This window comes from Aliikangiella sp. G2MR2-5 (assembly GCF_015687155.1).
In the GTDB taxonomy this organism is placed as follows: Bacteria; Pseudomonadota; Gammaproteobacteria; order Enterobacterales; family Kangiellaceae; genus Aliikangiella.
Genome location: NZ_JADPQF010000008.1, coordinates 115,344 through 230,686 on the forward strand (window position 1 = coordinate 115,344; position 115,343 = coordinate 230,686).

At 41.9% G+C, this 115,343-nt stretch carries 103 protein-coding genes (2 of these 103 cut by a window edge); 65 read left to right on the top strand and 38 right to left on the bottom strand.

What is annotated here, in order from left to right; genetic code table 11:
• The 5 genes from IYN84_RS19685 to pssA all read left to right on the top strand — a co-directional run.
• Positions 1-65 carry the 3' portion of a threonine-phosphate decarboxylase gene (locus IYN84_RS19685; RefSeq protein WP_196140987.1) on the top strand. 955 nt of this gene lie to the left of the window's left edge, so the window shows 65 of its 1,020 coding nt (coding positions 956-1,020); the start codon falls outside the window, past its left edge; its stop codon occupies positions 63-65.
• 101 nt (positions 66-166) lie between these two features.
• Positions 167-877, top strand: coding sequence for a hypothetical protein (locus IYN84_RS19690; RefSeq protein WP_196140988.1), 711 nt, complete (start codon positions 167-169; stop codon positions 875-877).
• Between the two features lie 79 nt (positions 878-956).
• A complete protein-coding gene (locus IYN84_RS19695; RefSeq protein ID WP_196140989.1) occupies positions 957-1,310 on the top strand; it encodes a GFA family protein in 354 nt (117 codons plus the stop codon).
• A 179-nt stretch (positions 1,311-1,489) separates the two neighbouring features.
• The gene (gene yeiP, locus IYN84_RS19700) at positions 1,490-2,059 is read left to right on the top strand and encodes an elongation factor P-like protein YeiP (protein ID WP_196140990.1); all 570 of its coding nucleotides are present in this window, start codon (positions 1,490-1,492) and stop codon (positions 2,057-2,059) included.
• On the top strand, positions 2,060-3,415 hold the full coding sequence (gene pssA, locus IYN84_RS19705) for a CDP-diacylglycerol--serine O-phosphatidyltransferase (RefSeq protein ID WP_196140991.1): 1,356 nt from the start codon (positions 2,060-2,062) through the stop codon (positions 3,413-3,415). It begins immediately after the preceding gene.
• A 130-nt stretch (positions 3,416-3,545) separates the two neighbouring features.
• Here pssA and IYN84_RS19710 read toward each other — a convergent pair whose 3' ends face one another.
• The 7 genes from IYN84_RS19710 to nosR all read right to left on the bottom strand — a co-directional run bounded on the left by IYN84_RS19710 (position 3,546) and on the right by nosR (position 12,209).
• On the bottom strand, positions 3,546-3,983 hold the full coding sequence (locus tag IYN84_RS19710; RefSeq protein ID WP_196140992.1) for an MAPEG family protein: 438 nt from the start codon (positions 3,981-3,983) through the stop codon (positions 3,546-3,548).
• A gap of 227 nt (positions 3,984-4,210) precedes the next feature.
• Positions 4,211-4,708: a nitrous oxide reductase accessory protein NosL gene (locus IYN84_RS19715; RefSeq protein ID WP_196140993.1), complete on the bottom strand. Its 498-nt coding sequence runs from the start codon at positions 4,706-4,708 to the stop codon at positions 4,211-4,213.
• A 28-nt stretch (positions 4,709-4,736) separates the two neighbouring features.
• A complete protein-coding gene (locus tag IYN84_RS19720; RefSeq protein WP_196140994.1) occupies positions 4,737-5,561 on the bottom strand; it encodes an ABC transporter permease subunit in 825 nt (274 codons plus the stop codon).
• On the bottom strand, positions 5,561-6,538 hold the full coding sequence (locus tag IYN84_RS19725) for an ABC transporter ATP-binding protein (RefSeq protein ID WP_196140995.1): 978 nt from the start codon (positions 6,536-6,538) through the stop codon (positions 5,561-5,563). The genes IYN84_RS19720 and IYN84_RS19725 overlap by 1 nt, the downstream gene beginning before the upstream one ends.
• A 66-nt stretch (positions 6,539-6,604) precedes the next feature.
• On the bottom strand, positions 6,605-7,918 hold the full coding sequence (locus tag IYN84_RS19730) for a nitrous oxide reductase family maturation protein NosD (RefSeq protein ID WP_196140996.1): 1,314 nt from the start codon (positions 7,916-7,918) through the stop codon (positions 6,605-6,607).
• 132 nt (positions 7,919-8,050) lie between these two features.
• Entirely contained in the window at positions 8,051-9,955 is a 1,905-nt protein-coding gene (gene nosZ / locus IYN84_RS19735; RefSeq protein ID WP_196140997.1) for a TAT-dependent nitrous-oxide reductase, read from the bottom strand.
• Between the two features lie 79 nt (positions 9,956-10,034).
• Positions 10,035-12,209, bottom strand: a complete 2,175-nt coding sequence (nosR, locus tag IYN84_RS19740; RefSeq protein ID WP_196140998.1) for a transcriptional regulator NosR — start codon at positions 12,207-12,209, stop codon at positions 10,035-10,037.
• A gap of 250 nt (positions 12,210-12,459) precedes the next feature.
• Between nosR and IYN84_RS19745 the strand changes: the two genes are divergently transcribed.
• From IYN84_RS19745 to IYN84_RS19780, 8 genes are all read left to right on the top strand, one after another.
• Positions 12,460-13,005, top strand: coding sequence for a cytochrome b (locus IYN84_RS19745; RefSeq protein ID WP_196140999.1), 546 nt, complete (start codon positions 12,460-12,462; stop codon positions 13,003-13,005).
• Between the two features lie 49 nt (positions 13,006-13,054).
• On the top strand, positions 13,055-14,128 hold the full coding sequence (locus IYN84_RS19750; RefSeq protein WP_196141000.1) for an AI-2E family transporter: 1,074 nt from the start codon (positions 13,055-13,057) through the stop codon (positions 14,126-14,128).
• Positions 14,129-14,215: 87 nt separating this feature from the next.
• A complete protein-coding gene (locus IYN84_RS19755) occupies positions 14,216-15,667 on the top strand; it encodes a hypothetical protein (RefSeq protein ID WP_196141001.1) in 1,452 nt (483 codons plus the stop codon).
• A gap of 232 nt (positions 15,668-15,899) precedes the next feature.
• A complete protein-coding gene (locus IYN84_RS19760; protein WP_196141002.1) occupies positions 15,900-16,862 on the top strand; it encodes a hypothetical protein in 963 nt (320 codons plus the stop codon).
• A gap of 105 nt (positions 16,863-16,967) precedes the next feature.
• Positions 16,968-17,135, top strand: coding sequence for a hypothetical protein (locus IYN84_RS19765; protein WP_196141003.1), 168 nt, complete (start codon positions 16,968-16,970; stop codon positions 17,133-17,135).
• Between the two features lie 161 nt (positions 17,136-17,296).
• The gene (locus tag IYN84_RS19770; protein ID WP_196141004.1) at positions 17,297-18,100 is read left to right on the top strand and encodes a formyl transferase; all 804 of its coding nucleotides are present in this window, start codon (positions 17,297-17,299) and stop codon (positions 18,098-18,100) included.
• Positions 18,101-18,515: 415 nt separating this feature from the next.
• Positions 18,516-20,594: a choice-of-anchor X domain-containing protein gene (locus tag IYN84_RS19775; protein WP_196141005.1), complete on the top strand. Its 2,079-nt coding sequence runs from the start codon at positions 18,516-18,518 to the stop codon at positions 20,592-20,594.
• 303 nt (positions 20,595-20,897) lie between these two features.
• Entirely contained in the window at positions 20,898-21,230 is a 333-nt protein-coding gene (locus tag IYN84_RS19780) for a PGPGW domain-containing protein (RefSeq protein WP_196141006.1), read from the top strand.
• 883 nt (positions 21,231-22,113) lie between these two features.
• Here IYN84_RS19780 and IYN84_RS19785 read toward each other — a convergent pair.
• The 8 genes from IYN84_RS19785 to IYN84_RS19820 all read right to left on the bottom strand — a co-directional run bounded on the left by IYN84_RS19785 (position 22,114) and on the right by IYN84_RS19820 (position 30,872).
• Positions 22,114-22,404 (bottom strand): hypothetical protein, encoded by a 291-nt coding sequence (locus IYN84_RS19785; RefSeq protein ID WP_210330750.1) that lies wholly within the window; start codon positions 22,402-22,404, stop codon positions 22,114-22,116.
• 44 nt (positions 22,405-22,448) lie between these two features.
• Entirely contained in the window at positions 22,449-23,657 is a 1,209-nt protein-coding gene (locus IYN84_RS19790) for a cation:proton antiporter (RefSeq protein ID WP_196141007.1), read from the bottom strand.
• Positions 23,658-23,686: 29 nt separating this feature from the next.
• Positions 23,687-25,531, bottom strand: coding sequence for a nitric oxide reductase activation protein NorD (locus IYN84_RS19795; RefSeq protein ID WP_196141008.1), 1,845 nt, complete (start codon positions 25,529-25,531; stop codon positions 23,687-23,689).
• A 37-nt stretch (positions 25,532-25,568) separates the two neighbouring features.
• Positions 25,569-26,360 (bottom strand): CbbQ/NirQ/NorQ/GpvN family protein, encoded by a 792-nt coding sequence (locus tag IYN84_RS19800; RefSeq protein ID WP_196141009.1) that lies wholly within the window; start codon positions 26,358-26,360, stop codon positions 25,569-25,571.
• Between the two features lie 122 nt (positions 26,361-26,482).
• Positions 26,483-27,019 carry a hypothetical protein gene (locus IYN84_RS19805; RefSeq protein WP_196141010.1) on the bottom strand — a complete coding sequence of 179 codons (537 nt, stop codon included), beginning with the start codon at positions 27,017-27,019 and terminating at the stop codon, positions 26,483-26,485.
• Between the two features lie 127 nt (positions 27,020-27,146).
• Entirely contained in the window at positions 27,147-28,538 is a 1,392-nt protein-coding gene (locus tag IYN84_RS19810) for a cbb3-type cytochrome c oxidase subunit I (protein WP_196141011.1), read from the bottom strand.
• Between the two features lie 15 nt (positions 28,539-28,553).
• Positions 28,554-28,988 (bottom strand): cytochrome c, encoded by a 435-nt coding sequence (locus tag IYN84_RS19815; RefSeq protein ID WP_196141012.1) that lies wholly within the window; start codon positions 28,986-28,988, stop codon positions 28,554-28,556.
• Positions 28,989-29,204: 216 nt separating this feature from the next.
• Entirely contained in the window at positions 29,205-30,872 is a 1,668-nt protein-coding gene (locus IYN84_RS19820) for a diguanylate cyclase (RefSeq protein ID WP_196141013.1), read from the bottom strand.
• Between the two features lie 440 nt (positions 30,873-31,312).
• Here IYN84_RS19820 and rnr point away from each other — a divergent pair, with 440 nt between their 5' ends.
• From rnr to IYN84_RS19840, 4 genes are all read left to right on the top strand, one after another.
• On the top strand, positions 31,313-33,739 hold the full coding sequence (gene rnr / locus IYN84_RS19825; protein WP_196141014.1) for a ribonuclease R: 2,427 nt from the start codon (positions 31,313-31,315) through the stop codon (positions 33,737-33,739).
• A gap of 84 nt (positions 33,740-33,823) precedes the next feature.
• Positions 33,824-34,564 carry a 23S rRNA (guanosine(2251)-2'-O)-methyltransferase RlmB gene (rlmB, locus tag IYN84_RS19830; RefSeq protein ID WP_196141015.1) on the top strand — a complete coding sequence of 247 codons (741 nt, stop codon included), beginning with the start codon at positions 33,824-33,826 and terminating at the stop codon, positions 34,562-34,564.
• 50 nt (positions 34,565-34,614) lie between these two features.
• Positions 34,615-36,510, top strand: coding sequence for a DUF885 domain-containing protein (locus IYN84_RS19835; RefSeq protein WP_196141016.1), 1,896 nt, complete (start codon positions 34,615-34,617; stop codon positions 36,508-36,510).
• A gap of 106 nt (positions 36,511-36,616) precedes the next feature.
• Positions 36,617-37,294, top strand: a complete 678-nt coding sequence (locus IYN84_RS19840; RefSeq protein WP_196141017.1) for a DUF2238 domain-containing protein — start codon at positions 36,617-36,619, stop codon at positions 37,292-37,294.
• A gap of 108 nt (positions 37,295-37,402) precedes the next feature.
• On the opposite strand, the gene IYN84_RS19845 is transcribed toward IYN84_RS19840, so the two are convergent.
• The gene (locus IYN84_RS19845; RefSeq protein ID WP_196141018.1) at positions 37,403-38,140 is read right to left on the bottom strand and encodes an MBL fold metallo-hydrolase; all 738 of its coding nucleotides are present in this window, start codon (positions 38,138-38,140) and stop codon (positions 37,403-37,405) included.
• 60 nt (positions 38,141-38,200) lie between these two features.
• Entirely contained in the window at positions 38,201-38,818 is a 618-nt protein-coding gene (locus tag IYN84_RS19850) for a hypothetical protein (protein ID WP_196141019.1), read from the bottom strand.
• Positions 38,819-39,111: 293 nt separating this feature from the next.
• Here IYN84_RS19850 and IYN84_RS19855 point away from each other — a divergent pair, with 293 nt between their 5' ends.
• The 5 genes from IYN84_RS19855 (at position 39,112) to ruvA (ending at position 43,800) form a co-directional block, all read left to right on the top strand.
• Positions 39,112-39,705 (top strand): DUF1287 domain-containing protein, encoded by a 594-nt coding sequence (locus IYN84_RS19855; RefSeq protein WP_196141020.1) that lies wholly within the window; start codon positions 39,112-39,114, stop codon positions 39,703-39,705.
• A gap of 147 nt (positions 39,706-39,852) precedes the next feature.
• Positions 39,853-41,625: an aspartate--tRNA ligase gene (gene aspS / locus IYN84_RS19860; protein WP_196141021.1), complete on the top strand. Its 1,773-nt coding sequence runs from the start codon at positions 39,853-39,855 to the stop codon at positions 41,623-41,625.
• A gap of 116 nt (positions 41,626-41,741) precedes the next feature.
• Positions 41,742-42,485 carry a YebC/PmpR family DNA-binding transcriptional regulator gene (locus tag IYN84_RS19865; protein WP_196141022.1) on the top strand — a complete coding sequence of 248 codons (744 nt, stop codon included), beginning with the start codon at positions 41,742-41,744 and terminating at the stop codon, positions 42,483-42,485.
• 127 nt (positions 42,486-42,612) lie between these two features.
• Positions 42,613-43,131, top strand: a complete 519-nt coding sequence (gene ruvC, locus IYN84_RS19870; protein ID WP_196141023.1) for a crossover junction endodeoxyribonuclease RuvC — start codon at positions 42,613-42,615, stop codon at positions 43,129-43,131.
• A gap of 60 nt (positions 43,132-43,191) precedes the next feature.
• Positions 43,192-43,800 carry a Holliday junction branch migration protein RuvA gene (gene ruvA / locus IYN84_RS19875; RefSeq protein WP_196141024.1) on the top strand — a complete coding sequence of 203 codons (609 nt, stop codon included), beginning with the start codon at positions 43,192-43,194 and terminating at the stop codon, positions 43,798-43,800.
• Between the two features lie 135 nt (positions 43,801-43,935).
• Here the strand turns inward: ruvA and IYN84_RS19880 are convergent, their stop codons facing one another.
• From IYN84_RS19880 to IYN84_RS19895, 4 genes are all read right to left on the bottom strand, one after another.
• Positions 43,936-46,281 carry a TonB-dependent receptor gene (locus IYN84_RS19880; RefSeq protein WP_196141025.1) on the bottom strand — a complete coding sequence of 782 codons (2,346 nt, stop codon included), beginning with the start codon at positions 46,279-46,281 and terminating at the stop codon, positions 43,936-43,938.
• 231 nt (positions 46,282-46,512) lie between these two features.
• A complete protein-coding gene (locus IYN84_RS19885) occupies positions 46,513-46,905 on the bottom strand; it encodes a hypothetical protein (protein WP_196141026.1) in 393 nt (130 codons plus the stop codon).
• Positions 46,902-47,747 (bottom strand): S-formylglutathione hydrolase, encoded by an 846-nt coding sequence (fghA, locus tag IYN84_RS19890; RefSeq protein ID WP_196141027.1) that lies wholly within the window; start codon positions 47,745-47,747, stop codon positions 46,902-46,904. The genes IYN84_RS19885 and fghA overlap by 4 nt, the downstream gene beginning before the upstream one ends.
• Before the next feature lie 61 nt (positions 47,748-47,808).
• Positions 47,809-48,924: an S-(hydroxymethyl)glutathione dehydrogenase/class III alcohol dehydrogenase gene (locus IYN84_RS19895; RefSeq protein ID WP_196141028.1), complete on the bottom strand. Its 1,116-nt coding sequence runs from the start codon at positions 48,922-48,924 to the stop codon at positions 47,809-47,811.
• A gap of 213 nt (positions 48,925-49,137) precedes the next feature.
• On the opposite strand from IYN84_RS19895, the gene ruvB reads away from it, so the two are divergent.
• Entirely contained in the window at positions 49,138-50,157 is a 1,020-nt protein-coding gene (gene ruvB / locus IYN84_RS19900) for a Holliday junction branch migration DNA helicase RuvB (RefSeq protein ID WP_196141029.1), read from the top strand.
• On the opposite strand, the gene IYN84_RS19905 is transcribed toward ruvB, so the two are convergent.
• From IYN84_RS19905 to IYN84_RS19930, 6 genes are all read right to left on the bottom strand, one after another.
• Positions 50,158-51,240: an aminoglycoside phosphotransferase family protein gene (locus IYN84_RS19905; protein ID WP_196141030.1), complete on the bottom strand. Its 1,083-nt coding sequence runs from the start codon at positions 51,238-51,240 to the stop codon at positions 50,158-50,160.
• Between the two features lie 272 nt (positions 51,241-51,512).
• Entirely contained in the window at positions 51,513-51,893 is a 381-nt protein-coding gene (locus tag IYN84_RS19910; RefSeq protein WP_196141031.1) for a hypothetical protein, read from the bottom strand.
• Between the two features lie 56 nt (positions 51,894-51,949).
• Complete coding sequence (locus IYN84_RS19915; protein WP_196141032.1) at positions 51,950-52,675, bottom strand: UPF0149 family protein; 726 nt, start codon at positions 52,673-52,675, stop codon at positions 51,950-51,952.
• A 274-nt stretch (positions 52,676-52,949) separates the two neighbouring features.
• Entirely contained in the window at positions 52,950-54,269 is a 1,320-nt protein-coding gene (locus IYN84_RS19920; RefSeq protein WP_196141033.1) for a hypothetical protein, read from the bottom strand.
• On the bottom strand, positions 54,256-55,143 hold the full coding sequence (locus IYN84_RS19925; RefSeq protein WP_196141034.1) for an ABC transporter ATP-binding protein: 888 nt from the start codon (positions 55,141-55,143) through the stop codon (positions 54,256-54,258). Before IYN84_RS19925 ends, IYN84_RS19920 begins: the two co-directional genes overlap by 14 nt.
• A gap of 45 nt (positions 55,144-55,188) precedes the next feature.
• Positions 55,189-55,587: a GntR family transcriptional regulator gene (locus tag IYN84_RS19930; RefSeq protein ID WP_210330752.1), complete on the bottom strand. Its 399-nt coding sequence runs from the start codon at positions 55,585-55,587 to the stop codon at positions 55,189-55,191.
• Positions 55,588-55,863: 276 nt separating this feature from the next.
• Between IYN84_RS19930 and IYN84_RS19935 the strand changes: the two genes are divergently transcribed.
• The 18 genes from IYN84_RS19935 (at position 55,864) to IYN84_RS20020 (ending at position 75,977) form a co-directional block, all read left to right on the top strand.
• A complete protein-coding gene (locus IYN84_RS19935) occupies positions 55,864-57,456 on the top strand; it encodes an ABC-F family ATPase (protein WP_196141035.1) in 1,593 nt (530 codons plus the stop codon).
• A 200-nt stretch (positions 57,457-57,656) separates the two neighbouring features.
• Positions 57,657-58,154 (top strand): GNAT family N-acetyltransferase, encoded by a 498-nt coding sequence (locus IYN84_RS19940; RefSeq protein WP_210330754.1) that lies wholly within the window; start codon positions 57,657-57,659, stop codon positions 58,152-58,154.
• 207 nt (positions 58,155-58,361) lie between these two features.
• Positions 58,362-58,775 carry a tol-pal system-associated acyl-CoA thioesterase gene (gene ybgC / locus IYN84_RS19945; protein ID WP_196141036.1) on the top strand — a complete coding sequence of 138 codons (414 nt, stop codon included), beginning with the start codon at positions 58,362-58,364 and terminating at the stop codon, positions 58,773-58,775.
• Between the two features lies 1 nt (position 58,776).
• The gene (gene tolQ, locus IYN84_RS19950) at positions 58,777-59,454 is read left to right on the top strand and encodes a protein TolQ (protein WP_210330769.1); all 678 of its coding nucleotides are present in this window, start codon (positions 58,777-58,779) and stop codon (positions 59,452-59,454) included.
• Positions 59,455-59,487: 33 nt separating this feature from the next.
• Positions 59,488-59,925, top strand: coding sequence for a protein TolR (gene tolR, locus IYN84_RS19955; RefSeq protein WP_196141038.1), 438 nt, complete (start codon positions 59,488-59,490; stop codon positions 59,923-59,925).
• Positions 59,926-60,040: 115 nt separating this feature from the next.
• Positions 60,041-60,919, top strand: a complete 879-nt coding sequence (gene tolA, locus IYN84_RS19960) for a cell envelope integrity protein TolA (protein WP_196141039.1) — start codon at positions 60,041-60,043, stop codon at positions 60,917-60,919.
• Positions 60,912-62,264, top strand: coding sequence for a Tol-Pal system beta propeller repeat protein TolB (gene tolB, locus IYN84_RS19965; protein ID WP_196141040.1), 1,353 nt, complete (start codon positions 60,912-60,914; stop codon positions 62,262-62,264). The genes tolA and tolB overlap by 8 nt, the downstream gene beginning before the upstream one ends.
• 243 nt (positions 62,265-62,507) lie before the next feature.
• Positions 62,508-63,023, top strand: coding sequence for a peptidoglycan-associated lipoprotein Pal (pal, locus tag IYN84_RS19970; protein WP_196141041.1), 516 nt, complete (start codon positions 62,508-62,510; stop codon positions 63,021-63,023).
• A complete protein-coding gene (gene ybgF, locus IYN84_RS19975) occupies positions 63,013-63,786 on the top strand; it encodes a tol-pal system protein YbgF (protein ID WP_196141042.1) in 774 nt (257 codons plus the stop codon). Before pal ends, ybgF begins: the two co-directional genes overlap by 11 nt.
• Positions 63,787-64,648: 862 nt before the next feature.
• A complete protein-coding gene (queE, locus tag IYN84_RS19980) occupies positions 64,649-65,296 on the top strand; it encodes a 7-carboxy-7-deazaguanine synthase QueE (protein ID WP_371735009.1) in 648 nt (215 codons plus the stop codon).
• A 36-nt stretch (positions 65,297-65,332) separates the two neighbouring features.
• Positions 65,333-66,022: a 7-cyano-7-deazaguanine synthase QueC gene (gene queC / locus IYN84_RS19985; protein ID WP_210330756.1), complete on the top strand. Its 690-nt coding sequence runs from the start codon at positions 65,333-65,335 to the stop codon at positions 66,020-66,022.
• A gap of 95 nt (positions 66,023-66,117) precedes the next feature.
• Positions 66,118-67,656 (top strand): Wadjet anti-phage system protein JetA family protein, encoded by a 1,539-nt coding sequence (locus IYN84_RS19990; RefSeq protein ID WP_210330757.1) that lies wholly within the window; start codon positions 66,118-66,120, stop codon positions 67,654-67,656.
• Between the two features lie 3 nt (positions 67,657-67,659).
• On the top strand, positions 67,660-68,373 hold the full coding sequence (locus IYN84_RS19995) for a DUF4194 domain-containing protein (protein ID WP_196141044.1): 714 nt from the start codon (positions 67,660-67,662) through the stop codon (positions 68,371-68,373).
• Complete coding sequence (locus IYN84_RS20000) at positions 68,373-72,038, top strand: ATP-binding protein (RefSeq protein ID WP_196141045.1); 3,666 nt, start codon at positions 68,373-68,375, stop codon at positions 72,036-72,038. The genes IYN84_RS19995 and IYN84_RS20000 overlap by 1 nt, the downstream gene beginning before the upstream one ends.
• 88 nt (positions 72,039-72,126) lie before the next feature.
• Positions 72,127-72,486, top strand: a complete 360-nt coding sequence (locus IYN84_RS20005; protein ID WP_196141046.1) for a VOC family protein — start codon at positions 72,127-72,129, stop codon at positions 72,484-72,486.
• 223 nt (positions 72,487-72,709) lie between these two features.
• The gene (locus IYN84_RS20010) at positions 72,710-74,221 is read left to right on the top strand and encodes a hypothetical protein (RefSeq protein WP_196141047.1); all 1,512 of its coding nucleotides are present in this window, start codon (positions 72,710-72,712) and stop codon (positions 74,219-74,221) included.
• A 302-nt stretch (positions 74,222-74,523) separates the two neighbouring features.
• Complete coding sequence (locus IYN84_RS20015; protein ID WP_196141048.1) at positions 74,524-74,901, top strand: hypothetical protein; 378 nt, start codon at positions 74,524-74,526, stop codon at positions 74,899-74,901.
• A 227-nt stretch (positions 74,902-75,128) separates the two neighbouring features.
• A complete protein-coding gene (locus IYN84_RS20020) occupies positions 75,129-75,977 on the top strand; it encodes a hypothetical protein (RefSeq protein WP_196141049.1) in 849 nt (282 codons plus the stop codon).
• A gap of 209 nt (positions 75,978-76,186) precedes the next feature.
• On the opposite strand, the gene IYN84_RS20025 is transcribed toward IYN84_RS20020, so the two are convergent.
• Complete coding sequence (locus tag IYN84_RS20025; RefSeq protein ID WP_196141050.1) at positions 76,187-78,070, bottom strand: DUF1631 family protein; 1,884 nt, start codon at positions 78,068-78,070, stop codon at positions 76,187-76,189.
• 258 nt (positions 78,071-78,328) lie between these two features.
• On the opposite strand from IYN84_RS20025, the gene IYN84_RS20030 reads away from it, so the two are divergent.
• Complete coding sequence (locus tag IYN84_RS20030; RefSeq protein ID WP_196141051.1) at positions 78,329-79,117, top strand: crotonase/enoyl-CoA hydratase family protein; 789 nt, start codon at positions 78,329-78,331, stop codon at positions 79,115-79,117.
• A gap of 10 nt (positions 79,118-79,127) precedes the next feature.
• The gene (locus IYN84_RS20035) at positions 79,128-79,934 is read left to right on the top strand and encodes an MBL fold metallo-hydrolase (RefSeq protein ID WP_196141052.1); all 807 of its coding nucleotides are present in this window, start codon (positions 79,128-79,130) and stop codon (positions 79,932-79,934) included.
• Between the two features lie 252 nt (positions 79,935-80,186).
• Here the strand turns inward: IYN84_RS20035 and IYN84_RS20040 are convergent, their stop codons facing one another.
• Positions 80,187-81,548, bottom strand: coding sequence for a hypothetical protein (locus IYN84_RS20040; RefSeq protein ID WP_196141053.1), 1,362 nt, complete (start codon positions 81,546-81,548; stop codon positions 80,187-80,189).
• A 250-nt stretch (positions 81,549-81,798) separates the two neighbouring features.
• Here IYN84_RS20040 and IYN84_RS20045 point away from each other — a divergent pair, with 250 nt between their 5' ends.
• The 6 genes from IYN84_RS20045 (at position 81,799) to ispG (ending at position 87,786) form a co-directional block, all read left to right on the top strand.
• A complete protein-coding gene (locus IYN84_RS20045; protein WP_196141054.1) occupies positions 81,799-82,749 on the top strand; it encodes a winged helix-turn-helix domain-containing protein in 951 nt (316 codons plus the stop codon).
• A gap of 189 nt (positions 82,750-82,938) precedes the next feature.
• Positions 82,939-83,370: a nucleoside-diphosphate kinase gene (ndk, locus tag IYN84_RS20050; protein ID WP_196141055.1), complete on the top strand. Its 432-nt coding sequence runs from the start codon at positions 82,939-82,941 to the stop codon at positions 83,368-83,370.
• A gap of 114 nt (positions 83,371-83,484) precedes the next feature.
• On the top strand, positions 83,485-84,594 hold the full coding sequence (gene rlmN, locus IYN84_RS20055) for a 23S rRNA (adenine(2503)-C(2))-methyltransferase RlmN (RefSeq protein WP_196141056.1): 1,110 nt from the start codon (positions 83,485-83,487) through the stop codon (positions 84,592-84,594).
• Between the two features lie 93 nt (positions 84,595-84,687).
• Positions 84,688-85,485, top strand: coding sequence for a type IV pilus biogenesis/stability protein PilW (gene pilW / locus IYN84_RS20060; protein ID WP_196141057.1), 798 nt, complete (start codon positions 84,688-84,690; stop codon positions 85,483-85,485).
• Positions 85,476-86,558 (top strand): RodZ domain-containing protein, encoded by a 1,083-nt coding sequence (locus tag IYN84_RS20065; protein WP_196141058.1) that lies wholly within the window; start codon positions 85,476-85,478, stop codon positions 86,556-86,558. Before pilW ends, IYN84_RS20065 begins: the two co-directional genes overlap by 10 nt.
• A 91-nt stretch (positions 86,559-86,649) precedes the next feature.
• The gene (gene ispG, locus IYN84_RS20070; RefSeq protein ID WP_196141059.1) at positions 86,650-87,786 is read left to right on the top strand and encodes a flavodoxin-dependent (E)-4-hydroxy-3-methylbut-2-enyl-diphosphate synthase; all 1,137 of its coding nucleotides are present in this window, start codon (positions 86,650-86,652) and stop codon (positions 87,784-87,786) included.
• 114 nt (positions 87,787-87,900) lie between these two features.
• Here ispG and IYN84_RS20075 read toward each other — a convergent pair whose 3' ends face one another.
• The 4 genes from IYN84_RS20075 to IYN84_RS20090 form a co-directional block, all read right to left on the bottom strand.
• Positions 87,901-89,178: an ATP-binding protein gene (locus tag IYN84_RS20075; RefSeq protein WP_196141060.1), complete on the bottom strand. Its 1,278-nt coding sequence runs from the start codon at positions 89,176-89,178 to the stop codon at positions 87,901-87,903.
• Positions 89,175-89,882 carry a response regulator transcription factor gene (locus IYN84_RS20080; protein WP_196141061.1) on the bottom strand — a complete coding sequence of 236 codons (708 nt, stop codon included), beginning with the start codon at positions 89,880-89,882 and terminating at the stop codon, positions 89,175-89,177. Before IYN84_RS20080 ends, IYN84_RS20075 begins: the two co-directional genes overlap by 4 nt.
• Before the next feature lie 16 nt (positions 89,883-89,898).
• Positions 89,899-90,204: a DUF3019 domain-containing protein gene (locus tag IYN84_RS21765; RefSeq protein ID WP_196141062.1), complete on the bottom strand. Its 306-nt coding sequence runs from the start codon at positions 90,202-90,204 to the stop codon at positions 89,899-89,901.
• A 155-nt stretch (positions 90,205-90,359) separates the two neighbouring features.
• Complete coding sequence (locus IYN84_RS20090) at positions 90,360-91,310, bottom strand: MipA/OmpV family protein (RefSeq protein ID WP_196141063.1); 951 nt, start codon at positions 91,308-91,310, stop codon at positions 90,360-90,362.
• Between the two features lie 251 nt (positions 91,311-91,561).
• Here IYN84_RS20090 and IYN84_RS20095 point away from each other — a divergent pair, with 251 nt between their 5' ends.
• From IYN84_RS20095 to IYN84_RS20145, 11 genes are all read left to right on the top strand, one after another.
• The gene (locus IYN84_RS20095) at positions 91,562-93,580 is read left to right on the top strand and encodes a beta-propeller domain-containing protein (RefSeq protein WP_196141064.1); all 2,019 of its coding nucleotides are present in this window, start codon (positions 91,562-91,564) and stop codon (positions 93,578-93,580) included.
• Between the two features lie 225 nt (positions 93,581-93,805).
• Positions 93,806-95,086: a histidine--tRNA ligase gene (hisS, locus tag IYN84_RS20100; RefSeq protein WP_196141065.1), complete on the top strand. Its 1,281-nt coding sequence runs from the start codon at positions 93,806-93,808 to the stop codon at positions 95,084-95,086.
• 103 nt (positions 95,087-95,189) lie between these two features.
• Positions 95,190-95,840: a tetratricopeptide repeat protein gene (locus IYN84_RS20105; protein ID WP_196141066.1), complete on the top strand. Its 651-nt coding sequence runs from the start codon at positions 95,190-95,192 to the stop codon at positions 95,838-95,840.
• Positions 95,840-96,979 carry an outer membrane protein assembly factor BamB gene (gene bamB / locus IYN84_RS20110; protein ID WP_196141067.1) on the top strand — a complete coding sequence of 380 codons (1,140 nt, stop codon included), beginning with the start codon at positions 95,840-95,842 and terminating at the stop codon, positions 96,977-96,979. Before IYN84_RS20105 ends, bamB begins: the two co-directional genes overlap by 1 nt.
• A 13-nt stretch (positions 96,980-96,992) precedes the next feature.
• Positions 96,993-98,429 carry a ribosome biogenesis GTPase Der gene (gene der / locus IYN84_RS20115; protein WP_196141068.1) on the top strand — a complete coding sequence of 479 codons (1,437 nt, stop codon included), beginning with the start codon at positions 96,993-96,995 and terminating at the stop codon, positions 98,427-98,429.
• Positions 98,430-98,575: 146 nt separating this feature from the next.
• Positions 98,576-99,442 carry a UbiA prenyltransferase family protein gene (locus tag IYN84_RS20120; protein WP_196141069.1) on the top strand — a complete coding sequence of 289 codons (867 nt, stop codon included), beginning with the start codon at positions 98,576-98,578 and terminating at the stop codon, positions 99,440-99,442.
• Positions 99,439-99,837 (top strand): GtrA family protein, encoded by a 399-nt coding sequence (locus IYN84_RS20125; protein ID WP_196141070.1) that lies wholly within the window; start codon positions 99,439-99,441, stop codon positions 99,835-99,837. Before IYN84_RS20120 ends, IYN84_RS20125 begins: the two co-directional genes overlap by 4 nt.
• The gene (locus IYN84_RS20130; RefSeq protein WP_196141071.1) at positions 99,834-101,132 is read left to right on the top strand and encodes an FAD-binding oxidoreductase; all 1,299 of its coding nucleotides are present in this window, start codon (positions 99,834-99,836) and stop codon (positions 101,130-101,132) included. The genes IYN84_RS20125 and IYN84_RS20130 overlap by 4 nt, the downstream gene beginning before the upstream one ends.
• Before the next feature lies 1 nt (position 101,133).
• Positions 101,134-101,865: an SDR family oxidoreductase gene (locus tag IYN84_RS20135; RefSeq protein ID WP_196141072.1), complete on the top strand. Its 732-nt coding sequence runs from the start codon at positions 101,134-101,136 to the stop codon at positions 101,863-101,865.
• A 9-nt stretch (positions 101,866-101,874) separates the two neighbouring features.
• Positions 101,875-103,374, top strand: coding sequence for a glycosyltransferase family 39 protein (locus tag IYN84_RS20140; protein WP_196141073.1), 1,500 nt, complete (start codon positions 101,875-101,877; stop codon positions 103,372-103,374).
• Between the two features lie 2 nt (positions 103,375-103,376).
• On the top strand, positions 103,377-103,964 hold the full coding sequence (locus IYN84_RS20145) for an HAD-IB family hydrolase (protein ID WP_196141074.1): 588 nt from the start codon (positions 103,377-103,379) through the stop codon (positions 103,962-103,964).
• 50 nt (positions 103,965-104,014) lie between these two features.
• Here the strand turns inward: IYN84_RS20145 and IYN84_RS20150 are convergent, their stop codons facing one another.
• Together IYN84_RS20150 and mgtE are read right to left on the bottom strand one after the other, a co-directional pair.
• Positions 104,015-104,290: a helix-hairpin-helix domain-containing protein gene (locus IYN84_RS20150; RefSeq protein WP_196141075.1), complete on the bottom strand. Its 276-nt coding sequence runs from the start codon at positions 104,288-104,290 to the stop codon at positions 104,015-104,017.
• 22 nt (positions 104,291-104,312) lie between these two features.
• Positions 104,313-105,698, bottom strand: coding sequence for a magnesium transporter (gene mgtE, locus IYN84_RS20155; protein WP_196141076.1), 1,386 nt, complete (start codon positions 105,696-105,698; stop codon positions 104,313-104,315).
• 346 nt (positions 105,699-106,044) lie between these two features.
• Here mgtE and IYN84_RS20160 point away from each other — a divergent pair, with 346 nt between their 5' ends.
• Positions 106,045-106,527: a YajQ family cyclic di-GMP-binding protein gene (locus IYN84_RS20160; RefSeq protein ID WP_196141077.1), complete on the top strand. Its 483-nt coding sequence runs from the start codon at positions 106,045-106,047 to the stop codon at positions 106,525-106,527.
• Between the two features lie 126 nt (positions 106,528-106,653).
• Complete coding sequence (locus IYN84_RS20165; protein ID WP_196141078.1) at positions 106,654-107,382, top strand: hypothetical protein; 729 nt, start codon at positions 106,654-106,656, stop codon at positions 107,380-107,382.
• A 56-nt stretch (positions 107,383-107,438) separates the two neighbouring features.
• Here the strand turns inward: IYN84_RS20165 and IYN84_RS20170 are convergent, their stop codons facing one another.
• Together IYN84_RS20170 and IYN84_RS20175 are read right to left on the bottom strand one after the other, a co-directional pair.
• Positions 107,439-109,139 (bottom strand): diguanylate cyclase, encoded by a 1,701-nt coding sequence (locus IYN84_RS20170; RefSeq protein ID WP_196141079.1) that lies wholly within the window; start codon positions 109,137-109,139, stop codon positions 107,439-107,441.
• A 26-nt stretch (positions 109,140-109,165) separates the two neighbouring features.
• Complete coding sequence (locus IYN84_RS20175; protein ID WP_196141080.1) at positions 109,166-110,056, bottom strand: BPSS1780 family membrane protein; 891 nt, start codon at positions 110,054-110,056, stop codon at positions 109,166-109,168.
• Positions 110,057-110,082: 26 nt separating this feature from the next.
• Between IYN84_RS20175 and IYN84_RS20180 the strand changes: the two genes are divergently transcribed.
• Together IYN84_RS20180 and IYN84_RS20185 are read left to right on the top strand one after the other, a co-directional pair.
• The gene (locus tag IYN84_RS20180; RefSeq protein ID WP_196141081.1) at positions 110,083-111,558 is read left to right on the top strand and encodes a diguanylate cyclase; all 1,476 of its coding nucleotides are present in this window, start codon (positions 110,083-110,085) and stop codon (positions 111,556-111,558) included.
• A gap of 123 nt (positions 111,559-111,681) precedes the next feature.
• Positions 111,682-114,141 carry a prolyl oligopeptidase family serine peptidase gene (locus IYN84_RS20185; protein WP_196141082.1) on the top strand — a complete coding sequence of 820 codons (2,460 nt, stop codon included), beginning with the start codon at positions 111,682-111,684 and terminating at the stop codon, positions 114,139-114,141.
• A 62-nt stretch (positions 114,142-114,203) separates the two neighbouring features.
• On the opposite strand, the gene IYN84_RS20190 is transcribed toward IYN84_RS20185, so the two are convergent.
• Positions 114,204-114,518 carry a hypothetical protein gene (locus tag IYN84_RS20190; RefSeq protein ID WP_196141083.1) on the bottom strand — a complete coding sequence of 105 codons (315 nt, stop codon included), beginning with the start codon at positions 114,516-114,518 and terminating at the stop codon, positions 114,204-114,206.
• A 262-nt stretch (positions 114,519-114,780) separates the two neighbouring features.
• On the opposite strand from IYN84_RS20190, the gene IYN84_RS20195 reads away from it, so the two are divergent.
• Positions 114,781-115,343, top strand: the 5' portion of a protein-coding gene (locus tag IYN84_RS20195; protein ID WP_196141084.1) for a tetratricopeptide repeat protein. 307 nt of this gene lie beyond the right edge of the window; 563 of the gene's 870 nt are visible here — the first part of the coding sequence; the start codon lies at positions 114,781-114,783; its stop codon lies beyond the right edge, outside the window.

Here is a 115,343-nt window from a genome sequence, read left to right on the forward strand (position 1 = left end):
GATTTGGACTGGCAACCGATGTTGAGTTACAACGTTTGGAGAAAGCGCTAAGCGATATTGGCTGATTTGTTGATTACTCGGGAACAGTACCTGCGGAAGAAACAGTTATAAACTGACTGAATAATAGTGTCGGGAAAAGAAAAGCATAAAAAATGTAGAGAAAATTATGGTAAATGATTTAAATGAAAGCCAGCCGGACTGGAGAAAACTTGACAAGTTGGGACTCAATTTACAAGCCGTGCTGGACCTAAAAGACTTGCCGGATGATCTACTCGCACAATTAAAACAATGTTGTAATAAAAACGAAGAGTTCAATAAACTGTTACTTGTCGGTCATGCAGGAAAAAAGCTTTGGGAGAAAGTTAAGTACAAAGTTAGCCAGGAAACTCATGCCATCGATCAGTATTCAATGAGTCATGTCGAAAATTTTCTGCAAGACGCGGTCGGCAAAAATAATTTTGAAATGATATTCCCCAGCACTCATTCGGTCGGATTGCAAAAGTTAGGTGAGTTGGCAGGCTGGCATTTTGCCTCGCCATTTAGAGTTGGGATTAATAATCAATGGGGTAGCTGGTATGCCTATCGGGCAGCTGCTCTGGTAAAAGCGAATTGGACAACTAAAATTGAGTCGGAACTTGGTTCACCCTGTTTAAATTGTGAGGAGAAGCCCTGTATTGGTGCCTGCGCCGGTGATGCGCTTGAAGGCGAAGCTTTATCCTTAAATAAATGTCTTGATTATCGCAAGCTCGCAGGTTCTCGTTGTGTAGATCGTTGTCTGGCGCGAATGACATGTCCGGTTGCACATCAGCACCGATACGAGCTGGAGCAGATCCAGTATCACTATGGGCGTTCAATCAAGTTTATTAACAAAGACTAAATTAAAATAATGCTAGTTGTATGAGTAGCTTTTTTGACGTATGCTACCTACTCAAATGGCATTAAATAAGGAATTTACAATGAAGTATCAGGGAAGTTGTCACTGCAAGTCAGTCCAATTCGAATTTGAGGCTAAGGAGATAGAGAGCGCGCTTCAATGTAACTGTTCAATATGTATTCGAAAGAATGCCATTATGTCCAAAACTTACATTGAACCAGCAAAATTTAGTCTGACTCAGGGAAAAGATGCTCTTTCAACCTACCAATGGGGAGATAAGGACGTCAATCATCACTTTTGTAAATACTGTGGAATCCATCCGTTTCACGATCTTGTCGATCAGCCGGGAGCCTACCGGGTCAATTTGGGATGTGTAGAAGGGATTGAGCCCAGACGACTGGCTATTTTTGAATTTAACGGAAGGGATGAGTTGTAGCCCCTTTGTGTGATAGCCAGAGCCAATAATATCGCTCGCCGAAATTGTTTGGTAACGTTGAATATCTTGATGATCTGGTACTCCACCGAATTCGGGCAAACAATTGAACACAATGGCTTTTCTCGACTCTCATTCCAAGCTATGATACGGCAATTTTGTCGTAAAATAGCTAGAAAACCATGCCGAAAGCAAGTGATATCAAACGAGGAATGGCCGTTGAGCATAACGGTAAGTTGTTGTTAATAAAGCAAGTAGAAGTACATAGCCCTACTGCGCGAGGGGCTTCGACACTCTATAAGACTAGATTTAGTGAAATCGGTACTGGAGCTAAAGTTGAGCATACCTTTAAAGGTGATGATATGGTTACTCAGGTCGAGCTCTCACGTCATCCGGTAAGCTTCTCTTATATCGATGGAGACGATTATATCTTCATGGACAATGAAGATTATAGCCAATACAACTTCAAGAAAGACGAAATTGAAGATGAGCTACTATTTATTAATGAGTCAACCGAAGGTTTGACAGTATTGTCCGTCGACGGTAAGCCGGTCGGAATAGAGCTACCGCAGTCGGTTGAAATGGAAATTACTGAAACCGATCCATCAATAAAAGGTGCTTCCGCTTCTGCACGAACCAAGCCCGCCAGATTTGCCACTGGTTTGACTATTCAAGTTCCTGAATATATCAGTACCGGTGAAAAGGTTAAGATTAATGTCGCAGAAAAGAAGTTTATGGGTAGAGCCGAATAAATGAATATCAGAAGAAAACCGGCGAGTTTAATTCCTCAGTTAGGCTACTTCAATGTTGCGGCAGACAAAGTCTCAATATTGGAAAAAACGTCAGAATTCAAGACGAAAATTCTAGCGCTAGTCGCTGCGGCTAAAAAACGAATTTATATGACTGCGCTTTACTTGCAAGACGACGACGCTGGTAAAGAAATTCTGACTGCGATTTATGAAGCCAAACAGAAAAATCCTGAGCTTGATGTAAAAATATTTGTCGATTTTTCACGTGCGCAAAGAGGGTTGATGGGGCATGCGCAAAGTATTGGTAATGTCCGACTTTATCGCGAGTACGCGGCAAAATATGAAAATCCAATTGATGTGCTTGGTGTGCCTGTTAAAAGTAAAGAAATGCTGGGCGTATTACATCTTAAAGGTTTTGTTTTCGATAACACGCTATTTTACAGTGGCGCGTCTCTCAATAATATTTATCTCCAGCAGGAAGAACGCTATCGATACGATCGGTATCATTTGATCGAGTGTAAAAAGCTGGCTGACAGTATGGTTAATTTTCTAAAGAACTATCTGGGTAAAGCTCCGGCTGTTCGATCTCTGTCTGAAGAAGATATTCCAAGCAAGAAGCAGCTAAAGCCTGCGATGAAAATGCTGAAAAAGAATTTGCGAAAGGCGCATTATAAAGTTAAACCTGAAAAAGAGACACTAAGCGGAAAGCAGGTCGCAGTAACCCCATTACTAGGGTTCGGTGGTCGCGCAAACCTGCTAAATCAGACAATTTATGAAATGGTCAGGGATACCGAGCGAACGGTCACCATTTTTACACCCTATTTCAATTTACCTAAGAAAGTTAGTAAAGCGGCTAGAAGAATTTTAAAGAATGGTAAGACGGTGAATATCGTTGTGGGTGATAAAGTCGCCAACGATTTTTATATTCCGGAAGACCAGCCTTTTAATAAAGTCGGCATTGTTCCATACGTTTATGAAACTAACCTAAAGCGCTTTATTAAACGAAACCAAAAATTTGTTAGCGAAGGTTTGTTAAACGTTTACCTATGGCGTCATGACGCTAACAGTTTTCATTTAAAAGGAATGAGTCGGGACGGAGAGTATCATTTGCTCACCGGGCATAATATTAATCCGCGAGCGTGGTCTCTGGATTTAGAGAACGGAGTGTTAGTTCAGGATCCAAATCAACTATTGGAAGATGCATTTGAAAGTGAGTATCAGACCATTCTGACACATACTAAGAGAATCTCTCATTTTAATGATATTGAATCGATAAAAGATTATCCTGAGGCGGCAAAAAAACTGATGAAGAATGTAAAGCGAGCCAAGCTGGATAGTATTCTTAATCGCCTGCTTTGATTTTCCCCGCGGGCTGTCAAACAGCCCGGTTCTTTTATCTCAGTAATATTTCCGGGCTTACCAATGTCGTTTGCTAACGATGTTGTTTGCTAAGAATATTATTCGGTAACAATATTATTCGCTAACAATGCTACATAGCGCTAACAACATGAATGAGTAGCGTTATCCAGTAAGCAATTAGAACCAGTACACTGGCAAAGTAGACATTAAAACGGTTTCTTACGTTGTTACTGGTACAGTGAACATAACTATGAATATATCGTAAGACAACATATATCCAGGCGGTATAAAGAAAAACACTGGATTCTATATTCAATATCATGGTCAGTACGACTGCCAGATAAAAGTGAATGGGCGTTTCAAATAAATTTTGAAAATTTCTCGACAGCTTTCTAATGTTTTCCGGTTCGCTTCCATCAGTATCACGATATAGCTTGTAATAGTTGATATCGACCTTTCTCGATTTTGCAGCTTTAAACCTCCTGAACCCCATGTTAAAAAGAATGAATATCGTCAGAATAACAAGGGCAAATGCCGGAAAAAATAGCTGAATATGAAAGTTGTTCATCGTTAGTCCTATTCAAATTAATCAGAGAATGATGTTAGAGGGATTTGAAGACTGGGTAAAGAGGAATTGGTGACAAGAAAATGAGTCGAAAGCGACAGTTTGAAATTTGTCTGAGTTAAATAAGTGATAATGGTAACTAACAGCAGGATGCCAGGGTCAGAACACCTTTTTTAGAATCGCTTTCTTCAGTTTTTAGGGCTAACGAATAAAATACGAGCTTGAATTGATCAATGCTTGGCCAAAACCTCCAGTGTCAAACCATTAAAAGTAACTACTTCGCCACCATGTTCTTTAGAAAATTTTGCGGCATCATTGACACTAATAAAGGTTGCGAGGGTTCCTCCCATTGAGCCTTTTAGATCGGAGCCCAAAACATAGAAGGCATCGCGCGCTGAAATCAAATGCTCATCATCTGGGGAATTCCATGGTGTTTTCGCCATATCGTGAACGTACATTTCGATAACGTTGTGTTGATTTTCAGGCTGCAGGTACCAAAAAATGAGTTCTTTGGTTGAACAAAACTTTTTTGCTTGCTTGCTTCGTTTATCAAAAGCTTGCCCCTTGGGACCTTCGAAACGGGAAATGACCATGCCGCAAACGTGGCATTCGTCGCTCTTCTCAAAAGCAACAGGGTCAAGTTTAGCCGGTGTTTTGTCGGATTGGCCACACGCTGAGAGCAAAAAGCTAAAAATTCCTACAAGTGCAAGCTTGGCGAGGTTAGACATTATTTCTCCTTTCTTTGTTGCAAGTTGATTAAATAGGGCGTTTCGTTAGACGGTAGTAGGCCAGGGTAAAAGGAACAATGATCCAGATCGTCATACTGACAAAGAGTTCCGTTAGGGTAAAGGACTGCTCACTGGCAATGCTGAGCAAGCCGGTTCCATTTGAGTCGAATCCGACAAGGTTAACCAGGCGGAAAATATCAGTTGGATTGAATAGCAATAGATAAGGAAAAACTTCTGCTTGTACCTGACCTTCCGTTGCTACTAATATTCCCAATAGACCCATATCGTAGATCAACACAAAGAAAAACCAGATAATTAATGCAAGTCCCGCTGCTTTCGATTTTTCACTTACCCAGCTACTCACCAAATAAGAGAGACTGATAAAAATCATGCCAAGAAGAATGGCAGAGGCGATAAAAAGTCCAAAGGCGCTCAGTAGTTCCGAAACATCGACAGCGTCTGCGAAAAAAGCAATTATCAAGCCTGCACTACCAAAGCCCGCGATTGTTGATATGGCTAAAATAGCTGTATGTCCCATAAGTTTACCCAGTAGCAATTCGCCTCTGGTTAAAGGATAGGTTAACAGCAATAATAAAGTTCCGTCTTCGTCTTCTCCGACAATGGCGTTGTATGATAATAGTAATGCTATCAGGGGAAGAAGAAATACATTAAGACTCGAAAGACTTACAATGGTATTGGCTACCGAGCTAAAACCAATAGTACCGACAGAGGCTGAGCCAAACCAGGAAAGTCCAGAAGCAAAAACCGCGAAAATCACGGTAATAGCTACTAGCCAGCGATTTCTAAGTCCATCTTTAAATTCTTTTTGAGCAATAGCGATACTGGCTTTCATTAGTGACTTCCTCTGCTATTGAGTGGTGAACGTTTCTCCTGTGTCTGACCAGTTGAGCTCTCGGGGAAATCGATAACCTGATGATCCTGCTCGATAAAATATTTATATAGCTGTTCGAGACTCGGTGGTCTTGTATCCAGATTTTGAATACCGGGCAGATTGGTCAGCGTCTTTAACGCCGACATTTTTTCTTTTGCGGTTAATGAGATCAGGAATTGGCCATCATCGTCTGCAAGAACTTTTCTACCTAGCTTGTTTTCAATTTCTTCGAAATCGAAACAACCCTGAAATGCTATTTGCGTTTCCAAGTGGGTGAGCCGGCGAAGTTCTTCTATCGACCCGTAGGCTTTCAACTGACCCTGTGACAAAATAGCGGCCTTGTCGATATGCTTCTCTACCCCAGGTAGAACATGAGAGCAGAGAATTATTGAGCAGCCTTTGTTTTTTAATTCATCAACGATTACATAGAACTCCTGGGTTGCGATGGGATCCAGACCAACTGTTGGTTCATCCAGTAATAGTAGAGACGGCTCAGTTAATAGCGCCTGAGCAAGTCCCAATCTTTGCTTCATTCCTTTGGAGTAGGTTTTAACTTTACGATTACTGGCAGCAGTTAGTCCGACCTGACTCAATAATTCCTGACATCGATTTTTAGATACTTTTTTCAGCCGGGCAAAAAATTCTAGAACTTCCCTTCCGGTGAGTTGTTGATAAAAGGAAACATTTTCAGGAAGAAAACCGAGGCGGTAACGATGATGACTAAAATCTGAGTCGGCAGGTTTATTACCGAAAACTTCGATGCTACCACTGCTCGGCTTAACAAGACCGAGAATTATTTTCATTGTTGTCGTTTTGCCGGCGCCATTATGGCCGAACAGTCCAAGTACTTCACCTTGTTCCAGAGTTAGGTCGAGTCCCTTAAGAACAGACAGTTTGCCAAAGGACTTTTTTACATTTGATAATTTAATAACGCTCAATGGTTCGCTCCTCAGAACAAGCTTGGCCTATGTTTTTGTTATTGTTGATGTATAGACATAAATGCTTTAATTATTGGCTAAGTTTACGCCGTTACTTTCCGACTGTGATTGACTAAAATCATTTTTCATCAAAGGGTAGCTGTCTTTTATTCCCTGAGATTTAAGAATCGGAAATTCTTTTTGTACCCATTTTAATGTTTGGATTGCCGGACTGTTTATTAATACATTCGCCGCAGGATATTTCCACAGTACTTTATCGATGCCGTCATTTGGTTCAAAGGGTTCGTCGCCAATGCCGTCATTGTTTCTATCCCATCCCTGATAATCGCTCCAGAAATTGCCACGTCCATCATGCGACCATTCAACTTCACGGTTGGCAACGTATTTAACCTGGCGCTTATTTTGAACAAAGTAGTTACCGTAGATATTATTGCCTTCCGAGCCTGCGGTTAAATGTATACCAATTTCACCGCCTTTAAACAGATTTCCTTCCACCTCATTAAACGGCGCGTTGTACATGAAAATTGCTTTGCCTTCCGCTCCAGAAATATATTGTTCACCGCCAGGGCCCTGTTGTTGATGAACGTTCAGAATTTTATTTCCTTTTATAGTCGAGTAGGAAATGTAGTTCATCAGAATGCCGTAATTGGTATCATTCTTCGAAGTGTTATTGATAACCGTTAAATACTTCGATTGCATTAAGGCATAAGCGGTACGGGTGTTGAAGGTGCGATTGTCTTTTACCAGGTTAGAGTAAGAATACATGTAGTGTATTCCGTATCTAAGGTTGTGTAGATAATTGCCGATCAATTCATTTTTGTTGCTGGTATCAATGTAAATACCATCACGTGTGTGCCACACTTCATTATTTTCAACGAGAGTGTCGCTCACGTTAAAAAGGTGAATGCCGTTACCTCTGTCTTGCGAGCGAATGTCAAGATTACCCTCAACTTTGTTGTTAATAATTCTGGCGCCTGTTGTTGAGTCCAGCCAGACACCAAAGGTATCACCTTTAAAATAGTTGTTGTCGACTTTTAAATTTGTTGCTGTTTTTTCAGCGAAGATGCCCGCATTCATGTCTGTAAGGTTGTCACCCCAATTTAAAATATTGCAGTTCTTGATGACGACATTTTCTGCGATGATTCTTAAAGTATCTTTTTGATGATTGCCATCCAGAGTTGCTTGATTTTGACAATTGATGGTAACAGGGGTTTTGACCTGGAAATTCCCCAGGTATATACCTGGAGCGAGTAATATTTCAGTGTTTGCCTTGATATTGTTCAACGCATGGAATAAATCTTCGCTAGAAGCGATGTTTACAATTCCCGCCTGAACCTGACAGGCCAGTGAAAAAGTTATGAGTGCGAGTAGTTTTTTCATTTTTAGCATCTGTTGCAATTTTTTTTGCTAGAAAGAAAGTTATTTTTGTTGTTGTTTCTTTAACTTCTTTCTGAGTATGCCTCTCCCTTCAAGCAGTACCTAAAGGGAGAGGAAGTAGAAATGCTGATAAGTCTATGCTTTTTCTACAATCATTCTGCCACGCATTTCCATGTGCAATGCGTGACAGAACCAGTGACAGTAGTACCAGAACACTCCGGGTTTATCTGCCTTAAAGGTGATTGATGAAGTCGCTTGTGGACCAATCTCCATGCTTGCGCCATGTTGACACATTGCAAAACCATGAGTGACATCTTCTACCTGGTCAAGGTTAGTAATACATACGGTAACAGTATCACCTTGCTTAACATTGAACTCTGTCATTCCAAAGTTTGGCGCAATAGAAGTCATATAAACACGAACTCTATTGCCGTCACGTATCACTTTATTGTCAGTTTCCAGCGTAACGCCATCACGTTTAGCCTGAGCAACTGTTTCTGCAAAAATAGGGTCATCGCGAGTCCAAAGTTTTTTAGGTTTCACTTTACTGCGATGAACGATCATGCAGTCATGCGGTTCAGCAAATGTTGGGCCGTCATGAACCAATTTCATTTCTTCACCTGAAATATCAATTAGCTGATCATTTTCGGCGCGAAGAGGTCCGGTTGGCAGGAAGCGATCTTTAGAGAACTTACATAAAGAAACCAGATATTTACCATCAGCATCACGAGTTTCACCCATTGTCGTGTGGTTGTGGCCGGGCTGGTAATGTACATCCAGTTTTTGTTTGATGTAGTTAACTTTCTTTCCGTTGTATGCTTCAATTGCTTTCTTCACATCCCACTTTACAATTTGGCTATCCAGGAAGAGGGTGGTGTAAGCATTTCCACGACCGTCAAATGCTGTGTGAAGTGGTCCTAAACCAAGCTCAGGTTCACCGACAATCGCATCACGCTCCTTGATTTTTCCAGCAAACAGATCGGGGAGCTTTTTGATGGAAACGATGGTTACTGTTGGAGATAGCTTACCATTGGCAACAAAATATTCACCATCCGGTGAGGTGTTACATCCGTGGGGACTTTTAGGTACAGGAATATATTTTGTGTAGGCGCTATTGGCTTTCTTCCGACCATCAACAACCGGAACTTTTGAATCTCCAATCGTTTGGAACTTACCCGCTTTGATCGCTTTTTCAATGGAATGAATATCAAATACTACAAGCCAGTCTCGTTCATTGCGCATTGTTTCAGCCAGAGTCACACCTTCTTCCGAGTTGTAGCAGGTGGCAGCAGCAAATCGACCGGTGTAATCTGCGTCCGTATTGTCCAGGTTACCGTCAACAATGACCTGGAATGCCATTTCCATTTTCTCTGCGTCGATTACATTGAACATGGTGAAGTACTTGGTTGGATCATTCAGATCGCGCCCATCATTCGGTTGCGGAATGCGGAATTCGCCATTGCAGAAAACATATTTGGTATGTGGTACTTTTTGAACACGCAATCCATGGATTGCCTGGACGTTGGGAATGGTCAACATTTTATCGGTTTTCATCACATCGCAACGGATGCGGGCAACACGCGTATTGAGTTTATCGTTAATGAAAACATATTTACCGTCATAACGACCGTCGGTCATACTCATATGTGGATGGTGCGCGTCACCGCAAAGTACATCGGCACTATCGCCTTTAATGCGTTTGGACTCATCGGTTAACCCCCAGCCAGTTGCTGACTCAGTGTTAAATACCGGAATTCGCATTAATTCACGCATTGATGGCAAACCTAATATTCTAACTTCACCCGAATGACCTCCGCTCCAAAATCCGTAGTACTCATCCAGTTCGCCGGGGCCGACATTATGTTTCGCATCGTGACGCGCTTTATCGGCAGCTTGTGCAAATTGAGCCGGAGTCATTACACCGGTTAAGCCCAGACCAGCAACACCTGCTGCTCCGGCGGCTGACGCGCCAAGAAAACCACGGCGACTAATGCCTTTCTTGGTTTCTTCTTGCTCTATTGTTTTGGTTTTCTCGTCCATATTACTCTCCTATGATTTAGTAATAATATTGTTTTACATTTACATCCTGATTTTTAGCCGTTTGTGTACGGCAATATTGTTAAACTGATTCTGAAATTTCCTTTATTTCTATGCTTTCCTGCGCACCAACTTTGTCGCCAATTTTCCTCTTTAATTTTTTGCCTTTCTTTTTGGCAATAACCAATGGCGGACAACGATTTTCGTTTGTATAAGTAACCTGACAATCCAGGCAGTGATGACATTCGTTTGCGTTGATGCTCCCATCAGGATGGATAGCCTGGATTTCGCATTCTTTTGCACACAGCTGGCAGGGCTGACCACACTCTGGTCTACGTTTTAGCCAGTCAAATAGCCTTAGTTTGGTCGGAATAGCCAGAGCTGCGCCCAGCGGGCAGATATATCGACAATAAACTTTACGGGTAAAAATAGAGACAAAAAGTAGCGCCACCGCATAGAGTACAAACCACCACTCTCTCTGGAAGAACAATAGTATTGAGGTTTTGAATGGCTCAACTTCTGCCAACCTTTCTGCACTCGACATAGACTCTAAAGAAACGCCAAATAACAGTAGAAGAATTAAATATTTGAGTGCCCACAGTCTTTCATGAACACTGAAGCGCAACTCAAACTGTTTTATTTTGAGCTTACGAGCGGCTTCATTGATGAGTTCCTGTAACGCTCCAAAGGGACATAGCCAGCCACAGAATATGCCTCGTCCCCAGAGTAGTATCGTTGCTGCGGTGAAAGTCCAGATGATAAAAAGCATTGGATCCATTAGAAACAGTTCCCAGCGGAAATCCTGAAACAGTGCCTGGACAAAAGTTAGTACGTTAACAACAGATAGTTGTCCCAGACCGTACCAGCCGATAAATGCAACGGTGTAAACCAAATAGATTCTTCTGATATTGTGAAAAAACTTTGGATAGGTAACTAGCCAGTTCTGAAGAAAAATAATGCTGAAAAGTAAAATCAGACTGCTTATAAGGACACCCAGTTGAAAAGCTTTTTCGTACCAGATTGAAACCCATAGTGGTAAAGGTCTGGCGGCTTCGATTTCTTCCGCGCTCGGGCGCTCAATATAGTTTTCAGGTGTCAGATAAGTGCCAGAGAAGTTAATAAAGACACTTTCAATTGGACCGACCTGCCGACGAACAAGGAGGTTAAGGTCCCAGCTCAGGCCTGGGTCAAAGTCAAAATGGTCACGGATAATGTAGATTGCCATTTCTTCAAAGTCAGGTCGACCTTCAGGATAAATATCCAGTAAGCGGTAGTAATCAAGATCGCGAAAGCTAATATCATCTCCTTTTTGAGTAATTCCTATGCGATCAAAAATACCCCCTCGAACAAATCCGTTGCCGCGGAATGAGTAGCGACCATTGGCCATCAAAGCTACAGCATGTTCTCCGGGTTTTAACATTTTCATTAGCCATTGATATTCGCTTTCACCTAGCAGATTTTTTCCGGAGGTTGGCGGGTTAAGGTAGGTGTAATAGAGATCAATAAAACTATCTGACTTCTCTTGCGGGGCTGCGACATCGACATCGCTGGCTTGCGTATTCACAAAGGCTTTGTCAATATTGCCACGAGTCAGGTGAAGCCTGCGAATGGTGCCGTTGCCTGTTAGTTCATTCCAGCTAGCCCTGCTAAAAACATTAAGCTTAACTTTGGAAGGAGGGAGTGAGTCTTCTGCCTTTGGTTTGACAATTCCCAGCGCAACAGCCACTTCATGTGAAGCGCGCATTATTGTCTCATTGACCACTATCACGGTGACAGTTGCACCGGTGACAGCATCGACCGCAATTTCATTGTCTGAAACTGAGGCGCTTACCCGGATTTTGTCGGAAACTTTATTGCCGACATATTGTTGTGCAAAATCCTGTAGTTTTTGTTCCGGAATTCCCACGAGAAGTATGGGTTCGTGATGTTCGATTACCCAGGCGTACTTGAATGTACCGTCGGAAGATATAGCAACGGCAAGGTTAACCGGTTTTCCTGAATAAGCAGGTATCTCTACTTGTGAACTGGTTTCAAAAACATAACCGACAGTCTCATCATGAACCACAACTGGCCAGGCTTTTGCTCGGTCGATGTATTTACCAAAAACAGCTTGCTCTGAAAAACGCTTGAGAAGAGTTTTCTCTATTTCCTTAGTAAAAGTAGGGTTTTGTGAATTGGGCGAAGTGGTTGCAGCAGTTGTGAAGAACAGAAGAGAGAATAAAAAAATCGTTTCTAGCAGGTATTTAACCGGCCTCATAAACAGATCCTTAAGTTTATTGGATGCGACAAAATGTCGCATGAGTCAGCATCTTCTGCTTTTTAGATAATATTCACCTTGATCTGCATCAAAAGTCGCCACCTTATAGCGAATGTGTTATAAAAAGGTACTAAATAATAAGGCTTTACGCTCAGAGCTGAGCAGGGCAGTAAGCAACGAACAACAAATAGACAAAACGAATAAACAACTCGAATAAACAACAGAAAAAGACAACAAAAAGAGGCCGGCTATGGGAATGAGAAATACCAAGACTCACTACGGGAAATTATCGATTGCGCTGCACTGGATCATGGCGTTACTTATCATCGGGATTATTGCCGTTGGTTTTTACATGGGGACCATGGAAGATGGTGATCCTAAATGGCAACTATACGGTTATCATAAAGCAACCGGTGTAATCATTTTAGTATTGGCATTATTCCGTTGGTATTGGGTGTTATCAAATGAGAAGCTATCGGCGCCGGAAGGCTTTACCAAAAAAGATATTGGGCTGGCACATGCCAGTAAGTGGTCACTTATGTTAATGATGCTGGTTATGCCTGTTTCTGGTATGGTCATGTCAATAGCAGCCGGAAGAGCCATTAATGTTTTCGGGTTGTTTAAAGTTCCTGCTCTGGCTGAAGCAAACCGCCCAATTGCTGGTTTTTTCCACGATGTTCATGAAATATCTGCCTGGATTATTGCTATTCTAGTCGGATTACATATTCTCTTCGCTCTGAAGCACCACTTGTTAAACAAAGATGAGACTTTGCTTAGGATTCTTGGTCGAAATTAAGCGCTGTTAAGGCTGACTTCAATACGTAGCGAATAAAAAAGGAAGGGGTATGGAACAGCAAACAAAACTGGAGCAGCACACACCGCTGCTTCTAACTCTGGCTTCATTGGTCGTTGTTATCGCCGGATTGAAAGTTGCCGCGCCCTTAATAGCACAATTTTTGATGGCTCTGTTTATTGCTGTGGTGAGTACACCATCAATACGATGGATGGAAAGCAAGCGGATTCCCCGGATGTTAGCGATTGTTATTGTGCTTATTGCTATCTTGTTATTTGTAACTTTAATCGTGTTTCTTGTCGGAGATTCGGTACAGGATTTCAGTCAAAACAAAGAAGTTTATGCGGCAAAGTTTCAATCTCAGGTGAATGCACTGACAACCTGGCTAATTAATCTCGGGGTTCCCGCACAGGGTCTGGAGCTCGGCGAGATTGTTAAAAAGCTCGATTTGATGGCGCTGGTGTCCCGGGTTCTCGGCGGGCTTGGAGTAATCTTTTCTGATTTCTTTGTCATTTTTCTTTCGGTGATTTTTATCCTGAGTGAAATCACCAGCTTTCCTTCCAAATTTGCCAAGGCATTTTCCGACAGTCAGGAGAAAATGGTTCATGTAAATCATATTCTTGGAAAAATTCGTCACTACTTGGCAATTAAAACCGCTGCCAGTTTGCTTACCGGATTTTTGGTATCCATTGCCATGGTGATTATCGGTGTCGATTATCCTTTCCTCTGGGGTATGCTGGCATTCCTGCTTAACTACATCCCTAATATAGGCTCGATTATCGCCGCGTTACCAGCCGTCATGCTGGCGCTGGTTCAACTGGGACCGGTTGCTGTTTTGTGGACAGCGATTAGTTTCTTTGCGGTTAATAATTTAGTCGGTAATTACCTTGAGCCTCGCTTCATGGGTAAAATGCTCGGGCTTTCAGCATTTGTAGTATTTCTGTCGTTAATTTTCTGGGGATGGATTTTTGGAAGTGTAGGCATGTTTTTATCTGTACCACTAACCATGACCATCAAAATCGCACTCGAAACAAACGCCAAAACCCGTTGGCTCGCAATTATGTTGGGGCCAGAGGTTGAGGAAGAATCTGCCGCCGAAAACGAAGAGCCAACTGGATTAGTTTAACTTGCCTGCCGTCTATAAGAAGGACTGGACTAATAACAGTGATGGAGAAGCTCTCTATTGAACTTACGTTAGATGAGACAAAGTTAGATGAAAGCAAAACAAATGAAACTAGGGTATGTGCTATTTTTATTTTGTTCTATTTGTCTATTGTCTGGATTAGAGGCAAGTGAATGGGAACAACAGCATTTCTCTACTGATTTGAATACTGGCGAGCGTGTTAATTATCAGTCTAACTACACTATATTCAATAGTGAAATTAGACGGAATGCTGCTGGTAAGTATTTTGATAGCTTATTTTCATTTTATAAATCTCCTTCTCTCACAGATTTTTCTTTCAGATTAACCATCCTCTCTTCGCAAAATAAAGTCCTTTTCGCAGGAGATGCTCCTGAGTTTGATTTGGCTTTCGAAGATCCCAAAACGGGATATTTGCTTCTGGTTTCTACTAGCAGTTTGACCGAGCTTCATTTATGGATACTAGATCAAAATGGAAACCTAATATTACGACGCCGAGCGCCATATTTGCAGGTTGAAGCCTTTCAGGAAATTCAGGATAGTCAACTAACGGGTTATATTTCTGGAAGAGCTGGATTCTTGGGGGAGCCAGAAAAGGAGAGGAATTCAAATGATACAGCGAACGTTGAAGAGGAAGTTGAAGTCGAGGAAAAAATAATAGTTTTAGGGTGCGGAAAAATTCCTGTTTGGATGGATTCAGTTGTCGGTTTATCTGTAGACAACTATGGCCGTGTTTCAGGCATTCATTATTTACTTGATGAAGGTGTGAAGTTTTTTGATCTATATGAATTTGATCTGTTTCGTGGCAAAAAAATGTCGACTATTGTTGATAAGGTAGAAATAGAATTTCCGCTAGGATGCCGACCGAATGAAGAGGCTGGTAGTCAGTTTATTGGATTTAGATATTCAAGATGGTGTGAATCTGAAAATGGTTCAGCCTTTGTTGAACTTTGGGAATATGATCTTAGTGAAGAAACTATTCCTGAAAACGAGAAAGTTCTAAAAAATACTGAATTTGATCTATTGCAGGTCGACGACATATACCGTAGTAGTTACGGAATAGTAAAGTTGCATCAAAAAGAAGGGATGTGGTTGCTAGCTAATCTGGAAGAAAACTCATTGTCACAATGCAGTTATCATAACGGTAAGCTAAATGGCGACTGTGAGCAGTTTGTTGACGAGGATTACCACGTGGCGCCATTTCGTACCGGGGTTATTCACGGAGTAGAAAAAGAATTCTGGAATAGTGAGTTGTATTCTTCATGTGAATATCATTCGGGTTATCGAAGTGGCAGCTGTATTTATTTCGATCAGGCCGAGGTGGAAGAAGAGTGTACTTACTATGGTGAGAGTCGGAGGGGAACTTGTACCCAGTACAATACTTCTACAGGTAAGGTTACTGATATCTGCGAGATGCTGGACAGGTTTTACCATGGCGCCTGTACATTTTTTGATGAAAGCGGAACGGTTAAGCGAGTAATTTATTATCAGTTCGATGAAGAAGTTTGGAGTAGGGAAGAGTGAGCATTGTTAGATTTAAATAACTGTTAAACTGAAAGTTCATTTTTTATGCGGGAGATATAAAATTTTAAATTAAATTTACTCTTTGATTCCTTCGGTAGAAATATCTCTTTATGAAATCTAATGAAATATATTTTCTCTCCTCGGACCATCTATTACAGTCTCCTTTCCAAATAGTTGTTAGAATTTTGTCTGGTTTAATAAATTCAATAAGAAAACTAACAAGGAAGAATAAATGGAAACCAAGGCCAATCCTGAAGTAGAGTCAGCTGATTCGTCAAATACAGCAGATACTATTCAAAGTTCTATAGTGAAGAAATTAATGGCTGAAGAGACTGCCAAAAAAGAATCGATACCATCTGGCTCCGTTGGCACAAATAACGCTCAGCAGCTGTTGAAAGATATGGGGTTAGAAGAATCTGAGCTGGTGGATATTTTACTGGCGCACCGAGACAGGGCCGGAAAAGCTATGCCGACAGTAATGAACTCTGTCAAAGATAATGCTGTGGCGCAAGTTAAGCAATTTGGAGCTTCTACTATTGCATCAATGATTGCCATTTTAATTGCAGTCGTTACGCCTATTATTCTGAACTCCCAGTTTGCACAGGATATTGCAGAAACAATTGCCGATATTCGAAAGCAGCTTCCGAATGAAGCAGATGATTTGCTTATGAGTCAAGTGACAGATTTATCCAGAAACAATCAAGCTTTAATCACTAAGATTTCTACAGAGCAGAGACTGCTGCAGGCGCAAAATATGGAGTTTTCTAAAGGTGAGCAAGCATTTAAAGATGAGTATAAGCAAGTGACCCAAAAGCTTGTAGAGATAGAAAGTCAAAGCAAGAATTTAACAGACTCGTTAGTAAAAAAGATTGAAGAATTGGAGGGCAGAATAGGGACTAAAAATGATAAACCTAACTACGCGCTACTGAAACAACTATCAAATTTAATCAGTGAAGGTGAAAAGCTGGTATTAAATCAGGCTGAAAAATCTGAGCGTTGGTTTAAGCGAGCTTTCTATACTGTCCAAGGGTTGCAGAAAGAGGCATTTAATCAACAGCTAAAAACGCATGTGGCGGTTTTAAAGTCGATTGCTGAAAAAGATGAGGGATATAAAGAGTTCAATAAACGCAAAGAGGAAGCATTAATTGTCCTTGATGCGCTGAGCTCTCTGGTGAATGCGGCGATTATTCGATAGCACGTGCTGATCAGGGGAACGCTACATCAAGGCGGTATTCACATAGAGGCCTGCGCAAATTTCGTTTCTTAACTTAAAACTATCGACTCTAAGGAGATATGCGTCGTGCAAGATGAAGAAAATGATGAAAACTGGCACGATGAATGTCGAAACAGAATTTATCAGCTTGCGGTTCGAACCATGAAAAGATTGAAAACTAGTGGCATTTGTCGAATGGTTAGATTCAAAAGTAATAAATTAGGTAGTCAGCGATATTTAGATCAGCTAGCTTAATCGCTTGTTCTGCGTTTAATTAATATGCTAGTAATTGCATGCTCAAGATTTAGTAAATGTATTGCTAGAAGAGTTTGGATTGCCAAAATATTGTATGAATATCATTTCAAGCTAACACAGACGCTATTTTAATGAGATCATAGTTTGCCTGGTTATAAAATATGAAAATTCTGATTCTATTTAATTACGATCTTGCAAGTAATTACGCGTTAAATCTTCTTCTACCAGAGTTACAACAACATCAATTAAAACTGTGCTTTTCGACTAACGTAGGAAATGCTTCGGAAAAACCGGTAGAGCTGGAATACCTGACTTTTGTGGAACAACAATTGCTAAAAAATTTGATATTTCCTTATTCAGATAACCTGGATAAAGGTGGCAAACAACTCTATTCTTTTGAATCTCTATCCAGTCAATTCAATGCTGAATTGAAAAGCTTTAACTATATCAATGATGCTCAGGGTATCAAGGAGCTACAGGAATTTAAGCCTGAACTAATTCTGTCTGTTCGTTTTGGCAAAATACTCAAGCAATCCGTGATCGATATTCCCTCTTTAGGAGTACTCAATTTACATTCCGGTATACTGCCTCAGTATCAGGGAGTTATGGCGACTTTTTGGGCGATGAAAAACCAGGCGAGTGAGTATGGTTCAACCCTTCATTGGATTGACAGTGAAGCTATTGATGCAGGTCCGGTAATTACGCTTAATCGACTCCTGCTTGACCGCAAAAAATCCTATCTGGAGAATGTTCTGGCACTATATCCGAGCGGATGCTTCTCAATGGTAGAAGCAGTTAATCTCCTCGCATCAGGTAAAGAGATTGAGAGCATCGCTCTTCAGGGCAGCTCAAATTACTATTCATTCCCGCAAAAATCTGACCTGGATGACTTTCACTCCAGAGGATTACAGTTGGTCAACCCGGTCTGGGCATCAGACTTTTATCGACAGTATTTAACCGGCTAGCAGAGCAGAGCTTGCCCGAAAGAAAGATGGTTAAAATGTGCTGCTGAAGCGCAACTGAGTCGTCACTTATTGATCGAACCATTATCTCAGATTAATAATGTTTCAATGGTTAAAAGTGTGACACAGTTCACATAAAATGGCTGTATTAAATATCTCATTGGACAGACCTCTGAACACAGACCAGTATTCTCTAGCTTGAAATCAATTTTAAGATCGCTGCAGAAATTCGGCTTATAACTAAAAAAATCCAGTAGCAAGAATTTAGCGCAAAGCGACGTTCAAACTAGTTCTATCGCGCTTGTTTTATCTTGAGTTGTCACTCGAACCGATTTTCTATCAAAAACATTTTGAGCATTTTTATCGTAGTTAGGTCCGGCATCGCCGGTTTTATCAACTCGTTAATAAGGCTTTAACAATGAAAAATACTTATAACTTCGCGAGAGTCTCTCTAGGAAGAGTCGCTCTTGTAACAGGGATGTTAACTTCTCTTTCCTTCTCGGCCATTTCAGCTCAACCCAAGCATGTTATGGCAGCTCCTCAGCATATGGACGCACAGAGGTTAGTATCGCCGGAAAAATCAGGTGTATTTAGTCATTCAACGATGGTGCGAGTGACTATCAACAATGAAACTGAGCCGTCAAAATCACTAAACACTAAGATGTCGTCGGCTAAATCACAGTCAAAACCTTTTACTCAGAAGATTTTTTTCGATGGAAGTCAGGACAGCCCGATGGTCTTATTGGGACCCAACGCAAACGACTGGATGATGAATGTGAGAGATAGTAATGGTTTTGAGGTTTATCAGGATACTGAAAGTGCTCGTCTTAAAGCACAGGGACAAAAGGTGACTATTGGCAACCAGGACTTTAATGGCCGTCAGTTTGTTATCAACTCTCCCAGTGTTGGCGAGTGGCAGGTTTCCGTACGCAGCTTAAATGGTAACGGAAAAGAAAAAGGTTTCTTGCTTTATAAGGGAGACCCCGAGTTTAAGCTTTACTCGTATAGAGATACTCAGTTTACAACCCTAAACAACGAGCTCAATGTTGTTGCCTATTTAGTTGATTCGAAACGAGCTGTGGGACAAAGAGCCGAGTTACTTTCGAGAAGCCCGGTAACCAGTAGTATTACCCGAGCTTTTGTAGAAGTAACCTGGCCTGATGGAAGTAGCAAAAAGTTCAAACTTAATGACAGCGGCGTCAAAGGTGACAATGTTGCGGGTGACGGAAAGTACTCGATAAAGTTACCTACTGATCAGTTGGGTGTTTATAAAACACAGGTTTATGTAGAAGGTACCAGACCTGACGGTATTCAATATTCCAGAAGCGTTGCCGATCTTTATCCTGTAGAGTTGGTCTCTCATCGACTTGCAGAAAAGCAGGGAAGTATTAATTATCTCTCAGATAATCTGGCACAGGTTAGTATTCCGGTATTCCAGTTCAATCAAACGAATCAGGTTTTTGTCAGCGGAGAAGTTTACGCCACAGATCTCAATGGAAAACTACAACCAGCTGCCTGGCTTGGAGGTTTGGCTCAGACAGAAAATTCAAAAGGTGGTGCCCAGTCGCTCAACTTGCAGTTTGATACCCGCTGGTTAACCCGCCTGAAACTCGCCGCACCAATACAGATTCGCCATCTTAAGTTCCAGCACGCTATAACCCATGTTCCTCTGGTTGAGTATCGGTCATTGAACCTGATGGCAGATCCGGTGCTAAGTAATTCTCTTGTTAGTAAGGCTCAAAGTCTGGCTGCGACAGCTATCGATGCGAACAGTTTCGATGGTATTGAAAGTAGCATGTATGCTGCGAATGCTCCGATTAAAAGAGAAACTACAGCCACAGCTAATCCAAAATTGATGCTGGTGCATGGCTATTGCTCGGGTGATGTTTGGAATAGTAGCGAGTTTTCCAATGCTGTAGAGTTTCAGGATTTCAACAAAAACCGAAGCCATGAAGAGTTTGCACAACTCATTCTAAGCTTTGGATCTTCCTATTCATCCTACGGGATAGTGGCTCACAGCCAGGGAGGAGCTGCAGCTTTGCACTTGTATAGTCGCTATTGGAGTGGTTTGGACTATGCGTCAGGTGGGCGTTTGATTCAGTCTGTTGGTACGCCCTATCAAGGCACAGCGTTGGCTGGAAATCTGGCACTCATTGGTGATGTTTTTGGTGCTGGCTGCGGCACCAACACTGACCTGACATATAGCGGGGCTGCTAACTGGCTGTCTACTATACCAAGCTGGGCCAGGGCGGAAGTTGACTACTATACGACATCGTTCAACACTCGTTGGTGGGCCTATGATTATTGCCACCTTGCGACTGATATGTTCCTTGATGATCCTGAAGATGGGACAACTGAAAAGTGGTCGGGACAGCTTTCCGGAGCCGCAAATAAGGGGCATAAAAAAGGTTGGTGTCATACTCGAGGAATGCGAGATCCGGCACAGTATCAGGATGCTGGCCGAAATAATGCTATGGATGACAATGCTGCACGATAATCTTTTGCGTTAATATCCAAAAGAGAAGGCCGGCTTATTCTGGTTGTAATTCCGGCCTTTTCCGCAGTCAATAATTGCCGTCAATTATGCCTTAAGGTCGATTTGAAATTATCCAATTTAGAAACTTACTATTTTCTCGTTATTGCGTCATCGTCAATCCAGCAAATCTCTTAATAATCCATGCGCATTCAATAGATGGCTTTGTCGCGTTAATATGACACTGGTTGTTACATTTGTACAAACTCAAAAATGCTCTTCCTCGCTACAATAAACCCAACGGAGGCGATAAGGAGAACAACCAAAATGAGAAGCGCTAGAACTGCCCGCTACTTTCAAGCAAGTTCTTTTTTCAAACGCATAAAAAGCGCGTTTAAAGAAGTGTTTGAACATCCGGTGGGACGGCCAGCAAAAAAAGCTGTAATCACCGTTGTCGGCGTTGTGGTGACTCTTCTAGGTATAGCCCTGATTATTCTTCCCGGTCCTGCATTTTTATTGATACCCGTGGGCTTAGGAATTCTGGCAATTGAATATCCGTCTGCGAGAAAGTGGTTAAGAAAGTTTCAACACTGGATGACAGTATCGGCCAAAAAAGCGGATGATTTAGTCGACAGATTTAAAAGAAAAGGTCGCGCTTAAGCGATTTATACCGAATTTATTTTTTAGCTCGATTTTTACTATGTGACTCTCCCCTCTGCCGGCCTTGTGCCGGTATTTTTTTATCCAGGAAAAGTAAGGGGGGGAATTAATGGTTTTCATTAAGTGATAAGTAATAAGATATAGAGCGAGAAAGTTTGGTATCGAGCTTACGGGGTTTGAATTATGTTATTCATTTCGAATGACAGTGATAGACTGGTATCTCTCTAAAGGGGGCATTTTTGCTTTTTTATAAAAGCTAGGAAAACTTTAATTCAAGAGAATTTCGCAGCGCTGCGCTTTCCTGCGAGTAACTTTTTGTCAAGAGCAACAAAAAGTCACCAAAAAATGCCCAACGCTCAGGCCGCTGGGCCAGCGCAATTGACTCTTGATAAGGTCTCGGCACTACCTAATCGCCCACCAACGGTTTGTACTTACGCCCCACCCTCTAGTAGGACCTCTCTATGAACCATGAATAATACATTTTCAGTTGTGACTATAGTCGTTGGCAGAACTACCTTTGGGGTTAATAGAGCCAGAGCCGATCGAAATAAGTTAAAGGTTTATATGGATTTTACAGCCTGAATTTAACTCAAATCGTAACCACGGCGCTAAAGCAAGCATGTTCAGCTTTTGGCTGCAATTATACCGAGAGGGCGATAGCAATTATCAGTTTTATCCTGGATAAAGTTTTAGATGGCAATAATGCGCTCATGTAAGAGTGCCAGCGCAGCGGTGCGAAATAAGTTTTAGAAACTTTTATGAAAAGTTAAAGTCCCCTTTAGATAACAAGCTATCATCTGGACAATCGCCTGATTTCTGAACAAACAGAATTCAAATATGTCTGACTAAATCTGAACCGATACAGATAAAGTTCCTAACTCCTTCAATTGGTAAACAAACCAACTGCCAATTCGACATAAATCCACAAAAACAATACAAGAATAATAGCACCGGAAATTAGCCAATACTTTCTGGATATCTTTCGAGCGATTAAAATAAACAGACTGGCCGATGTGAACAGGAGAATTCCCATCACAAGAAAATCGAATGGGCCCCAATTAACGTCATTGGAATATTGCGTCGCGATCAAAGGGACAAATAAAAAGCCGCCAGTAGCCAAAGCTAGCCAAAGAAAAATCTTGTTGTGATAAATGATACTATTTTTGTCTGTCACGATTTTCATTCCGCAATTATTAGCTGGTGGTGATATTCAGCATATCAGTCATCCATATATTTGCCAAAATTCTTATAAAAAAGCCTGAGCCAGAAGGGAGTAAACAGAGTGGTGTAGGCAATAACCATTACAACCGTTGCATAAATTTCGTTGTTAAGCAGTCCTGATGTTCTGCCAAGTTCGGCAAAGATCAAGCCCACTTCACCACGAGGAACCATTGCCATTCCGGTCACAACTCTGCGAGCAAATTTTTCACGTATTAAAATTGCGCCTCCCATTTTACTAACGATTGCAATAGCCGTTAGTGAAACCGAGAAATACCAGAAGAAATGTGACGTCCAGTCTATCTCGCTCAGGTCCAGGGAAAGCCCGACCATGACGAAAAAAATTGGTGTAAACAGCTGAATGATTGGTTTCATTTCTGAGTGTACGTGATCGGAAAATTCAGGGTCAGCTCTTAATGAAACCCCAAATGGAATGAAAAACCTCTGAGAAAGAGCTAGTCCTGTCGCAAAACCTCCGAGCAACTCGGGAATTCCTATGGCGTGAGATAACCATGCCAGTGACAACACCAGAGATACTATTGTTGTTGGTACTAGCCCGGGAATTTTGCTCATTCCCTCAAATCGTCGAATGATAAAACTAATTGACTTGGCAATAGTGGGAGCGACCAGGAAGAAAACAATCATGAAAAGCAGGATACGTGCAGCACTAGTAAGATCGATACTGCCGGTTTGAGAAAAATCAAATAATATGGCGAGTAGCAACACCCCCATAATATCGTCAAGTACCGCAGCTCCTAGTACGATTTGACCCTCTTTGCTTTTATCTCTCCCTATGTCTGTCAATGAGCGCATGGTAATACCAATACTGGTAGCTGTCATAGTTCCTGCGATCAGTAGCGAAACCAGCTGCGGTAAGTCAAACACATAGTAACTTAATCCAAAACAAGTGACGAAAGGAAGAACGAATCCGCCTGTTGCAACAATAATTGATTTATTTCCCGTATTTACCAGGTTCTGAAGATTAGTTTCCAGGCCTATTTGAAATAACAGAAGAATAATGCCAATTTCTGCCAACACGCGAATCATGCCATCTGGTTCGATGAGACCAAGAAATGTCGGTCCTAACAAAATGCCTGCACATAGCTCGCCTATTACACTGGGTATATTAAAATTGGCAGCAATTTCGCCAAAAATGCGAGCGATTATTAAGATAGCTGCAATCTGAAGTATAACCGTTGATGTATCCATAGCAGTCTTTATTCGATTAAAAAGCGAGACTATTTGGTTAGTAGAGAATACAGCTTGGGTAGTTTCTCTGGTAGCTCCGTCGCTCTTTTTACTTTGATATAATTGGCCGAACCAAAGATATAAGGTAAATAATTATTGTCCTCATCGTCAATAGTAACGCAAAACACTCTGATACCTTTGGTAAAGGCTTCATGAACTGCATGTTTAGTGTCTTCAATACCATATCGGCCTTCGTATAGATCAATATCGTTTGGTTTTCCATCACTTAACAATAATAGTAGTTTAGTTTCGGTAGATTCGACTTCCAGGAGATTGGTAGCGTGCCGAATAGCAGTACCCATGCGCGTGTAATAGCCTGGAGAAAGGGATGAGATTTTATTGCGGATTGCTTCAGATTGGTTTTCATCAAAGGTTTTTATCGGATAATAACGAACCATATCTCGTCGTTTTGAGGAGAAGCCACCAATGGCAAACCGGTCCTGAGTAGCTGACAATGCTTCTGAAAAAAGATAGAGAGAATCTTTGATTATATCAATTACTCTGGAGTCATTACTGACGTAACTATCAGTCGATAAGCTGAGGTCTGCGAGCAACAGGCAAGATAAGCTTCTTAAATTCTGGCGAAGTTCCATATAAAGATTATCATCTTGCTTTACCTGGCCATTGAGTTCGTCTGCTCGTCTTAAAATAAACCTTTCGAGATCAATTTCACTGCCATCAGGCTGACCTCGAAGCCACTGCTTTTGCATCGCCAGAAATTCAAACTGTGCCTTAAGTCGTTTTGCTCTCTCTCTTAATTTCGACGAAAAAGCGTGGGAATCGATGCGTCGAGGTTCCATTAAGTGAAGTCGACAATAATCTTTTTGTAAAAGTGATTTTCGATAATCCCACTCAGGTAATTTGATACCTTCGTTAATCGTGATATCGTCTTGATCGGAGCCCGGCAAATCGAGGTCGAATTTTAGTTTTCCGGCTTTGGTTTCTGCGCCACGAACAACTGATATTTTATCGATATCCTCTGCCGCCATGCTCGCGTTATCTTCTTCGTCTTCATCTGCTGTTCGGTCGACCGGAATAAATTCTGTCCATGAAAATATACTTTCCAGACGAAAAGCCATTAACCCATCTTTCTCGTCAATATCGCTGGTATATTCGCCTTTTTTACGAATATTGAGTTTTTTGCCCTTCTCTCCTTTAGCATGATCAGATGAATCGATTGTATCTTTTAAGCTGGATTTGATTCTCTCAGCTTCTACAGGAAAGGGATCGCACCATAGCGGAACAGGAAAAGCTTGCCTGGGATCAAAATCGGGATTTTCTTCCAAAATGGTTTTTGCTGATTCAGGATTACACAGAAGTTCGCGAATAGTCATTTCAGTGGCATCCGCTTTTAGCGTTTTGATGTGTTCTCTTATCTTTACATGTTGGGTCGCGAGAGCATGATAAATCTTTCTCAATCCAGGAAATTTTTTTAGTGTTTGACTCACTGCATCACAATTTTTTTTGAGCCAGTTAGCTTCGGCATCGGGTTGATAGCTAGCCGCTAATGCAACTAGCCATAAGTAGGCTCTTTTATTGAGTTCCTTATCCGGATAAATTGCCATATTTTTTGGCAAATACAAATTATTATGACCAATTGATGCTAGCTCCAGTTTTTGTTCGCTACTGGCAAGACGACTTAAAAAGTTTCGCTTTCCCTTCCAGTTTTTGTTGAGCGAATCCTTAAGCTCAAGAGCAAGATCTCCACCAAACGCACGAAACTGGACTGAAAGTGTATGGCGAACATCATTTAGTTCGACTTGAGCATCGGGAAACTCCATCGAGGCTGCTTTTGTTATGTATTTGTGCCATAGCTGGCCAACAAACTCTTCCATTTTTCTCGGCTGCTTTAATCTAGTGGACTACCATTATTTAAAAAACGTCAAGTTTTGCATTGACTACATCCATCAGCGCAGCGACGACTTCTTCATCGTCACTAAGTGGTTCGATCAATGCAGAGCGACAAGCTTGCAGCGGATTCATTCCTGCCTGAATTAAAGTTGCAGTGTAGACAATGAGTCGTGTAGATACCGATTCTTCCAGATCATGATCTTTTAGACGTCTAAGCGAATTCGATAGATCTACCAGTTGCCTTACTGTAAATTCATCTAACCCAGTTTCTTTACGAACAATTGACTGTTCAATATCACTTTTCGGATAGTCAAATGTGAGAGACACAAAGCGCTGACGGGTTGACGGCTTCAAACCTTTTAAGAGATTTTGATATCCGGGGTTATAAGAAATAACCAACATAAAATCATCTGGCGCATGTAGTTGCTCGCCAGTGCGATCAATCGGTAACACGCGGCGATCATCAGATAGTGGATGAATTACAACAGTCGTATCTTTTCTTGCTTCCACGACTTCATCCAGATAACAAATCCCGCCTTCACGAACGGCGCGAGTTAAAGGGCCGTCTCTCCATACGGTTTGTCCGCCTTCAATTAAATATCGACCAACTAAATCTGCTGCTGTCAGGTCGTCATGGCATGCCACGGTGTAGAGTGGGCGACCCAGCTTCTCCGCCATATGGGCGACAAACCGAGTTTTACCGCATCCGGTTGGTCCCTTTAGCATCAACGGAAGTTGATTTTTAAATGCGGTTTCAAACACCTCAACTTCATTGCTCTGCGGAATATAGAGTGGCAAACTATTATCAGACATGGCGAGTTTCTCAAATGATTGATTCAGTTGCATCCAGCATATCAGAATCACCATACCAGAGAGTGACTCAGGTCAGGGAAAGGTTTCCGCCTGAAGTAGAAGCGATCGAAGTTCAGAGTTAACTAGGGGATTTCAGCAAGATTTTGTAGTTTCGTAGACTTAGGATGAATACGAAGTTCTAATTTCAGCTTGGCCTTATCGTCTATATTCATCATGTAATTGTTGGGAATACCGATTGCGCCTGAAATAGGATGTAATGACTCTACTTTCTCTGTCTGTGTTGCTATCGTTTTGGCACCTTCTGTAGTAATGATCAACATCGCGCTAAATCGATTGTTCTTGGTCGAAAGAAAAGTCAGAGAACCATAAAGTTTGTTCCATTGTGAAGGCTGCTTTTGACTTATCCGTGTCAGTTGATTTGAGTGATTGTTGATGCTGCTGTCGGTTGATACTTTTGAATGTTGTGGTGAAAGTGGAAAATCAAGTACATCTTCTAGATAGAAACTTAGTTCTCCTTCAGCAATAAATCTTCCATAAACTGCGCTATCTAGTTCGATCTCCATCACTCCGGAGTACTCAATATCGTTGGATGAGCATACTGATTGCGCATATAGACTCATTAAAAGAGTGAGTAAAAAAGCGAATATTCCCTTATTCATATTTATTTATTATTGGAAGAATCTGTTTAGTATTAAACGAAAAGGCCTGGGACAAAGGGTTAAATAAGTTTTATCGAATTAAAAAAGCCGGGATAAATCCCGGCTTTGTTTAGACAGAAGGTATCAATTATGCGATACCACCTTCTTTTTGGTCTCCTTTTACGAAGAAGCTTACTATGTAGAGGATAAGACCGATAAAGAAGACTACACCAGCTGCTTCACGCATCCAGTAGAACAGGCTGATTTTTTCCTGAACCACCATGAAGGGCAGGCCGTCATCAAATCGTTGCAACCAGGTTTGCAGGATACCTGCGCCGGTGAGGAACAAAGTAATGAATACCATGGCGATAGTCATTAGCCAGAAAGACCACATTTCCATATATTGTTGCTTCCAGCTAGCGGCATTTCCCTGACCTCGTAAGTAGGGCATGGCGTAAGAAATGATGGTTATTACTATCATCGCATAGGCGCCGTAGAATGCCATGTGGCCATGAGCTGCAGTGATTTGAGTTCCGTGGGTATAGAAGTTGACAGGGGCCAAAGTATGTAAGAATCCCCAGACTCCTGCGCCAAGAAACGCCATTACACCGGTTCCCATTGCCCACAATACAGTAGCTTTGTTTGGATGTTCACGCTTGCGCTTACCAACTGCACCGAATGCTAACAACGTCATCATGAAAAAGGGAATTGGCTCAAGTGCTGAGAAGATAGAACCTAAAAGCTGCCAGTATTCAGGTGTTCCGATCCAATAGTAATGATGACCGGTTCCAATAATTCCGGTAATGAAAGACATGGCGATTATCAGATACAACCATTTGTCCACAACTTCGCGATCGACACCTGTGGTTTTGATTAATACATAGGCTAGAATCGCTCCCAGAATTAACTCCCATACTCCTTCAACCCATAAATGGACAACCCACCACCAGTAAAATTTGTCTTTGACCAGATTGACAGGATTATAGAAAGAGAAGAGAAATAGAACGGCCAGTCCTACTAAACCAGTTAGTAATACAACATTCACCACTGTTTTACGACCAGGCAAAATAGTCATTGCTATGTTGTAAAGGAAGCCTAAAGCGACAACAACAATTCCTATTTTAGTTAACGTGGGTTGTTCCAGAAACTCTCTACCCATTGTTGGTAGTAAATCATTTCCTGTAACTTTGGCGAGCGTTGCATAAGGTACCATAAGGTATCCCAGTACAGTTAATGCTCCAGCTATCAGAAAAATCCAGAACAGCCACATCGCCAGTTTAGGACTGTATAACTCTCTTTCGGACTCTTCGGGAACCAGATAGTAGGCCGCTCCCATAAAGCCGAAAAGTAACCAGACTATTAGCAAGTTGGTGTGTACCATTCTTGCTACGTTGAATGGAATTTCAGGAAACAGAAAGTCTCCCCAGACATACTGCAGGCCTAGAATTAATCCAAAAATAATCTGTCCGACAAATAATCCAATGGCCGCTATGAAATAAGGTTTGGCGACTGCCTGAGTTTGATATTTTAAAGTACTCATTGTATTAATCTCCCCTTAACCTTGAATGTTCGGTGGCCAACCAGCCGCATCTATTTCACTTGAGTATTTTAAAAACTCTGCAATAGCGTCCAGTTCTTCTTCGGTTAGATTAAATTGCGGCATGCTTCTTCGGCCTGGAATACCATTAACGGGTCGGCTTTTCAAAAATGCCTTAATTGCTTCTTTGGAATTGCCAAATCGCTTATAAACATTGCCAAGCTCTGGTGCAAAATAAGCGCCTTCGCCTAATAAAGAATGACAACCAACACAGTTGTTTTCTTCCCATACTTTTTTGCCTAATGCTACCTCTTCAGTTATAGCCTGGCGGTTATCCGTTTTTGGTAGTTCCCGGTTAGTGTGCCAAGTTAAACTGAGGAAAAGTAAAACAAAAAACAGGCTGCCGCCGAAATAAATATTGCGGGCCATGCTTTTGCTAAACACTTCGCTCATCGCTTTCCCTCCCCATTTAGATAATAAGAATGAACATTGACATACTATGCCTAACAGGAAATTCTTTATTGATGTGGATCAGCGTTCAGGAAAATACAGATATACCCTTGTTTTCAGTAGGGAAATTAGAAAGAAAGGCTCATTGAAAACCATAATTATTTTACGGTTATTTTTATAGGGGAAATGACTAGAAATAGAGTAGCCTTTTGAAGGTTGTCAACAAAAATATACACTTCCCTTCTTATTAAGTTTTCCTGAGATTAGTTTTTGATCGGCGGACTCTATGAGAGAGAGTGGTGAAACATCTTCTCCAGCGCGTCGGACAGAGCACCCTATAGTTCCAGAAACAGGTGTTGATGATTTTTGGCATTCAAAAGTCAATTGATTTATTGCATCCAGTAAACGCTGACTGAAGCGTTCTGCTTCTTCTCGATAATCAAAACAGGCTGCCACACAAAACTCATCTCCACCATAGCGACACATCAAGTCAAACTGACGTAAATGGGATTGAATGCTATCTGCAACCTGACGTAATAATCTGTCACCTTCAAGATGACCAAACTCATCATTAATGTGCTTGAATTTATCAAGATCTATCATGGCGACCAGCGTAACTTTTTTATCTCTATCCGCTCGACTGAACTCTGACTCAAGTCGAGCAATGAACTCATCAAACCGTAACGCGTTTGTTAGTCTGTCGCGAGTAGCATCCTGATAATAAAGTAAGTTTTTGTGAGAGATTATCAAGGTAATAACTATTGAAAGAACTACAAGAAACCACGGCGAATAGAGCGCAAGTTTTTCAAATCCTTTAGGCTGAACGAGATCGATAAAGATATCAAAGCCTCCCAGCAAGGAATAGCAAATTAAAGCTACTGTAAGAGATTTAGCATAAGCCTGTTTGGCGCGTATTGCCTGAAATAGCGCAAAGTAAACAAAAAAGATTGCAGGGAGAGTCAACAGCTCGACCAAATTGAGTGGGTAATAAAGTAATCCAGGAGCGGGTAGTAGAAAACAAAAGGGAATCGCTATAACAGGAGCTGCCAGTATTAGTTTCATCAATTTAGGTGGCGACTTTTGAAAAAAACGATATACGAAAAATGGCAGCAAAGTAAAAATGGCAAAAAACAGTGCCACATTCGTTCGGAATAAAATATTGACTGGAATAGGGCTTTCCAGTGCAATATCACTAAACGTAAATAGATAACCACTCCAGGCAAATAGTAACATTGCATAGTAAATATTTTCTCGAGCATGGCGATAGTAAATTGCATAGATAAGGTGAATAAATGCAAAAACGAAAGTAATCACCATAAAGGCTATAAAACGGTAGTTACTCCAAACTCTTTTCTCCAGCAGGTTTTTATAGGTACCTATTGTGGGGAGCGCTTGAGTTATTCCTCCGTTGCGAGCATCGTTGTAGATCCAGATATTGATTTCGTTGGGACGTTCAAAATCAATCACGCCTTCAGGAATTTGGTATAAACGGGAATATAAAACCGCCTTCTGAAAGTTCGGAGGAAACTCTCCCGTTTGACCAATTAGCTCTCGATTGATAAAAATTTTATCTGCATCGCGTAGCTTTGGAATATATAGTGCGAGGGCTTGGCCTGAAAGAGTTTTGGGGATAATAAACTGGCTTTTGAGAACTCCGTAGCCGTTATATTCGGGAACAACTGACTCCCAGGGAACAGGCAATTCAATTGGTTTACAGTCAAGTATATTCAGGTTAAGTTCGGGTTGAAAGCCTTGTAGTGGACAAAACTGCCATTCATGATTGAGTTGTATCGACGCTTCCGAGTTTTCTTGTTGTGCATAAGAAGTTTGTGCACAACAGAAAAACAGAAAAATGCCTGAAACTAGTATTCCCCAAAGGTTATTCATCGACTATTCCTTATCGTCAACTTGGTCTATTCCAGCAGATTCTATCTCAAAATAACCGATTCTGGACTATCGGCTTTATGCTTTCTAATTGAATTCCTGAATCTTGCCTCGACTTATCAGTTTATCGATTTTAGTGGACCGGGCAACCAGTATAAAGAGGATATTTTAACTGTAAATTATTAGAGCAGTATCAAAAAAAGAGATTAAAAGCGATTCAAGATTGACAAATTCTTCAGTAAAGCAGGAATAATTGCAGTTATTTCGATAATTATTCCCAAATTCCTGTAAACTATAACTAGATCGTTAGCCGTGTTCAGAGAGCTGACTTTATGGGATGTGTCGCCAACACCACCGGAATAAGTCTGGCCATGAAGGGTAATTTGAGAACAGATATTATTTAATTTCAACAAGAAACAGAAACAGAGTTTACCTGAAACAGTATGTCAAAGAAGACTACCCCGCCGAAAGATCCTCATTACGAGCGAGAAGCAAAAAAATATGAAAACCCAATTCCGAGTCGCGAACTTATTCTGGCTCAACTCAAGGAAGCGGGCGGACCGTTAAAGTTTAAAGCCTTACAATACAACCTTGGTTTGTACGATATCGAACAAGAGGTGGCATTGTCACGCCGTCTGGCTGCAATGGAGCGGGATGGTCAAATCCACTGTGACCGACGAGGCTCGTACGGGGTCGTTGACAAAATGAATCTTGTTGCCGGAAAGGTCATAGGTCATCGAGATGGATATGGCTTCTTTCAGCCTGATAAAGGTGGAACTGATTGGCTAATATCTGCAAAAGAAATGCGCAAGGTTTTTCCCGGAGAGCGGGTTTTGGTGAGGGAAAAAAAGATCCATTCGGATGGTCGCAAGGAAGCAGGTATCGTCGAAGTTCTTACCTCAGAAGAGCCACTGCAAATTGTTGGCCGTTTTTATCAGGAAAGTGGTATCAGTTTTGTAACTCCCGAAGACACCCGAATAGTACAAGATATCCTTATTCCTCCTGATGATCCTTTAAACGTAGAACCCGGCCAGGTCGTGGTAGTACATATTGTTACACGCCCAACCTATCGCTCCAAAGCGGTAGGGACCGTCGCGCAGGTTCTGGGGGACTATCTGGCACCAGGAATGGAAATAGAAATAGCCATAGCCCAATACGGAATTCGTAACCAATGGTCGTCGGAGATACATGACCAGCTACAGAAGCTTCCTCTTGAAGTAGAAAAGAAAGACTTTGAAGGGAGAGTTGACCTGCGCCACCTTCCATTGATAACCATCGATGGAGAGGATGCAAGAGATTTTGATGATGCGGTTTATTGTGAGCCTTCCAGCTCGGGAGGCTGGAAGCTGTGGGTGGCGATTGCCGATGTGAGCCACTATGTTTTGCCTGATACTCCTTTAGACGAAGAGGCAAAGCAGCGAGGAAACTCTGTCTATTTCCCCAATTCAGTGGTTCCCATGCTTCCGGAGCAGGTTTCGAATGGTCTGTGTTCACTAATTCCTCATGTCGATCGCCTCTGTATGGTTTGTGAAATGAGCCTCAATAATGCGGGCAAAGTCACTCGTAGCAAATTTTACCCAGCAGTTATGCATTCAAAAGCTCGTATGACCTACACCAAAGTTTGGCAAATTCTGGATGGTGACGAAAAGCTTCGAAAAGAGCATGCTGATCTGGTTAAACCGCTAGAAGATATTCATCGTCTATATCATGCAAGAATTCAGCAAAAAAAAATGCGTGGCGCTATAGATTTTGAAACCACCGAAACTCGAATAGTCTTCAATGATAATAAAAAAATTGAACAAATACTTCCGGTAATCAGGAATGATGCGCATAAAATTATCGAAGAATGTATGATTTGTGCAAATGTTGCTGCAGCAAAGTTTTTTATTAAGAATAAAGTCCCTGGACTTTATCGAGTCCACCTTGGTCCCAAAGAAGCCAAACTTGAAAAGTTTCGTACTTTTATCGGCGAGCTAGGTATCTTTATTACCGGAGGAGAAGAGCCTGAGCCTGCTGTATTTCAACGACTATTGGAAGAAGTCGCAGACAGACCGGATGCAGAAAATATTCAGATTATGCTATTGCGTTCGATGAGCCAGGCTGAATATTCACCTCATAATGACGGGCATTTTGGCTTAGCTTTTGAGGCGTATACTCACTTTACTTCTCCAATCCGTCGCTATCCTGACTTAATTGTACATCGCATTATAAAGGCTCTTGTTGCAGATGAAGCCCTGCTGAGTGCAAAAGAGTGTAAAGCCGTACTTAAGGAATATGATGTAGGTACTCTCGAAATAATCGGTCAGACAAGTTCACAAACCGAGCGAAATGCCGACATGGCGACTAGAGACGTAGTGGATTGGCTCAAGTGCGAGTATATGCAAAGTCATATCGGCAACCGCTATGAAGGCGTTATTAGCGGTGTAACAAATTTTGGACTGTTTGTCAGGCTCGAAGAGGTTTATGTCGAAGGCTTGGTTCATGTGACTGAGCTGGGTAGTGATTATTATACCTTTGATGCTGCAAGACAAAGGCTTGTCGGTGAAAAAAGCAGACAGTCGTTTTCTATTGGCGATAAGTTAGAAATTGAAGTAATAAGCGTTGATTTGGAACAACGCAAAATTGATTTTGGCCTGGTGAATATTTTTTCCGCAGAGACTGGCAAGAAAATGAGTGAGCGAGAGAAACTCTACGCTCGGGCCAAAGCTAAAGTCATGAATGAACAAGATGCGGGAAATGTTCGTCCTAAAGGTGGTCGAAGAACATCAAAAAGTTCGGAAGGTGCTAGAAAAAAAACAAGAAAAAGTTCAACAGAAAAACGAAAAGCCAAGGTTAGTGCTAAAAAGAGAAAAACAAAAAAAAGACGTTAGTAGTATCCTCAGATTATTGTTGAGTCCTTTGTCAGGATAGTACTATCTAGGTGAAGTCTAAAACACAGATAAAATAGTTAGCTTATGAGTCATCAAGAAAAAATATTTGGAATTCATTCAGTAGAGAGCTTTCTACTGCGATCACCTGAACGTGTGCTGCAACTTTTTATTCAGAAAAGTCGTAACGATAAGAAGGTTGAAAAAATTGAGTCTCTTGCCAAAGACGCTGGAATTCATATTCAACTGGTTGACAAGCGTAAAATGGATGACTGGGTTCGAGGAAACCACCAGGGCGTTATCGCTGAAGTTCAAATAGTAGATGCTAAAATGAACGAAGAACAACTATATGAGTTGGTAGATAAAAAGAAGGACTTGCTCTTACTCATTTTGGACGGTGTTACAGATCCTCATAATCTTGGCGCCTGCTTGCGCACAGCGGATGCCGCTGGAGTAGATGCTCTTGTGGTTCCTAAAGACAAATCAGCACATCTGACTCCTGTGGCAAGAAAAGTCGCTTGCGGAGCTGCTGAGTTTGTTCCGCTAGTCACTGTCACTAACTTAGCCAGAACCCTCAGGAAGTTAAAAGATCACTATGTCTGGATTGTTGGTACCGCTGGTGAGGCAACAGAAAATATCTATCAGGTGAAATTTAGCGGACCTACTGCATTGGTTATGGGAGCCGAGGGAGATGGAATGCGTCGTTTGACCAGAGAAAACTGTGATCAACTTATTAAGATTCCTATGGCGGGCAGTGTGTCTAGCTTGAATGTCTCTGTGGCGACCGGCGTTTGTCTCTTCGAAATTGCTCGTCAGAGAATGATTTGAAACCGATTATCAACTATACAAAAGTAATATGATATTAAGGGGGATTTATTATGCGAAAAATTGACCAGAAAAACTTTAAAAAATCGGTCGTTGCTACAGCAATGGCCTTCTCAATAGTTCTTGCCGGGTGTGCTGATGAAGCGAAAAAAGGTAATGATTCGGAAAAAGAAAAGGTTCAGGCCCAACAGAGCCAACAACCAAATGCAAACCAGGCTGCTGAGCAGGGGATCAATGTAGAGCTCGGTAAAAAAACTGAGCACAATACAAATCAAGCTTTTGAGCAATTTAAAGTGGAATTGCTTGAAGAGCTTTGGAAGGTCTATCCTACCTATGGTGTTTATGTTGGCTACTATAAATACGATCACATTTTAAATATTCCTTCAGAAGAAAGGCGTAACCAGGAAAAGAAATTTGCTCAGCAAGTTTTAAAGCAGCTTTCGATGTTTTCTCCTGCAGAACTGACTCCGCTAAATGCAGCTGATCATGCTCTTATTAAGAATCAAGTTGAATCTACGCTCTGGTATCAGCAGGAGTTTAAGTCTTATGAGTGGAATCCTTCAAGTTATAATGTCGCGGGAGCTTTTGGTTTAATTCTTAATACTGATTACAAGCCGTTGGATGAACGTTTAAAAACAATTGCCAGACGACTGGACAAGGTTCCTGCATATTACGAAGCCGCGAAAGCTAATATCAAAATACCGACTCTTGAGCACACTGACCTGGCAATTCAACAGAATACAGGTGCTTTGGGGGTATTTGATAAGTCGATTCCTGAAAAAATTTCTGAGTCTGGACTGACTGAGGATGAAAAATCAGCTTTGCACGACAAGTTAAAGGCCGCAAGCCAGGCCATAAGTGGTTATGTAGACTGGTTAAAGGAAAAGAGAGAAAAAATAGCTGACGGAAGTGCAAGAGACTTTCGAATTGGTGCTGAACTATATGAGCAAAAATTCAAATATGACATTTTTTCTGACTATTCCGCTAGAGAGCTTTATGAAAAGGCGCTCGCTTCTAAAGATGCTTTGCACAAGGAAATGATTGATATTACAACTAGGCTCTGGCCGAAATACTTTAAAGACCAAGCAATGCCGGAGGAAAAGCTGGTTGCGGTCAAACAGTTGATCGATCACCTGTCTGCTAAACATGTCAGTCGTGAAAAGTTTGTCGATGAAGTTAGAAGGCAAATGCCTATCATAGAAAAATTTATAATCGAAAAAGATCTACTGGACATGGATCCGACTCGCCCTCTGGTTATTCGAGAAACACCTGAATATATGCGTGGTGTTGCTGGCGCTTCGGTAAGTGCTCCGGGCCCATATGATGCAACAGCTAATACTTATTATAATGTAACGCCGCTAGATCATTACAACGATGAACAAGCCGAGAGCTACTTGCGAGAGTATAATCACTGGATTCTTCAAATACTTAATATTCATGAGGCACTTCCTGGCCACTATACCCAGTTAGTTCATGCCAATAAAGCGCCAAGCATGATTAAGTCGATTTTTGGCAATGGTGCGATGATTGAAGGCTGGGCCGTTTACTCTGAGCGTATGATGCTCGAAGCCGGATATGGAAACGATGAACCGGAAATGTGGCTGATGTATAGCAAGTGGAACTTGAGAGTGGTTGTTAATACTATTCTTGACTATAGTATTCAGGTGTTGGGAATGAGCAAAGAAGAAGGGCTTGACCTGTTGATGAATCAGGCTTTTCAGGAGAGAACTGAAGCAGAAGGAAAATGGCGTCGAGCGACTTTGTCACAAGTACAGTTAACCAGCTACTTTAGCGGTTATGCTGAAATCTATGCTTTTCGCGAAGAGATGAAGAAAAGACTGGGAGATAAGTTTGACCTCAAAAAGTTCCACAATCAGTTTTTAAGTTATGGAAATGCGCCAGTTCCTGTAATCAAAAAGCTTATGTTAAAAGAGCTTGAGTCAAAGTGATCTATTGGGTCGAAGCTTCCATGTGAATAGCATGGAAGCTTTTTTGCTGCTTAAGAGATATCTGGTGCTTGGCGGTACCTGGAAATGACTTTGCAGGTTTCGTGAAATGAGCTTTCGTTATCCGACTATATTGCTTTCTATACTTTTTGTCTGGTTTATGCTGTTGGCTATCAAGCCCTATAATCGACATGACTGGGCTCTGGAAAACATACTAACGACTTTATTTATTCTCAGTCTGGTTCTTTCATATAAAAAATTTCCGTTTTCCAAAATTAGCTATACTTGCATCTTTGTTTTCCTGTTTTTACATGTTCTGGGGGCGCACTTTACTTATGCCAGAGTGCCCTACGATATGTGGAGTCAAAATATTTTTGAGTTTTCCATTAATGAATGGTTAGGTTGGGAAAGGAATAACTTTGATAGACTTGTTCACTTCTGTTATGGGCTATTTCTAGCCTATCCAATTAGAGAACTGTTTATTCGCATTGTTAATGTTAGAGGTTTCTGGGGGTATTTTCTGCCACTGGACTTAACTATGTCGACTTCGCTGGTGTATGAGCTTCTTGAATGGGGAGTTGTTGAAGTCGTTGCATCAGATATCGGGCAGGCCTATCTGGGAACTCAGGGAGATATATGGGACGCTCATAAAGATATGCTTCTGGCTGCTTTAGGCGCGCTTATCGCGATGATGATAACCGCCATAATAAACTGGCATTATCAGAAGGATTTCGCTAAAGAATGGAATGACAGTCTGAAGATTAAAATGAACTCGCCATTAACATAAGATTAACCGCCTGCAGAATGAGAGCAAACAGTTGCTGGCTTAATGATTTTCACCACTTTATTGAAAGGCTCTGAGCAAGAGCCTTTATAATATTCAATTTTTTGACAATTACTTGTTTTTCGCTATTCCCACATCAAGTCGTTCAAACCAGTCGAGAAAAGTATTCACCATTTCACCTTTAAATATTCCACCGTGCTGTGGTGCGATAATATCAATTTCGAGACGTCTGACGCGACTTATCCACTCTTCTTTTGCTTTGTTTGATGGCATCCAACGTCTGTGGAAGTATTCCATTTTAGGAATATGAGCATCAAAATCCTCGACAAAAAATGGTGCGGTAATTTCATCCAGTGCTGCGCCAACGTCGCCGCTCATTAATATTTTGGCTTCCTTGTCGTAGACATGCATGTTACCCGAGGAGTGGAGGTAGTGGGCAGGAATAAATTGAAGAGTGACATTCCCCAGGGTCATCTCACTGCCTTCATCGGGAATTGGTTCATATTGAATATTGTTCATTCCAAAATGACGAATAAATGACTCCCAAAGCCAGGGGGAGTAGAGTTTTGAATTTTTTAAGCACTGATCCCAGAGTCCTAATGAAGAGATAATGTCGGGGTCCTGATGAGATGCGAACAAAGCCTTGATATTATCGAGAGTGGTGTAGCGCAAAACCGAAGTTAACATTTGTGAGAATAACTCTATTCCGCCGGGGTCGAGGATGATGCTTTGTTCTCCGCTACTGATCATATACTGGTTAGTATCGATAATTTTTTCCACTTTTTCGGGATCTCTACCAAAGCACAACCATTGGTGACTGCCTTTTTGAAAAATAGAAATTGCCTTCATTGTGATTCCTTGTTGACGCTTAATATATTTTTTATGCGCTAATTTTTTATTGGGACCTGGCTATCGGTTACGCAAGTGTGCCAGATGTCTTCGTGCTCTCTCCAGGTGAGTATTGATTCGTTCACCTGCACTAGAAACTTTATCGGCCACTGAATTAAGTGAGTTTTGGAAGTCCTCGTGAGCTCTTGAAGCTTCAACCCGAGATACAACGGATACGACCTGAGTTGCCCTGAGTTCCATTTTGGTTTCATCTAAACGATCAACCAGCTCTTTCAAAGTGACTTTTATTTTCCCTTCGAGTCTCTGTCGACGTTCATCAACTACGTCATATATGGGCTTGAGCTCATCCGTTTCAGTGCCTTTTGAGGCGTATACCACAGCATCAAGCTTGGCAATAAAGCCTTGAGCACGAAAAAGATCTGATGCAATTTTGGTTTGTGAAATGGCAATAGTATTGACGCTGCGAGCCGCATCAATGGTGAGCTTGGAGAGCCCCTCAATAAATCGGGTAATTTCATTAAACCCGGCTGCAGTCGAACCTGCTCTTACTGCAAGTGCTCGAGCATTCTTGGAAGTAATCGATAACTCTTCTGCTATTGACTGGGCTTTAAAAAGCTCTGAAGCAACATGAGCCACCGATATAAAAGTGTCGGCAGCATCATTAGATTGGCTCGTCATGCCGGTCCTGAAAATTGAATGAGTGTAGTTAATAAATAGGCGAGTTTTTAGAACTTTTCAAGTTTGCCGGGAGTTATCTGAACTTTCACTGCCTGCTGAAACCTAAAAATTACTTATTCTTGGCTAGCCCCTTTTTTAGTTTTACTGAAATATTTGTCTCACAAGCGGAGTTTTTCGGCGTCTGTATAGTCAAAAGAGCTAACAAGAGAGGGTGAGTGAGCGCATTCAGCATAGCAACTACACCTGGCAACTACACATAGCCATTACAGGGAAAATGGAGAGGAGCAGGCTAGATGAAGTCTTTTACCGGAAATATTTTCGCAGCTCTTTTGCTGTTCTCGCCAATCGGCTACACAAGCAACCACAGTGGGGCCCAGCTGCTGGTTGATGCGGCAAGGGAAAGAACACGGCATCAGGTAACCTATTCTGGAAACTATCAAAAGCTTAACTATCCTATGGGGGATGTCCCTGATAATCTAGGTGTATGTACCGATGTCATTATTCGTAGCTATCGCAAGTTGGGGCTCGATTTACAGCAACTGGTACATGAAGACATGAGTGCCAGCTTTAATGATTATCCTAAAAACTGGGGGTTAAAGGGCCCAGATAGCAATATTGATCACCGAAGAGTACCCAATCTTCAAACGTTTCTGACACGAAAAGGCGCCAGCCTCGCAATCAGTTCAAATATTAACGACTATCTACCAGGCGATCTGGTTACCTGGATGCTACCTGGAAATCTGCCGCATATAGGTGTTGTTAGCGACCATAAATCTGCTGATGGTAAGCGTTATCTTATAATTCATAATATTGGTTTCGGACCAAAAGAGGAAGATTTTCTGTTTGCTGCCAGAATCACAGGTCACTATCGATACTTTCCCGAGTAGCCGGAGATAATTATGCTGTAGCGATCAAGAATATTGCCCTTTTTAAAGACCCTTCTTGGCATCGACTTTAGCAAGCGAATCCTTTAAACTACGCGGTTTTCCAAGGCCTGAGACAGGCCTGTTTAATGCTTATTTTAAGGTTGAATTATGCGTAGCCATTATTGTGGTGATTTAGTTAGTGTTTCCGAAGGCGAGAGCGTCAAAATAGCGGGTTGGATCCACCAGCAAAGAGATCTGGGTGGATTGGCATTCTTACAGGTTAGAGATAGAAGCGGCATTATTCAGGTTGCCATCGATCCTGATCAGGAGGAATTACTCGCAATTGCCAAGAAGCTTCGTAATGAGTTCGTTGTCAGTGTTGAAGGACAAATCAGAAATCGTCCGCAAGATATGATAAACAAAGATATGGCTACCGGCGCGATTGAAGTGGTTGCCTCTGCTATCCAAATACTCAATGCCTCTGCACCTCCAGCTATCCTGGTTAACGAGCACGAAGAAGTTTCTGAAGAGCTGCGCCTGAAGTACCGCTACCTCGACCTGCGTCGTCCGGAAATGCAGCAAAAGCTGCTGTTTAGAAATAAAGTGGCTAAAAAGTTAAGAGATTTCCTGGAATCCGAGCACTTTGTTGATATCGAGACCCCTATTTTGACCAAAGCTACGCCGGAAGGTGCGCGCGACTATCTGGTACCCAGTCGAACTCACAAAGGCTCTTTTTTCGCGCTTCCTCAGTCGCCGCAGTTATTTAAGCAGTTGTTGATGATGAGCGGTTTCGATCGCTACTATCAAATCGTTCGCTGTTTCCGAGATGAAGATTTGCGCGCAGACCGTCAGCCAGAATTTACCCAGCTCGATATTGAAACTTCATTTATGGATGAAGAAGGCATTATGGGGATGATGGAAAAAATGATTCGAAATCTTTTCCTTGAGTGCCTGGATGTAGACCTTGGCGACTTCCCTCGAATGCCATACTCTGAAGCTATGCAAAAGTACGGTAGCGATAAGCCTGACCTGCGTGTCGCTATCGAGTTGGTTGATGTTGCTGACCTACTAAAAGACGTTGAATTTAAAGTGTTTGCCGGGCCTGCTAATGACCCTAAGGGGCGTGTTGCGGTTATCTGTGTGCCGGGTGGCGCAGAATTGAGTCGCAAACAGATTGATGGCTACGGTGAATATGCTGGCCGTTATGGCGCTAAAGGTCTCGCCTGGATCAAAGTCAATGAAACTGGTAAAGGTGTGGAAGGCGTTCAGTCTCCGATTGCCAAGTTCCTTAACGATGAAATCATCAACAGTATTATCGAAAGAGCGGAGGCGAATGCCGGCGATATTCTGCTATTCGGCGCGGATAGTTACAAAGTTGTTACCGATGCCCTTGGTGCCTTGCGTTTGAAAGTTGCCGAAGATCGAGGCCTGGTTGAAGACTGCTGGAAACCATTATGGGTAGTTGACTTCCCGATGTTTGAAGAAGAAGACGGCCAGCTACATGCATTGCATCACCCATTTACCGCGCCACAAGAAAACGATGCTGAAAAGCTTCGCGCTGCACCAACTGAAACTTTGTCTCGCGCCTATGATATGGTGCTGAATGGTTGTGAAGTGGGTGGTGGCTCTGTTCGTATTCATAATCAGGATATTCAGTCTGCGGTATTTGATATATTGGGTATCGAAAAGCAGGAAGCTGAAGAAAAGTTTGGCTTCCTGCTGGAAGCACTCAAATACGGTTGTCCTCCTCATGGCGGTATCGCGTTCGGTTTGGACCGGCTGGTTATGCTAATGGTAGGCGCGAGTTCGATCCGCGATGTTATCGCTTTCCCTAAAACTACAACTGCCAGTTGCCCGTTAACATCGGCACCTTCAAGAGTTTCAGATAAGCAGCTGGAAGAGTTGCATATCGCCTCAACTGTAAAAAAAGACGAAGCATAATTTTTCGACAGCCTGCTCTGGCGGGCTTCGAGTTTTACCCGATGCATTAAATGAAAATTGGGAATGGGGCAGTCTATGTGCTGCCAAATAGAAATTAAATAAATTGGAGTATACCAATGGCTGGACATAGTAAGTGGGCTAATATCAAACACCGAAAGGCAGCCCAGGATGCCAAAAGAGGCAAAATATTTACCAAAATTATTCGCGAGCTGGTGGTGGCTGCGAAGCAAGGGGGGCCTAACCCGGAAGATAACCCGAGCCTAAGAACCTGTATTGACAAAGCACTGGGCGCTAACATGAAGCGCGATACTATCGATAAAGCGATTGCACGTGGTGCTGGTAATGCTGATGGGGATGATTATGAGAACCTGGTTTACGAAGGTTATGCGCCGGGCGGTGTCGCAGTTTTGGTCGATTGTTTGACCGATAATAAAAATAGAACAGTCGCAGAGGTTCGTCATGCTTTTTCAAAATCTGGCTGCGAATTAGCCGCATCAGGCTCGGTTGCCTATCTTTTTGAGCGCAAAGGTCAGTTGGTTTTTTCCGATGAAGTTGACGAAGATACCCTGATGGAAGAAGCGCTAGAAGCGGGCGCTGATGACATCATCAATCATGATGATGGTTCATTCGAAGTGTTGACCTCTGCGGAAGAATTTATGAATGTCAAAGAAGCTTTAGCTGAAAAAGGCCTTCTGGCGGAAGCGGGGGAAGTGACCATGCTGCCTTCGACTCAGGCTGATATTGACGTTGATACTGCGGTCAAAGTTTTAAACTTGATCGATCGATTAGACGATCTGGATGATACCCAGAATATCTATCATAACGCAGAAATTCCTGAAGAAGCCTACGAAAAGCTTTAGCAAAACTGATCGGCGGCTCAGCTGATTTTGAGCCGCATCCTGTTCTTTCAAATTGGCGTTTTACGCTCAAGAAATTTGACCTCTCCTGTGATATATTCTTTTTAAAATAACTTTCAGGAATTAACAATTGTCCATAATCCTCGGGATTGATCCCGGCTCTCGAATTACTGGCTTTGGTGTTATTCGTGCCAACGGTAGAAAACTGGAATATGTTGCCAGTGGTTGCATTCGAGTCAAAGAAGGGATTTTATCCGATAAATTAAATCAAATTTTTGACTGTATTTCAGAAGTGGTTCAAGAGTATAAACCCGATGAAGCAGCTATAGAGCAGGTTTTTATGGCGAAAAATGCCGACTCTGCCTTGAAGCTTGGGCAGGCCAGAGGGGCTGCCATGGTGGCAATGGCACAACATGCTCTGGTTGTGGCGGAATATTCTGCGCGTCAGATCAAGCAGTCGGTTGTTGGAACCGGAGGGGCAGATAAGTCACAAGTCCAACATATGGTGACCAGTCTTCTGGGTCTCAATGCCACTCCTCAAGCTGACGCTGCCGATGGGCTGGCTGTGGCAATTTGTCATGCGCATGCGTTGCAGAGTGCTTTGTTTCAGGCAGGAGCAAAGAAAGTCGTTCGTGGTCGTTTAAGGTAACGATTAAATGTAGATAGCTTGGCGAAATTGAATTCAGAGTTTAAAGGCAAAATATAAAAAATGATTGGAAGATTAAGCGGAACATTACTGGAAAAACAACCCCCATTTATTTTGGTTGATTGCAATGGTGTGGGCTATGAGTGTCAGGCTCCAATGAATACTATATACAATTTACCAGAAGCAGGACAGAAAGTTGTGCTTCATACACACCTTTCGGTAAGTGAAAATGCACATACTCTATTTGCTTTCTACTCGCTAGAAGAGCGCAAGCTTTTTCGTGAATTGATTAAAGTGAATGGTGTTGGGCCTAAATTGGCGCTGGCAATTCTCTCCGCAATGAGTGCTGTTGAATTTGTACAAAATGTCCATCATGGCGAAGCGACAACTCTGGTTAAGATTCCTGGCGTTGGTAAAAAAACTGCTGAGCGTCTGATAATCGAGATGAAGGATAGATTGAAAGACTGGCAAGTAGAGTCGCCTAAGGCTGTTGGAGAAACTGTTCTGACTGATTCTCCGCTGGGAGCAAGTGATAATGTTAAAGAAGCGATTAGTGCTTTAGTTGCACTTGGCTACAAGCCAGCGCAAGCGAGTAAAGCGATTAGCAAAGTTGGTGATGATAGCTTGCCTGCCGCAAACTTGATTCGACAGGCCTTGAAGAATATGATGTAGAAAAATTCAGAGGTTGGTCGATAAATTTTTTGACCAGCGGGCAAATTTTGGTTCCGTGATTTTCAGTGAAAGCAAGCCGGCATATGCCGGCTTGTTATTTATGGTGAAGTCTTTTGGTGAGCTATCTGTTTTAATTTAAAGGGCTACTTCCAGATAAGCCATTATTTGTCGACCTTTAATTTGGTAGTCAAACGGATAGGTTCCTGTTTTTGCGAGTCGCGCTTCCTCGTCAAAAAGATTATTGATATCTACAAGAAACTTCACCCCTTCAGTGAACCGATAGGAAACACGTGAGTTTAAGCTTACCCAGGCGTCGATTGAGCTAGGTCGATGATCGTTCAAGTCCAAATTGACCGGAACCGGTTCACCAAAAGGTAAAACACCATTGTGCGCTGTACCCAGTTCGCTATCTCTCCTTTCAACTTCTCCATGATAATGCAAGTTAAATGAAACTTGAAAGTTGTCAGTAGGGTTAAAGGCTGCGCCCAGGTTTAACTTAAGCTCAGGTTCCCACACCAGATCATCAGGGTGAGGTGAGAATTCGGCAGTTGAAGGGTCTCCTGGGTCTGAAAACGACAGAATGGTTTCGTCGTTACGCTGAACATATGAGAGGTTTGCAAACCAGCTTGTTTTTCCATAGTTCGCAATTAACTCTATTTCAGTACCAAAGTTTTCGGTTGAGTTAACATTGGTACTCAGATTTGCGTTGACTGAAGAGAATGCTATCTGATTGGCAAACTCTGTCATAAAAATATTCGAGCGAAGAATATAGTTTTCATTAATCTTCCAGTCGAGCATGGCTTCAAATGTTTCAATTTCTTCTGCATCAAGCTGAGTTATATTTGATGCGAGAGAGCCCGTATGTGCGCCCCCCATTTCAGTTGGTTGTGGAGCACGAAACGCTTTACCCCACATCATTTTTCCAACCAGACCGTCAGATATAGTCCAGACACCCGCTACCCGCGGACTTACTTTAGACCAGTCTTTGCTCAACTTTGCTGGAGCCGTTTGTCCTGCTCCTGGCAGGTTTCCTTCGGCATCAATAAATCCATCGAGATTTTTAAAGTCAACACTGAGCTTGTCAGAGCGTAAACCTAGCGTGACTTCAAAATCTTCCGAGATCCAGTTCCCAGTGGTTAGCTGCATATACAGGGCTGTATTAATTACAGGATCTACAGAAAGGTAATCCAGCCATTTTCCGAGATCACCGTAAACCTGAACCGCACCGGCAGCTGGAACACAGGTATCACTATAGGATGAGTAGTAGAGGTCAAATCCACAATCAACATTTACATTTGAATAGTGCGCATCATCTCCATCGTAGTTGAAGCGGTCAATCTCAAGACCTGCCAGAAAAGTCGCATTTGAATCTTCGCCGAAAAAGTAAGTTCCCTGCAACCGGAAGAACATATCTTCGCCTTCACTGTCTATGTACTCCCACATCCCGTCTTCATAAAAATCAAAAGCGCCGTTGGGATAGTATCTCTGATTCCAGGTGATGTGATGTTTTTGATAACGAGCAAGAGTCTCGATAGAAAGCTGTTCTGAGTAATCAAAATTATATTTGATTGAAAGAATGTCACGATACTCGTTCATTTCTTCTTCGAAGTCAGGAATTTCGAAAAACCAGCCGTGCCCAGTATCAAAGTCCCAGGCCTGATGGTGATATTGAAAGGAGAGGTTTTCTCCTTTGGTAAGTTTGGCCCAGAAATAGGAGTTATCGTTTCTATCTCTTGTATCAAATTCTGCTAGCCGAGGGCGACCATTAAAATTGGGGTCTGACAAAGTTGCAAGTCGGCCTGAGCCGTCATAGCTGGGGTAGGTGTTCCCATCTGATTCGCTATAAGCGTAAGCCATAATAAAGTCATAGTCACCTGAAGTTGTTCCAGCCATCGCCTCAACTCTCCGGCTATCGTCAGTACCGGCAATAGGGGTAATTTTTGCGTGAATTTTTCCTGATAAATCGGCTCCATTAAAGGTGTTCATTTGAACGACACCATTGGTGGCATTTGAGCCATAAAGGGCTGAACCAGGACCACGAATAACTTCGATCGTTTTCGAAAAGAATATGGGGGCTAGCCATGTGTAGGCTGTTCCATAGAGGTTATCATTAACCGGGATGCCATCAACCAGATGTAAAATATGGTTGTTACTCCAACTGTCAAAATTACCACGAGTAGGGACTGTGGGCCTTTCATAATCTTGTCCCGGACCAAACCCGGGCATGCTATATAATAAATCGTTAATGACGACGTAATTGTATTGATTGAGTTGTTGGTTGGTATAGGCAGTAATTATCGCTGGCGCCTTGGCTATCGGGGTCGCTATTTTGGATGCGGAAGAAACTTCGAGGTTTAGCAGGTCTTCCAGACTAATGGCTGACAAACTATCCTCTTCTTCATAGGCAAAAGATAAATTGCACATTGTTGTCAAAACAAGGCCTGTAAACCAAGCCTTTTTTTGGTGATTGGCGTTTAGCATAAGTCCTCCGGTTGTCATCTTTATTAGCTTTCATTTATTATTTTTATAAGCTAAGTAAAGCCTAAAATTCGCAAAAATAAAGAAAACTTGACCCGGAGGCTGTAATTGTTAAGGCTGAAAGTTGTAAAAAGAAGGGAAAAGTAGAAAAAATAGGTGTGAAAAATAGGTGTCAGTGAAGAGTATAGAAATACTTACTCTATTAAGAATGAGAATTGATAACAATAAATTCAGCTAGCACTTTTTTAGCTTGCCTTCCATTTGTAATGCTACCCGCATTACGTTGCCTTCCATGTAAACTTTTTTTCCAAAGCGAACGATACGGGTTTCACCAGCAACAGTTCTTAAAAAGTCCTCACTGACATGCTCAAGCAGATCTTGATCATGAAAATCAATGAACTCACCACCGCAAGCCAGTACGCTATCGTTATCGAGGAAGTCAGGAGAGGGAAAGTTAACATGCAGGTTTTCTGGAAGTAAGCAAACTTCTTCTGCGATAACCTCATCGCTAAAAATATCATAGCCCATTTCGCTCGCAAAAAGACTGACTGCAATCTCGACATCTGGTGCTACAACGAACCAGTCTTCGCTATGATCTATCGATTCTACCCAGAAAACTTTCATCATGTATTGAGTATCTGCGCATGAAACGCAATATGATCAGCCATAAAGGTTGAAATGAAAAAGTAGCTATGATCATAGCCTTGCTGCATGCGTAATTGCAATGGTTGATTTTTTTCTTTACAAATTTCGACAAATAACTGAGGTTTTAACTGCTCCTCAAGAAAGTCATCTGCGGTACCCTGGTCGATTAAAATACGGTTGGGAGAAAGACAACCTCGCTTGACCAGTTCACAGGCATCGAACTCACTCCAGAGGACCTTGTCATCGCCTAAATAGCCTTCAAAGGCTTTTTGTCCCCACGGGGTAGACATTGGTGCAACAATTGGCGCAAACGCAGAAATACTAAGATATTTCTGTGGGTTTTTTAATCCAATGGTCAAAGCTCCATGTCCTCCCATTGAATGACCGAAGATTCCTGTACGCTCTGGATCCGCTTTAAAGTTCTGTTCGATTAACTCTGGTAGCTCCTGGGTTACATAGCTATACATGTTGTAGTTCTTGTTCCAGGGTGGTTCGATGGCATTTAAATAAAAACCGGCGCCACTACCAAAGTCGTAACAATCGTGCTCACCCGGATGTGTTGTTCCTCGTGGACTGGTGTCGGGACAGACAACAATAACGCCAGCTTCATTGGCGTATTTTTGAAAACCTCCCTTGACGGTAACATTTTCATGACTGCAGGTCAGTCCTGATAAGTAATAGAGAACCGCACAATCGTGTTTTTCCGCTTTTTCTGGCTGATAGACACTAAAAGTCATTTCGCAATGAGTAATCTCGGAGTGGTGAGTATAGACTCCTTGATAGCCACAGAACGATTTCTGGATTGATTGTGTGGTTAGGCTCATACTTTTTCTGGTTGGTTATTTAAACATCGTTCGAATCAAATCGTGTCCTTTCACTATCGGTTCATTCACCGAAGATGACGACGCTTCTGATGCTTTCTCCTGAATGCATCAAGTCAAAGGCTTTGTTGATATCAGCTAAAGGCATCGTATGAGTAATTAAATCATCGATATTGATCTTTCCGTCCATATACCAGTCAACAATTTTAGGAACATCAGTACGTCCCTTGGCACCACCGAAAGCCGTGCCGCGCCAAACCCTGCCGGTAACTAGCTGAAAAGGGCGAGTTTTGATTTCCTGGCCGGCTCCAGCGACACCTATGATAGTGCTTTCTCCCCAGCCTTTATGACAGCACTCGAGTGCATCTCGCATTACGTCAACATTACCGATACATTCAAAACTATGATCCGCCCCGCCTTTAGTTAAACTAACCAGATAAGGTACCAGCTCGCCTTCAACTTCCTTAGGGTTAACATAGTGAGTCATCCCGAACTTTTCTGCGATAGCCTTTTTATCGGGGTTGGTATCGACTCCCACAATCATGTTTGCGCCAACCATTCTCGCACCCTGAATTACATTCAAGCCTATGCCTCCAAGGCCGAAGACTACAACATTGTCTCCTGGCTGAACTTTGGCTGTATTGATAACTGCGCCGATTCCGGTTGTAACACCGCAACCGATATAGCAGACCTTGTCGAAAGGCGCATCCTCTCGGATTTTTGCAAGCGCAATTTCAGGAACTACGGTGAAGTTGGAGAAAGTGGATGTCCCCATATAGTGGTGTATCGATTCACCATTGATAGAAAATCTTGAAGTTCCGTCGGGCATCTGACCTTTACCCTGAGTTTCCCTTATCGCCTGACAAAGGTTGGTTTTGCCGGACAGACAATACTCACATTGACGACATTCTGGTGTATACAGAGGGATTACATGGTCACCGGGCTTTAAAGAAGTAACTCCTGCACCAACCTCTCGAACGATCCCCGCACCTTCGTGCCCCAGAATAGCAGGAAATAGTCCTTCAGGGTCTGCGCCCGACAAGGTGAACTCATCGGTGTGGCAAATGCCGGTCGCCTTGATTTCAACAAGACATTCGCCTGCTTTGGGGCCCTCGAGTTGAACGGTTTCTATTGTAAGAGGTTTTCCCGCCTGGTAAGCGACTGCAGCTTTAGTATCCATGGATTATATCCTGATTTATTTTCTTTCCACATTCTGCAACCAAGGACTGCTATTTGCAAATTTGATATGAGTTATTTTCTTAAAAATTTAGCCTATTATTTCAATTTTGTCGCGTGCCAAATAACAGTTGTGGGGTAATATGAAACAAGTTTTTGTCCTGATGCTTAAATCAGGCTAGAATACTACTCAAATAAACAGTTAAAACGAATTTTCATGATTGAGACTGATCGCATTATTAGTGCTTCATCGCAAGGTAGCGAAGAACAAATAGACCGTGCCATTCGGCCGAAGACTCTGCAGGATTATGTTGGGCAACCGAAGGTACGGGAGCAAATGGATATTGCTTTTCAAGCCGCACGTAATAGAAATGATGCGCTCGATCATACGCTAATCTTCGGACCTCCAGGTTTGGGCAAAACTACTTTGGCGAATATTATTGCAAATGAGATGGGAGTTAATATTCGTCACACCTCTGGACCTGTTCTGGAAAAAGCGGGTGATTTAGCTGCTTTACTAACCAATCTTGAAGAAAATGATGTACTTTTCATCGATGAAATTCATCGTCTAAGCCCAATGGTGGAGGAGATCCTTTATCCCGCGATGGAAGACTATCAGTTGGATATAATGATAGGTGAGGGGCCTGCTGCTCGTTCCATCAAACTGGATCTACCGCCTTTTACCCTCGTTGGAGCGACTACGCGTGCGGGACTGCTTACTTCTCCTCTTAGAGATCGTTTTGGTATTGTCCAGCGCCTGGAGTTTTACGATATTGACGACCTGACTCATATTGTTGAGCGTTCGGCAAATATTGTTGGTATTCCAATAGACTCTAAGGGAGCAAGAGAAATAGCACGTCGCTCACGTGGTACGCCACGAATTGCAAACCGTTTATTGCGAAGGGTAAGAGATTATGCTGAAGTGAAGTCTGATGGAAAAATTTCTCAGGCCGTATCCGATTTAGCGCTCAACCTGCTGGATGTTGATGATCGTGGTTTCGATAATATGGATAGAAAACTGATGCTAGCGATTATAGACAAATTTGAGGGAGGCCCGGTGGGTCTGGACTCTCTGGCTGCTGCAATCGGTGAAGAACGCGACACTATCGATGATGTACTGGAGCCTTACCTCATACAGCAAGGTTTTATTCAAAGAACACCCAGAGGAAGGCTCGCCACCAAACTGGCCTATCAACACTTTGGCTATTCACCCAAAAGCCGAGACTTATTTGACTGATTAGGCTGATTTTACGCTTTTTAATCCTAATACTTTCTGCCAGTTATCATGTTCACGGTGTAGTTGTGTAAGCAAAGCAAACTGGGTTTGTGCTCTGAGCAGATTCTGATCTTCCTGACGGGTTTTAAAATAAATATCGCCGTTGAAGTAATCCGTTAAAAAGCGTACGCCCACCATGAATATCATGATCTGCGCACCAATTAACAGGTTTTCTTTTTCGAAGCGGGATAAATTATCTCCATTCCCAGAGAGGTAACCTTCAGTCACGGCTTGCACAACATCCCAGCGAAGTTCGCAATATTCAGGCATGTCTTCGCCACCTACGGGCGCAAAACTACGGATCATGTCGCCATAATCAAACAGATAGTAACCAGGCATGATAGTATCCCAGTCGATAACGGCTTTAACAATTCCTGTATGTTCACTGACTAATATATTCGATATTTTGGTGTCGTTATGTGTAATTTTTTCCTGAATAAGCTGATTGGCTTTGGCTTTTGGTATCCAGTTGGCCAAATTGGAAAACTGTTTTACCACTTCCAGCTCTTGTGCGCAGCGCGCAACCCTGTTTTCGTGGTTTTTAAGTAACGACAAATTAAATTGATTAAGGCGTAACTGTAAATCATGAAAGCCTTCAATCACTGGCCGGATACTTGAAGCAGGCAGAGTGCTCAATGCTCGGTCAAACAGTCCAACCGCGCGGGCACAGTTAAAAGCGTCCTGAGCGTGTCGTGCAATTTCTAGTGTTTTACACCCTTGGATATACTTCATTAGTCGCCAGCTGCGTCCATGGTTAAGGGCAAGAGAGTGGCCATTTCGGGTTTTTCTAATGCTCAGCCGCTCCAGAGGGTAGTCTGACACACTTAAGTGCTCGGAAACCTTGTCAAAGTTTTGCTGAACTAATTGCGGGTTTGGGAACACCTGACTATTGATGTGCTGTAATACCCAGCTTGAATCGCCCTCACTAACCAGAAAAGTATCGTTTATATGTCCTTGTCCCAATGGCTCAACATCTGCCAGAGAGGTTTCCAGCTGGAAGGAGGTTTTCAGACTTTCCCAGTCATCACTTAAAATATCGCTCATTGTCATCTTTCGAATCTTTTTGTTATTAGGTTTATTATCGAATACTGCAGATGTACACAGCCAACTTCTCCCACATTTAAACGTATATCCTTGAGAGGTAATGTGCGTGAGCTTTCCATGGTTTGAGTCGTTATCTGTGTCAAATTTGAGCGGGCAATAATAGCGATAATCAAATCCCTTGACCATAGCTTTGTTCACGGAAAATTTATTTTATCGCTATAAATGTGAGATATTCGTACTTGCCTGAGACAGTAGAGCCTTATTAATGCTTTCTAAAACTCCTGTTTTGAATTGGCTTTCCCGGCTTTGATTAACTTAATTTCAGTTATTTTAAAAGGTTTTCCCCATTGCTGAATGGTCATCATGCCTGATTCCATCTTGCCAGAAAATTCAATTATAGCGCCATCCTGCATGAAAGCTTTATCAAGATTCATGGGCAAAAGTTTTTGACCATTCTCAGTTACAATTCCATAGAATCCTCCTTCCAGTGAAATGTACTGAATAGTTCCCTTCATCTGAACTTGTTTATCAGATACTTGAGCGTTCATCGTTGAGTCCTTGTTCAAATCATTAGCTTTTAAGCCATCATTCGGCTGGCAAGCTAACAGTAGAAAAAAATAACCGGAAGCAATAAGTCTTCGTTTTATATTCATCATATTTCCCTTTTCTATTCGAGCTCTCTCATAATGAACTATCGCTCATTATCAAACTAGTGTAAGCAACATTTCTTAAATTTTTTTCCGCTTCCACAAATACAAGGATCATTGCGTCCGACACTTTTTTGTTCGTTAATGTAGGGCTCAATTTTTGAGCTGTCACTGTCGTTGGAAGTATGAACGGCAGACTGCTCCTGAGCGAGATCTTTTCCCAACATACCAACGGCCGAAATAAGTTTAGGCATCGAACTGAGGCAATCTTGCATATTGGGAAGTTGTCCTGCCAGTTCAGGTTCTTCCCGAGCTATTTTTTCTTCATCGATAAATTTTGCCAGAATAATATTGAGTAGTGCCACACTGCGCGAAGCTTGCTCATTTTCCTCAGGCAGTAGCTGCTGCCAGCTGCCTGATAGCCAACGATAGGCATCCAGATAACCGGTAGAAAACTCAACAAGCTCAATTTCAGGCTTGCCTTCTGCAGTCAACTTTAGGGCGGCCGGTAACTCCAATGGGTGGCTATGCTCAAATGCCAGGTCACATGTATGCCACCATTTAACAAAGCCTTGGGATAGAGTTTTCGCCAGTTCGCTATCCTCAATATCCATGCCTGCTTCGTTATTTAGACAAAGTTGTGGCATCCATTCTTTTGCTGGTACCTTTTCCGGCGCTGAGGCTACCGCGGTGATAAAGCCCAGGCTATGATAAAGACTTCCAAAAACGTCTTTAACTGATTGATTTTCGAAGCAGTTTTCTAAAGTGGATAAGTCGATAGTTGGCATTGATAAAAGTTATTTGGATTAATGAAGGTGTCATTGTACCTTTTTTGGCTCTTTTACGGGGAGGTTTTTTATCTGACGTATCAATCGAAAAAGTAGTAGCGGGACGACAAGAAACAACAGAGCAGTGATCCAGTCGTCCGTAATTGGCTCGAGGGTAAACAATGTATTAGTCACCCCTGAGTTCACTCCCCAACAGAGAACTAAAGCAATCAGAAAGAGCACAACAGTGAGCATGTTTGGATATCTCTATTCCAGAGGAGGGTCAATAAAGTATCTACTTGCATTTTACCAGGCGCTCGACAGGTCTTTGCCAGAATAATAACTGCGTTCCTGCCCGGGCAAGTAAAAATAGTGATACTACGCTAATCACTGCTAAAGGTTGAAAGAGCAAGTCCTGATTTTGACCTGCCCAGCGCAGCGAACCAAAAATACTGAACCCGTAAAGGCTCGCAATTCCCACTTGGGCGAATGAAACTTTTAACCACTGAATTGATAGCATCATTGGAAGAAAAATCAAGGACACTAACATGACGATGAGCAAACTACCGAAAACGATCTGGTAGTTAGTCTGAACCGGGGAAAGGAAGCTTAGAACCAGAGCTCCCACACTAAAAGTGAAAGCATTAGAAATAAAATTGATATCAACCTTGCGCAGAATAGTATTTTTTAACTGGCGATGATTATTTGCGCTAAAAATATGGGCAAATGATTTAACCTGGGAAAATAACTGTCTTGACTCCAGAACAATTACCAAAAATGAAGCGGTGAGAAACATCGGGCTAAAAAGTTCCAGTAAGTTTTTGTCTTTCTTACTGGTCATCAATATAAATACGCCGACAATGATGAGGTAACCTAGCGATATCAGATTCAACTTTGTTTGCGGAAGAGATACAGCCCAGACCATATTTCCTTTAGGTCTAAGGATTAACTTTTCGGCGAGCAAGCTTAAGTAATAATTGATTTTGAAAACTAAAGTCGGCTTTATACTGGTTGATTCGGTAATGGTTATTCTAATGCGATCCGCGTTGTCCAGTTTTCGGAAATTTGACGCCAATTGCATTCGGTACAAAATGATAGCTGCACCGCCTATCACAATTATTAGCGAGTAAATTTCAGGTATTCCAAAACTGGGCAATTGTGCCATACCTATTGGAAATGCAGGTATCAAGATCCGTAACAGCCACTTATCTTCAAGTACGAGAGTGGAAGCATAGATTGCCGCACACAAAGGAACGAGTAAATAAAGCCAGCTTTTATCACCAAGGCTAAAGATGAGTCCAGGCAGGACCAGGCAGTAAATGGTGGTTACAATTATAAGAAAACTTTTTAGTAACGTTTTTCTAAAGTTAGGATTTACCTTCCACAAATAATACTGCTTCAGGCTCAACAAAGCCCCTCCCATATAGATTCCCGTAAAGGCACAAAGTACTATGTCGAGTACCAAAGATGCCTGAAAAGATTTCTCAGGCTCGAACCCGTTGTAGAGCGTGAGGAATTGAAAAAATAAAAAGAGGGCAAAGAGTAATGCGATAGCAATCATGGTGATCCATGAGTGAGATAACATCAACCACAAAGTACGCTTAATTTGTTGCATGGCTCACCTCCAGATACCAGTCTTCCAGCGACATCGGTAATTTTTCTACCTGAACGCCCGCGGCCTCTGCCATTGATTCAATCGGTTTTTCCAAGGGGGAAACAATGCTGGCTGTTGCACCATCGTGTCTTGAATGCCAGTTATGCAGAGCGTCAAAATATGGCAGCTTATCTACTCTTGAATCACCCGTTAGTTTCACATGAGCAATCGATGATTTCAGAGTATCTACATCGTAGTAGTGGTTGATTTCCCCATGAGCTAGCAATGCAACTTTGTTAGCTACTCTTTCCAGATCAGAAACGATATGGCTCGAAAAAATCACTGTAGAATTAAGATCACAGCTAAGTTCTATGAGCTCCGCCAGAAATTCCCTTCGCATACCTGGATCCAGGTGAGCAACGGGTTCATCCAGAATTAAAAGTTCCGGCTTACTGGAAAGTGCCTGAATGACATGAAGAATCTGACTTTGTCCACCGGACAGGTCTCCCACTCGTTTTTTTGGATCCAAATTCCAGCGACTGCTCAGTTGAAAACAGTAGTCTCTGTCCCATTGTGGAAAGAAGCCTCCGAGATATTCGAGGAATGTTTTCACATTCATCCATTCAAACCCTTTAATATCCTGCGCAACAAAAGCAACTTTTTCCCGCCTCTCCTGTTGCATATCGTTCCAGTGACTATCCCATATTCTGATCTCGCCTGAAGAGGCATCACGCAGTCCCATAAGGGTTTCAAGCAAGGTGCTTTTACCTGCACCATTTTTGCCGAGGAGTGCCACTATATCTCCTTGCTCGACTTGCCAGTTAAGCTGGTTGAGCACATGTTGCTGACCATAGGCTTTGGTCAAGCTGTTGATTGAAATGATGGGTGAGTTCATACCTTGTTCCTCAAATCTCTAGATTTCTGCAAAGAGTACTGCTAACTATTTAGCACCGTTGTCAATAGACAGGTACTGTTGAACTAGCGTGATAATAGCTTCATCATCCAGTTCTTCTGTTCGAGCCTGTTTTATGAAATTTAAAAGTGGCTGTTCCAGTTCTGCGGATATATCCTGGCCTTCAACCTGCTCGGCAACTAACATTCCTACACCTCGTTTGCGCAAAAGCACACCTTCTATTTCTAGTTGAGCGAAAGCTTTTGAAATAGTCATGGGGTTGATTTGCAGCGCACTTGCCAGGTTACGTACCGACGGCAATTGCTCTCCGGGTTTTAACAGATTCATTCTGATCGCCTGTTTAATTTGATCGATAAGTTGACGGTAAATCGGAATGCCGGAGCTTCCGTTTAGCGAAAACAAACTGACCATGTTGCTGGTTGTCACTGAGTAATCCCTATTTTTTGTTTTTAGCGCTTGAGCAGATATTATTTTCTGCTTAGGAGTGTACTAGCGCATCAACAAGTGTATTAGTATTAATATTGGTGTATTAATATAATGATACAGTGGGCGTTCAATTGTCAACTTAATAATGCATTTACTGCTTACTTTCTGAGCAAACTAGGCTAAAATGCGCGGCCTTTGAGTCTGAGTTGTCAATCTTAAAGTTTGGGTAACCACTTAAGACTCATCTCTAACTAATTGAATTTAAGGTGTTTTAAGTTGATTTCTACAGCCAATATCACAATGCAGTTTGGTGCCAAGCCATTATTTGAAAATATCTCAGTCAAGTTTGGCGAAGGTAATCGCTACGGTCTGATCGGAGCTAACGGCTGTGGAAAGTCCACTTTCATGAAAATACTATCTGGTGTATTGGAGCCTTCAGCCGGACAGGTTATTACTGACCCAAATGAACGAATTGGTGTTCTCGGCCAGGATCAGTTCGCTTTCGAAGCGTTTACCGTTATTGATACGGTAATAATGGGTCACAAAGAACTATGGGAAGTGAAAAAGGAACGCGATCGCATTTATAGCCTGCCGGAAATGAGCGAAGATGAAGGTATGCTGGTTGCGGATCTGGAAGTGAAGTTTGCAGAAATGGACGGTTATACCGCAGAATCCAGAGCGGGCGAATTACTGCTTGGGCTGGACATTCCAACAGAACAACACTTTGGTCCTATGAGCGCTGTTGCCCCTGGCTGGAAACTTCGAGTTTTGCTTGCGCAGGCTCTGTTTGCCGATCCTGATATCATGTTACTCGACGAGCCAACCAATAACCTCGATATTAATACCATTCGCTGGTTGGAAGATATTTTAAATCAGCGCCAGTCAACCATGATTATCATTTCCCATGACCGTCATTTCCTCAACAGTGTATGTACCCACATGGCTGATCTCGATTATGGTGAGCTTCGATTGTTCCCGGGCAACTACGATGAATATATGACCGCAGCGACTCAGGCAAGAGAAAGACTACTTGCCGATAACGCCAAGAAAAAAGCACAAATCGCCGAGCTGCAAACTTTCGTGTCGCGATTCTCAGCCAACGCTTCCAAAGCGAAACAGGCGACCTCTCGCGCCAAACAGATTGAAAAAATTCAGCTGGAAGAAGTTAAACCTTCGAGTCGTCAAAGTCCGTTTATTCGCTTTACTCAGGAAAAGAAACTCTACCGATTGGCGCTTGAGCTGGAAAATATTTCAAATGGTTATGATGAATTACTGTTCAAAGACTTTAGTTTGATGCTCGAAGTTGGCGAACGCGTTGCCGTTATTGGTCCTAACGGGATTGGTAAAACAACCTTTCTGAAAACCCTTATTGGTGAAATGCCTGTTAAATCAGGCGAGATTAAATGGTCAGAAAACGTCAATATTGGCTATTACGCTCAGGACCACAATGAAGACTTTTCAGAAGATATGAACCTGTTTGACTGGATGAGCCAGTGGCGAAACGAAGGTGATGACGAACAAGCTGTACGCGGCATTCTCGGCAGAATGCTGTTTTCTCAGGACGACATCAAAAAATCGGTGACTAAACTTTCTGGTGGTGAAAAAGGGCGCATGATGTTCGGTAAATTGATTATGCAGCAGCCCAATGTCTTAATTATGGACGAGCCCACCAATCACATGGATATGGAGTCAATCGAAGCTCTCAACCTGGCGCTCGAGCACTATGACGGAACTCTCATCTTCGTATCCCATGACCGTGAGTTTGTGTCTTCATTGGCAACTCGAGTGCTGGATATGAAAACAGATACTATTGTTAACTTTGAAGGTAAGTACGAAGATTATTTGTCTTCGCAGGGAATTGTTTCCTAGTTTAGCATCAAGGTCTCCCTGTCAGATCTCAAAGCCTGGCTCGAAGAATAGTTGAGCCAGGCTTTTTTATCAAAGTAAAAGTCATGTTCTTATACTTGTCTCTTCGAGTTTGCTTATTTAAAATCTTGATCTGTTTAAAATCAATATTGATTTAACCTGGAGTTCTCTACTTGGACCCGGGACTGGACTCAGGACATCCATTGACTAGTATTCAGCAAGCATCGCCCACAAATTCAATCCTATTGAAACTGGCAGAAAGCCCGGAGGAGATAGAATCCGCCGCTCGGCTTTTTAGAGAGTATCAGCAATTTCTGAAGGTTGATCTTTGCTTTCAGAGCTTTGAGCAGGAGCTGGCAACATTACCCGGAAAGTATGCCGCACCCGATGGTGCTATTTACCTCGCCTATTATCAAGGGAAGGCAGTTGGTTGCGTCGCAGTCAGGCCGATTAAAGATGATATTTGCGAGATGAAGCGTCTCTATGTCAAACCTGAGGTTCAAGGTTTGGCTATTGGTCGAAAACTGGCAACGCTCGTCATCGAAAAAGCGAAGAGAATAGGATACAAAAGAATGCAGCTCGATACGCTGGAACGCCTACAAGCAGCGCTTAGCCTGTATGAAAGTCTGGGCTTCAAGCGAATCGATTCTTACTATGAAAACCCACTGCCGGAAGTAGTTTTCATGGAGTTGAAGCTTTAGCGCAGACGGGAGCCTTATTACCGTTTTTTCTAACAAAAGTACAAATTTTCAATAATTTAGCGGCAGCTCCTCACAAATTACTCAAATTTGCCACTTTTTTACATATTAGCGGTTAATTTCTCCTCATCAATTGGTTATAGTTCCCAAACTTTAGGTGCCGGGCATAGATAACTCCGGTTTTTGTACTCCAATTAAGTAAAACAGACGATGTCGAAGGAATTTATTTGGCCCATCAATGTCTATTACGAGGACACTGATGCGGGAAATGTGGTTTATCACGCCAATTACTTAAAATTTTTTGAAAGGGCTAGAAGTGAGTGGCTCAAGTATCTCGAAATTGATCAAGCTGCCCTGTTAGCTGAGGACATTGCTTTTGCTGTCGCTAAATCGGATGTTGATTACCTTTACCCGGCAAGATTTAATGATGAGCTGGAAGTTGTCAGTGAAATAAAAGACGTTCGCGGTGCGAGTCTGACTTTTGTGCAAAAACTTTTTCATAAAGGCGAGCGTCAAAAAATATTATGCCAGGCCACGATTAATGTGGTTTGTTTAAAACTAAAAGCATTTAAACCTTGTCGTATGCCGGCAGCTATTAGGGAGGAGTTTCAGCGTGTCAGCTGATATGTCTATTTTAAACCTGTTTCTTGAGGCCAGTGTTGTTGTTCAGCTGGTTATGATAGGACTGCTCATTCTCTCCATTGTTTCCTGGGGAATGATTGTTGAGCGCAGTCGGGGACTCAAATCTGCGGTTGTTGCCGGTAACAAATTCGAGGAACGTTTCTGGTCAGGAATTGATCTGAGCAAGTTATATAGTGACTTAACCAGTCGACAATCCCAGCCTTCAGGTATGGAATTGCTCTTTATGGCTGGCTATCGCGAGTTTGCCCGTCTTCGCAAGCAGACTGGGACTTCACCTCAAGCGGTTATGGATGGAACTCACCGAGCCATGCGAGTTGCCTTTTCAAGAGAGATTGACAAGGTAGAAGTTCACTTATCGTTTCTTGCCACGGTTGGTTCAACCACGCCGTACGTCGGTCTTTTTGGGACTGTATGGGGAATTATGAACTCCTTTATTGCGCTCGGCTCCGTTAAACAGGCAACGCTTTCTATGGTCGCGCCTGGTATTGCTGAGGCTTTGATTGCTACGGCAATGGGGTTGTTTGCTGCGATCCCGGCGGTTATTTTCTACAACCGTTTTACTCACCAGGTACAGCGAATAGAAACCCAGTATGAAAACTTTGTAGAAGAGTTTTCCGGTATTTTGCATCGTAAAGCCCACACCAAGGCTGCGGCGCAATAGTTGCTCGAACGTTAAGGTAGTGAAATTGATTTTATGAGTCAGGTTCCAATCAGAAGAAATAACAAGCGCCGACCGGTCGCCGAAATCAATGTGGTGCCCTATATCGACGTAATGTTGGTGTTGCTGGTTATTTTTATGATTACCGCACCTTTGATCACGGCAGGTGTCGACGTCGAATTGCCTCAGGCGAATGCAGAGCCTGTATCGGCTAATGACGAGCCGCCGCTAATCGCCAGTATCGATGCCAGTGGTAACTATTACTTGTCGGTGGGAGAGTCGCGAGATCAGGCGCTTGAGCCGCATGAGCTTGTAGAGTTAATCGCCGCTCATCGAAAGCTCAACCCCAATGCCAAAGTCATGATCAACGGTGACCGCAATGTCGCCTACGATAAAGTGGTTCGATTGATGGTGATGATTCAGTCGGAAACCGGGATCGAATCTGTAGGGTTGATGACCGATCCGGAAGAATAAAGATTAAGGTTGCGGGAAGCTCTCGAGGTTCGGATAGCGTGTCTTGAGTGACGGGCGGCACGGTAAAGCATACCGATTTAAAAGTTAAAGTATTAGTTGTTTAAGAATCTAAAGAATGAATTTAAAAAAAGCCATCATCATATCTATCGCTGCTCACATCATATTGTTGGCACTATTGGTGGCGAATTTCCAGTTTTCAAAAATTGAGGTGAAACCATCCGGTCAGCCTCAACCGAAAATTAATGCGACCGCGGTTAATAGCAAACGGGTAGAGCAACTGGTCGAAAAGTTGAAGAAAGAACGACTGGATAAAAGCCGTAAAGAAAAGCAACGGCTGGAAGATTTAAAGAAAGCTGAAGAGGCAGCCAAAAAACGGCGTATCGAAGAAGAGAAAAAAGCCGCGGATGCTCGCAAGAAAAAGGAAGATGCCGAGCGCAAGAGAAAAGCCGAAGAAAAGAAAACGGCTGACTTAAAGAAAAAGCGAATTAAGGAAGAAGAGGAAAAGAAGAAAAAAGCCGAGGCTGAGCGTAAGAAAAAGGCAGAAGCAGAGAAAAAACGTAAAGCAGAGGAAGAGCGTAAACGTAAAGCCAAAGAAGAAGCTGAACGCAAACGCAAAGAAGCCGAAGAAAAGGCACGTCAGGAAGCCTTGGAAAAAGAAATGCAGGCAGCGATGGAAGCCGAAGCGGCTGAGCTAGCAGCTGCACATCAGCAGCAGGTTATGAGTGAAGTTGATAAATATAACTTACTCATCGAAGGAAAGATTAAGCGGAACTGGTTTAAACCGGAGAATCCTGGAGACTGTACTTTCCGAATTCGACTGGCACCAGGAGGCCTTGTCATTGACATTCAGGTGCTCGGTGGTGATACCGCTTATTGCGAGTCAGGACGTAGAGCTATTCTTAGAGCTGAACCTCTTCCAGTATCCAACGATCCGGATGTATTTGAAGTTTTAAAAGTTAGAACCTTTAAATTAGAAAATGAGAAAAATGAATAGAAGTTTTAGGGCGATAGTTGTTTTTATTCTGGCGTTTGCTTTTAGTGCTGCGCAAGCAGAAGAAGTGAAGCTGGATTTTGTTATTAGTGAAGGTATCGATGGCGCAAGACCGGTTGCCGTACTCCCTTTTTCCTGGAAAGGGACATCGGTCAATGCTCCCAGCGAAGTGGCGACCGTTATCGGCGCTGACTTACGCCGCAGTGGCCGCTTTAACCCTATGGCCCGTCACGAATTACTGCAACAAGTCTACAAGTACGAAGACGTTAATCTCCAGCTATGGCGAGAGAAAGGGATTGAAGCGGTTGTAGTGGGTCAGATCGAAGAGCAGCCTGATGGTCGGCTGAAAGTCAGTTATGAGCTGGTCGATGTTTTTCAGAAAGAACAGGAAGTGAGAAATGGTGAACTGGTGACAGTCGATCGTAATCGACTGGATGGATACTCTTCAATTGTCAGAGCCAAAGACTTGCGCTTTCACGCGCATCGTATTGCGGACCGGATATACGAAAAGCTGACCGGAGAAAGGGGAGCATTTGCTACTCGTATCGCCTATGTCAGTGTTGATCGCTCTCAGAGTAAGCCGTATCGCCTCATGGTGGCCGATTCTGATGGATACGCACCGCAAACATTGTTTGCTTCGCATGAGCCGATTATGTCGCCTGCATGGTCACCTGATGCCCAAAAGCTAGCCTATGTTTCTTTTGAAAATGGCCGCTCAGAAGTTTATATCCAGAGTCTTTATGTTGCCGGAGACAGGAAGCGAGTAGCAGCATTTGAAGGGATTAACAGTGCACCTTCATTCTCGCCTGATGGTCGCAGACTAGCCTTGACTTTATCTCGTGATGGTAATCCAGAGATTTATGTCCTGGATCTGGTAAGTTTCCGCTTCTCCAGAATTACTCGAAACACCAGCTCAATTGAAACTGAAGCCAGCTGGACGCCCGATGGTCAAACCTTGTTATTTACTTCAGATCGAGGACGTGGTCCTCAGATATACCGCCAAAACCTGGCGAGTAACCGTGCACACCGAATTACCTGGGAAGGAAACTATAATGCTAGCGCTTCTTTGACCCCGGACGGCAAAACCATGGTACTGATAAACCGGACTAACGGAGTTTTCCATGTGGCAGTGCAAGATATGGAGTCCAACGCCATGCAAACCCTGACTAAAACCCAATTGGATGAGTCGCCAAGTCTGGCTCCAAACGGGAGTATGGTGATTTATGCCACGGTTTATGGAAATCGACAGGTTCTGTCAGTGGTTTCTACCGATGGACGCTTTAAAGCGCGCTTGCCTTCGCGTCAGGGAGAGGTAAAAGCACCTGTCTGGTCGCCTTTTCTGGATTGATAGCTTGGAAAGGAAAGGCTATAGTCCGTATTTAAGTAGATATGACGGGGCTTATTATTAGAGTAACCTCTCAAATTTACCTAAAATAGTGAAATTTTCATTAGAACGTCGGGCAACTATGTGACCGATGTCAGGAGTTTGATAAATCTGTCATTGTTTTATGCGGTAAAAATAATACATAATGGCGGTTTAACAAGAATTACCAAAAAATCTAACTAATAGTAAAAATATAGGAGCATTCTAATGTCTATCACCAAATTGGGGAAAGTCCTGGTCGTTTTGGCTTCAGCCTCTTTCTTGTTCGCTTGTTCAAGCGACGGTTCTAACGAGACTGATACACAAGCTGTAGTTCAAGAGCCTGTTCAGGAAGTTGTTGAGCCAGTAGAAACTGAAGAAGAGCGCATGACTCGCATCAATGCAGAAACTCGTCAAGCACGTACTGTTTACTTCGACCTTGACGACGACACTGTTAAGCCTGAAGGTCGCGCACTTCTAGAAGCTCATGCATGGTTCCTGGCTAAAAACGCTAACACTATCATCACTATCGAAGGTCACTGTGATGAGCGTGGTACGCCAGCTTACAACCTTGCGTTAGGTGAGCGTCGTGCAAAAGCCGTTGCTGAAATCCTGATGTTGAACGGTGTTGCAGCTTCTCAAATCAAAACAGTTAGTCACGGTGAAGAAAAGCCTGCGGCAATGGGACATGACGAAAGCGCATGGTCTATGAACCGTCGCGGTGAACTGAAGTATGAAGGTTAATTCCTTTTTTCTTGTGGCGGCGCTTGCCGTCACAACCTCTCTTTCAAGTAGTCTTACAGCCGCCGAGCTGTCTCTCGAAGAGCGTCTTCAGCGTCTCGAACAACAAGCCGAAACTCGCAATCAACTGCAAACTCGAATGAGTATGCAATTGATTGAACTGCAAAAAGAAGTGAAAGAATTACGTGGTCTTGTGGAAGAACATGAGTACAAGCTTCAGCAGATTCAGGAACGTCAGCGTGATCTTTACCGGGATATTGAGAGTCGCTTAAGCCGATTGCCTGCATCCGGTGGTGCGTCACCTGCTCAAACTCCGGTAACACAACGTCCCCCTGTTATTAGCCAGAATACCGCTAAAGAGGTCAAGCAGGTGGTATCCGGTAGTGATGGTCGAAGCGAGTTTGAAGCTGCTTTTAAACTGGTGCGTAACAAAGACTACTCGAATGCTATTCAGCAGTTTGAAGCTTTTTTGGTTAAGTACCCGACGGGAGCATATTCTGATAATGCCAGGTTCTGGATTGGTCAGGTCTATTTTGCTCAGGGTAAGCTGGATGAAGCGGAAAAACAGTTTAACCGGATGAGGACTGAATATCCCGACTCATCGAAGATGTCGGCAGCAATTTTGAAGTTGGCGGATATTAAAGCCAAGAAGCAACAGTGGGCTGAAGCCAAAACTTTATATAACGAAGTGGTCAGTAAGTATACAGGTGCTTCCCAGCAGCTTGCGCGTAAGGCATTGCAGGATATTAAGCAGAAAGGGCATTAATAGTGTCATTCTTGTATTTTGAAAAAGGAGGCGATGCCTCCTTTTTTGTTTCCAGGTTTTTAGGCCTCTCCTGACTTGCTTGATGTTTTGGGTTTCGCATCTCTGTACTTTGACGCTGTAGTTTTTTACTCCTGCAAGAGCAGGGGGTAGTCTATATTTGGTCATAAGTTACTTTTTCAAGAGCAAAAAAGTAACCAAAATGCCCAGTCGCTGCGCTGGCATTCGTACCTTTTCGCGTTGGGAGATAGCAAAGCTTGAATATATATAAAGCTGAAAATTGCTATCGCCCTCTCTGTAACAGAACAGCTAAAAAATAAGCTATCTCTGCTGTAACACATGACTTACAAATTCAGGTTAAGTAACGAATTCATATCCGTTAAACCTTTCGGTTAATTCTACCTAACTGTCTTATATATTAATCTTTAACAGAAGGTTAAAATTTTGCTGAGCGCTGTGTGAACGGCTTTGCAGAGCGATGTTTGAGCGAAGCGAGTTTTGCTCTGGTAGCAATATCATTGTTTAAGGCTAAGTCTGGTGTGACAGGCATATAGGAATTGAAAATAAAGGTCAGTAAGTTCGCCTGTAACAAGACTTTTTGGTTACTTTTGGGGCTTAGGCCAAAAGTAACTCGCATCAAAGCGCAGCGATGCGAAACAAATAAAAAGTTAAAAAAAATAAAAAAAGTCATTTTTTATACAGAACAATAAATGCCCGGCAAAAATTAGCATAATCCGAATAAAATCAGCCTCTTACAAACCCCATTTTGTGGGAGCTTGAGGGAATTATCAATTCCCTCAAATCCTCCTCGAAATTCCCTGTTTTCTCCGGTAAAATCATCCAATTATTCACAATTTGAAGTGTTATTTTGTCGCGTTTACGAATCACCGAAATTTTTTATTCTCTGCAGGGCGAATCTTCTACCATTGGCAAGCCGACTCTTTTCGTCCGGTTGACCGGCTGTCCGTTGCGCTGCGTATGGTGTGATACCGAGTATGCTTTTACCGGTGGCGAATATTGGGAGATGGATGATCTGGTCGCGAAGATCGAAAGCTACAAGCCGCAACATATTTGCGTAACAGGTGGTGAGCCTCTGGCACAGAAGAAACCTTGTGAAGAATTAATGAAAATCCTGTGTGATCAGGGATATTCCGTTTCCATCGAGACTAGTGGCGCTATTGATATTTCAGGTGTTGATAGCAGGGTTAGCAAAGTTATGGATTTGAAAGCGCCTGATTCAGGAGAAATGGGCAAAAATCTCTACTCCAATATTGAACACCTCGACCAGTCGGATGAAGTTAAATTTGTCATTATGAGCCGCAAGGATTACGACTGGGCCAAAATGCAGATGGACCAGTATCAATTGGCGCAAAAAACGAATGTCATTATGTCACCCTGTTTCGGTGAGATTAATGAAAGAGAATTGGCCGAGTGGATCATTGAAGACAACCTGCCGGTTCGCTTTCAGCTACAAATGCACAAAATATTATGGGACGATGCCGCCGGGCATTAGTGCATTTAAAAATACGTTTAAGATAGAAAATAGATTATGAAAAAAGCGATTATTTTATTATCTGGCGGACTAGATTCCAGTACTTGTCTGGCGATTGCTAAACAGCAGGGGTATGAGTGTTACGCACTTAGTTTTCGTTATGGACAAAAGCACTCTTCTGAATTGGTTGCTGCAGAGGGTATCGCGAAAACCGAGTCGATCAAGCTTCATAAAATTATCGATCTTGATCTGGGAAGTTTCGGTGGCTCTGCTTTGACCGACGAGCAAATCAATGTGCCGACCGGAGAAAATACTGCTTTCGCTGAAAAGTCAGCAGATATACCGGTGACTTATGTTCCGGCACGGAATACCGTTTTTCTGTCAATTGCTTTAGCCTGGGCTGAAGTACTGGAAGCTGACGCGATTTTTGCCGGGGTTAATGCAGTCGATTATTCCGGTTATCCCGATTGTCGTCCCGAATATATTGACGCTTTTCAAAAAATGGCGGATCTGGCGACTAAAGCCGGTATAGAGGGTAAAGGTGTTAAACTGGTAACGCCACTAATCGATCTGACCAAAGTTGACATCATTAAGAAGGGTGTTGAACTCGGTGTAGATTATTCACAAACGATTTCATGCTACCAGGCAGATAATGAAGGAAAAGCTTGCGGCGAGTGTGATTCCTGTTTAATAAGAAAACAGGCTTTTGCCGATGCCAATGTCGCAGACCCAACGCTCTATGTTTAAAGATGCAAGTGATAAGTAATAGATGTTGCGAGTTATGGGCAATTCTTGTTTCGACCTTGGAACTTAATGATAATAAAAACAGGTAGTCGTATTTAGTGTTTTTTGAAGGACAACACCAGGATTTTTTTAAGCCGCTTACCAGCAAATATCGGGAACAGATCCTGGAATGTTTGCAGCTGCTCTATAGCCGGCTCTATACCAGTCAGGCGGACTATTCCCAGTTGCTATCTCGGGAAATGGTCATCGAATGTTTCGAAGAAGCCATAACTCGTGCACCTTTGTTAGAGTCTCAAGGCGAAGATGAATTTAACCAGCCGGTGCGCTCACAAAGAGAACAGGCAAACTGGACATTAAATATTCTGCTTGAACACGCCTGGCTAGAAAAACAGGTAGATGAAGCAACTCTGCAAAGCTCTTACGGTTTTACCCGCATTGGGAGAATGTTTACCCAGCCGGTGGTCGAATTAAGTCAGGGGCGCTTTCGTACCCGTCACAGAAATACTCGAAATACGCGCAATGCGCTTAAAATGTTCTCCGAGCTCGGAGATATTTATGAACTGCTAGATGCTTATGAATATTCAGAGAGAATCATCAGCGATTTTAGTGATGTAATTTCCGAACTCGAAGAGCGTAAACGCGCGCTCATTCAGGAAGTCGAAGCCCAGCAACTGGTACAAAAAGCCAGTGATGAATTTTTTGAGTTTATGGAGAAACGATTCGTTCCTGATCTGGCGATTAGACTATCTGTCGACAGCGTTGAAAAATACCGCGACGATATAGTCTCAACTATTGGTGTTGCCAGACGTAAGCGCAAAGATTTTAAAGCGCAGGTCGAACTCAACTTGAGAAAAACCGCACCAGAACTTCTGGAGTCTGAAGATAAGTCCATTTACCTGACATTACTGGATAAAATTGAACGTCGAATCCATAACGCCAGTAATATCATGCTGCCGGCATTAAGGCAGGCGCTGCTTAGCTTTACACGTCGTGCAGATATTATTATGCGCCAGTTGAGTTTTAGTCATCAGGGCGGTGGTGACCAGCTTCTAGATAATTTACAAAGACTAAAAACATTGGATGATAGTGAGTTTGCAGACAAAATGAGCCTAGCTGGTGATGAAATGGCTGGACTCAATCTGGATTTACTGGATCCTGCGCAACTAAAAATTTATGCCGGCAGAAAAAAGAAAATTGTCGATACCCGAGTCGAAGAAGCTGCCGAAATGGACGAGCAATCGCGTCGTCAGTTTTACTTGCAACAGGTTCTGGAAAAAGCTTTTATGGTTAATAACCAGCAGCTCACCGATTATCTCGTCGATGCGCTTTCCAAAGGTGAGAAACTTTTCCTGAATGATTTGCCTATTAACAGCGCTCGCGATTTGATCTTGCGTAGTCACGCTATAGAGGCTGCCAGTGCTGGTGGCCGCTCCAGCGAGTATCAGTTTAATATCGAACCAACTGGTGAGAAAACAAGTGACGAGTATTTTCTGGTTGCGGATCAATTCTCTCTCGAACTCGTTCGAAAAAATATTGATACTTCTGAAAAACAAATAACAAAAAGCAAATCCAATCAAACCACCGATATACAGTCCGATGAAAAAGCGTCTGTCGAAAAACAATCCGTCGAGAGTTAATGAATGAAGTTTAACGAATACCTGAGCCAACGGCTTGAGAAACTGGATGTTAGTGAATTTGAATTTAAAGAACTCATCTTACGGTTGATGAATTACTCGGTAATAGTTCGCGCGGAAAGTCAGACCGAACAGCTCCTGTTTGATCGCCTGGTGCGTTGCCGTGATCTGGTTGAAGAATATCTATCAGTAATCGGTATCCAGTTATTAATTGAACCGCGATTTGAATATGCACGTGTCTATCCGCCTTCAAGTGAAATACCCGGGATTAAAGAAGCTGAAGATAATGCCTGGAGTGGCTCACTTCGTCAGCGATTGAGCCAGACGGAAACTGCATTGGTGCTGGTTGTTCGTGCTCAATATGAGAAGGCGCTTAGAGAAGGAAAAATTGATGAGCAGGGCTACGCGCTGGATTCAATAGAGTCGATTACGATTGCGATGAAAAATCTGTTGGGAAGAGGTTTGCCTGACAAGATCACCGAACGAAAAAAACTGTTTTTGCGATTACGCCAATTAAGACTCATTGAGTATCGTAGTGAAGAAGCATTTGAGAATGGCGAAGGCTGGATCAAGATCCATCCGATGATCGTTACTTTTGTCAGTAACCAGGCGGTTGACGCTATTGCGCCGAGTCAGTCTGCAGCAGACCAGGAGAGCGACGCTGTCGAAGAAGACAAAGTGCTAAGCGATAGAATGGACCTGGCTGAGGGAGAAGTTTAATGTTCTTAAAAAAACTGATAATGGTGAACTGGGGAAATTTGCCTAACGGTGAATTTGAGTTTGGCCCAATTAACCTTTTTTCCGGAGGTAACGGTTCCGGAAAAACAACGGCTGCTGATATGATTCAGACGATTATGACGGCCGCACACGAAAATCTGTTTCAGTATAATCCGGGGCAGGACGAGACAACACAAAAAGGGCGCGGAGGAAAAAAGGTTCGTACGTTAGCGTCATACATCCTCGGGTGTGACGATGGTAGCTATTCGCGTCTCAATCCTACTGATGGCTATATGGCCGCTTCTTTTTACCCTACAGAAGGTGAAGTGGGAGAACCTTTTACCGCAATGCTTGGTGTTCGAGCTTGGCTCGAAAATGCCGGTAATAACCGACTGGCTCGTCAGGAAGAACTTGTCTTTTATATTCTTACCCAACAGCAAAACCGCTCGCTCGAACTTTCGGACTTACAACCGAATAATTCGGTACTGACGCTGGATAATTTACACAACAGCCTTATTTCATTGTTTGGTAAATCTGCGGTTGAAAAATATGATACTAAAAGAGCTTATTTACGCAGACTTTATGGTGTGCTTCGCGGTAAGAAAGATGCCGTTACTGATGCAGAAGCAATGGGGGCCGCAAAGGCGTTTTCTCGTTTTATGGCGTATAAGCCGGTACAAAGTATCAATCGTTTTGTTGCCGACGAAATACTTGAGAAGAAAGATCTTGGAGAAGCGGTTCGTTCAATTTCGAGTCAGTTAAAAACTATTCACGGAATGGAAAAAGATGCCGGAAAAATTCAGGAATCAGTTGATGTGCTTCAAGGCGCAGCAACCTATAGTCAAAACTATCTGGAGACTTGGAGAGATTTCAAATTAAAGAAATACACGCTAGCAAAGCATCACTATTTAATCCGACAAAAAGATTATGTTACTGCAAAAGATAAAGAAAAGCAGATTAAAAATCAGCTGTCCGAAATTGACCAAAATATAGAGATAAACACACAAAGAGTAGAGCAACTTCATCAACAACGTATTTCTCTGGAAGCGCAGCGTATGGGCGTAGCAGCACTTCAGGAAAAAGATGAACTGGAGAAAAAACGTGATCGGGAAAGTCAGGCGCTTGCGTTAAAAGCACAGCGGCTCTTGATGGAAAGTCAGCAGCTTGATGGAAACTTGCAGGCAACAAAACAAATTATTAAATTAATTCAGTCGCCGAATATTCAAACAGAGTTGCCAATGCTAGCTGAGTTAAAAACATTAACCTCGGCAAAAAAAGTGGTTACAGGAGCCAGCGATTCAACTTTTGATATGCATCAGTTGATGGGCAAGGACCTATTGAATGATATTCAGGGACTGGAAAAACAGCTCGACGAAATCAATAAAATTCAAAACCAGAACAATAACTGGGTTGAACATTGGGAAGAATTTGACGATCAGAGAAAGTCACTTAAAGTCACTGTAGACAATTATCTCGATAGATTAGAACAAAACTTTCAACAGTTAGCCAAAGAACGTCAACACAAAGAGTCGATAGTTGATCGCCTTGAACAAAAACAGGTCGTTTATCCTGATTATGTCAATAAAGCAATTGCCGCTATTGAAAATATGTGTCCTAAGGCTGATCCGCGTGTTCTTTGTGATCATGTTGAAGTGGTTGACGATAAATGGCAGGCTGCTATTGAAGGCTATTTGGGGGGCGCTCGATATTCCATTATTGTCGATGAAGACTATGAAGCTGAGGCAATTAGAATTGTCAGAGGATTACCGGGGAGAGCCAACAAGGCTAGAATTATTCAGGCCTATAAAGCGCAGCGCGACGCGCAGAGAATGACTCTCGACAAAGATTCGATTATTCACCTTATGGATTTTACTCATGCAACCGCAAAGAACTATTTAATAGCCAGCTACGGAAGTGTGCTACAGGTAACAGATGAACATGAGCTAAGAACAACCAGACGTGGACTTACTGTTGACTGTATTGCTTCCGGAAATTATGCTCTTTTCCGTTGTGATATCAGTGAAAGCGAATTGGTTTTTGGGGTCGAAGCCAGACAAAAGGCATTTCTCGGTCAGCAATACGAGCTTCAAAAATTAACCGAGCGTTGGAACCAGATAAACGAGCGTATGCTGGATGTTAAAGAGCTTGTTGGCTGGATTGGCAAGCTTAAAAAAGTCGCTTTGGCTGAGCCGCTAAGCGAGACTTTAGCCTGTCACCGTGAACTGCAAAAAATTGAAAACCTGCTTTCTCATATTGACCTCTCTGATCATCAAGAGTTAGAGAAAAAACTTCTTGATTTAACCAATGAAGAAAAAGTAAGACGAGAAGAGGGCGATAAATTAATTGAGGAAAGAGGCAAGCTAAAAGGGCGTCTGGAGTCGCTGGTAAAGAGTTTTACCAAGCTTAGTAATGAACAGGAAGAAACTCTCGAACTGGTCGATGCTTGTGAAGCTGAACTTAACAAGTTGCAATCAAGCTGGTCGAGCTTTGATCTTGACAAGTATCTGGATACAGCTGATTCGCAGGCAAATTCTCTCAATGCCAACAGTGCTGAAAGTGAAATTCAGGAAATCGAAACAACTTTGTTCAAGTTGGAAAAACAACTCGATGACTCGATTAAAAACCATAATCAGATATGCCAGCCGGGTGATGCATTAATTTATGATGCCTTTAACGGAGAATTTGATCTCAAGCTATTTAACAGTATTATCAAGTTACAACGACAGCTGGATAATATTTACAATCGTCTGAAAAATAATATTTTGCTGGAAAAACATCAACAGTTAAAACAGCTTAAAGAAAGTTTTAACCACACTTTTGTGACTAATCTGTGTCACTCGATCCATCAGGCGATCAATGACGGTAAGCGTCAGATCGATCTGTTGAATCAGGAGTTGACTAATCATAAATTCGGTGATGATCGTGAAACCTTCCGCTTTGATTATGAATGGGTTCCGGAATATAAAGAATACGCCAAATTCTTTGAGGATGTAATCAAGCATCCTGATCTGACGGAAGGCCAGACGCTTTTCGATGTCAAGCTCACCAAAAAATCAATCGAAGTTCGTGATCGTTTGATGTCCATGTTACTTGAAGAAGATAGTGACAAAGCGCTTAGAGAGTTAGGTAGAATCGCCGACTATCGAAACTATCGCCAGTATGAAATCTACAAAGAAGTTGAAGGCAAGCCTCCGATCGCGTTAAGTGAGTATGGTACTGGCTCTGGCGGGCAGTTAGAAACTCCGGCTTATATTATTCGCGCTGCAGCAATCACTTCTGCTTTCCGTTTTGCTGAAGGCCGGTGTCATTTACGTACCGTTTTGGTGGATGAAGCTTTCTCTAAAATGGATGAAACCCGCTCTCGTGAGGTGATTAATTATCTGACGGAGTCTCTCGGTTTGCAGCTGGTCTTTATTATGCCGACTAGTAAATGCGGTCCCTTTATGGATTTGATTAGTAACGAATTTGTCTTTGCTAAGGTACCAAGTCCTGCTAAGCGGGGAGAGCTTAGTACGCGAGTTCTGGTTGACCGAAAAGTCTGTAATACAGAAAGAATCAAAGATCTGTGGGCTAACCATAAGCGCACAGTATACCGTCAGGCAGAACTGGACTTTTTGGCTGAACTGGAAGCTATTGAAGATGAAGAGCCTGAAATCGCAATGCCATAGGTGACTTTCTAAAGATATTTATGGCTTTGCAAAGGATAGGATGGCTTCGCAAAAGAATGGATAATTGAGTAAAAGGTGTTAATCAGCGATGAAAATGGATCATATCGTAATTATGCTTTCAGATTTGAAAGTTAATTTGAGCTTTTATGAAACGCTTCTACCATTGATTGGATTTAGCAAAATTCGTGATCATGTATTTGCCAACGAGGATGGCAATCACCTCGATATTAAACAAGCGCCTGAAGCGGAGCATGAATATCGTCGATTCGCTCCAGGGCTAAATCATATTGGTTTTACCGCCAAAGATAGAGACGAAATTGTATCTATTCAGGAAACAATGGCAAACGCAGGATTTGAAGTGCCGGAAATTCAAGAGTTTCCCGATGGTAGCGCTATCTTTTTTAAAGATAAGGACGGAATGCGAATTGAAGTGGCAACGTATAATTGACAAGTTATCTTGAATACATCTATTTTTATCGGTTTATACTCGAACTGACAGTTTTTGATTCTAGGTGAAATCTTACAATAAATACGATTTCTGCTCCTTGTCTAGAGCGGAAATCGAGAGAGTGCCATTGGAAATGGTCCCAAGGTATCTTAAAGCAGACATTGAATGAAGTTATTTGTATTACTCAAAACAAACTAAATATCAAAGGTTCTTAGGAATTTATATGTCAGATATGGAAATATTCAGTGAATCAACTATTGCTGAAATGGAAGAGATGTTCAATACGCTAGACGACTATTTCAGCGAGCACGGAGAACGTCGGCGCTTTATGCAAGCATGCCGAAAACTCTCATACGAAGATGTGAATATTATCCAAATAGTTATGAATAGCCCTGAGGAAAAACTGGATATTTCCAGTCTCGCAGAAGATGTTGCGAATCCGTCGAGAGTTGCAAATGCTATTCTAATGTTAGGTGAAACCTTACGCAAAACAAAGGATACTTGTTTATTATTGTTCTTATTGGCTTTAGTAAAAAAGGATAAAGTAGCTGAAGCTCTCAAGCGAGCGCGAGTGTTTTCGTGGGAATATGAATTACTGGAAAACAGAAAACTACCGTCTGAGTTTGTAGAATATCTCTGGAAATCAAATAGAGAGAGTAGCACTAAGTCATTCGATGGTTATCTTTGGTCTAGAATGGTAGCGAAGAATCCCAATTGCCCTTTGTCGGTGCTCAACGAATTATACAAAGAAGATGATTCGACATTAAGAGGAATTATCGCACGCCATCCACGTATCGATGAAGATTTAATCAACGCTTTTCTTAATAGCTCCAGAGTTGCAGAGCGAGAACAAATAGCAATTTCTAAGCATGTATCACAAGATGTACTACTTAGTCTAATGCGAGACAAGTATGAAAAGGTTGTTAAGTTAGCAAAACGTCAGTTTAATAAACGTTTTCCGGATGCCAAGATAACAGACAAAGATATCGATAAAGCGATTGAAGCACGAATAAAACAGCCATATGTTAAACCAAAAGAATCAAAACGAAAGTTCGATATGTACGTAGATGCACGAATGGGGGTTGAGCATATTCTGACTTTAAAGTCGGGGCAAAGGGCATCTGTTGCGAAGATTGCAGATGAAAAGCTGATAAAGGAACTCGTGGCTGATAAAAGTGTTGCCGTTCGTAGAGTTGTGGCTAGTAATTTGAATTGCGCTCGTAAAGTATTACTCGAATACCTTCAAGAGTCAGATTTGGAGCTTAGGAATAACGCTCTACTTAACCTTTTTCAAAAAGATTCTCAGCTTATTTTTGAAGAGATTGCACCGGAAAATATGGTTAGTGAATTCTATGAGATTCTAAATAACTATTTAAACAAGAATGCCTCGCTTACTAGCTCTATGGACGCTAAGACCAAGTGCGAAATTGAAAGTGCGAGCATTGTTAGTCAGTATTCAAATAATTCAATGATTCAAAAGCGTATCATCAATGAGTTGATTGAGATCCCATCCTTTACAAGTGTTAGAAGACATTTACTCTCACAGCTTGCTAAAAATTTCTATTTATGTGAGTCTGCGATCCGAAAGTTAGCACTTGATCTAGGGTTTGCTACCGAAGAGATTCTCAGCAACTGCACGAGCCAAAATCTGATAAAAGAATATTTAATGAGAGAGCAAGTTCCAAATGGGGTAAGGATGAGGTTAGAAAATCACTTGGAATCACTGAAGAAGTAAGGACAAGAGAACGTTACCAATTGAGCCTTGTCAGAGTCCGTAAATGGCCGAATGTGATCGTCTAATACCAACTTCTTTTGCAATTTGTTAAGGTATCCACATATAGTACATGATGCGCAATAATCCACTGTTATGATCAGTAGAATGAAGTCCATTTTTGTATTAGCTCTGTCGATAATAACAAGACTTTACTTTATCTTTATCGTTTAACCGGCTGTTTTTAATATAAAAAGCACTTTAGGTATCTTAGAGATTTTCGTATTATCGTGATTTAGTAAAGATAATAATCTGCTAAATGCTATATGGCCATCTGGAAAGAAAAATATACTCAGGGACATCACGGTAATGCAATGTATGGTTGTGGAGAGCCTGGGTTTGAAGAGCGATCGGACTACGACAATATAGGAGAGAGATGGGTGTACTTTGTCGAGTCGTGTGGATTTACGTTTCAGTTTTTGAATCTAGCTCAACTAGATGAATGTCTTAAATATTATGAGACTAAAAATCCCGGCAGCACTCGCGAAAATATAGGAGCAGCCGATCATTGGGAAGTGCAGAGATGGTACGAGCGGCTTCCTTTAAAGCTCAGAGAAGAGTCGAAACGCTTAAAAGTGGTTAAGACTTTGAGTAACGCGCGAGAGCTAATAATGAATAACGGAGTCACCGAGCGTGGCATTTAATCATGCGCTGAAAAAGACGCAAATACTACACGCTTATTAGCTGAGCGTTATACATAGGAAGATATTGATGGCAGATGAAGAACAAAAATGGAGACATGAAGTTCATCAATGTTACCTTTTCAAGACAGCCTAAGAATGAAAGCTATATTTTATCAAAAATAAGAAATACGGAACAATCGTAAATTATGAATCTAAGAAATGTTACCTACGATCATTTGAGACAATCCATGAAAGTTACTGCTGAATTGGAAGTACAATTGAATGATGACGAGGGCACACGTTGCTATAGTTTTTATCCTGAATGGATGAGTGGAGTTGAATTAGCCAAATATGAAAATGGTTCTGGCGACGACCTAATAATATTGTTTTATAAAAACAATATTATTGTGAAAGGCTTTGATCATGAATCCGAAGTGAGTCCACATGCTCGCGAAAAATACGGAATTTGGCCAGGCATTTATGATGGTCTTTCAGAAGAACTTTTAGATTTGCTCGATGACGAAGCATTGATGAAAGAGCATGTTACATTTTGCTATTGGCTGTTAGACGGCGATGACGAATGGATACATGGGCCTGTTAAATTTGAAAATGAAGAAGATGATGGCTCTAGTTGGCTACTTAAGATGATTCCATTCAACTCTTTTCAATTTAAGAGCTGGGCTCAATATTATTATGGGGAGAATGCTGATAAATTAGAAAAGAGCCGTATTGAAGCTGTTTTTGAAGAAGATAATAACAGCGCTCTGAGCTCTGTCTTTTATTGCACTTATCAAAATGGTGAAGAGGTAGATAGTAGCAATCCTATTAAGATAAATATTCTAGAGGCGAAAAGATTATGTGAAAACGTAATCTCAGGCACAGACAATTTTATAGGCTTTGTCGATGAAGAAGGTACAACGCTTCAATTTTATTCAGATAAGAAAGGTGTGATTAGCGCAGATATTCCTATAGTAGCCGAAAAGGGTTCTCTAGTCTGTGAGATTAGTTACTCTGAATTTATGGTACTCATAGATAGCCTTGAGCAACCGTTTAAAGATTACGCTAATACACTCGATATGAATTTTCAACCTTGGTAAACGAGTTTATTTCTCAAAAGTTGAATTCGTTAGGTTGAAAGAAATGTGTTAAAGGTTAGGTAAGTTTTATGTCTGTTTTTGGCCGTTTTGCGACCAGTTACAGTTTTTTAAGTAAACATCCACTTTATTGCAGTAGCCGCCACGGCATACTGAAATTCATTTACGACTATCTGTAACTTTGTTTATTGCAAAATTGCTGTTAACTATGTTCAACCTTTGCCCTGATTGATCATCCTGCTTTCAGTCAGGACGGTTGCGATAGTTTTTTCCAATACATCTCCTTCAAATGATAGCCTGATCTTTTCGTCTACGAGAAGTTCCGCTATTTGCTCATTGCTTGCTTCCATAATTTTCACACCAAGTCGATCGGTTAATATCAGACAGTTCGAAGACTTAAGACGTGCCGCAAGTCGACAGCGAATTGTTTTATTGTCTTGCTCCAGTTCCAGCCAGGAACCGATTGCAATATTTTCCACTTTCAGTTGCGCATCCTGAACCAGAATTTTACGTTCTAGTCTTTTAACTTTTAAAGCTTCCTGTTGTGCCTTTTCCGCAGCAATCTTTTTATCTTTTTCCTTTTTCTGCATTTCCTGCTTGATTTTCTCTTCTTGCTCTTGCTGTTTCTTCTCCATTCGTGACAGAGCTAGAGATTTTTCGTAAGCACTATCAAATGATGAGTCATAGATGAGTTGGACTAGCCTTTTTTTCTCCAGAAGCTCAACTAGTTCTTCATTTGTTGCTTCCAGTACTTTTTGTCCTTGAAAGTTAACAAATAGGCTTGTCTCCATTTCATGCTGGAATGATAAAAGCTTACACCGTAAAGTCTTGCTACCCTGGTGTAGATCAAACCAGGAACCAATTTTTAGTTTGTCCAATATTTTTTCATTCAAATATAGACTATTGTTTATCGGTTCTTTTGTGATAGGTGTTTCTTTGACATCATTTTCAAAATGGCTGTCTACCCATTCGTTAACAGATTGAACTCTGATCCTTTCAAGTTGTTCCTGAAGTAATGCTCTTTCTTCTGCCAGTTTCTCCTGCTTTTCAAGGCTCATCGGTTGGAGTCTGACTATTTTCTCGGTCGAACCTTCCTTTATTTGATTTCTCGCGCTTTTTTCAATTCCTTCGTGATATAAATGCAGTGCCTGTAGAAGCTCTTCTAGTTCGCTTTCTGAAATAGTAGTAAGCGAAAATCCGTGCAACAAATCTTCGGGTAGACTCGATTTTAGGATCAGAAATTTATCCAGCTGCTCCTGATATTTTACCGGTTGAAGGCTAACAATTACTCGCTTTGCAGTAATTTCGCTACTTGATTCTTCGTCACCTCCTTTCAGGTGTTCAAGATAGAGAACATTAAACCAATGTTCTGTTAGCATATTGTCAATAACTTTTGGAAGTGTAAAATTATTCTTTAGCTCTTCCAGACGCTTTTTTGCCCAGTTTTTAGCAATCGTGATTTTGGCCTGACCTTGTGCGGTTTCTTTACTTCGCTTCTCAAAAATTCTCGCTCGCTTTTCGATGTCGCTTATCAGTTCGTTTAAAGAGGCAAGTTCTGTTTTGAGAGTGTTTTCTATGCTTGTTTTACTATTGCTTTTTAGACCTTCCCTGCAAAGAGAAGAAATGCACTCATCAAGCTCTCGACAAATTTCATTTTCTTCCGAAAGCGATATTCCCAATTGATTTAAAGAAGACAGATAAAGGCGTCCTCGATGTGTTGATTTGGTTAGAAAGTCCTCATCAATAATGGAGATCTTGAAAAATATCCCCCTCAAACGTCCCAGACTCTTGGTGACTGCTTTCGAAAATATTTTTTCAGGGCCTAACAGCAGGAAGAGTCGTTGAATTAATTTGCCAATTTCCAGGACTGTTGGTACTTCCTTAAAAAGGTCCCGAAATTCGGGTTGCTTGTGAAAATAAAGAATTACGTGCTCAAGGTCCTCAAACTGAGCTTTGATAGCTATCTGATTGATACATTGAATTGTTAATTCAGATAACTCGTTGTTCGACGAGTGTGTTCCTGACAATTTCCAGGCATACAAGGACTTGATCAGTGCCTGGTTTTCGTGTGTATCTGTTGAGTCTTGAGGTGTCATTAAATGACCAATGCCAATGATAATTTTAATGATCTTGCTTTCAACTCCCACTTTTAATCGGGAAGCTAGTTGCTAACAGGTGAAAGCACCCTTTAGTGTTTTCTTATTTTCATTATAGTTGTTAATCCCCACCGAATGTTTGAAACTTACTACCCAATCTGCTGTAAGCCAATGAGATCATCATTCATCAAGTTCTAACTCTCGCCTTAACTGGTCGGATCTGATATGGTTAACTCATAAACTTATGAGAGCAGGCTTATGTCAGAAAATCGAGTTGAGTTAAAAGTAGATAAGGGTATCGCTTTTGTTACTTTAAATCGTCCCGAAAAGCACAATGCCATTGATATGGCGATGTTTATAGCCATTGATGAGTGTATTAAAAAGATCAAAAAGCTTCCTGAAGTCCGAGTGGTGATTGTTTCTGGTGTTGGAGAAAGTTTCTGCTCCGGACTGGATATTAAATCGGTGCTAAAAAGTCGAGCAGCCGCGATCAAACTTTTGTGGAAGTGGCTTCCGGGTAACGCTAACCTGGCGCAGCGCGTATCAGTCGGCTGGCGTCGGTTGAAAGTTCCGGTCATTATGGCCCTTCACGGAAAATGTTGGGGGGGCGGGATGCAAATTGCGCTCGGTGGAGATTTCCGAATCGCATCAACTGATGCTTCTCTCGCCATAATGGAGTCCAAATGGGGATTGATCCCCGATATGGGCGGAACACCAGGGTTAAGTGAGTGCGTCCCTAATGATCAGGCAATGAAACTGGCGATGACCTCTAACCCTGTTTCTGCCGAGGAAGCGCTTAAAATTGGTCTGGTCACTCAAATCAGCGAGAGCCCTCTGGAAAGTGCCGTCGAACTGGCTGAACAGTTGATTGAACGTTCACCGGATACCTGCAGGGTTATCAAAAAGCTTTATCACAAAATCTGGTGCGTTCGAGAACGCAGAATCCTCGCCAAAGAGACTTTAAACCAGCTTAAAATAATCAGTGGAAAGAACCAACGGGTCGCTGTTAAGCGAGCGCAGGGCGACACTACAGCCGTCTATCGATAGGGGCTGAAAGATGCCGATAAGAAATCGATACCATCATCAAAATGTTGAAGGGATCCGCGTCGGTAAAGTGGACATGGGGATCAATACAACTTTTATTGTTTACCGTATAGACGACATTTTGATTGATTGCGGGCCACCCAATCAGTGGCAGTTTGTGCAGGAATATTTATCGGATAAATCAATTCGCCAGGTTTTTATCACCCATCACCATGAAGACCACAGCGGTAACGCCGCTAATATCGGCAAAATGTTTAATCTGCTTCCCTACGCGCCGGCGCTAAGCCAAAAGAAAATTGCCGAAGGTTATTACGTGCCTCCTGTTCAGCGCCTGGTCTGGGGAGGTCCTATTCCGGCTGACACACAAACCATGCCGGAGGAACTCAGTTTATCCGATGGCTCTCGCGTTATTCCGGTACACACACCTGGACACGCCAAAGATCTCACCTGCTTGTTCTTACCCGAAAAAGGCTGGTTTTTTAGTGGCGATTTGTATATTTCTCGTTCGATCAAATATTTCCGCAGTGATGAAAATTTGCAACAGCTTATCGAAAGTATTCGCAAAGTCGTGGCATTGGATTTCGAAGTGATCTTTTGTCCGCACCGCGGAATCGTCGAAAATGGAAAGGCGGCAATGACTGATAAGTTAAATCATCTGGAAGCTCTGGTTGAACAGGCTCAAGATTTACAAAAACAGGGCGTTTCGTCCAAGAAAATTGTTAAGCGTTTGCTGGGTAAAGAAGGAATGCTCTCTTATTTGAGTGGTTTTAATATTTCCAAGATTAATCTGATTGAACAAGCGTTAAAGGTTATGCTCTAGCTTTTGATTGAGCTCTATTTAAGTCATTTGTTATATAGTCGTTTTGGACTAGAATTTTTGGTTAACGACCAATGGAAAAGCGGTGACGAATTTTGACCTTCAGAATTATTAATAAGAAGGTTGAGCTTATAAAAATAGAAGACTAACTTATACTTGTAGGGGGGAGAATACTTTCTTACCCCTAGTGGTAAAGTCCACCTTGTTTTATGTGGATAAACAAGGTGGAAAGGAACGGCTGCGAATACAGATACTTTAGTGAGAGAGCTTAATTTTACAGCTTGATTCTTTATTCATACATTCAAATCCTAACTCTTTAGTCGTCTCATTATAGGTGAAAGGCTTGCCGGTGTAGGGATTTCTGTATTGGGAACTATTGATTGTCGAAGCGATTGAATCATCGCTCAATCCATCTAGCGAGAGTTGCAGAGAAACCAGTGCAAACATACCGTTCAAGTCGTGTACGCGGGCGATATAGTCGCTTGCCATCCAGCCGCTGTTTTGAAGAAGAAGCTTTCCGCCGAGGTTATAAAGATTGCTTGGTGAAAGTGACAGTTTAACCCTGTCTTCAAACTTGCTTGAACCTTCTGGAAGCGATTTGTAAAATGCCTGACTATCAAGTTTGGATAGCTCCAGAATAGGAGCCAAAAATAATCGGTAATGGTCGTTATTGGTTGCGTTTATTTGAATCAATTGATTCATCAGCCAATTGGAGGATTCAAAAAAACTCTCCAGTTCTTCATCGCTGATATTTTCTAGCTGGCGGTACATCGATGCAGCTTCTAAAATGAAGGCTTCACTGATATCTTTTTCCTGTGCGGATAAGCCAGTCAAAATATTAGCCAGCTGCTCTTTGTCAGAATCGTTGAGTTCCCTTAGATTCATAAAATCGGATAGATATTTCAAATCGTTCCAGATAGCCGCAATTGCAACCATCTTATCAATTAGACTACTTCCTTTATCCAGTATCATTCGCCAAAATCTAAGATCTTTGTCGACAGCACTAATGAAGCGTGTGGAGAGACCAGACTGAAAAGCCTTAGCGAGGGTAAGTTGTTGCAAGGACATAGGCGCTGCATATCCAGGGAGAGGGGAATAGAAAGTAAACCCATTAGGAAAAGAATAGTCCCTGAATTTGATTAGCGTTTGATATCGTTCGAGCATTAAAGATAGTCTCGGCGCCTCAAAGTTTAAGTCATCTAACTGAGTCAGTATTTTTTGAAGACAACCTTCTTCTGTTCTTGAGCGACATCGTTCAAATCTTTCTGTCCATTCTTTGTCTAAACCAGTAGCACCTAAAATTTCATTGTAGTCATCATCACTCAATTCATCTTTTCCCAGGTTATCGCGATTGTGTCGATAACGTTCTTCGAGGCGCTGGCCGGTAGAGTGCGGATCTCTACTAGCGGCAGATTGCATTCCAAAAAGATAGAAGTAGGCATTTTGGCTAGCTGGTGGCATTTGATATGGCTTCATTACTTGAGTGACACCTTCACTGGGCTGTTCGTCAAAAATGGAAAGGTTGATCGCTTTTACAATAAGTAAAAAGGTGATAATCAGTCCTAAAAGGTAAAGGCTCAGCCTCTTTATCATTGTGGTCTTATCGGTTTGACTCATGTCTTAACTCCAGTATTTTTCCGGGAGGAATGATTTAAGTTTTATTTTCACGATTTAAAGCGTCGTCATTCAGAGGAGCGACTAATCCAAAAGGTGATGTTTCAGACTATATTGTCTACTTCAGTGGGATAATTTCCCTGAGAAAAACCTCTGAAAAAGCTGAGAGCCACATGATACGGGGTTTTTCTCCGAGTTTTTATTGGTACACTGAGTCCATTAAATCAACCTGGATTATTGAGCAGATTTTTGAATGGAAGTTTATCAAAGCGGCAATCTAACCATTTATCCCCAGACCGGTCAGGTCGATACTGCTATTGGCAAAGAAAGAATCGGTCCTATCAATATGCAAGTGCTTACTTGTCTTTTGGAGCAACAGGGAAAGGTGGTTAGTAGAAATGAGCTCTTCGAAACCATTTGGACCAATCAAATTGTCAGTGATGATGTTTTAACTCGATGCATCTCAGACCTTAGAAAACTATTGAAGACCCATTGCCCGTCTACTCAGTTTATAGAGACATTGCCGAAAAGGGGATATCGTTGGGTTCCGCAGGTTGAAAAACGGGAGCTACAGGCACCGTCCGATGAAATTAAAGGTGACTTTTTTGAAGAAAACTCTTCTAAATATGTATCGCAGAGTCAGTTTGGAAAGGCTGTTCCGGAAAAAGCCTGTCTGCTTGATAGTTCGCAAGTTATCGGCAGTCAGGCAAAAGAAACCAAACAAAACCCATTTTTTTCGTGGCAGTTAATGTTTGTCGGACTAGCCGCAATGACGCTTCTGGCGATCGGCAGTTTGTGGCTTGCCGATCACTTTTTAGCCAGTCCTACACCTAAAGTGGCACTTTTACCGCTTAGCTATGAAACCGAGGAGCTCAAAGCGATAGCCACAGAAGTGGAAGAAAGTTTGGCGACTACAATAATTAATCTTTCTCAAGTCCAGTTACTTTCTCGAAGCGCGCTAAGTGAACGGCCGCGAAACCCTTTTCCTTACCTGATTCGCGAATTCGGCACTCGCTGGATACTGGAGGGCCGGGTGAGGCATAGCCGTGAAGGTAGCGCTAAAGTAACGCTGAATCTCGTTGATGCCAGAAGTGCGACGGTAATTTCTTCTCTTTCGCGAGAACTCTCCATAAATAAACCGTTGATTGATTCTTATGTTATTGATTTTATAGATAATTCTATTCTATCCAGGCAAGTGAATTAGTTAACCTTTTTGAAAGTCGATACCGCAGATAAACGTTTTGTTCAAAAAAACACCGACTTTTTCAATCATTTCTACACCAACGTCACCCAGCCGTGTATAATACGCGCCCTTAAGTATCTGCGGATACTTCCCGAATTACCAGTAATTACGTTAACGTATTGATTTAATTAAAATAATTGGAGTTTTTCGATGGCTATCGAACGTACTTTTTCTATTGTTAAGCCAGATGCAGTGGCTAAAAATGTTATCGGTCAAATCTACGCGCGTTTCGAAAGCGCTGGCCTTAAAATTGTTGCAAGCAAAATGATGCACTTGAGCAAAGAAAAAGCTGAAGGTTTCTATGCAGAGCACAAAGAGCGTCCTTTCTTCAACGACCTGGTTGCTTTCATGACTTCTGGTCCTGTTATGGTTCAAGTTTTGGAAGGCGAAAATGCGATCAAAGCTAACCGTGAAATCATGGGCGCTACTAACCCTGCAGAAGCTGCTCGCGGAACATTACGCGCTGATTTTGCTAACTCTATCGACGAAAATGCGGTCCACGGTTCTGACGCGCCTGAATCTGCAGCACGTGAAATTGCTTACTTCTTCTCTGAAGAAGAAATCTGCCCACGTACTCGATAAGATATTATTGGCTACGGCCTCTTTCCCCTTTCCTTATAACCGGAGAGGGGAGAATTCTCTGATAATGTTCAGGGAAACCAATACAATCTAACATCTTCGCAAAAAGGTAATGCAATGAGTGATAAGTTAAATTTACTCGACCTGACACGCGATGAAATGGTCAAATTCTTCGAAGATATCGGTGAAAAGCCCTTTCGCGCTCCGCAGGTTGTAAAGTGGATCCATCAATTTAACGTCGATAATTTCGACGATATGACCAATATTTCCAAATCCCTTCGCGCCAAGCTTCAGGAAGCTACCGAAATTCGTGGACCAGAAATAATAACCGAGCAAATTTCAGATGACGGCACCATCAAATGGGCTCTAAAAACCCAGGATGGTCAAGCTGTTGAAACCGTATTTATTCCCGATGGAGAGCGTGGTACCTTGTGTGTATCTTCTCAGGTCGGCTGTGTTGTCGACTGTGCTTTCTGTTCTACCGCTCAACAGGGATTTAACCGAGATCTGACTACAGGCGAAATTATAGGCCAGGTCTGGTTTGCCGCGAGAAGGCTGGGGAGTCTGAAAACCACTGGCGAAAGAAAAGTCACGAACGTCGTAATGATGGGGATGGGGGAGCCATTACTTAATTTTGATAACGTTATGAACGCTATGGAATTGATGATGGATGACTTTGCCTATGGTCTTTCAAAACGTCGAGTTACTCTGAGTACTTCTGGAGTTGTACCAGGTCTGGAAAAGATGCTAGGGCGCATAGATGTGGCTTTAGCCTTGTCACTCCATGCTTCAAACAATGAGCTTCGAAGCCAATTAGTACCATTAAACCGTAAATACCCGATTGAAAAGTTGCTTCCGGCAGTTAAGAACTATATCAAGGACTCTAAAGCCAGCAAGAAAGTTACTATCGAATATGTGATGCTAAAAGGTGTGAACGATACCCCAGCACATGCGAGAGAACTTGCTAAACTCTTGAAAGATTTACCCAGTAAGATAAACTTGATCCCGTTTAATCCTTTCCCGCGTACCCGTTTCGAAACTTCAACTCAAGCGGATATCGACAAGTTTGGTGAAATTCTACTGCAAAAAGGCTTTGTAGTAGTTACCAGAAGAACTCGGGGGGATGATATTGATGCTGCTTGTGGTCAGTTAGTCGGCAAAGTCGCCGATCGAACTAAACGTCAGCAGAGGCGTCAAAAGGAGATTGAGGTTCAACAAATCAATTGAGCCCTAAGCGAGCAGTAATGGGCCGCTTTGGGCCCAGATAAACCTTTCTGTATTTTGATAAAATCAAGTATTACAAAGGCTCGGAGCAACATAGTGACAAGAATACTCGCGATTATCCTATTAGTGGTTGCCGTTTCCGCCTGTGAAACCACACGTAAAACCACAACAAATAATATTGGGGCGGCCACTTCCAAGCCGCTGGAATCCAAATTTAATAAGAAGAGAGCTGCAGAAAACAGAGTCAATATGGGACTCACCTACTTGAACCGTGCAAATTATCAGAGGGCCAAGTTTCATCTGGATAAAGCAATGGAATTTAATCCTGATTCGGCCAATGTGCACTACGCCTTTGGAATCTATTTTCAAAGAGTTAAAGAATACAAGAAAGCTAAGTCACACTTCGATGAAGCCATCGACATAAATAGTAAGGAACCACGATATTATAATGCTTACGGTGCATTCCTGTGTGAAATAGGAGAGTACCAAAAGGCGGATAATATGTTTCACAGCGCTATCGACATTCCTACCTACTCTGAGGTCGGTATGGCGCTCTATAACGTTGGATTTTGTTCGTTAAAGCAGGGTGATAAAGAAAAGGCTGAATCCTATTTTAGAAAAGCGTTGAACCGAGATCGTAGCTTATCCGGCGCTCTTTTGGAAATGGCCAAAATAGAGTTTGAAAAGGAGCGGTATAACCGAGTCATGATGTATGTTAAGCGTTATGAAGATGGTAATCTTATTTCTCCTGAATCAGCGTGGCTTGCTCTACGGGCGAGTCATTATCTGAGAGACAAAGATTCCATTGCCCGTTATGGGACTATATTGGAACAAAAATTTCCTGATAGTGAGCAAACCGCATCTTACCTGGATGATAAAAAAAGATGGATGTAGTAGAAAAAGAACCTGAAGTGGAAGCTGTTAAGTTTAATATTGGCGAGCTTTTATCTGAAGCAAGAGAAAACCAAAACCTTTCTGCAGCTGATATTGCCCGTAAACTTAATTTGATGCCGGGTGTTGTTGAGAAGATAGAAGCCAATCAGTTTGAGCAAGATATTCCGCTTGCATTTATTCGAGGATATGTTCGTTCATATGCCCAGGTTGTAGGGCTGGACATCAATACAATATGTGAAGAGTTTGACTCGCAAACTACAAAAGAAGAGGCTCCTGTTCAAAAGATAGAGCGTATATCGAGCTTTTCCTCTCGTCGCAAAGAAATAAACTCAAGTAATAAAACCTTTAAAATAGTTACTTATCTTATTGTCAGTTCTCTGATTTTTCTAGCTGGCTGGGAAGCCTGGAAGCGTTTTTCTCCCAAGTTATTAGGTGAGAAAACTGAGTCACCAGCAAATGTTATAGAGCTGAGTCCTTCGTTGACGAATGATGTTGAATCTGGAGTGAGCGAGCTGGACACGACTCAGGAGTCCGGCGAATTGTCTGATAATGGTCAAAGTGCTCCGGCTATTGTTGATGAAGAAACGAACCCGGAAACTTTTTCTCTGCAGTCTTCGGCTCAAGATGAGCTGCAGAGCGACAAAACATCAGAGCAAGAATCCGTTGTTGATGCGTTTGGCAAAGAAACAGATCAAACCGCTTCTCAAGCAGAAAGTAATGACAATGTTGAAAGTGCGTCTGCAAATTTAGCGGGACAAACAAATGCAGACAGTGATGAAAGCAGCACTTCGTCTTTAGCTGAAGAAACTGAATCTGTTAACCTGAAAACTGAGCCAGTGATAACCGCTGTATTTACTTTTTCAGGAGATTGTTGGGTAGAAATTCGTGATGCCAATGGTGAAGTTCTGGCCAACGGAATTAAGAAAGATGGTAAGGTAATGCCACTAAAAGGCGTAGCGCCATTTAGCGTACAGCTTGGAGAGCCGTCAGTAGTATCTTTGACATTAAATGATGAATCCTATGATTTATCTCGATTTCCAGCAGGACGTAAAGCAGCATTTGAGCTAGAGTAAGGTTCGAACTTTTACAAGTTTTGAGGACTTGTTTAAACGATTAAAATTATCCTTGTCCAATAGGGACAACAGTTTAGAGATATGAGCAGTAATGAAAGGAATTTCCTGGATTAAGAGAAGAAAAAGTCGTCAGATTATGGTTGGTAATGTACCTGTCGGTGGTGATGCACCAATTGCGGTACAGAGCATGACAAACACTGAGACTTGTGATGTTCAAGCAACTCTTGCACAAATCAATAAAATTGCTGATGCCGGAGCCGATATTGTTCGTGTTTCTGTCCCGACAATGGATGCCGCTGAGGCGTTTAAGCAAATTAAAGCATCTTCTCCGGTACCTTTGGTGGCGGACATTCACTTTGATTATAAGATTGCGCTCAAAGTGGCTGATTACGGTGTCGACTGTTTGCGTATCAACCCTGGCAATATCGGCAAGGAAGATCGGGTGAAAGCAGTGATTGAAAAAGCTCGAGATATGAATATTCCAATTAGAATTGGTGTCAATGCAGGTTCTTTGGAAAAAGATTTACAAGTAAAATATGGTGAGCCCACTCCTGAAGCTTTGGTAGAGTCAGCATTTCGTCATATTGATATTCTTGATCGTCACGACTTTCAAAATTACAAAATCAGTTTAAAAGCTTCTGATGTTTTTATGACGGTTTCAGCCTATCGTCAGCTCGCGAGCCAAATTGATCAACCCTTACACCTCGGAATTACAGAAGCGGGAGGATTGAGGGCTGGTGCTGTGAAATCAGCTGTTGGATTAGGAATGTTATTAGCCGAAGGTATTGGCGACACGATTCGTGTCTCATTAGCCGCCGATCCGGTTGAAGAAATTAAAGTCGGCTTCGATATTCTGAAATCTCTGGGATTGAGACAGCGCGGAATTAATTTTATCGCCTGTCCATCCTGCTCTCGTCAGCAGTTTGATGTAATTAAAACAGTTAACGAACTAGAAATGCGTCTCGAAGATGTTCGCGAAGCATTGGATGTTGCAATAATTGGCTGTGTTGTAAATGGCCCGGGTGAAGCTAAAGAGGCTGATTTGGGGCTAACCGGTGGTCAGAATGCTAGCCTGTTATATCAAGGTGGTGAAAAAAGTCACAAGATCGATAATACTGAGCTGGTTGACTCAATAGAAAAGGAAGTGAGAGCCAAACTTGCTGCCAGAGAAGAGCAGTTAAAAGAAAAAACTAAAGGCGAAGGTTCTATTAACGTTAGTCAACTCTAGTCGGCTTCATTCAGATATCAATTTTTAATTTGACTGATACCTGTAATTTTAAACAGGTTATAATTCTATTACCTGGTCAGGAAGTTTATTTCCTGCGGTTATTCATTTGGATGGTTAATTTTCTTCGCGCAAAGGTAATACTACTTTAAACAAGGCACCATTAAGACTACTGGTCTCTACACTGATGCTCCCCTTGTGAATATCAATAATTTTTTTTACTATTGCCAGACCTAGTCCAAAGCCTTTTTTGTGATCACCCGTCGACTTGATTTGAAAGAAACTTTCGAAGATTTTATCTCTGTATTTCTTTTCAATTCCTTTTCCATCATCTTCAACAAGAATGATCGCAGATTCTTCACTATAGCTTAACGAAACAGACACTTTGTTTTTGGCATACTTCCCCGCATTAACTAACAGATTTTGTATAGCTCTTTCAATTAGATAGCCGTCACAGTAGATGGCCTTTGATAATGATGGTAACGATATGGAAAATTCTTTATCAGCAATATTTTGCTTTAGTTTCTCTGTTAAACTTTCTATTAGCTTTGATAGATCCCCTTTCTCCTTGTTTAAGGCGACAGTTTTGTCTAGCGCGGAAAAATTGAGTAACTCGTCTACTAACAGCTGAATTTCACTAATATCTTCACGAATACTGTCAGCTTTGCTTTTGATGGTTTCCATGCATTCAGTTTTACTAATCATTTCAAGAGAAAAACGGATTCTTGCCAGAGGAGTTCTTAGTTCATGAGAAATAGCATGAGACATTTCTTTTTGATCTTTAATCAGTTGGCCTATTCTGTCCAGAAGCTGGTTAAAAGCATTTGCCAGAGAAGCAACAGAAGAGCCTTTTGAAACTTCAACTCTCGATTCAAACTGTTTTTTCTCAAAGGCTGAGGCTGCATCCTGAAGACGTTTTAAGTCTCTTGCAAGTGGTCGAGTCCATAGATAAACCAAAATTGCTACGATGCAATAGAACAGAACTAGCCAATAAAGTTTGCTCGACTCGTTAGATTCTTCTTGTTTTACCTGCATCATTAGCACCAGTTCTTGCCCTTCAACTTTTTTATAAAAAGTTAATTGAGAGTTTTCCCCATCCACTGAAATGATATTGTTGTTTTGGAGTTGTTGAACGAGTGAACCGCCATGGATTTCAGATAACGAAACTATTGAGAAGTGGTGTTTTGATATCTGATTATATTTCGTAATTATCGAGTTCCAGTCTTCCTTTACTGATTTTGTTGAGAGTAGGTTTATTGTTGTTTTATATGCATCGAGCTCATCAATTGAGTCTGATGAGTTTTGCCAAAAATAATTGATTCCCCAGCCGACAAGTACTATTGAGCTAATTACGACCAGATAAAGTTTAAGAAATATTTGCTGAGATAAGGTCAACAGTTACTCCAGGCGGAAGCAATAAAAAGATAACCTTTTCCCCATATTGTCTTAATTCTGAACGGTTCCTCTGCATCATCTCCTAACTTCTTACGGAGCTGAGATATGCGGACATCAATAGACCGGTCAAAGCCATCATAGGGACGATTGTATAGCTTTAGGAACAACTGATCCCTGCTTAAAATTTTGCCCGGATTTTGAGCAAGATATAATAGCAGATCAAATTCATGAGATGAAACAATGACCTCCTTTTCCTGCAAACTAACTCTGCGCGCATCCAGGTTGATCTCTAGCTCTCCAAATGTAATCTGTTCTGATTTTTTGGGCGAAAGTGAAATCCTTCGCATCAGCGCTTTTATTCGCGCTAGAAGCACTCTTGGTTCTACAGGTTTAATGACATAGTCATCTGCACCAAACTCGAGACCGAGTACTTGATCGAATGCCTCGTTTCTTGCAGTAAGCATTAATATCGGACCGCTGAATATGTTTCTGAGTTCTTTACATAATGTCATACCATCCTTGCCAGGAAGCATGATATCCAGAATTACCAAAGAGGGTCTGAATTGATTGAACTTGTCGATTACCTTGTCGCCATCTTCAATGTGTTCAACATTAAAACCTGATTCTTTCAAATACTCACTGGTTAGCGATGCAAGCTTTATGTCATCTTCGACCAGTAATATTTTGTTGTAGGAAATATCCATATTCAAATCTTTATTATTAGTAAAATTGCCAGGGGTTTCTACGTTTCTTTCTATATTCGTTTGTCTGTTTTTGTAATATTACTTTATGCGAATAAATTCTCTTGTTTGAATTTTCTTCAATCAGAAAAAACTCAAGGCTAGCGGAAGTCTTTATTTTGATAAGTCCATTTCCATAGTTTGTGTTATGCCAGCAGTGTAGAGAGGCTTCTTTGTAATTAGAATGTAAGCAGTAGTCACCTGCAGCGGACGTGCGCCACTCTATTTTAAGCTCAACTTCACAATAAGACTCTTGAGCGCTAATTAAGCAAAATTTTGGAGACACAAAAAGACCTGCCGGCTCCTGCCGCTCGCTTGACTTAGCCTCAAAACTAGACGAGCCTGCGAACAATCCGGTAAAAAAAATTGCAACCTGTAAGTTCCGGAAACACCCTTTGATAATTACTATTCCTTGTTAGTATTCTCGCTATTATTTGCTATTTAAAATCGAAAAGTTTTGCCAAAGAAGATCGTAGTCACTGAACTGTTATCAACAATTGGGCTATTGGAAATTGTTTTATCCAGTCGCTGGTACTCTATATTGAATCTCCAGAAGCTTTCTCCTTTTTCTTTACTTAACCAGTTTAATCGAAAGAAAGGAGATAAACTGCTGCTAGTCTGGTAAGCCCCGCGATCATCGACAATTTCGGAGTCGTCTACTCCGTAGTAATAATCTGTCATATATTGATCTTTCCAGGTTAAACCTATCGCTGTTGTCCAGCTTGTACTCGGGATATCGGTAGCATAGGCCAATCTTATTTCTTTACCTCCGTGGTTATCTGTTATTTCTTTTAAAAGTGAAAGTTGGAGTTGTGAAGCAGCAAGATCTGTACTGACTTCAATACCGGCCATCCAACTCATTTTTCTATCTTTAAGATCAAAAGCTGTTATTTGGGTAACCTGATCTTCCTGGTCGGCAAACCCCATATCGGGATTGTTTGTTGGGGAACCTGATACGCCAATATCTACAAGAATATTGCCCACATCCCAATCGTGAAAAAATACTCTGTCATATGCCGGAGTTGTCAGAATATTTAGGGTCCATGACTTGCTCTCAAAGAGGGTATAGCCGATATCAAGATTATCGATAAAAAAATGATCGCCATAGTAACTAAACGAGGGGAGTAGTATTAGTGGAATATTGTCGCCGTCGACTAGCGGGTTAGTTCTGGCTCCCAGTCCAACGGAGAAGCCTAGTGACCATTCGCCTTTCTTAACAAACTCATCATTGCTATTTTCGCAAGTTTCATTTGTTGACACATCTGAACAAGTGATTATCTGAATGTCGTTTGGAATATTAAATAGCTCTTTTTCTTCAGCAAACAGAAATGATGACAAACTCAACATTGTCATTAAAAAGAACAGTGACTGTTTAATAAAAAGATTTTGCACGAAAGTATCGATTGAATATAGGTGTTTATAAAACGGCTTTTGTTAATCCTGACTCAACTTCAAGGGCGATTCCACAGTCTTTGGGTAAATTTTTGTTAAAAACTGTAATCTGCCGAGATTAACAGATTTTCACAAATTCAATCAAATACTAAACAGATAACTCTGATTCGCCAGATTAAAGTGTAGGTATGCATCTAGGCCTTCGTTGCTAGCTCTTATCCAACATTACCACGGAGTTTCAGGAGAAAAACGTGAATCAAGAACAAATAACAAAGTCTTCAATAAAGAAGCATCAGAGAATATTGAACTTGCCGATAGCTCTCAGTTTCGTTTTTAGTATATCCCTTGGACTTTTAACCGCTTGTCAGAGTGGAGAGGAAATTGATATTGATATCGACTATTCAAAATTAGAGTCGGCTCCGATTAGTGAAAAACCTCTGGTTGGAGTCCCGTCTGGAACATTTGAGGAGTATATCAAAAATGGAATTCGCATTAGAATCGACCAGAATAACTTGATATATCTCACTCAGGCTGAGACAACCGCAGGTGATCAGACTATTACCACTAGCCAGTTTTCCGGGACGAATCTGTATGAACAGGGGGTGGATGAGGCTGATCGGCTCAAGTTTGATGGAGAGTATCTCTATCTTTCAGAAGAGAGCTACTTTCCGGTAAGCGATTCCAGTGGCCAGACGGCGACCAGGATAATGTTAACCGAACCTGCGCAGGCTAACGCACAAGAAATCGCTAGAATTCCAAACTCTGATAACATGGCCAGTAAAGGGTTATATTTTGTCGAGGATGGAGAGGACAAAAGGCTCCTACGTCTTTCTGCAACAGAGTACGCATATGCATACGAAAGTTTCGTGGAAGAGGACTGGAATTGGCATAGTGGCAAATCCGAAGTGATTGTTTTCGATGTTAATGAGCCGTCATCACCGGCAAGTTTGTGGAAAATTGAATTTGAGGGGAACCTGGAGGGCTCTCGCCGAATTGGAAATAAACTCTATCTAGTTAGCCGCTTTGTTCCTGGTATTGATGGACTGAACTACAATCCACAGAGTGATAAGGAAAAACGTGAAAATGAATTACTCATCCAAACAACCCCTCTATCTGATCTTTTGCCACACTATCAATTAAATAATGGTGCGATAAATTTGTTAGTCGAAGCCGAAGATTGCCTGGTAGCCGAGGACATTGAGTCGACTCATGGATATGCAGATATCATTACCCTGACCAGTATTAACTTGTCTGATATGAAGCTAGAGTCTTCCATTTGTCTTAATACAAATGTTCACGGGATTTATAGCTCCCCCGAAAATATCTACCTTGGTGCCAGTGGGGATGTTAGCTGGTTTGATTGGGATAGTGAAGAAGCGACTACTATTCATAAGTTTGCTCTGACCAACAATGGAGTTGAATATCGAGCGAGTGGGCAGCTTGAGGGCTCTTTAGGTTGGGCAGATCCAAGCATGAGAATGAGTGAATATCAAGACGATCTACGGGTAGTGACGTCTGAGTGGAAAAATGGACAACCGACGCATAAGCTTTCAATACTAAGAGAGATGGAAGGTGAGCTTAGCTTGCGCAGCCAGCTACCAAACGATCAGGCTCCTGAAGCTATAGGCAAGCCCGGTGAAGATATATTTGCAGTTCGCTTCGTTGAAGATAAGGCTTATATAGTGACTTATGAAAGGATGGATCCGCTATATCAACTTGATTTATCCAACCCTGATGCTCCCAGAATTTTGAGTGAACTCGAGATGCCTGGATTTTCACGATACCTTCACCCCATTAGTGAGGGGTGGCTAATTGGCATGGGGCAACATGTTGTTGACAATCAGTTTGCAGGTTTTAAAGTCGAGCTTTATGATCTTCGGGACCCTTCTGATCCACAGGTTAAGGATACTCAAATTATAGGAAGTAACGGAAGCTGGAGTGAAGTCCTTTGGGATATGAAAGCCTTTAGTTCAGTTAGCTTTACCCCAGATTCAATGCAGATAGCCATACCGGTACATAGTTATTCAGAAAGTGATGGCTGGGTAGATACAAGCCTGCACCTGTTTGTGTTAGATGGACTTGAGAGCGGCGAAATTGGCATGCAGTCACAAGGGGTAATGCTTAATGCCTCCTCACAAGACCTTGAGTATGAGTTACATTGGGGGAGAGCTCGAAGCCTGCTTCATCAGGATGCAGTTTATTATCTTCAGGGCAACCAGCTTAAGGCTAGTTTACAGGATGATTTCCACAATGTTATAGGTCCTTTTTAGGTACCAAATAGTAGCGCGCAGGATTGATCATTGTCCAAGTCAATCCTGTTGTCCTGCTTTAATTCGTATTATTTGAGTGTATTTTTTGGTCTCAAGAAGTTCAAAGATTAGTTTTTTCCTTTAATATAACCGAATTTCCCAAAAACCTTTCTTTTCTACCCTGTTTCTGAGCTTGAATTAAGCTATAATCGCGTGTTTATTTTTGGCAACCCTGAGATTTTACCATTGGCAAAAGCATTTCAAGCTGTGAAGGGGATGAATGATTGCCTCCCCGAGGCTAGCCCTCTTTGGCAGTATTTAGAGCAATGTCTGCGCGAAACCGTTTCAAGTTACGGATATGCAGAGATCCGTATGCCGATATTGGAGAATACACAGCTTTTCTGTCGTTCTATCGGTGAAGTTACTGATATTGTTGAAAAAGAAATGTATACCTTCATCGATAAAGGCGAAGATAGCTTGACTCTGAGACCCGAAGGAACCGCATCTTGTGTAAGGGCCGGTATCGAGCATGGGTTGCTCTATAATCAACAACAACGTCTTTGGTACATGGGGCCAATGTTTCGAAGAGAAAGACCGCAAAAGGGACGTTACCGGCAGTTTTATCAATTTGGAGCAGAGACTTTTGGGTTCGATGGGCCGGATATTGACGTAGAACTTATTGCCATGTCTGCACGCCTTTGGGAGCGGCTAGGTTTTGCTGATCAGGTCGAGCTCCAGATTAATTCGTTGGGAAGCAATGAAGCCAGAGAAGCATACAAAAGTATCCTCGTTGAGTATTTCAGAGAAAACATTGAGCAGTTAGACGAAGATAGTGTTCGTCGCCTTGAATCCAATCCATTGAGAATACTGGATACCAAGAACCCTGATATGATGGAGGTCGTTGCAAAAGCACCCAAATTGCAAGACTATCTTGATGAAGAATCCCGTTCTCATTTTGATGTACTCTGCAAAAAGCTTGAATGTCTTGGAATTAAATATTGTGTAAACCCAACGTTGGTGCGCGGATTGGACTACTACAACCGTACCGTTTTTGAGTGGGTCACCAATAATCTCGGAGCGCAGGGGACTATTTGTGCCGGAGGTCGTTATGATGGTTTGGTCTCTCAACTAGGTGGCCAGGCAACTCCTGCTTGCGGTTTTGCTATGGGGTTAGAGAGGATTGTTTTAATGCTCGAGCAGCTTGACGGCATTAAAGATAAACTTTCTCAGCAAGTCGATGTCTATGTTTGCATGCTTGGCGAAGCGGCAGAGGAAAACGGGAGTCTTCTTACTGAAAAGTTACGTGATGCTTTTCCTCATATTAAGTTCCAGTCTCATTGTGGAGGAGGAAACTTTAAGAAGCAACTTAAGAAGGCTGACCGTTCGGGTGCAGAACTGGCTTTGATTATTGGTGATAGCGAAGTCCAGCAAAGTACCGTAAATGTCAAATGGTTACGCAAGCAACGCGAACAGACCTCTTTGTCGCAAGAGGCTCTATTGAGCGAGTTAGTGGATTTGATTAGTTAAAGTCATCGTTCAGTAAAGAAAATTTGGGAAAACAATCAGTCGCGTTGTTGAAAATCATACCGACGAAAGGCGACTAAAAGATTATTAAATTTAGGAGTAGAAAGTGAGTTACGAGACAGAAGAACAACAAGTTGAAAGGCTAAAGGAGTGGTGGAAGGAAAACGGAACACCACTTATCGTGGGCGCGTTGCTGGGTTTGGCCGGGTTTGGCGGTTGGAAGTACTGGAATGAGCAAAAATTAGCTTATCAGCAAGGCGCTAGTGATGCTTACTTAAAAGTCACCGAAATTCTTAAAAGTGAAAAGAAAGAAGGACTCGCTGAGTCAGCCAAGTCTGTCAAAGCAAATTATCCTGAATCCAGCTATGCTATCTTATCTGCTTTTCAACTGGCGAAGCTGGCGGTTGATGAAAGTAAGCTTGATGAGGCTGCGGCTGAATTAAACTGGGTTATCGAAAAACATCCAACAAGTGAACTCGCGCCAGTGGCCAAAATTCGCCTGGCACGGATACTGATCGAACAAGATAAAGCTGATTCTGCACTGCCTTTGGTTAGCATGGAAGAAGGGACTGGCTACTATTCACTGGCTAGCCTGGTAAAAGGTGATGCTCTCCTGGCGCTCGACAAGAAAGCTGACGCACTAGAAGCATATAAAGCAGCGACCAATGATGCGAGTATTGTTGCTCAAAATCCGAGCCTGCAAATAAAAATTGATCAGCTGACTGCTCAGGTAAAATCATCTGAAGGAACAAATTAATGCATCGACATTTACTTGGTCTGTTAATAGTCATTACTACCCTGTTGTCGGGTTGCAGTGATGATGTTGATATCTATGAGCCAGATCCGCTTGTGGATATAGAAAACCAGTTTGAAACGGAAACCCTCTGGGAAACGTCTGTCGGAGATGGCGTTATAGACGTTACCGCTACATTAAACCCGGTTTATGCCTACGACAAAATATTTGTCGCAGATAACTCTGGAGTTGTTGCTGCCATTAACCCGGAAAATGGAAAGCATTTCTGGACACAGGAGCTTGAAGTTCAAATTGGTGGCGGACCAGCAGTCGCAAATGGACTGGTTGTAGTTGGTACACAAGCTGGTGAAGTGATTGCTCTGGGCGCCGAAGACGGAGTTGAGAAATGGCGTAAGTCGGTTTCAAGCGAAATTATTTCCAGCCCTGCAGTGGGTGAGGGATTTGTTGCAGTTACCAGCGTAGATGGACGAATGACTGCCTTTGATGCTGAAACTGGAGAGCAGAAGTGGTTTTACGACCAGATTATTCCAGCCTTGACTCTACGTGGAAACTCTTCGCCAATTATTGCTGGAGGTGGAGTAATCGCTGGATTTTCCAATGGCAAAATCGCTGTATTCATATTACAGAATGGACAAATGGCATGGGATAAAACAATTACTCAGGCGGTAGGGCGTACCGAAATTCAGCGTTTGGTTGATATCGATATCAGACCACAGATTGCCGGTGCTAATATATACGTTGCATCCTATAATGGTAATTTGGTCAGCCTGGATGCCAGAAACGGCGAAGTCCAATGGCAACGAGAGCTTTCTACCCACCAGGAGCTAAATGTCTCTGAGTTATTGTTACTGGTTACACATGAAAATAGTTATGTGTCCGCGGTAAACAGAGATAATGGTTTGATTTTGTGGACTCAGAAGGATCTTCATCGAAGAAGGCTGACGGCACCCGTTTCTGTAGAGGATTATGTCGTAGTCGCAGATTTTGAAGGTTACATCCACTGGCTTTCAAGAAAGGACGGTTCGATGCTGAGCCGTGAACATCTTGATTCGGATGGTGTCAGCTCTGTGCCGTTGGTCATTGATGACAAGATCATATTACTAAGTAATAGCGGTACTCTTTACGCCGTAAAAAAGAAGTAGGTTAAATAAAAAAATGTTACCAGTCATCGCGTTAGTCGGGCGTCCTAACGTAGGAAAGTCTACATTGTTCAATCGCTTCACCCGGACACGTGATGCGCTGGTCGCAGATCTTCCCGGGCTTACCCGTGATCGCCAGTATGGGCATGCTACCTTTTTCAACAACCCATTTATCGTTATTGATACCGGCGGAATTACGGGGGGAGAAGTTGGCGTTGATGGTCTGATGGCAGAGCAGTCAATGGCTGCAGTACGTGAAGCCGATATCGTTCTTTTCGTGGTTAATGCTCGTGAAGGGCTTACTTCTGTAGATGAAGCCATTGCCCAGCAGTTGCGAGTCGAAAACAAGACTATCAACTTAATTGTTAACAAGATCGATGGACTTGATCAAAATACGGTTTTGAGTGAGTTTTATGCGCTAGGTTTTGAGTCTGTAACTGCAATTGCCGCCTCTCACGGGCGTGGCGTGACCCGTCTTATTGAACAGGTTATTTTGCCTGCAGCAGACTTGGAAGCAAAAGATTCCGAATCAGATCTGGAAAGCCTTGAAAGCGATACCGAAGTTGATTCTGGACAAGGTCCCAAATTGGCAATTATTGGTCGTCCTAACGTGGGAAAGTCAACTTTGGTGAACCGTATGCTTGGAGAAGACCGCGTTGTGGTTTTTGACATGCCCGGGACCACCAGAGATTCGATCTATATTGAAATGGAGCGTCGGGAAAAGAAATATACCCTGATCGACACTGCTGGAGTAAGGAAGAGAGGTAAGGTTCACGAAGCTGTAGAAAAGTTTTCCGTACTGAAAACATTGCAGGCTATCAATGATGCTAATGTTGTGATTATGATTTTCGATGCTCGTGAAGGTATCACCGAGCAGGATCTTAATCTTTTAGGCTTCGCCATTGATGCTGGTCGCTCAATCGTTTTGGGTATCAATAAATGGGATAATTTGCCCGAAGATAAGCGTCTGGACGTAAAAGAAGCGATTAGCCGAAGGTTACACTTTGCTAATTTTGCCCGGATAAAGTTTATATCGGCACTTCATGGCACAAATGTCGGACACCTATGGGAAGCCGTCGATGAAGCTTATGCTAGTGCCAGAGTAAAAATGACGTCTTCTAAGTTGACCCGAATTCTGGAAATGGCTGTGGCCAAGCACCAGCCTCCTGCTGGAGGACGTTTCAAAATCAAATTGCGTTATGCCCACCCGGGAGGTCACAATCCACCTCGTATCGTAATCCACGGCAACCAGACAACTTCACTACCAAACTCCTATCTGCGATATCTGGAAAAAAGTTTTCGCGAAGCATTAAAAGTAGTGGGGACACCGATAAAATTTGAATTGAAAGAAAGTAAAAATCCTTTTGAAGGCCGCCGCAAGAAAGTGACTGACGAGCTCAAGGAGCAAGCTCGCCGAAATAAGAAACGATATAAGAAGTTTGGCAAAAAGTAGTCTTCTGGATTATCTCGTTTTTATTTAAAAGCTTAATCATATACAATTTGTAGCTTGAATGGGGCTTGTATACAACTACTATTCAAGCAGATTAAGATTCGCTATCATATTATTCAGCCGCATATGCATCTGAGCAATCTCACACAATGAATGTTACTATCAAACTACTCAGACCTCACCAGTACTTAAAAAACCTGTTTATTTTTCTACCGGTATTTTTCGCTGGTCAGGCATTGCATCTGGATCTTATTTTAAAGGCATTTATCGCATTTATCGCCTTTAGCGCTGCGGCAAGTGCAATCTATATTCTTAACGACTATCGTGATATCAACGAAGACCGCTTGCATCCTAGAAAAAAGTACCGACCTTTGGCAGCAGGAACTGTTTCAAAACGAAAAGCAGTGTTTCTTATGGTGACGCTATTTTTTACCGGTAGCCTGCTGATGCTAAGTGTATCTCTTCAAGCTCTGTGGGTTCTTCTTGCTTATGTTTTATTAAACATTGCATACAGCTTTAAACTGAAACATATCGCGATCATTGATGTCTGTGTGATTGCTACCGGATTCGTCTTGCGGTTATTTGTTGGTGCCAATGCGACTTTGACTCCACTATCTATGTGGATAGTAATTATGACTTTTCTCCTTGCACTTTTTATGGCACTGGCTAAGAGAAGAGATGACGTTTTAATCTTTATGGATACAGGGAAAAAAATGCGTGAAGTAGTTGCGGGATATAATCTGCAGCTAATTGATGGCGCTATGATGATCATGTCTAGTGTAGTGATTGTTTCATATATTCTGTATACAACTTCATCTGCGGTTGTTGAGCGTATTGGAAGTCCTTATCTTTATCTGACAACGATCTTTGTATTGCTGGGTATTCTCAGGTACATGCAAATTTCTTTTGTTGAAAAAAATAGTGGCTCGCCGACAAGAGTTCTATTAAATGATAGGTTTATTCAAATGTCTGTATCCGGTTGGCTTCTTTCCTATGTCTGGATTCTGTATTTATGATAGCCATCAAATACACTTTATTTGCGGTCATTGCTACAGCAGTCAATTTGATTTTTCAGTTTTTTTCTTTCTATCTATACACTGGAGCAGGAACTTTATATATCGGCATGTTTGTCGGTACCGGAGCCGGGCTCGTAACCAAGTATGTATTGGATAAAAAGTATATTTTTTACCATCAGCCAGAATCCAAAGCACAGGATTTGAAAAAGTTCATCGCCTATACTTTTACCGGAGTTTTCACTACGGTAATCTTTTGGGGAACTGAACTGGCATTTGATTATTATATACAGCACCCTTCAGCGAAGTATGTTGGAGCCGTTTTGGGACTATCTGTTGGTTATATCAGTAAGTATCTATTGGATAAAAACTATGTCTTTACGGAGCCGGTGAGATGAAATTGAGCGGTTGGGGAAACTACCCTCAAATTGAGTCAACCCAGTACAATTTCTCTTCTGAAGAGCAGCTATGTCAGATTGTTGAAGAACATCAGAGTATGGCTGCTTTTGGTAACGGTCGTAGTTACGGTGATAGCGCTCTGGCGAAGAATTCAATCGTGATGAAGAATCATAATTATTTCCTTCAATTTGATGAGCGCAATGGAGTCCTGGAAGTTGAAGCTGGTGTATTGTTAGCTGAAATAATTGAAGCTTTTGCTCCAAGGGGCTGGTTTCCAAAAGTGGTTCCAGGTACAAAGCTAATAACCGTAGGCGGTGCGATAGCCAGCGATGTCCATGGTAAGAATCATCATGTCTCAGGGTGTTTTAGTGAGTCCGTCATTTCATTTCAACTCTTGCTTGCTGATGGAAGTATTGTTGAATGCTCCAGAGATGAGAATAAGCCGCTTTTTCTTGCTTCCTGTGGTGGTATGGGACTTACAGGTGTTATTTTACGAGCAAAATTAAAATTAAAAAAAATTAAATCAAATGCTATCGTCCAGACGACTATTAAAACCGAGAACTTAAAAGAAACATTTGAAGCATTTGAACGATATAAATCACAGCCTTACTCTGTTGCCTGGATAGACTGCCTTGCTAAGGGTAGCTCCATTGGACGTTGTTTATTAAATTTTGGTGATTTTGCACAAGATCAAAAGTTTGATTTTGTACAAAAGAAAAAGCTAAATATTCCCTTCAACTTCCCATCATTTGCTCTAAACAATCTTAGTGTGAAAGCGTTTAACTGGCTGTACTACCACAAGGTTTTAAACAAAAAATCTACCAAGAAAGTCTCGATTGACAGCTTTTTCTTCCCTTTGGATGCAATTGACAACTGGAATCGAATTTATGGGAAAAATGGTTTCACTCAATATCAGTTTATATTGCCTTTAGCAGAGAGTTACAAAGGTTTGGAAGAGGTTCTTTCTGCTATCGCTGAGTCTGGCAAGGGCTCGTTCCTGGCTGTACTTAAACTCTACGGAAAAGAGAATGATAATTTGTTGTCCTTTCCTATGGAGGGCTATAGCCTTGCTCTTGATTTTAAGATGGAGCCGGGGCTAATGCCTCTGTTAGAAAAACTGGATCAAATTGTTATTAAATATGGTGGAAGAATATATCTTGCGAAAGACTCCAGAATGTCACAGTCAACCTTTGAATCGGGTTATCCAAAGGCTGAAGAGTTCAGAGCATTAAGAAAGTCTTATAAATTGACAGATAAATTTAGCACCTTACAATCACAAAGGCTTGGGATATAAAATGAAATATGTATTAATCGTTGGCGCTAAAAGTGACATGGCCAAGGCTATTGCCAGAGAATATGCAAAGCAAGGGTTTAATTTGTATCTGGCCGCTAGAAACGTCAACGAGTTGGAACCAATATCTAATGATATTACTACTCGTTTCCAGAGAGTAGTGCAATGTTTTGAACTAGATCTTACCGATTTTGATTCTCACGAGTCCTTTTATAATTCGTTGCCAGAAAAGCCTGCAGGAGTAATTACTGCTGTCGGTTATATGGGAGAACAAAAGAACAGCGAAGTCGACTTTGAAGAGTGTCATCAGGTAATTGATTCTAATTATACCGGTAATGTGTGTCTTCTTAATATTATTGCGAATGACTTTGAAGCACGTAGAGAGGGGTTTATTGTTGGAATCAGCTCAGTTGCAGGCGATAGAGGCCGCAAAGCCAATTATATTTACGGTTCTGCCAAAGCTGCTTTTACCGCTTATCTATCAGGTCTAAGAAATCGATTATATGATACCGGGGTTCAGGTTCTTACTGTTAAACCAGGATTTGTTGCGACTAAAATGACTGAAAATATGGATTTACCTGAAAATCTTACAGCGCAACCTGAACAGGTTGCAGCTGATGTCTTTTCAGCCCAACAAAAAGGTAAGGATATTCTTTATACCAAATGGGTTTGGCGATACATCATGCTCATCATTAAAAATATACCAGAGTTTATTTTCAAACGGCTCTCCATCTAAGGTGTTGAAATGAATCCTGATTGGATAAATAGATTGTCCACGCATGAAAAGTGGCTATTAATTTTATTTTTTTTAATAAAGTTATCGCTGGTTTTTACGCTTCCGCTGACTGGAGACGAAGCCTATTTTATTCAATGGGGAAAAGAGCTGGCTCTGGGTTATTATGATCATCCTCCTGTAGTGGGCTGGACAATCTGGGGACTCAGTTTTTTTAGCGAAAGTCTTTACTTTTATCGATTGTTTGCGTTTGTATCGTCAATCATCGTTGCTATCATTATTTATCGCCTGGCATTGCGTGTAACTCACAAGAACTCAGCGATTATGGTTTCACTGGCGTATTTAATTTCGCCTATATCTCTATTCAGTGTACTGCTTGCCAACGACGTCGTTTTGACTTTTTTCGGAGTACTTGGTTTTTATTACTATGTTACAGCGAGTGAGAAAAATTCACTTCCATTAGCGGTAATAAGTGGTGTCTTTTTGGGATTAACTTTCTTGTCCAAGTATCTTTCTGCGATGTTCTTTATCGGGATTTTCTTATACTCCCTTGTAAATGCTAAAAAAGTTAACTGGAAAGTCTCACTAGTATGTTCGATATTTGTTCTCGTTGCTATAGGAGAAAACCTGTATTTTAACCTGCAGAACTGCTGGAACAATATACTGTTTAATCTGGTATCTCGTACCAGGTCTTCGGGTATCGAGCCCAAAAGTCTGGTAATGTTTTTTGTAACGATGGCAATTTTGATATCACCTATGGCTATTGCGCACCTGATTAGACATAGAGTTGTCAGCGAACATCCCGTTATCAGACAAGCGCTTTATATCTGTGTCACATTTATATTGGTGTTCATGCTCGTCAGTATCTCTAAAACGGTAGGGCTGCACTGGTTTGCTTTGATGATACCATTTGCATTTATTCTGCTTTCGCAGGTAAGTGAAAATCAGAAGCAAATACTTTATAAATATTCTGGATATATTTCGTTAGCAATAGGAATGCTATTGTTATCCTTAGTGATTTTCAGCCAACAAATTTTTGATTTTAAGCGTAAACACAAAGATGTTGCTTTCTATTTGAAAGCGGAAGAAATTTGTAAGCAGCTGCCGCAAGGTGAAACTATTTTTACCAGGGGGTATAGTAATAACTCGGTTTTAGCATATTACTGTAAAGGCAATCGATTTCATGTCGCATTTGATCTATCGAAATATGGTAGAGAAGATGATAAAAGAGTAAATTTTAAACAATTCGATGGAAAAAGCGTTTGGTTCTTTGATAAAGATGATGAGATTATTGATCGAGTATCAGGCTACGTAGGCCGTATAGAAACCAAAACTATTCGAGTAGGCAAGGAAACGACCTTTATTCTGGTTAAGGGAGAGAACTTTAACTATTCAAAATATCGAGAACATATTTTGACGCCTATTTGTGAACAGTATTACACCGAACCAGGGTGGTTACCAGTTGGAAAGTGCAACTTTAAAGAAAAATATAATTTAAAAAGTGAAAAGTAATTATGAAGCTGGCTCTTTTCGATTTTGATGGCACTATTACTACAAAAGACAGCCTTGAAGATTTTATTCAGTTCGCAGTAGGTAAGCCGCGATACTATATCGGATTGCTGTTGCTTAGTCCCATGTTGGTCGCATATCTGCTTAAGTTGGTAAGAAATGATATCGCCAAACAAATGCTTATGTCGTTTTTCTTTAAAGGATGGAAGACAAAACGATTTGAAAAGTTGGCAAATGAATACTCCTTGCTAAAAATTGATGACATTGTTCGACCGAAAGCGCTGACTCGACTCAAGTGGCATCAGGAAAAAAATGACAAAATTGTGATTGTGTCTGCGTCAATCGATGTATGGCTAAAACCATGGTGTGACAGGAATGGTTTTGAACTACTTTCGACTCGAATGGAGTCGGTTGATGATCTATTGACGGGAAAGTTTGCCAACAGAAACTGTTATGGTGAAGAAAAAGTCAACAAGATTAAATCTAACTATCAGCTAGAAGAGTTTGACTTCATTTATGCATACGGGGATACCGCTGGAGACAAGCCTATGATGGCTTTGGCTAACGAGAGCTTCTACCGGGAATTTGAGTGAGCTAGTGGAGTGAATTCTCTCTTCGGGAGGTTCGTTAATTGCAAGCCTAACTATTTTTTTAAATGAGCTTTTCGTTCGGCTGTATATTCCCACCACTTTCTTGCTGGTTCTCCCCGCATATAGCGGACCGCTGCGATGAAAACATCGATAACACAGGGGTCGTGTCTTTGTGCCGTTAGCTCACACAGTTTTTTAAATAAAAAATAAGGATCCTGATCAACTAGCTCTATTGGCTTGCTAAAACCGAGTAACTTGAAATCAGCTGCCGTAGCGGGTCCAACGTTGGGTATATCGGTGAATTGTTTGACGTGGTTTCTCGAATTCATATCACAAATTCTATTGTAAACGCTAGGCAAAGAACAGTGTCGCCAGCCCCAGAAAAGCAAAAAAGCCTACCATATCGGTTACTGTGGTAAGCACAACGCCACCTGAGAGGGCGGGATCGATATTCATTTTATTCATTGCGACCGGCAAAACTGCACCTAGCGTCGCTCCGACCACCAGATTTATGGTCATAGCTCCCGCAATAGTAATTCCAAGAAAGATCGCCTGATCTGCATAAGAGGTAAAGCTGAACCATAAATAGACGCTTAGACCGACGACGATTGCCCAAAGTAATCCGTTCAAAACGCTGACCCCGAGCTCTTTCATCATCAGCCATCGGAAGTTATTACTGCTGATATGACCAACGCTAATTCCACGAATGACCAGCGTCAGTGTTTGTGTACCCGCAATTCCCCCCATACTGGGAACAATAGGCTGCAATATAGCTAGCGCGGTTACTATTTTGATCGTTTCCTCAAAAACGCCAATAACGGAAACGGCAATCATTACCGTGATCAGGTTGATTCCCAGCCACACCGCCCGCCTTTTCGCACTGGTAAAAACAGGCGCAAAGGTGTCATCACTTTCTGCTAAGCCTGCCATACTCATCAGAGAGTGTTCGGCGTCTTCTAAAATTACGTCGACAACATCGTCGATAGTTATACGGCCAAGTAGTCTGCCTTCTTCGTCCACAACTGGAGCCGAGGTAAGATCGCGTCGCTCAAACAGGCGAGCGACGTCATCATCGGGTAACTCCGCTGGAATTGGTTGTATGCTGGCATCAAGAATGTCATCAACTGTTTCTTCTGGTTGGCTGGTAATCAGCGAAGAAAGGGGAACTGAACCTATAAACTTGTCTTCTGCATCAACAACATAGATGTAATCTGTATTGGTTGGTAACTCTCCCTTCATGCGTAAGTAACGCAGAACAACTTCAGTAGTAACTAATGGCCTGACTGTCACCACATCCGTATTCATCAAGCCACCAGCACTATCTTCGGGGTAGCTCAGAGCATGTTCGACTCGATGTCGGTCCTGAACCCGCATCGATGCCAAAACTTCTTTTACTATTTTGTCCGGCAGATCACCCAGAATATCAGCCTGATCATCAATATCCAGGTTACGAGTTGCCGCTGCCAGCGCCGCAGGCTCCATGTTTGCAGCAAATTCGTTTCGAATTTCATCATCCAGAAACTGTAATACACGACCCTCGCGTTCTGTATTAATGAGTCGCCAAAGAATATTACGCTCTTTGGGAGGCGTTGACTCCAGGAAGTGGGCGACATCAGCTGCAGGGAGTTCGTTTAGCATCATTCGAACCTGGACAAACATACCGCTCTGCAGCGCTTCATTTAACTGCTGGAGATGAGCACTACTGTATTCTTTTTCAAAGTTTTCCAGTATTGGCATGTTGGTAACAGCTTCTTAGTGAGTGAAAATTGAGCATTTAGTCAGAGGAATTCAGAACAGGCGAAATTATCACAAGTTATTGAAAATCTGTCCAATTTTAATTGTATTGGAGGCTTGGAACCCATCAATTATTCTAGACCAAGAAGCTCAAATAGGCCTAATCAGGTATGAGTTATGAAAATTTTTGTACAAAAAACAATCATGTTATGAGATGTGGTTACTTGCATTAACCGTCCGGGTTGCTAGATTTAACGGGGAGACTCCGAATGATGGAGTTTTCGGCCGGGTTATGTAAGAATGCGCCTATAAATTTGAGCTAAACCAGACGGTTAAGATGGGAATATAGATGCCTTCTTTTGATATTGTTTCTGAAATAGATAAACATGAACTAAGTAACGCGGTTGATCAGAGTAATCGAGAAATCAGTACTCGCTTCGATCTAAAAGGTACGCCTGCCAAGTTAGAACTTGCTGACCTTACCGTGACTGTGACCGGCGAAGGGGAGTTTCAGGCAAAGCAAGTGATTGATATTTTTAGAAATAAGCTAGTAAAGCGAGGCCTGGATCCAAATTGTATGGACGTTGCGGAAGCAGATATCACCGGGAAAATAGCCAAACAGTCTATTATTATCAGAGAAGGTATAGAACAAGCCCTTGCTAAGAAAGTTGTTAAGTGTATCAAAGACAGCAAGATGAAAGTCCAGGCGAGTATTCAGGGAGACAAGGTGAGGGTTACCGGCAAGAAAAGGGATGATTTACAATCTGCCATCGCGGTAATTAAAGAGGCGGAGTTTGAGTGGCCGCTTCAATTCAACAATTTTAGAGATTAGTAAAAAAAGCCAAAGATTAACAGGTGGCCCTTATAGACTGTTTATTTTTGGCAGGAATCTTCCAGATTATTTTACATATAGATTAACCGCTAGCTTTTTCTAGCAGCATTAAGAGGTGATTCAGAGATGAAGTTGAAGTTGATGCTTTTGGCAGTACTTGCGTTATCTGTAAGTAACTCTGCAATAGCACAACAGGGACGTCTGTGTTTGGACAACGTATGTATTGGAGACGACGTCGAGCAACTCGAGCTGAAGTGGAAGAAAGTTCCGATTAATTACAAAACATCTCGCACAGTAAAAATGCAACTGAATGATATTCCCGTTGAACGTCTTTTCTATGACTACAACGAAAGGTTGATAACCGACTCAGATGTTTTAAAAAAGCTTGCTGCTCATATCATCGTACTTCAAAAATTCGATCAAGAAGTTTTGGATACGTTGAGAGGGGTTAAAGCAATTTGTACGCCTCTTTCTTTGACCGGTGAAGTAGACAATGGTACCGGCGAAAAACTATTTGTAACCTTCAGGACCGTCGCTGATGATGGTGGACGTGGTCGACTGCGTGTAGTTCAACTAGAAAAAGAGTATAAAATTTATCCGCAACATCTTCGACCCTCGGATAAGGAACGATATGATGAGCTTCTCAGTAACTTGAGAAGCAGGTTTGAAAAAGTTTATGAAGTTAGAGATATCGATGCCAGAGCGGAAAGTAACGAAATTGCTTTCGCCGAGGCAACTCTTGGTTTTCGTTTTTTTTCTGACGTAAGAAATCCCTTAATATTCAGACTCAGAGACACCTCTGATTATCCATCAATAGAGTTTGATGAAGGGCGAAGCGCCCTGTGTAAGAAATAATAGCTCTATAAAAAAAGCGCCCGAGGGCGCTTTTTTCTTTCTATTTCAAGAACTTTCTAAGCAGTCACTGTCGGGTTTTTAATTAGCAGATAATTATGTTTGGTACGGCTTTTGGCTTTGGAAAGCGCATAATTAGCATCTTGTAGAAGGTGCGAAACAGATAGATGTTGATCCGGATTATAAATGACGCCTCCGACGCGAGCATCCACATAAAGATCGACACCTGCTTCTATTGGCTGCTGGATTGATATGAGTTCTTCATAGACACGCTTCAAGCAGGATTCAGCATCCTGTCGTCCGACAATAGAGGCGGCAATGCAAAACTGCTCTTCACTGAAGCGACAGATTAAGTCGAATGGCCTGAGTACTTTTGTTAGTGCATTGCTAACCGTGACTAGCAGATGATTTCCGATACTATAGCCGTAATTGGTTGTTATCCTTCGGGCCTGCTGTATATCGATTACAGCTATCAATAGTTGATTGTTTCCTCTCTGACTGCGCTGCATTTCTTCTGACAGGCGTTGAAAAAAGGTTGGTCTGAGCAGAGTGCCAGTTAAATGATCATAGGTAGAGCCTTTAAAGAAACGCCAGTATTTATGGGTTAGCGTTAAGGATATGACAACTCCGATAATCGTCGCAATAACGGGGACTACTTGGGAATAGATTTCTATTTTCCAGCCTAAAAGGCCTGGAGAATACATGAGTGACTCATAAATCAGTATTAACCAGCCAAAGACACTGGTTGTTGATATCAACCAAAAATATCGACGTTGCTTGTGAGCTGCAATAATGAGCCCGCTGCCGATTACAAAAAAGCCTACAGCAACATTTACCCAATAGTTTATTTCAACAATAAAACGTAGGTTTACCGCAAAAGGCCAGACAATAATTACCAAAGCTGAACACCCCGCTAGTATTAAACCTGCGGCATAAATCTTTCTGAGTTCTAATTCAAAAAACTTAAATATGAAAAGCGCATAGGCAATGATGCTGAAGTTCAGTAGAAAAATCTCAAGTTTAAAAACCGAGCTTAAATCAAGTGCCAGGTTTTGGGGAACTGAAGAGCGTGCGATTGAAATTAAAGCAAATGCCAGTAAAAAAAAGGAAAAGTGTATTGTTTCTGCATTATCTTTAACCATCACAAAATAGAATGCTTGAAAAACGCAAAGTAGTAATAGCAGGGATGCAACGATAATGAAAGTGTAGTCGATTGATTGAAGCTCCTTGAGCTTATTTAAATAGTCGGTTATGACCGGTGCTTCAGTATATAGGCCGGGTAACTGCCGGGAACTATAGGTTTTAATTCTAATTTGATTAAACTGGTTGTAGTTTATTTGATCTCCTGGCACAAGGTAGAGTCTTGAGTATCGAAAGCCACTATCAAATGAAGGCAAAAACTTTCCTGTTCTACCTATCAGTTCATTATTTATGAAGACCTCATCGACATCGTCCAGGGATGGAAGCCATAACCCGATAGTGGACTTTTTTAATTCACCACTAATGATCACATCCTTTGTATAAGTCTGAAAAATTACCTGATCGCTAAATCGTACTATATCTACCGGTAGTTGCTTTTTGTGACATTCAGAGGGGATTGTTTTAAAGTGCGTGCAGACTTCCCATTTGGTATCCAAAACTTCAGGTATTGAGTCGACTAGTTGCGCAGCTGTTACTGTAGTTGAAACAGACAAAATACTCAGATAGAAAATTGCGCACAAACTGTATGCTTTCGAAATTGAATTTATTGTTGAAAGCATCACTGCTTCTCCTTCAAATCGTCCATTTAAAGCGTGATCTGGCCTTCTGGTTCATTCATACTTTTTTCGCGGAACCGTCCGCTTTCTGATTCGAAAATATCTTCGTAGGCGGTAAACATGGACACAAACATTATTCCAAAGTTAAAAGCTATTACTGTTAGTGTAACCAATACTGTCAAAATGGGGATTAGTATGCTGATCAGCTGCGCAAGGAATATGAGTAAAAACATGGCAAAGAACCCGACAACTCCATAAACCATAAATGGCCAAATATTCCTATTGCAGGCGACAAAGCTTAGCTTAAGTGCTTCCAATGGCTTCAAGTGATCGAGGATAACTAATGCGGGTGCAAACCAGAATGCCATAAAGACGGGGATCAATAGGGCCAGCATAATCAGAAATGGAAAAGCTAATGACTCTAACAGTTCCTGATAAGCTTTAACTGCTTCATCTTGTGTCATGCTGCCATTGGTTAACGCTTGCGGGTCGAAGCTTAAATCGGGTGAAAATCCTAACAGGTAGGACAGCAATATCGCGATTATGAAAATTGCTATTTGAGATGTGAAGTACAGCGCTCCCAAAGTAAATAGTTCTGCTGTTTTTACCTCAAATCCTTTGAATAGGAAACTCATTTGGAAAGACTGTCCGTGGCGGATGGATTGACATCCGAGCATCAAGCCGCCAATCAAAACCGGCATGCAAATCGTTGCAAAAATCTGAAAAAAGGGAATAACGACTAAAATAGCAAGTATGACAAGGAGTAATGACATGGTCACTAGCCAGGTAAGGGGACTTTGACGGAATATCTGCCAAGCTCTTTTAATCCAGTCAATACCATTACTCGAGGCCACTTTTCTGATTGAAAGGGGAGGAACAGAGTTTTGCTCCGGGTATCCTGGTTGGTTAGGTTCCATCATTGATTGATTCCTGATTAATTTCTTTAATGAATAGACTGGTTTATCACTGGCCTCGCGCTGGTTCTGCGGGCAGGCAAGGCATAAGGTTAGCGCATTTATATGGAGGGTCTACTATAATCAATTCAGTGGATTACAACAAGCAACGACCTGATTTCCTTGATAAGAACAGTATTGAGCTATTTAGAATGCAAGATTTAAACGAGGCAGGCTCTAATATTTTGGTGATTGAACCATCTCGGCTCAATCGAGAAGTGATTGAGCAATACATTAAACTATCCAATCTGACTGCTGATTTTGTTGAAGCGCCGGAAGACGCTATCAAAAATGTAGAAACAAATAATTATCAACTTATTTGCTGTGCCAATGAATTAAATGGCAATAAGGGCGGTCTTTTGGCGAAGAAGATTCGAGAAGTTGTCGGCAGCGTCCTGCCAATTTTGTTATTCACTTCAAATGATAGTAAAGAGGTCTTGAGTGAGGCTTTCAATAACGGTGTGACAGAGGTGATTCATCGAGGTCAATTGATAGAGTTGGAAATCTATCTACAAAATATCATTATTGAAAATACACACAAAACTTCAGAACGAGGTAGAGTGTTAGTAGTTGAAGACTCCACTCCAGTTGCAGAGCTAATTCGTACAGTCCTCGAAAACGCCAACAATCGGGTGGAGATTCTCGATAATGCCGACTTAGCTTTTGAAAGAGTAAGGCTGGGAGAGCCTGTTGATATTGTAATTACCGATATTCTGCTTGAAGGCGAAAAGAGTGGAATTGCTTTAATACGATCGATCAGAGGATTAGATGCCCCGCTTTGTAACTTGCCTGTTTTAGCTATTTCAGGATTAAAAAATGAGGATCAAAAGATTGAGGCTCTGAAACAGGGGGCATCTGATTTTATTTCTAAGCCTATCAATTTCGACGAAATGCTTGTTCGAGTAAGAAATTTAATAAGAAGCAAACGCCTCTACGAAAGAGTTTGTGAGCAAGAACAAAAACTCCGTAAATTGGCTGCTACCGACCCTTTGACCGGGCTCTACAATCGACACTACTTATCAGAAATTGGGATCAAGCGGGTGCATGAAGCTTGCCGGCACGGACAGGATTTGAGCTTGGTGATAGTCGATATTGATTATTTCAAACGGGTAAACGACTCTTTTGGACACGCTGCCGGAGATAGCGTTTTGAAAGCTGTGGGACAATCACTGAGTCATGAGTGTCGGAAGGAAGATATTGCAATTCGATTTGGAGGAGAGGAATTTGTCCTCATTTTGCCGCATTGTGACTATCAGAGCGCACTAAACAAAGCTGAAAATCTGCGCAGCATGATTGAAGAGCTAACGCCGGAAGGGATATCTATTACTGCCAGCTTTGGTGTTGCTTACCTGGAAAAGGCTTCTCAAGAGCAAACATTTAATAAACTTTTCCTGAGAGCTGATCGTGCTGTTTATAGGGCTAAGGAAGAAGGAAGAAATCGAGTTGTTGGAGAAAAGGCTGTCATCTAAGATATTTAACATAACCTAATTTTAGTTGTTCACTTCCGGTAACACTCACCCCCCTACAAGAGATTCTGCATTAGTGTTATGCTTGCTGCTATTTAAAGAGCAATAATTACAAGCAGATAAAAAATGAAAGACAGACTAAAACAATCCGGGCTCACCCGAAGCTTGAAAACATGGGTAGCAATCGTTCCGCTGTGTGTATCCTCTCTCTCTCTGGCCGATACACCGCCTCCTCCTTCAGTGACAAATGATCAATTGACCTTAAAGCGGGTCATGTCCGATCCGGATTGGATGGGACGTTCTCCCGAGGCTTCATTTTGGTCGCTAGATAATTCGAGTGTTTATTATTCGCAAAAAGCTTTAGGGCATTCCCATCAGGAATACTCCCTGATTAAGTTGAGCAGTGCCGGGGAAGCACAGGGTAAGCCTCAACTATTAGATGAATCGGCTGCTTTAACCATTGCAGCACAAAAGGCATCACTTAACTCAAGTAAGAGTCAGGGCGTGTTTGAATTTGAAGGAGACATTTACCTGATTAATATTGATACTGGAAATATTGAAGCCTTGACTGCCGATGAAGAAAGACAGAGTAAGCCGAGGTTTTCTGCTAGTGATCGAATTAGTTTCCTTCAGGGCTATAAAGTTTTTCACTACGATCTCAACCGTCGTCTCGGAACACAGGTAGCGGAGTTTAAGACTGAGAATGATCCAGAAACGGATACAGGTAAAAGCTACCTGGAGCAAAGCCAGCCTCGACTGCTGAAATATATTGAAAAAACAGAGGCTGAAAAAAAATTCCAGCAAAAACGACGTGAAGCTAACAATACCAGTGCCAATAAAACCTGGTTTCTGGGCGCCGATAAACGAATTCGAACTTTCAGGTTATCTCCCGACGGTGGTTGGGTAATTCTTGGTTTAGTAGATAATGGTTTGGAAGGAAAGTCGGACCATATGCCTGAGTTTGTTACTTCTGATGGCTATGTGAATGACAGGAAAGTTCGTCCTCTGGTCGGCAGCTCTAAGCCAACCAATGAGACCTTTTACGCTTTTGATTTACTTACTCAGGAAAAGCATGAAATCGATCTGGCAAAATTACCAGGGATAAACGATGACCCGCTGGAAGACCTGAAAAGGAATGCTGCAAAGAAAATTGGCTATAAATTCAAAGCCCTTGATAAACCACGCTCTGTGTATGCATATAACTGGATGGTAAACGGTGGGGTAGAGTGGACTAGTGATAGTAAAAAGGCGGCCATTTTACTTTTTTCTTATGATAATAAAGACCGTTGGCTAGTAGGATTCGACGTCAATAAGAAATCTCTTAAAACTCTCGACTGGATGTCTGATGAAGCCTGGATCAATGACTGGACTTTCAATCAGTTTGGCTGGTTACCAGATAACCAGACTCTATATTTCTTGTCTGAAAAAGATGGTTACTCCCATCTGTATGTAAAAAAAGGTCGAAAGAGAGCGACTCAGTTGACCGAAGGCGATTATGAAGTGAGTGATGTGACTATCAGTGACGATGGAAAGTTCGCTTATTTCAAGGCAAACAAGAAGCACCCGGGAATTTATGAAATATATCGAGTAAGTACCAAGGGGGGAAAGGTCGAAGCGCTTACCAACCTCAATGGTGTAAATGATTATGTTTTGTCTCCAGATGAAACCAGTCTTTTGATAACTCACTCTACCACAACCAAAATGCCTGAACTTTTTGTCAAAAAAGTTGGTGTAGAAGGCGCTCCACAAAAGCTGACAGATACGATGAGCAACGCGTTCAAGTCAGTGAGTTGGCAGGCTCCACAGATTGTTGCTATTCCATCCAGACATATAGACCGTCCTATTTATTCCAGGTTTTACAAAGCACAAAATAACAGCAAGGTTGGTGATAATGGCAAGAAGCCCGCTGTTATTTTTGTTCATGGTGCTGGTTATTTGCAAAACTCTCATCAAGGGTGGTCGGGATACTTCCGAGAGTATATGTTTCACAACCTTTTGACTCGCCAGGGCTACGTGGTTCTGGATATGGATTATCGAGCGTCCAAAGGTTATGGAAGAGACTGGCGAACCGCTATTTATCGTCAGATGGGAACGCCTGAGCTTGAAGACTTGGTTGATGGAGCTGACTGGCTATCTAAAAATGCAGGAGTTGATCCAGAGAGAATTGGGGTTTATGGCGGATCTTACGGGGGCTTTATGACATTTATGGCGCTTTTTAAAGAGCCAGATGTTTTTGCTGCGGGGGCAGCTTTAAGGCCTGTTACAGACTGGGCTCATTACAACCACGGCTACACCTCGAATATTCTCAATACCCCGGAAGTTGATCCTGAAGCTTACGAACGTAGCTCTCCAATCGAGTTTGCCGAAGGGCTTAGAAAGCCACTTCTGATTGCTCATGGTATGGTCGATGATAACGTATTTTTTAAAGATTCGGTGAGACTGGTACAGCGACTCATCGAATTGGAGAAAACTCCTTATTTTGAAACGGCTATATATCCGGTAGAGCCTCATGGGTTTAAGCAGCCATCCAGTTGGCTGGATGAGTACACTCGAATTTATCAGCTATTTGAACGTTACCTCAATTAATTGAGGTATCCTTGCTAAACAAAAAACGCCGACGATTCGTCGGCGTTTTTTCATCTTAAACTTTACCCTGTTTTCTTATTGAAACTAACTTTTCCGTCCTGGGTTTGTCTCAGATAAGCTTGATAATTTGGCTCTGACATTACTTCTCGTAAAATTGAAAGTAACATCGAATCGGTCTTTTTTTCACCATATTGGTAATTCAGATAACCTTTGATTGCAAGCATCCAGGTTGGCCAATGGAAACGAATGCGTCCTGACTCCTCGAAAAATTCCAGACGATTGGAAAACAGGTTGGCGTGAGAGCCCGCCTTCTCTGCTGCGTGATCGACCACCCGCCAGATAAACTGTCTGTCTTGAGCTGTTAATTCTTGCATCATACAACGAAATTCCCTTTTCTATGCGAGTCGTTTGAGTATATTCCAATTAAAAAAATAGACAAGCGAATTAGGTGAACCAATAGACAAAATAGAATATGTTTTTTTCTTATCCGCTAATTGTTATTAAAAATCTTTTTTCTTGTATCAAATGTTATATTAAATAACTGGGGTGAATATCGTATCTATTATTATGAAGGTGCTGATTATCTAATTTTAGCGGTATAATGAGGCAATAAAGTTTTGTTCCGGCTTAGGAAAATAGATGATGTATTTGTTTAAAATTTGGCTAACGCTATTCCAGTCTATCTTTGAGAGTCGGGCGGCTTGCAGGAATACCAGATATGCTTTGTTGCTTGGTGTTATTCTTCTCACGGGATGTGAGGATGATAGAGTTCTTCTTCGCGAACTGGAAAACGATTGCGTTAATCACTATAGAGCAAAGAGTTACAAGGTGGCTTCACGGGTGTGTCTTGAAGGTGCTAACAAAGGTATTGTGCGATCGCAATGGTTACTGGCAAATATCTACTATTACAATTTGGGCGACCTGGGCAAAAGTAAAGAACGAGCGTTGGAATGGTTCACTAGCGCAGCAGATAACGGGTTAACTGATGCTCAGGTGTTTGTAGGAGAATCCTACATATATGGTGATGGTGTCGAGAAAGACTATGAAAAAGCCTATCATTATTTTTCTGTAGCTGCAGATAATTTTGATGCAAGCGCTGAATTTAATCTTGGAATGATGTTTTACAATGGTTATGGAAGAAAGAAGGATTTTAGCGCGGCAATTTCCTGGTTAAAGCGGGCTGCTTCTCAAAATCACTCGAT

Coding starts and splice junctions, on each gene's coding strand:
- IYN84_RS19690 (WP_196140988.1), top strand. CDS start 167: ATGGTAAATGATTTAAATGAAAGCCAGCCGGACTGGAGAAAACTTGAC.
- IYN84_RS19695 (WP_196140989.1), top strand. CDS start 957: ATGAAGTATCAGGGAAGTTGTCACTGCAAGTCAGTCCAATTCGAATTT.
- yeiP (WP_196140990.1), top strand. CDS start 1,490: ATGCCGAAAGCAAGTGATATCAAACGAGGAATGGCCGTTGAGCATAAC.
- pssA (WP_196140991.1), top strand. CDS start 2,060: ATGAATATCAGAAGAAAACCGGCGAGTTTAATTCCTCAGTTAGGCTAC.
- IYN84_RS19710 (WP_196140992.1), bottom strand. CDS start 3,983: ATGAACAACTTTCATATTCAGCTATTTTTTCCGGCATTTGCCCTTGTT.
- IYN84_RS19715 (WP_196140993.1), bottom strand. CDS start 4,708: ATGTCTAACCTCGCCAAGCTTGCACTTGTAGGAATTTTTAGCTTTTTG.
- IYN84_RS19720 (WP_196140994.1), bottom strand. CDS start 5,561: ATGAAAGCCAGTATCGCTATTGCTCAAAAAGAATTTAAAGATGGACTT.
- IYN84_RS19730 (WP_196140996.1), bottom strand. CDS start 7,918: ATGAAAAAACTACTCGCACTCATAACTTTTTCACTGGCCTGTCAGGTT.
- nosZ (WP_196140997.1), bottom strand. CDS start 9,955: ATGGACGAGAAAACCAAAACAATAGAGCAAGAAGAAACCAAGAAAGGC.
- nosR (WP_196140998.1), bottom strand. CDS start 12,209: ATGAGGCCGGTTAAATACCTGCTAGAAACGATTTTTTTATTCTCTCTT.
- IYN84_RS19745 (WP_196140999.1), top strand. CDS start 12,460: ATGGGAATGAGAAATACCAAGACTCACTACGGGAAATTATCGATTGCG.
- IYN84_RS19750 (WP_196141000.1), top strand. CDS start 13,055: ATGGAACAGCAAACAAAACTGGAGCAGCACACACCGCTGCTTCTAACT.
- IYN84_RS19755 (WP_196141001.1), top strand. CDS start 14,216: ATGAAAGCAAAACAAATGAAACTAGGGTATGTGCTATTTTTATTTTGT.
- IYN84_RS19760 (WP_196141002.1), top strand. CDS start 15,900: ATGGAAACCAAGGCCAATCCTGAAGTAGAGTCAGCTGATTCGTCAAAT.
- IYN84_RS19770 (WP_196141004.1), top strand. CDS start 17,297: ATGAAAATTCTGATTCTATTTAATTACGATCTTGCAAGTAATTACGCG.
- IYN84_RS19775 (WP_196141005.1), top strand. CDS start 18,516: ATGAAAAATACTTATAACTTCGCGAGAGTCTCTCTAGGAAGAGTCGCT.
- IYN84_RS19780 (WP_196141006.1), top strand. CDS start 20,898: ATGAGAAGCGCTAGAACTGCCCGCTACTTTCAAGCAAGTTCTTTTTTC.
- IYN84_RS19790 (WP_196141007.1), bottom strand. CDS start 23,657: ATGGATACATCAACGGTTATACTTCAGATTGCAGCTATCTTAATAATC.
- IYN84_RS19795 (WP_196141008.1), bottom strand. CDS start 25,531: ATGGAAGAGTTTGTTGGCCAGCTATGGCACAAATACATAACAAAAGCA.
- IYN84_RS19800 (WP_196141009.1), bottom strand. CDS start 26,360: ATGTCTGATAATAGTTTGCCACTCTATATTCCGCAGAGCAATGAAGTT.
- IYN84_RS19805 (WP_196141010.1), bottom strand. CDS start 27,019: ATGAATAAGGGAATATTCGCTTTTTTACTCACTCTTTTAATGAGTCTA.
- IYN84_RS19810 (WP_196141011.1), bottom strand. CDS start 28,538: ATGAGTACTTTAAAATATCAAACTCAGGCAGTCGCCAAACCTTATTTC.
- IYN84_RS19815 (WP_196141012.1), bottom strand. CDS start 28,988: ATGAGCGAAGTGTTTAGCAAAAGCATGGCCCGCAATATTTATTTCGGC.
- IYN84_RS19820 (WP_196141013.1), bottom strand. CDS start 30,872: ATGAATAACCTTTGGGGAATACTAGTTTCAGGCATTTTTCTGTTTTTC.
- rnr (WP_196141014.1), top strand. CDS start 31,313: ATGTCAAAGAAGACTACCCCGCCGAAAGATCCTCATTACGAGCGAGAA.
- rlmB (WP_196141015.1), top strand. CDS start 33,824: ATGAGTCATCAAGAAAAAATATTTGGAATTCATTCAGTAGAGAGCTTT.
- IYN84_RS19835 (WP_196141016.1), top strand. CDS start 34,615: ATGCGAAAAATTGACCAGAAAAACTTTAAAAAATCGGTCGTTGCTACA.
- IYN84_RS19840 (WP_196141017.1), top strand. CDS start 36,617: ATGAGCTTTCGTTATCCGACTATATTGCTTTCTATACTTTTTGTCTGG.
- IYN84_RS19845 (WP_196141018.1), bottom strand. CDS start 38,140: ATGAAGGCAATTTCTATTTTTCAAAAAGGCAGTCACCAATGGTTGTGC.
- IYN84_RS19850 (WP_196141019.1), bottom strand. CDS start 38,818: ATGACGAGCCAATCTAATGATGCTGCCGACACTTTTATATCGGTGGCT.
- IYN84_RS19855 (WP_196141020.1), top strand. CDS start 39,112: ATGAAGTCTTTTACCGGAAATATTTTCGCAGCTCTTTTGCTGTTCTCG.
- aspS (WP_196141021.1), top strand. CDS start 39,853: ATGCGTAGCCATTATTGTGGTGATTTAGTTAGTGTTTCCGAAGGCGAG.
- IYN84_RS19865 (WP_196141022.1), top strand. CDS start 41,742: ATGGCTGGACATAGTAAGTGGGCTAATATCAAACACCGAAAGGCAGCC.
- ruvA (WP_196141024.1), top strand. CDS start 43,192: ATGATTGGAAGATTAAGCGGAACATTACTGGAAAAACAACCCCCATTT.
- IYN84_RS19880 (WP_196141025.1), bottom strand. CDS start 46,281: ATGCTAAACGCCAATCACCAAAAAAAGGCTTGGTTTACAGGCCTTGTT.
- IYN84_RS19885 (WP_196141026.1), bottom strand. CDS start 46,905: ATGATGAAAGTTTTCTGGGTAGAATCGATAGATCATAGCGAAGACTGG.
- fghA (WP_196141027.1), bottom strand. CDS start 47,747: ATGAGCCTAACCACACAATCAATCCAGAAATCGTTCTGTGGCTATCAA.
- IYN84_RS19895 (WP_196141028.1), bottom strand. CDS start 48,924: ATGGATACTAAAGCTGCAGTCGCTTACCAGGCGGGAAAACCTCTTACA.
- ruvB (WP_196141029.1), top strand. CDS start 49,138: ATGATTGAGACTGATCGCATTATTAGTGCTTCATCGCAAGGTAGCGAA.
- IYN84_RS19905 (WP_196141030.1), bottom strand. CDS start 51,240: ATGAGCGATATTTTAAGTGATGACTGGGAAAGTCTGAAAACCTCCTTC.
- IYN84_RS19910 (WP_196141031.1), bottom strand. CDS start 51,893: ATGAATATAAAACGAAGACTTATTGCTTCCGGTTATTTTTTTCTACTG.
- IYN84_RS19915 (WP_196141032.1), bottom strand. CDS start 52,675: ATGCCAACTATCGACTTATCCACTTTAGAAAACTGCTTCGAAAATCAA.
- IYN84_RS19920 (WP_196141033.1), bottom strand. CDS start 54,269: ATGCAACAAATTAAGCGTACTTTGTGGTTGATGTTATCTCACTCATGG.
- IYN84_RS19925 (WP_196141034.1), bottom strand. CDS start 55,143: ATGAACTCACCCATCATTTCAATCAACAGCTTGACCAAAGCCTATGGT.
- ybgC (WP_196141036.1), top strand. CDS start 58,362: ATGTCGAAGGAATTTATTTGGCCCATCAATGTCTATTACGAGGACACT.
- tolQ (WP_210330769.1), top strand. CDS start 58,777: ATGTCTATTTTAAACCTGTTTCTTGAGGCCAGTGTTGTTGTTCAGCTG.
- tolR (WP_196141038.1), top strand. CDS start 59,488: ATGAGTCAGGTTCCAATCAGAAGAAATAACAAGCGCCGACCGGTCGCC.
- tolA (WP_196141039.1), top strand. CDS start 60,041: ATGAATTTAAAAAAAGCCATCATCATATCTATCGCTGCTCACATCATA.
- tolB (WP_196141040.1), top strand. CDS start 60,912: ATGAATAGAAGTTTTAGGGCGATAGTTGTTTTTATTCTGGCGTTTGCT.
- pal (WP_196141041.1), top strand. CDS start 62,508: ATGTCTATCACCAAATTGGGGAAAGTCCTGGTCGTTTTGGCTTCAGCC.
- ybgF (WP_196141042.1), top strand. CDS start 63,013: ATGAAGGTTAATTCCTTTTTTCTTGTGGCGGCGCTTGCCGTCACAACC.
- queC (WP_210330756.1), top strand. CDS start 65,333: ATGAAAAAAGCGATTATTTTATTATCTGGCGGACTAGATTCCAGTACT.
- IYN84_RS19995 (WP_196141044.1), top strand. CDS start 67,660: ATGAAGTTTAACGAATACCTGAGCCAACGGCTTGAGAAACTGGATGTT.
- IYN84_RS20000 (WP_196141045.1), top strand. CDS start 68,373: ATGTTCTTAAAAAAACTGATAATGGTGAACTGGGGAAATTTGCCTAAC.
- IYN84_RS20005 (WP_196141046.1), top strand. CDS start 72,127: ATGAAAATGGATCATATCGTAATTATGCTTTCAGATTTGAAAGTTAAT.
- IYN84_RS20010 (WP_196141047.1), top strand. CDS start 72,710: ATGTCAGATATGGAAATATTCAGTGAATCAACTATTGCTGAAATGGAA.
- IYN84_RS20015 (WP_196141048.1), top strand. CDS start 74,524: ATGGCCATCTGGAAAGAAAAATATACTCAGGGACATCACGGTAATGCA.
- IYN84_RS20020 (WP_196141049.1), top strand. CDS start 75,129: ATGAAAGTTACTGCTGAATTGGAAGTACAATTGAATGATGACGAGGGC.
- IYN84_RS20025 (WP_196141050.1), bottom strand. CDS start 78,070: ATGACACCTCAAGACTCAACAGATACACACGAAAACCAGGCACTGATC.
- IYN84_RS20030 (WP_196141051.1), top strand. CDS start 78,329: ATGTCAGAAAATCGAGTTGAGTTAAAAGTAGATAAGGGTATCGCTTTT.
- IYN84_RS20035 (WP_196141052.1), top strand. CDS start 79,128: ATGCCGATAAGAAATCGATACCATCATCAAAATGTTGAAGGGATCCGC.
- IYN84_RS20040 (WP_196141053.1), bottom strand. CDS start 81,548: ATGAGTCAAACCGATAAGACCACAATGATAAAGAGGCTGAGCCTTTAC.
- IYN84_RS20045 (WP_196141054.1), top strand. CDS start 81,799: ATGGAAGTTTATCAAAGCGGCAATCTAACCATTTATCCCCAGACCGGT.
- ndk (WP_196141055.1), top strand. CDS start 82,939: ATGGCTATCGAACGTACTTTTTCTATTGTTAAGCCAGATGCAGTGGCT.
- rlmN (WP_196141056.1), top strand. CDS start 83,485: ATGAGTGATAAGTTAAATTTACTCGACCTGACACGCGATGAAATGGTC.
- IYN84_RS20065 (WP_196141058.1), top strand. CDS start 85,476: ATGGATGTAGTAGAAAAAGAACCTGAAGTGGAAGCTGTTAAGTTTAAT.
- ispG (WP_196141059.1), top strand. CDS start 86,650: ATGAAAGGAATTTCCTGGATTAAGAGAAGAAAAAGTCGTCAGATTATG.
- IYN84_RS20080 (WP_196141061.1), bottom strand. CDS start 89,882: ATGGATATTTCCTACAACAAAATATTACTGGTCGAAGATGACATAAAG.
- bamB (WP_196141067.1), top strand. CDS start 95,840: ATGCATCGACATTTACTTGGTCTGTTAATAGTCATTACTACCCTGTTG.
- der (WP_196141068.1), top strand. CDS start 96,993: ATGTTACCAGTCATCGCGTTAGTCGGGCGTCCTAACGTAGGAAAGTCT.
- IYN84_RS20120 (WP_196141069.1), top strand. CDS start 98,576: ATGAATGTTACTATCAAACTACTCAGACCTCACCAGTACTTAAAAAAC.
- IYN84_RS20125 (WP_196141070.1), top strand. CDS start 99,439: ATGATAGCCATCAAATACACTTTATTTGCGGTCATTGCTACAGCAGTC.
- IYN84_RS20130 (WP_196141071.1), top strand. CDS start 99,834: ATGAAATTGAGCGGTTGGGGAAACTACCCTCAAATTGAGTCAACCCAG.
- IYN84_RS20135 (WP_196141072.1), top strand. CDS start 101,134: ATGAAATATGTATTAATCGTTGGCGCTAAAAGTGACATGGCCAAGGCT.
- IYN84_RS20140 (WP_196141073.1), top strand. CDS start 101,875: ATGAATCCTGATTGGATAAATAGATTGTCCACGCATGAAAAGTGGCTA.
- IYN84_RS20145 (WP_196141074.1), top strand. CDS start 103,377: ATGAAGCTGGCTCTTTTCGATTTTGATGGCACTATTACTACAAAAGAC.
- IYN84_RS20150 (WP_196141075.1), bottom strand. CDS start 104,290: ATGAATTCGAGAAACCACGTCAAACAATTCACCGATATACCCAACGTT.
- mgtE (WP_196141076.1), bottom strand. CDS start 105,698: ATGCCAATACTGGAAAACTTTGAAAAAGAATACAGTAGTGCTCATCTC.
- IYN84_RS20160 (WP_196141077.1), top strand. CDS start 106,045: ATGCCTTCTTTTGATATTGTTTCTGAAATAGATAAACATGAACTAAGT.
- IYN84_RS20165 (WP_196141078.1), top strand. CDS start 106,654: ATGAAGTTGAAGTTGATGCTTTTGGCAGTACTTGCGTTATCTGTAAGT.
- IYN84_RS20170 (WP_196141079.1), bottom strand. CDS start 109,139: ATGCTTTCAACAATAAATTCAATTTCGAAAGCATACAGTTTGTGCGCA.
- IYN84_RS20175 (WP_196141080.1), bottom strand. CDS start 110,056: ATGATGGAACCTAACCAACCAGGATACCCGGAGCAAAACTCTGTTCCT.
- IYN84_RS20180 (WP_196141081.1), top strand. CDS start 110,083: ATGAATAGACTGGTTTATCACTGGCCTCGCGCTGGTTCTGCGGGCAGG.
- IYN84_RS20185 (WP_196141082.1), top strand. CDS start 111,682: ATGAAAGACAGACTAAAACAATCCGGGCTCACCCGAAGCTTGAAAACA.
- IYN84_RS20190 (WP_196141083.1), bottom strand. CDS start 114,518: ATGATGCAAGAATTAACAGCTCAAGACAGACAGTTTATCTGGCGGGTG.